We start from the raw sequence: 115,343 nt of genomic DNA on the forward strand, positions 1-115,343 counted from the left end.
CCCGGGCCACCGCGACCGGACGCCGGGACATCGAGGCCATCGCCACTGCGGCGTTGTCGATCACCCGGTTGGCGACCATCGCCGCCGCGTCGGCGTCCAGCGGAGCGCGCGCGGTGGCCACCTCGGCCAGAGCCCAGGCCAGTTGCCGTTCGCGGGGCAGCCGTTCCGCACTGGGCGATACGCGTACGACGTGCTCGATCAACGGGGACTCCTCAGGCTCGGCGGTCACCCTGTCAGGCTCACCGGCCGACAGGTCCTGCGTCGAGGCCCGGAAGATGCGTACTTTCCACCGCCGGGGCAGCAAAACTGCAACGTTTGCGAACTTTGCAAGTGTTATATTCGCAGCTCGTGGGCGCCGCGAGGAGGCGACGAGTGACGGCGGACAAGAAGCTGTACGCGCACGCCAAACTGCGCCGGCTCCGCCGCGAGCATGGCCTCACCCAGGCCGAACTCGCCCGCCGTCTGGACATCTCCACCAGCTACCTGAACCAGATCGAGAACAGCCAACGCACGCTCACCGCGCCCATCTTGTTGCGCCTGGCCAAGGTGCTCGGCGTCGATCCGGAACACTTCGCCGACACCGACGCGGAGCGACTCGGCGCCGACGTGCGCACCGCGCTGGCCGACGAGGCGAGCGGCGTGAGCGTCGACCCGGTCGAGGTCGTCGAACTCGTCCGCGACTACCCAGCCGCCGCCCGCGCCCTGGTCGCCCTGCACCAGCGCTACCAGGACGCCGCCGGACGGGTCGCCGCCCTCGCCGGACCCACCGGCAACCCGCCACTGCTCGGTGAGCCGCACGACGCCGTACGCGACTTCTTCTACGAGCACTACAACCACTTCGACCCGTTGGACACCGCCGCCGAACAGCTCGCGGGCCGGCTGCGGCTGGTACCCGGCCGGGCGACCGAGGCGCTCGGCCGATACCTGCGCGATCAACACGGGGTCGGGGTGGTCGTCACGGCTCCGACCGCCGAGTCACGCCGGTACGACCCGGACAGCCGGGTGCTCTACCTGGCCGCCAACCACGCCGACGGCCAACGCGCCTTCCAGATGGCCACCCAGCTGGCATTCCTCGAACACGGCGACCAGATCAGTGAGCTGGCGACCGGCCTCACCTCGCCGCCGGCGACCGCGCTGGCCCGCATCGGCCTCGGCAACTACTACGCGGGCGCGCTGCTGATGCCCTACACCGACTTCCACCGCCAGGCCGAACAACTGCGCTACGACGTCGACCTGCTCGCTGGCCAGTACGGCGTCAGCTTCGAAACCGTCTGCCACCGGCTCAGCACCCTGCAACGAACGACCCGCCGCGGAGTGCCGTTCGCCTTCCTGCGCGTCGACCGTGCCGGGAACATCTCGAAACGACAGTCCGCGACCGACTTCCACTTCTCCCGTTTCGGCGGCACCTGCCCACTGTGGATCATCTACGAGGCGTTCGCCGCCCCCGGACGGCTCCTCACCCAGGTCGCCGAGATGCCCGACGGCAAACGCTACTTCTGGATCGCCCGCACCGTCACCCACGGCGGACGCGGACACCACAGCCCGCGCAGCACCTTCGCCGTCGCTCTCGGCTGCGAACTTCGCCACGCCCACCGGCTCGTCTACAGCGACGGCATCGCCCTCGACGACCCCCGCACCGCCACCCCGATCGGCCTCGGCTGCCGCATCTGCGAACGCCGCGACTGCGCCCAACGCGCACGACCGCCCGCCGCCGGCGGTCTACTCACCGACGAGAACCGGCGCACCGTCATCCCCTACGCGGTGGACCGCAGATAGCATGCATCGACCGTGATGAGCAAACACTACGGCACCGGCGCAGCACCTTCTCCCAACGACTGGAGTTCAGGAGCTGCCCATCCGGGACTACGCGCCACCACACCACATGGGAACACACCGGCTACGGCTTCTACCGGCCGACGCCGACGGCACCCCTGCCCCCGGCGCACCTTCGGGACGTCGCCCTGGCCGTGTACCGACACCGGTACGGCCTGCCCGCCGAGCATCCGGTGGTACATCGCACGTTGCGTGCCGGTGGCCTGTTCGGCCCTGGCAACCCGCAGGTCTAGCGCGGCACCGCCACACGGGTAGTCGGCTTGGTAGATGCCGGCCAATTGGCGGGCTCTGACGCGATATCCTTGCCTCGCAGCCGGTCCGCTGCGGCATCCAGTCGCGGCGGCGCAAGAGGGAACCCGGTGTGAATCCGGGACTGCCCCGCAGCGGTAAGTGGGAACGACCATCGTCGAGGACACTGGACCCGATTCGGGTCTGGGAAGTGACGGTCACTAGGAAGCCCGGGATCTCCGGTCACGCCCACGAGTCCGAAGACCTGCCCGCTGTCCACATGCACGAGGCATGTGGCGAACTCGGTGACCTTCGAGGGCGGGTCGGCCATCAGCGACAGCACGTCCCCGTGCTGCGCTCGATCGCGCCCTCTCCCTGTCGAGTCTTCACGGCCGGAAGGAGACAGAGGTGCAGGCGTCATCGATTCGACAGCACCGTGTGCCGACCGGCACAGGGAGCCGCACCGCTGCTGTTCACGCTCAGAAGCAGGCCTCGCAAGGTCCGCATCCGCGCACACTGCGGAAATCGCCTCGACGTCAACCTGTGCGTCTGCCGGCCGATCACCCCTGTCCCGTACCACGAGCGGAGCATTCCATGAGCAAACCGCTGCGGCCCCAGGGCACGACCATCAACGGCGAAGACCTCGTCGTCCTACCGGTCGCCGACTACGAACGTCTCGCCACCGCGCGCCGGCAACTCGGAGCACGCGAGGCCCGGCTTCGTAGCCTGACCCACCAGGTGCGCGCCCTGACCGACCTGCTCACCGCGATCCAGCAGGTCCTCGCGGAAGGACCCACCGGTGCGGCAAGCGCTGCACGGACACCTCACCGGCGCGCAACGCGCGTTACGGTCGGCTGGACTGACCACCGGCAGCCAGATCATCGACGCAGACGAGCCGGTGCCCGCTATCGTCGACCTGCTCGCCGACGACCCGGCCGCCATCGTGGTCGTCGGCTCGCATGGCCGCACCGGGGTGGCGCGGATGCTGATCGGCAGCGTCACGATGGACCTGATCGAGCGCAGCCCCGTGCCGCTGCTGATCGCCCCGACCTCCTGACGACGGCGGCGGGGGGCGCGGATGGTAGACAGGTAGCCGTGGCACCCGGCCAGCGGATTTCTCGGGTCCGGGTCCGCGCCGGCCAGCCGCAGCAGCGTTTCCGCCGGCATGCCGGCACAAGTCCCGACGTGATCAGCGACAGGTGGCAGAGGTGCGGGTACCGACGCGTACGGCGTTGCTCGCCGTGACGGGCAACGCGGTGCTCATGGGAGCGGCGGGGGTCAGTGCCCCGCTGGGTTGGGTGCTGGTGCCCGGTGTGGCGGGAATGTCGGCCCGACCGCGGGTGGCAGTGCTCGTCTCTGGCTGGGCGGCCGTCCTGGTCGCGGTGTCCGTGATGCTTCCGATCATTCCGGGGCACCGTGGTGACGGCTTGTCGCTGACCGCGTCGGCGGTGTGCCTGTCCGCAGTTCCGCTGTTGGCGTGGGCGCGGCAGCACGCCGAGACCAGTCGGCTGGCGCAGGTGGAGGCAGCGCTGCCGGCCGTCACCACCAGCACGGTGGGACGCGCCGGCACGCGGGTGGCGATGGCCGTGTCGCGTATCCCGGGCGAGGTCGCCGCCCTGGTTCACACCGCCGATGGTGGCGCACGTGCTCTGGTCGGCATGGTGATGGGCCACGCCACCGACCCCGCCCGCTGTGCCGCCTGGGCCGAAAAGACGTTCGAGTGGGCAGCGGCGCAGCCGGACCTGACCCTGGATGATCTTCCCGCAGTGCTGGAGCCGGTGGTGCACCGTTGGGTTGGCGAGGGCTACCTGTCCGTCACCCTGATCGAGATCAGCGACCACGGCCAGGTCGACACCCTACGCTGCGGCGGTCCGGAGATCATCGCCCAGCCCGCCGTACCCGACGGTCATCCGGCTCCCGGCCCTGTGATCGCCGACGCCGGCCCAGGTGGGATCCCGCTCGGCCTAGGCGCGCAGCCGCCCAGCAGACGCCACTTGCCAGGAAACGCCCGAATTGCGATCGTCACCGCCGTATACGCCACCGCGCATTACGACGACTACCTGACCGCCGTGGAACGCGCCCTGGCCGCAGACACCGTCGAGATAGCCGCCGTAGCCCTGCTGCTCGCCGGCGACCCGTCGTCACCGGCCAGCATGGCCGGCCCTGCCCTGGTGCTCGACGCTGCAAACGGTGCTCAATGAACCACCCGGCACGATCGCCTCAGTAACCGGTCAACAGGGCTACCAGCTGCGGCGTCGCCGCTGGTGTGCTGGCCACGACCACCTCGTCCCCGCCCATACGTGCATGGCGTCGACTCTGGCCCGCGACCATTTGACCCGGCGGCGGCGAGTACGTCGCGTGTCGCGATCACGACGCTGCCGGGTGCCTTCGGCAGCAACGCGCGGACCTGCCGGGGCTCGGTCACATCGTCGAGAACCACCAACACCGGACGCTGCGCCGTGCAGGTCCGGAACAGGTTCACCTGCTCAGCAATCCCCACAGGGACATGACGACTGTCCACACCGAGGTCACGCTGACAACCGGCGACAGCCTCCGCCACTGCGGCCTCGCCACCCACCTCAGAACGCAGTGCCGTGAAGTCGACGAACAACTCATCACCCGGGAACCGGGCACCCACCCGCTCCGCGACCCGCCGAGCCAACGCCGTCTTACCCACCCCAGGAAGCCCACTGAGCAGCGAGATCCGTACCGCAGCCGCACCAGACCGCACCACAGGGCCAAGGTCTTCCAGCCGGCCCAACTCCCGAACCCGGTTGACGAAGTACCGGTCCGCCGCCAGAACCTGCCGAGGCACCCGAACGACCGCCGTCGGCACCGACGGCCCCCACCGCGGCGGGTTTCCACCCGCCTGTCGCAATTGAACCTCACGATACGCGACTTGACAGCACCTGACCGCAAGGTCATCCACCAGTCGACAACCGCCGTCCCAACACCGATGCCCCGTGAGGACCCCGAACAACGAACCACCCGAGGCGGCTTGTCAGCCCACACGACCAGTTCTGTCACCGCGCCGTCCGCCGATGCGCACTCGACTCGCTCTGCCCTACGCGACGGGTTACTGGTCGGCGAGGTCGATCAGCCGCACTAAATGCCCGGGGTCACCGCCGACCCGGGACCACACCGCCTCGGCAGGACTTCCCACTGCCGCCAACCGTCGCGGTGTCGCCACCGCCACCGCCACCGGCAACCCCGCCACCCCGGCATCAGTATGGATGGCGCGCTCGCCCGCCTCGGAGCAGACCATCACCACGGCGGTCACCGGCACCCCCTGGCGGTAACCCTCCAACGCCTCACCCGGCGACGGCCGCACAGCGTCTGTCGCCCGGGCCGGCGGGTCGGCATCGACGTGCAGCAGGAACCGCACCGCCCGATCGTTCTCGATCCACACCCCGTACGCAGCCGGTGCCACATCCGGCACACCCTGCTCCCGCAGCCACACTGCGGCCTCCAACGCCCGCCGCCACTCCGGCCAGGGCTGCCCAGCGCCACCAGCACCGGCCGTCCCACCAACCTCAACCGGTCGGCGATCGCCTCCCGACCATCAACGCTCAACTCATAGAACGCCAGATGCCGCGAGTCGTTGTCGAAGACGAACCGCCAGACCAGACCCGCCTCCACGAGCACCCCCAGATGCCGCACCGCCGCCGGACGACTGCCGAACAGCAACATCGCCACCTGCCCGGTGTGCAGAGCACCGTGCTCGGCCAACACCGCCAACACCGCCCAGTGCCGCTGGCCGAGCCCTCGCATACTTACCTGCCGGCGACCTGTCGGCGGGCGGGAGGAGAACTCGTCGGGTCCAACCTGGTACTGCCGCCCCATCCCCGGGTTACCGCCCACACCCGCGTCGTGCGGCCAACCGGTGGAGTCCCACCCTGACATGATCGCCACCGACGGACTGCGTCGCCAGTGTCAGATCAGAGACAATCCCTAAACTTGATCTTTAACCTGTGCGACAGACAGGCGGTGCGACCACGCGAACCAGCAGTCGATTGCATCGACGTGTGCAACCATGTCGCCGGTGCGACTTGGACGTCGATCACGCCGATGAGCTGCAAGAACCTCAGATCACACAGGTGCGGCTGGAGTACTAGTTGCGTACAACTACCTGCCGGTGGGCGTGGCCGGCGCCGAGCTACGACGTCACTCGCGCTACGACGCCTCCTGGCTGATCCGTTCCCACTCGCGGATGGCCGCAGGTTCCCATCTGGTGTGCTGATCGTGGAACAACCGCACGGCGCGTTCACCGATCCACGGGTCGGGCAGGAGTTCTGCCGGTAGCACCGGGTCGATCAGCGGTAGTCGGCGCCAGGCGTGCACGAGCCGGGTGAAGCGCACGATCGGGTCATCCGATGGCGGGCTGGTGAACTCGTCGATGAACTCCTGGTAGGCCCGTTCGAGCTCGTCGAGGTCCCACGATTGACGGACCAGGCTTGGTAGGTCACCGCCGCCGAGGTGCTCGGAGAGGAACAGCTGCGCCCGCTCGTACGCTCCCGCCTCGCGCAGCAGGAACTCGACCTCCTTGACCCGCCCGGTGTGGGTGCTGACCCAGGCGCCGGGTGCGGGCCGGCCGAAACCGAGCCAGCCGAGTCGGGTGTGCAGCAGGTGCCGCATCGCCCGGTCGCCCTCCGGGAGGCGGGCCAGTAGGAGCAGCCACCGGCGGTCCCAGCCGGGCTGGGCTCCGGTGAAGCCGAGGATCCGGCTGGCACCGATGTCGAGGAAGTGCTCGAAGGCGGGGCTGAGACGCCACCAGGTGTACCGGCCGTCGCGTCGCGAGATCAGCCAACCGTCGGCCGATGCGCGGACCAGGGCCTGCCGGCAGGCTGGCTCCGCGACCGCGAGGCGACCGAATGCGTCGATGAAGGCGGACGTCGGCGCGGGTCGTCGGGTCGGACGCAGGTAGTCGCCCAGCACGGTGATCAGTAGCCCGCGGACCCCGCCGGTGCCGGCGGCGTACCGGCGGGAGAGCACGAACCGTTCCCGGGACGCACTGCCGTACGGGCTCGACGCAGCACCGCCCTCGCCAGGCTCAGCCATGCTCGGATCGGGGCCCGGCCGCCGGTCCGTGCCCGAGGTCAGCTCGCATCCGGCGATTGTATTGCCGGTCTTGTCACCACCTGCCGTGCCACCTGCAGCGGCACCTGCCGTGGCACCTCATTCGACAGAACGGTTGACCGACGACACGAGTCTGTCACATCATCATATCGACAGACATCCATCCCACGATGATCATCGGGAGGACAACAGTGCATTCGCATCCCCGCAGAGCAGGGATCCGCCTGTTCGTCGCGGTCGCCATGTCCGTGGCGGTCAGCGCCGCGGTCAGCGCGGTCGTGGCGGCCCCGGCCGCCGCCGCGCCTGGCTGCCGAGTCGCCTACTCGGTCAGCTCACAATGGCCCGGCGGCTTCACCGGAAACGTCGCCATCACCAACATCGGCGACCCACTCAGCAGCTGGACGTTGACCTGGTCGTTCAGCGCCGGCCAGCAGGTGACCCTGGCCTGGAACTCCACCGTCAGCCAGAGCGGCTCACAGGTGACCGCCCGCAACGTCAGCTACAACGGCAACCTTCCCACCAACGCCAGCACGAGCCTCGGCTTCAACGGCTCTTGGAACGGCAGCAACCCGGCACCGACCAACTTCGCGCTCAACGGGACCACCTGCAACGGAACCACCCAACCGTCCCCGACCGTCAGCCCCACGGCCGGGCCGTCACCGAGCCCGAGCCTCAGCCCCACCCCCGGACCCACGACCAGCCCGACGACCGGCCCGCAACCGGCCCGCTCGATGGGCTTCATCGGCTGCTCGATGGCTGAAAACGTCGCCCAGGGCTACGTCGCCATCGGCGGCCAACGCATGTGGGGCCCCTACGGCACCGGCGGCGCGGTCGTCCAGTCCTGGACCAACACCAACTCCAGCTCCTGGCAGGCCTTCGACCGGCAGGCCGCCCAGTACGGCCGACCGACCGCAGTGTGGGTGCAGATCTGCATCTTCGCCCAAAATGGAGCGACCTACAACGAGGTGCGGCAGCTCATCGCCAACGCCCGCCAGCACGCCGCCCCTGGCGCGACCATCTACATCTCCGGCCAGCCGCTTTACGACCCCGGACAGACCTGCTTCCTCGCCGGCAACGGCGGCCCCGAGTTGACCGACAGCCTTGCCCGCCAAGCGGCCGCCGACGCGACGCAGAACGTGATCTACCCCGGGACGTTCCGCCTGCGCAGCAACGAGGTCTCGGACGGCTGCCACGCCAATACCACCGGCCAACAGTCCCTCGGCCGGCAGGCAATGGCTTACTGGGGTTAGTCGACAGTCCAGGCGACTGACCCGGCCGCGCGGGCAGCGGCAACGGCGGTGCCTCGTCACCAATCAGGCGACGAGGCACCGCTGCTTACCCACTCAGTCTACTCACAGGCCGACGGAGCACCGCTACCTCATGCCGCAGCGCGAGGACCTCGATCAGCAACGCCTTGTCGCCGCAGATCAACCACCCCAGCCCGCTGAACAGACGAACTATCCCCAGGCACAGCAACCACACAACAAATAAAGACGATCATCAAACCAAGCCGGGTCGAGGATTTGAACAGCGAAGTGGGTGAGAGCAAGGAGCTCGTGAACACGGGTCGACCAGACCGGGCAATGTTCACGTTCACCTGGGCAAACACCGCGTCCGACGGTGTTGACACCGACACCTCAAGCCATATCATAGACATGTATCTATTGATTGGGCGATTCGTTACCTCCCGCCGGGCACCCCTGCGCGTGGTCCCGGTGCCACTCGTGCCACACCACACCGGGCAGTTACCGCACCGCCCCGGCGTGGCCACCCGGCCGAGGACAGCACGCTCTGTCGATCCACCCGCATCTCCGTCAAGGAGTCAGCACATGCGCTCACATCGCTACCGGTCCCGGCTGTGGTCGGCCGTGACCGCGACGGCCGTGGTCGTCACCGGCGGGGTGGCCGTCACGGCCGCGTACGCCGCCACCGGATGCCGGGTCACCTACTCGGTCGCCTCGCAATGGACGAACGGCTTCACCGCCAACGTCGCCATCACCAACCTCGGAGACCCGGTCAGCACATGGACCCTGACCTGGACCTACGCCAACGGACAGCAGGTCACCCAGGCCTGGAACGCCACCGTGTCACAAAGCGGCGGCCAGGTCACCGCCCGCAACGCCAGCTACAACGGCACCATCGCCACCGGAGCGACCAGCTCCTTCGGCTTCAACGGATCCTGGAACGGCAGCAACACCGTGCCGACCAGCTTCGCCCTCAACGGCACCACCTGCACGGGCTCGGTCACCCCCACCAGCGCGCCCCCGTCCACCACCGCCCCGCCCACGACCACTCCACCGACGACCGCGCCGACGACCGTTCCGCCGGGTGACCCGACCTGGGGTACGGCCCTGCCGCCCGCCAGCGCACCAAAGAGCCGGGCGTACGAACTGATCGCCACCGCCAACGAGAAGGGCTATCTGCCACGATCCGGTGAATGCTCGGTCGAGATCCACGCCCGGTACTGGACGTTCGGGCCCGACGGGAAGGTCTACCCGACCTGGCATCCGACCCGGGACCCCAGCGGCTGCTACTTCGGCCACGAACACGGCGACGACCCGCGCACCTCGGACCTGTACGGCACCAACGGCTGGCCGGCCTTCGGGTACACCAGCGAGGTCATGCTGGACAGCATGCCCGACCACAGCCACCGGCACGAGGACCACGTCGGGCACAAGGTGCTCGTGGTGAACAACAGCAACGTCATCCAGGGCGACAACGGCACCAGCTTCTTCCCGCCGCAGGGGCCCACCATCGCTGTCTGTGACGTGCTGCTCAAGTTCCACCAGGGCACCCACTCGCCGGACGCGTTCACCAACAACGTGCACGAGCTGCTGCTGCACCAACGCTGCGCCGGTAGCAACAACGGACCGGTCACCGAGGCCCGGTTCAACGCGATGATCCCACTCGGCCGACCCGGCGGGTTCAGCCCCAGCGAATGCCCGGGCTTCGGCCGCCCGTTCATCAACGTCGCGCCCCCCGTGCCCGCCGACTCACCGTCGGACACCCGTTCACTGGGCAGGCTGATCGCCGAGACCAGCTGCATCCAGGCCATCCGGGAGGGCCGCACCCACAACGACCCGCTCTACCCGAACCCGGTGCCGTTCACCGTCTCCGACATGGACGACTTCTGGTTCTCCGACACCCGGGTGTCCGGCAACGGGGTCACCTTCCAGCTCGCACCGCTGTTCTACGTGGTCAACCCGTCGCGCTACTACGACCCGAGCCGGCCGAACAACATGGGCCGGATCGTCGACCTGTGCTACACCGACCTCGCCGGTGGTGACTACTGCGCCGAGGCCCACCGGGTCACCCAGCAGACCGGCCAGCAGCTCGCCTGGGACGATCCGCGCTCGCCGTTCAAGGGCACCCTGCGCGAGTTCCGACCGGGCACCTTCATGGTGAACAACACCGGCCCGGCCACGGTCTACACCGACGTGTACGGACGCAACCCGTCGAGCACGCCGTTCCCCGGCTCGATCAAGCAGTACTTCTCCGGCAACCAGGGCAGCGGCATGTACGTACGGGGTTCCATCAAGGACTACGCGGCCACTGGAGTCCACGCCCCAAACTGACCCATTCCGCCCCCAACGAAAGCAAAAGTGACAGCCGCCACATGACAGGCCCCGCAAGGTCACCAGGCACCCACCCAGGGTCAGACACGGGCCAAAAGGTCAAGGGCTTGCCCGCCATCGGGCATCCGCGGACAAGCCCTTGACCTGCTACAGCGGTTGAAGGATCTGACACGAAAATTCTCGGTGACTGGATGCGGACCTGTTCGGGTCAGCTGACTTGTGGGAGCGGGTCGAAGCGGACGGTCAGCCCGAGGCTGTTGGCCTCGCGGTTCATCCGTTTCATGGTGCGTCCGGGAGCTCGGGCTCCGCAGGTTCAGGCTCCGCGGACGAGGACGGCGCCGATCCGGTCGGTGCCGCCGGCGGGGCCGGCCGGGCGAGCGGGTCGAGCGGGTCGACGCGTACCCGTCCGGGTTGCCTGCTGGCCGCCAGCGGCGCCCTGCTGGTCGCGCTCTTCGCCATCGCGTACGCCGTGGTCGGGGGCGCCGGTCCCGACCGGACGGGTCAGCCAGCCGGCTCCGGTACGTCGGCCGTCGGCGGCGCGGGACCCAATGGGACGGGCCAGCCCACCGACGCCGCCGTGCCGGCGGGCGGCACCTGCATGGTCGTGACCGCCCGGGACGTGCAGGTGTTCACCTCAGCGATGACCGAGGAGGTGTCGACCATCTGGCGCCGCGGCACGAAGTTCTGGGCTTACCGGGACGGGAGCGTCCAGTCCCGGTACCGCACAGTACTGCGTACCCGCCGGGACGGTTGGGTGACCAGTGACAGCCGCTACATCGACCCGGCCACCGGATGCCCGTGAGCCGCGCCGGCGGCTCCCTGTGAACCCTGCGACGCTTCGTCAGGTCGCACGCAGCAGCGCTGCCAGTTCTACCTCAACCCCTGACCGTCCCTGGACCGGACGCCACGGCAGCCGCTTATCCGGCCGGCTACCGGGAAGCAGGCGCACAGCGCCGCCCGACGACGGTGCGGGCGGGAGAGCGCTGATGAACCGGATCGCCGACATCTGGGGCCCGGACGCCGCACGCGATCGACACGCCCTGGCCGGTGCGGGTGGACAGCGGTGCGGGCGAGCGCCGAACTGCTGCTGTCCCAGGCGAAGATCCGCATGTCGTTGGAGGGTGCCTCCCAAGCTTGACCTGACTCGTCGCGGTCACCGCACACCCTTAGGTGGGTGGGCAGGTGCGGCTGCGGCGTCTGAGGGCAATGGCTGCTGGGGAGGTCGAGAGAGGCGGGCGATCTCCGCTTCGAGGTCGGCTACGCGCTTCTCCAGCTGTACACGGGTCGGCCGCGGAGCGACCGCTGTGTCCGCTCCTGATCTGCCCTTCACGGGCGTCGGTGGCACCAGCCAACCTACTCGCTGGAAGGCGACGATGGGTTGCTCGTATTGGCAGATCCAGCATGTCGTCATCGGGTCCGGCTCGAGGTGACCCTGCTCGATCCGGCGGATGGCCTGCGCGTACTCGGCTACGCCGAGATGCTCTTTAATCTGCTCCATCCGAGCCTTGCGCTGCGCGACAGCGTCGGGATCGTTCGGTTCAGTCTGCCGATGGCCGTCCGCTGGCTTCCAATTCAGCGGCGTGATCTGGTGGTCGAGGTGTCCGCATTCCAGCTTCACGGCCCAGTAGCCGACCGTCTCAGGTTCGCGCCGCAGGCCCCTGTCACCTTCGAGATCCAGCGTTGACCGGGTCAGATAGTGGCTCACCGCCCGGTAGGGTGTCTCGGGGGCCCGGTGACTGGTGCAGGTGTAAGCCCCTTTACGCAGCGGGCTACCGCCCCACGACCATGTCATTTCCGTCAGTGGCCGCTCGTCGCCAAGCGTCAGGATCTCGACAATGTCGCCGCAGCCGAGCTGCATCCGCCACCGGAACATCAGCTCCGCATCCGGAACCGACGACCGTATCAACGTACGATCTTCTCTCTTCACGGCTGCCAGGGCCTCGGCGCGGCGTTCGTTGTATTCGCGTAGCACCACAGCGACGGGCCGGGCGCGGCCAGGCAGCCGCCGCTCCGACTCGTGGTGCTCGTACGTCGTGCCTTCGCGCCGCGCCTTTCGTACCCGTTCCTCCGCACTGCCCTGAAGGATCTCCGAGATTCGGCGGATCTGATCGGGGCTCATCGGAGGCGGTGGGCAGCATCGTCCGCAATGGTTGACCGCGCTACCCGCCATACTCCATCGCCCGGCGTGGCAGTAGGGGTGCCGCTGCTTGAAAGCCTGCTCCGCAGCCGTACGGGCGGCCTGCTCCTCGACGCTCAGATGCATCGTGCCCTTGCCGGTCCACGACGGCGACCCACCGAGCGAGATGAGTTCCTCGCCGCAACCGGGACACGGTTCGCCGGCCATCATCTGTTCGTGAGTCAGCCGGTCCGACTCCGTATATGTCGGCACGGACCACGCTTCGCACTGGAGATACTTCGTGACGCCGCTGGCGACCATCCGATGGAGCTCACCAAACCTGCGGCAATCCATGCAGTACGGAGTTCCGTCGTCCGCCTTGGCCGGCAACTTGCGCAATGCGGCCTTGGTAATCAACGCCCGTTCTGTCACGCAAGCGGCCTTCCGTGCGACATCGACGACTCAGGCTATTCACCTTACAGCCAAGATCGGGTGAGACACCCCGTATGGCTATCGACTTCCCACTCAATCTTGCTGGCACTCCTCGGAGTTCGCGGTCTCAGCGTGCCCATCGGCGCCGAACCGCTACCTCGGGCGGAGATCGATCATGGCCTTCCCATCTACCGCGGGTGAAATTTCCGAGCGCACCGACTCTCACTTATGGCCTGGTGTGAATGCCACGTGAACTGGTCAAACGTGCGGGAAGCGGGCTACGGATCAGAAGGTTAGGGGTTCGAGTCCCTTCGGGCGCGCGAGATCAACAGGGGTCCGAGCTGCGGGAGTGCGGTTCGGGCTCTTCTTGCTGTCCGGCCGGTGTGGACGGTGGGTGTCACGTGGGTGCCACCCCCGTCGGCGGTTTCCCCGAGCCTCTCGGCCTGTTGACCTGCGGTTTCGCCGCCGCAGCCGGGTGGTGGGTGCCGGGGCACCTGGTTTCGGCCGGCGGATGGGCCGGTTGTTCCGGGCCTTGTTCCTGATCTTCTTGCGGATGCGGCGGGCCGCGTTGAGGACGAGGTTGGCGGTGGCGTCGGCGCAGCGCCGCTGCACCTCGGGCAGGACACTGGTGTAGTCGGCGGTGACCACGACGCTGGAATGCCCGAGCAGATCCTGCAGGGTCTTCAGGTCGGCGCCGGCCGGGTGCGCCAGGGACGCCGCACCGTGGCGCAGGTCGTGCAGCCGCACCGGGGGCAGCCCGATCCGATGGACGAGTTTGCGGAACCGGGTGGTGGCGTAGTTCGGGTTGATCGGCAGCCCGTCGGGGCGGGTGAACACGTATCCGGTGTCGGTCCAGGGCGTTGTACCTGCCGAAAATGTCATCCGGGCAGTTCAGACGGCACGTTGGGACTGCCAGTTGGTCGTCGGAGTGACCAGCGTCGTAACCACGCGCGGTAACGTGGCGGGGTGGTACGGGACGAGCGGGTGGTGGGGCGGTATCCGTATCCGGGGATCACGCCGGGTGAGTTCGAGGAGTTCGTCGCCGGGGAACTGTTGGGGGCCGCAAGGTCCCAGGTTGACGGGCTAGTGGTGAGTACGCATGAGAAGGTCGCCGGGGTGGACGGGATCTACGAGTTTGACGCGACCGCGCGGTACCGGTTCGCCGGGATGGAGTTCGTGGTGGTGGTCGAGGCGAAGTTGCACCGGAACCCGATCAAGCGGGAGTTGGTGCAGGTATTGCGGCAGAAGGTGCTGAGCGTGGGTGCGCACAAGGGGGTGTTGGTGGCAACCTCGGCGTTCCAGGCGGGGGCCGTCGAGTTCGCCAGGACTCACGGGATCGCGCTCGTCACCATTGCCGAGGGGCGGTTCGTCTTCACCACTCGGGACACGGGCAAGGCCGCCCGGCCCGCGCTCGTGGCCTGCTACCACGGTGGAGTGGGCGCTCGGGGGATGGTGTTGGCCGCCGACGACGAGGACCATCCGGAGTGTGTCGCGGAGTTCCTGTTGGGGCAGCCCAGGGTCTGACTCACGCGCCGACGTGGACGTGGGACGCCCACACCAGCGGGTCATCGGGGTGGCGGTCGCGTAGGGTGCGGATAGCGGTGTGCACGGCTGTCGCGATGTCTCTGCCCGCCGCGATCGCCGGGTAGACCAGTTCCGCGAAGTCCACGGCGGGCTGGTCGCCGATCGGCCACAGGGTGCCGATCACGTGCCGGTACCCCGCCAACTGGAACGCCGATGCCAGGTGGATCACCTCGTCCGCCAGCCGCCCGCCGGGGCGGGCTGTCGAGCACGCGGACAGGAACGCCAGATCGGCGTCCAGGCGCAGGTGTGCAAGGTCCAGCGCGGTGAGTGGGTGGTTGTGGTGGTCGGCCAGCAGAAGCTGGCTCTCCGAGGGGTTGGTCAGATCGCTGTTGCCGTGGCAGGCGAAGTGCGCAATCCGCGCCTTTGGCAGGGCCGCGAGGACAGTGTCGCGGGTCGCCGCGGTCCCGCTGACCACGTCAACCGCGCCGGGCAGGTGGGTGCGCACCACCGCCGCCTCCCGCTCTGCGCCGGGCAGCGGGACGTCGTGGCCTGGCGTGCGCGGCATCGCCACGACTAGTGCGCGGTCGGCGCGTGGCCTGGCGGGGTCGGCACCACGCCTCGAGTGCACCAGCGCCCGGAGGGTCGGCGTGGTCGAGCACACCACCCGGTCCACCACTGTGAGCGACCCCGTGCCGTGGTAACCCGCTGCGTGCAGCGGCAGCAGCGAGAGCAGGCCGGACGGGCACCACCACAACCGTTCGGCGGCACCCAGGTGGTCGAGCACCGGGCCGGCTACCGCGTCCCAGATCCACTCCAGCGTGCGTATCACCCGGTCGCGCCCGGCGGCCCTGCTCCGGGCCGTCCCGGACCGGGTGTCCTCGACCGCCTGGAGAAAGCCCAGCACCTCCTCCATGACGACCCGGGGCGTGAGCGCGGGCAGCGGAACGGGCGTCACCTCGGCTGCAGCGGACAGGATCAGCGCGTACGACCCGAAGTCGGACACCACGACGACCACGGCGTGCCCCTCGGCAGGCGCGAGGTCGCACACGGTCGACGGGCGCAGAAACGTGTCGAAACCGGGCAGCGTCCGGATATTCGCGAGCAGCCGGTCGTACCGCGTGGCCAGCCCGCGCCGCGTCGCGACGTCGGTGTCGGGGTCCTCGAACACCGCGCACAGCTCGGTGAACATCGTCGCGAACGCGGGTTGGCGCTCGGCGAGCGCGGTGAGGTCCGTCCGGCTGTCCAGCGCGTGCCCGAGTAGTAGCCCGCGCCCTTGCTCGAACAGCTCAACCGCCCGCGTCGGCAACCCCGCGCGCACACAGCACGCGGCGGCGTCCGCGCCGAGCCCCGCCATACCGTCGATCAACGCCTCGCGGTCGCGCCAGGTAAGGGATCGGGACACGGTCCGCCCCACCAGGTCGACCGCCGTCCCGTACGCCTCGGCGGCCTCCGCCCACCGCCCGTCGGACGCCGCCAACCCGGCCCACTCCGCGGCCGCCGCGGCGCGGACGCGCGGTGCACCCACATCGGTCGACGCCGCCTCCCGGGCCGCCGCGAGCCCGGCCTCCAGATCCGTACCGGTCACGGCGTTGCGTCGGCGCAACACCCGGCCGAGGGAGAGCAGGTGGAGCGGCCGGTCGGAGTGGTCGACGGGGAGTTCTGCCAAGGACTTGCGGGCGCCGTCGACCGCGTCGTCGAGGGTTTCCCGTCGTCCGGTCCGGTCGTGCAGGTGCAGCAACGCCTGCGTGAGGTTCAGCAACGCGGGCGCGCGTCGCGGATCGCCGGGAGCCAGCGCCTCCACGGCAGCCCGGCACACCTCCAGCGCTTCGTCGAGATCGGCGGGGGCATCGCCGACGCTGAACCGGATTCGGAGGAACGTCCCGAGGTTCGACAGGCGCAGCGCGCGACTGGTGTGTTCCGGCGAGGTCGCCTTGACGGCCTGCCGGCCGGTGTCGATCGCCTCGTCCAGGTCGGCGCGGTCCTGCCGGCAGTCGAACCGGGTGTAGAGCGCGGACGAGAGGTTGGCCAGCGCCATCCCGCGTTCGTAACTCACGGCGGACATGGCCGACACGGACCGGCGCAGCGCGTCGATCGCCTCGTCCAGGTCGGCCTGACCGCTCGTGCGGCGGAACCGGGCCAACAGCGCGCCGCCGAGGTTGCCCAGGTAGGGGCCAAGAAACGGGGTGCCCTTGAGCGCGGCCCCAACGGCGGCCCGCCCGGCCTCGACCGCCTCGTCGACGTGCTCGATGCGGTCGGTACGCTCGAACAGCAGGCGGAGGGACATGCAGAGGTTCGACAGGTCGGTGGGCGAGGGCTCGGTGTTCGACGCCATCGCGTCGCGGGTGTACCGGATGGACTCGTCCAAGTCCTCGGGCGCGCCACCGTTCTGGTACCGCTGGGATAGGGCGCTCGCCAGCGTGGACCTGCGCCCGGCGAGTTCCGGGTCGCCGGATGGCGTCGCCTCGATCGCGGCCCGCCCCGCTGCGATGGACTCGGTCAGGTCCTCAGACCGTCCAAGATGGACGAACCGGATCCGGAGGAGGTTGCACAGGTCCTTCAGGTGCTCGGCCGGTGACTCGCCCGCGTCGAGCGCGTCCTGCCGCGCTCGCACGGCCCGGTCGAGGTCCGCCAGGTCACCGGTGCGGATGAACCGGTTCCACAGCAAGTCGGACAGTTCACCCGGATCGGACGCCGCGTCGATCCGGGCGCTCAACCCGGCCTCGTGATCGAGGAAGTTCGCCAGGGTGCGTCGCGTGGTGTCGAGGTTGGTTTTCAACGCCTCGATGTCGGGATGGTCTGGCCACTCGTCGACCGCCGCCTGGCAGGCCGCGACGGCGTTCTCCAGGTCCTGCCGACTGCCCAGCCGCTCAGCCCGGGTCAGCAGGGTGATTCCCAGGTTGGACAGGCACATCGCCTGGATCGGAGCGTCCGGCGGGGCGTCCTCGACGGCGGCCTGGCACTCCTCTACCGCCTCGTCCAGGTCGTCCTGGTCGCCGTCGCGGTCGAACTTCGTCATCAGTGCGGTACCGAGGTTCGTGCGCAGGTGCGGGAGTTCGGCGTGCCCGTCCTCGGCGTGGTCGATCGCCCGGCGGAACAGGCGGACAGCCCGGTCCAGGGCGTCCGGATCGGTGTCGGCGTCGCGGTACTGGACGCGGCCGAGCTTGCCGAGCGTAGCGGCGCTGTCCGGTGCGGCGGGCGGGTACTTGTCGAACTGCTCGGCGATCAACGTCGGGACGTGCGCCCGACCGCCCATCCGGTACAGCGGCGCGAGCAGGTCGAGCGCGACCATCATCAGCTCCGTGGCGCCCTCGGGCGTGCCACGCGCCTCGATCCTCGACAACAGCAGCAACCCGGCCGTCTGCGTGACCTCCACGTCGTCGAGCGGGTCCGGCACCGCGCACAGCAGGTCGACCAGCTCGTCGAGCGCTTCGGGGACGAGCACCTCGTCGGCATCGCGGGTACCACCGAACGCGGTCAGACGCTCGCGCAGGGCGGTGATCAGGTTTGATCGCTCGGTCGCGGAGAACCCGGACCCCATCAGACCGTCGCGGGCCGTCACGAACTCCCGCGCGAGTTCGAGCGCCACAGCGTGCGCGCCCTCACCGATGCCGCCCGCGAGTCGCACGAGTTCGGCGCGGTGTATGCCGCGCACCCTTGGCGCGGCCCAGCTCACGGTCCGCTCCAGGATCCACAGCTCCATCACGCGGTCGTCCTCGACCACCGCGGCGACCGCTTCCTCGCGGTCACCGAGGACCTGCTCGACGATGTCCGGTGTGGTCAGCGCCATCGCCCGGATCAAGGCGGTTCGGGCTTCGGCCAGCAGGGCACGCTCGCGGGTCACCTCGAACGCCCGGCGCAGCACGAACCCCAGGTGCGTCATACGCCGGGCCAGGTCGACGTCGTCCTCGGCGTCGACCCCGACCGCCTCCCGAGCAGTGTCGAGGACCTCACGCAGCACGTGCGGGTCCTTGTTATGCCCCGTCAGCTGGTGCAGCGCAACAGACAGCGAGTACAGCAGGTCGCCGCGCAATGGCTCGTCGTCGGCCAATTCGGCCAGGACCATCCGGCAGGTCGCGATCCCCTCGCGCAGGATGTCCTCGTCCCCGGTCCGGTCGGCCAGGTCCACGAGTGCGTCGGCGAGCACCGCGACCTCGCCGAGCCCGGCCTCCGTGACGGCCTCGTCCGCCATTACCTCGACGGCGTCCTGCACAAGGGAGGGGTCTTCGGTCCACCGGTAGAGCACGCGCAGGGTGTTCGCGGCGTTCATGAGCCGGGAGTCCAGGGAAGCGTGGGTGTCCGGCGTCGCGCGCAGGACCCGCGCGTGCGCGGCCAGCGACTCATCCAGCAGCGCGGCTTCCTTGGTGCGCAGGAACAGTTCCCTAAGGAAGACGGCCTGGTTGGCGACAGTCGGGAGCAGATCGGGGTCGGCTGCGATCGCGGCCCGGCCGACGTCGACCGACTCGCGCAACGCCTCGCCGTCGTTCAGGTACTCGTACCGGGCTTCCAGAGACGCGGCCAGGTTCGTCAACGCGAGCCCGCGCTCCTCGTCGTTCTCGGCGGCGTGGACGGCGGCTCGCGCGGTCGTGATCGATTCGTTGATCACCGCCTCGTCCCCGGTGCGCGTGAACTCGACCCGGAGCGTGCCGCTGAGGTTCGCGAGGCGGGTCGCCCCGCCCTCGGTAGGAGATGCCACGTCGGTGCCCGACTCTGCGAGGGTCCGCGCCACGTCGGCCGCCTCGCGCGCCGCCTCCAGGTCGCCGGTCGTGCGGGCGAGTTCGACAAGGGCCGTGTGCAGACTCCGCAGGCACCGGGCGTTCCTCGCCCGGTCGGCGACACCGACGGCCGCGCGGTAGACCCGGATGGCCGCCTCCAGCGCCTCCACATCGCCGTGCTCCTCGTACCACTCGTACAGCGCACCGCCCTGCTCGGTGTAGGCGTCCGGGTCGTCGCTGTACCCGAACACAGAGTCGTCCGACTCGGTGATCTCCGGCGTGTGGTCGAACAACTGGCGCACCTGGTCCGGCAACGAGTCGGGTGCGACCCGGTACACCTCGCCCAAGAACAGCAGGGCGTCCTGCAGGTCCTCGGTTCCCTGCCGCGCGCGGTACCGGAGCAAGTGGAGCCGCCCGATCACCGTCAGCGCGACTACGTCGACAGGCAGGTCGGGCGTCGACGCAGGTCCGGACACCCGCAGCTGGAGCAGATTCGCCTCATCCAGCGCGTCCTCGGTCAGGACTGCGGCGTAATCACCCGTCCGGCGCGCCTCGTCGAACCGCGCCAGGATCGCCTCGACCAACTGTTCCCGCACCCGGACCTCCCGTTCACCACCGCTTCCGCCGCAACTTACCTAGTATCGGCTCCCCATTGTCGGAACTCTAGATTCCTGTAGGGTGCCAAACCAGATTCCGGTTGCTGGCCTGCGAGTTTGTGGATCCGTTAAACGGCCCTGTGGTACTCGTTCAACCCCAGACGAGCAAGCGGCAGCGCACACGGGGTGTTGTGTCGATGCCAGACAATCGGCCGATCCTGGTGCGGGGGCGTGTAGTGAACGCGGCCGGCACGGCATGGATGCAGTCCTCGATGATTTCCTACTTCATCCCTGGCGCCCACATTCGGCTCAGTAGTGACCCGGGGGCAGGCTTGTTACCTGTACCGTTCGAAACTCGGCCACGGGCGCTGACGTGCGATTTTGTCGCGATGGGATCGATGAATGGCGTCATACTGCTGTCGACGACGCGCCAGTCAGCTCAGCCCAGCCATGACGCGCGAGCGTCGTTGTCAGGTGTTCGAGTACGCGGTCGGCGCAGTCGGGGCCTTCTCCATCGCCGTAGAGCCGGTGGTACGACTCGCCCCAGCGACCGTCGGTGCTGTCCCCGACTACCTCTGCAACGTGTCCCGCGGTGACGGCCGGCATGAGTAGCGCGGCCAGTTCCGGGACGTCGTGGTCGGGGCAGCCGCCCCGGTGGCACCAATTCTCGCCCGGGCAGGTGAGGTTGACGCGGTGGACCGTGTCGACGTTGTCGGTGCCGTCGGCGGACCGTGTCACGACGAGGACGTAGCTGTGCAGCGGGCTCGGCACACCGACCAGGCCCTCGTCCGGGTGCATTGCCCCGCCGTATACGAACACCACGACGCCGCTGCGCCGTTCGTCTGCCCAGCCGGCGATCGCGGCGTGTGCGAGCGCAAGAGTGGCTGCGTTGTCGCCGGGATCCCAGGTTTCCAGCGCCCAGCGAGGGCTGTGGCGCCAGTCGCCCGCAGCAGCGAGGGCATCAACGACGACCTCGTACCGTTCCGCCGAGTTGTCGATCACCGGCAGCCCACCCAGGGTCGGACTCGTGGCGAGCAGTTCGGAGGCCACGCCTCGGTCCTGCGCGGCCGACACCGGTTGAGCCGCTTCGGGCGACCACCAGCGCACGTCGTCGGGGACCAGTGACTCGTTGGCCGTCGCGTCGATCGTGATGGTTGCGGCTGGCGCGCCGTCCACGAGGCCGAGGAACGTGAATAGTGCGGACTCCCATTCGCCGATGCCGCCGGACGCCATGGCCAGTTCCGGGCGTTCCTGTCCGGCGGCGGGGAGCATGATGGTCACCGCGCCGAGCTCGGGCAGGGCGGTGATCAGCAGCGGCCGGTCCGGCTCGCGCTCGTCCTCCAGCAGGCTGACCCCTGCTGCCGTCATGGGTTGCCGTCGCGGTCGACACGCGGAATCCACGCTGGTCGCCGCTCCTGGCGCCGCCGGATTCTGCCGACCTGCGTCAGCAGCTCCTGCTTCGACGGGTGGGAACGCAGAAATCCGTCCGCTGCCGGTCGGACTAACGCCTCAAGGTCGGACTTTCGGAGTTCCGCGGGGTGTTCCGGCAGGTCGATGAACACCTCAGGAACTGCCGACTGTGCCAGCCGTGCCTGCACCGCGGCGGTGAACTTCGCACGGAAGTCGCCTCTGGTCTGCTCGAACGCCTTCCTGACCGGCTCCAAATCAACATGATCCCCGGCCACGATCTCCAGCATCGACAGCAGCTGTTCGTTCTGCATGAAGGCGTTGAACACGGTACGACGATAGAGGACCGGCACGGTCGTCAGTTGTCCCCCTAACGACGCTGCCGGACTCCGTGTGCCTACGGCCTCGCGCATCCAACGGTTCTCCCCCGCAGTTCCCAACACTCGTCATCGTGCGCGGAAACTCGGCAAGCGGAAGACGACTGCAGCCCGAGAAGCTCGGCACCGCTACGGGCGCGGCTGCGCCCTGCTGGGGCCTATCCACCGCTCTCTTCGTGTATGTGACGTCCCGCAGGACCCCGGGTCTTTGATCTCGTCAGCCGGGAGTCCTTCACGTCGCGCCGGCTGCCGTGCGGCCCGCCGGCGTCCCCAAGCCAGTTGAAGAAATATGACACAAGGTGTCAGGATTCGGGTGGAGCATAGGTTCATCCGTCGGCGCCGGTGACAGGCGCGGACCACGGCACAGACAGGAACGGAGAGACAAGGACCTCCATGCGCGAAACCCCAGAAGATCTCGAAAAGCTCCAAGCCCTCCTTGACGCCTCCCTCGCCGGCTCCACCTCCCACCTCCGCTCGATCATCAACACAGAGCGCACACTGAACGCGGAGCAACTCACCCAGGTCCTCACCGGCATGTGCACCCTCGCTCTGGCGAGCGTGACGGCGAAGGGTGAGCCGCGGATCAGCGGTGTGGACGGGCACTTCCTGCGAGGCAAGTGGTATTTCGGCACGGCGCGCGACGCCGCCAAGGCGCGCCATCTCGCGGCGCGACCCGCCGTCAGCGCGGCACATATGCGCGGTGAGGACCTCGGCGTCTTCACGCACGGCAAGGTGGAGATCCTCAACCCCCAGAACGGCGACCAGGCCACGGACTGGCCGGACGTGCTCGCGTACTTGAAGGACTTCTACGGCGACGACTCCTTCGACTGGGACAACGACGTTGTCTACTACCGGCTACATCCGCACTGGATGACCGTCTATGCGCCAGACATCGCAAAGCTCACCGTGGCCTCCCAGCCCTGACCCCAGGGCCTCGGCAAAGTCGTGGGGGTGTCCTTTTGACCGGGTTGGAGTAGACGCGCCGGTTCTGGGAGCAGCGAGACGGGCATGACCGCTTCGGAAGATGATCAAGGTTCCTACACCAGTTGATCCCACCGAAGTGAGCCATGCCCGCGTCGCCATCATCGCTGATCCGTTCCCTGTCGTCCGCACCGGCTTCCCTCGCCGGGCAGTGCCCGCCACCGGGACTGCTCCACGCGCTGGCGACACTGCCCGACCCGCGAGCACGCCGGGGTGTACGCCACCAGGTCAGCGTGGTCGTCGCCGCGGCGGTCTGCGCGGTACTGGCCGGATGCCGCTCCTACACGGCGATCGGCGAATGGGTCACCGACGTACCCGCGACCACCATCGCCGAACTGGGCATCGACGCCGGCCGCCGACCGTCGGAGGCGATGATCCGCCGACTGCTGCAGGCCCTCGACGCCGACCGCCTCACCGCGCTCACGGGCGCGTGGCTCGCCGCGAGAGGGACACCACCACGCGCGATCGCGGTCGACGGCAAGACACTGCGCGGGTCCCGCACCACCCACACGACCGCCCGGCACGTCCTCGCCGCCAGCGACCACGCCACCGGGATCGTCCTGGCCGGCACCGACGTCGACGCCACGACGAACGAGATCACCCGCTTCGCCCCACTGCTCGACCAGATCGGCGACCTCCGCGACGTCGTGATCACCGCCGATGCCCTGCACTGCCAACGTGAACACGTCACCTACCTGGCCGAACGCGGCGCGCACTGGATCCTCACCGTCAAGGGCAACCAGCCCGCCCTGCACACCCGACTCGCCGGCCTGCCGTGGAAGGCCGTTCCCGACGCGCACCGCGACACCGGCCGGGGCCACGGCCGCAGGGAGATCCGCGCACTGAAGGTCCTGACCCTCTCGACCGGCATCGACTTCCCCCACGCCGCGCAGGCCATCCAGGTCCGACGCCGCCGACACCGGCTCGACCAGCCGAAACGCTTCACCACCGAAACCGTCTACGCCATCACCGACCTCCGCGTGCACCAGGCCCGTCCCGCCGACCTGGCCACCCTCATCCGTGGGCAGCGGAGCATCGAGAACCGCGTCCACTGGGTCCGTGACGTCACCTATGACGAGGACCGGTCCCAGATCCGTACCGGCACCGGACCACAGGTGATGGCGGCCCTGCGGAACACCGCGATCGGACTCCTACGCACCGCCGGCGCCACCAACATCGCCGCCGCCAACCGCGCCAACGCACGCGACAGCACCAGAACGCTCCAGCTCATCGGCCTCACCTAACGACTTTGCCGAGGCCCTGGCCCTGACCCAGAGCACGGGCCAACCGATGCGCGTCCAAGGCCCGGTTCGAGTGCGGTTTCGGCGGTGTGGAGTTGGGTCGACCTTGCAGGTGCCGAGAGTTTCATTCACGCTGGTCAGGCAGGTCAGGGACACGGGCCGCCTCGGCGAGGCAGCAGCGGGTACGACCCCGGCGCTCGGACCATGCACCCGCCACCGGCAGCGGCGAGCGTGGTGCTCCATGGGTGCTCGAACGTCGGAAAACCAGCACGGACGCATCAGGACCCGGCCGGAGTTCGTGGCTTCCACGAGCCACCGAGCTTGTTCACACATGTCGATGACGAGGCCCCGCATGGCCGGGACCTGGGCGGACACACCAGGATCGGGCCGGACTGAGCTGGTTGCCGTCGGACCGTACGAGGGCTAGAGTCGAAGTAGGATAAACTCATCTGTCTGTTTTGGACTACGGATCAGAAGGTTAGGGGTTCGAGTCCCTTCGGGCGCGCGAGATCAACAGGGGTCTGACCTGCCGAAACGGCAGTCAGGCCCCTTGCTTATTTCGTCCCTTGTGGTCGGTTGGGTGCTCGGTGGGTGCTCGTGCGACGAGCATCCCTCACGTCCCAGCCCGGTCCGGACGCAGGTGGTCACGTCCGGCGGGTTTTGATCATGACGGGGTGGTCAACCGTCGGGGTCCGGATGCCGGGACGGCGTATCCGGGCCTCGGCGTGGGCTGGCGCTCGGCATGCGAGTCCGCCGGATAGCGGATGTCCCGGCAGCGCAGTGACGAACGCCGACGCGTCCTACTCGCCGATTAATCGACGGCCTGCGATCAACCGAGACTGTGCCAGAACCCGAACCACCTGACCGTTGACAGCCGGGCGGGGTCAAGGCTGCAAGTTAGTTCGGATCTCAGCAATCAAAGGTCGTGACCCGGACGGACGATGTTCCGGCACCCGGAGACGATCTCCATGACGACCAGCACGTACAGACGGCGTAGCCACGCAGTGTCGACGTGGATCAAGTCGGCGGCCAGCAGGCCGTGGCCTGGGTACGCAGGAACCTTCGCCAGGAGGTGTCGGTGTCGCGGGGTGCGGTGGCCGAGACGACCGTGTGCCAGGATTCGACGGATGGCGCCGAGGCCGACGCGGCGGCCGGAGTCCGAGCAGTTCGCCGTGGATTCGTGGATGAGGTCGGCGACCGGCTGCTCGTTGGCGTGGGTCGCACCGCCTTTGGCAGGGTACAGGGTGCCTGGACACCCGGTGGGCACGCGGAGGTGCCCACCGGGACCAGTTGAGTCAGTACAGGTAGGGCCAGGCGGCCGCGTCGTAACCGATTCGGTTGATGCCGAGCAGCGCCGAGCCGTTGTTGGCGTAGTAGTGGTACAAGAGGTAGTCGCCGTCGCTGTCGGCGAGGACCGCCTGGTGACCGGGGCCGTTGATGCCGCCGTGCGAGGCGAGAATCTGCGTACCACCGCCGGAGAGCATGTCCCGGCCGGCGCGGTCGACGAACGGACCCGTTGTGCTGGCCGACCGGCCGACCATGACCCGGTATGTGCTGTCGGCGCCCTGGCAGCAACGGTCGAACGAGACGTACAGGTAGTACCAGGCACCCCGCTTGACCATCACGGGTGCCTCGATGCCGGGGCCGTAGTTGGCGAGACTGTGCAGCGCCGTGCCGAGCCGCCGCCCGGTGGCCGGGTCGATCTGGATCATCTTGATGCCCGACCAGAACGAGCCGAAGCTCAACCACCACCGGCTCTGGTCGTCGACGACGAGGTTCGGATCGATCGCGTTGAAGTTGTCCGAGGTGCGCGACTCGATGACGAGGCCTTCGTTGGTCCAGCTCCCGGACGCACCGGTGGTGCTCGTCGCCAGGAAGATCGCCGATCGGTTGGAGCCGAAGGTCGACGCCGAGTAGTACAGGTGGTAACGGCCGTTGCGGTAGGACAGGTCGGGGGCCCACAGATTCCGTGCCCCGCCGGTGTACGTAGTGGTCCACGGGGCGCCGGCGGGGAAGACCGTGCCGGCGTTTCGGAAGGTGACCCGGTCGGTGGAGGTCTTCAGCGCGACGTTGTCCCCGGTGTGTGCGACGAGGTACGTGCCGTCGGGTCGTTTGACCACCGTGGGGTCGTGGACGCCGACGTCCCCGGAGACCCTGCCCGGCTGAGGATAGGCCGGCGGTGGTGTCCCGGTCGGCGGAGTTGGCACGGTGGTGCCGCCGGGTGTGGTGGGCGTCGTACCGCCCAGCCGGATCAGCTGCCACTGCTGGTTGGCGCCGTCCAGATCCGCATACCCGGCCAACCGGCCACCATCCGCCGTCGACCACTCCCACACATCAATGACCTTGCCCGACTGCCGGTTCACGAACCGCACGAAACCACCAGCCGAATCCACCAACCTGAACTGCTGCGTGGCCGACCCCCGATCAGTGCTCTGCACCAACTGGGTCCCGTCCGCCGCGCTCGGCAACTCCAGCACCTTCCCACTGTGCCGCGACCGCACCTTGTAGAACCCACCACCAGCATCCACGAACTGCCACTGCTGCACCGCAAGATCATTACGCGCCCACTGATTCACCGGCGCGTTCTCCGCCGTCGACCAGTTATAAAGATCCATCGCCTTACCACTGTTCCGGTTCACAAACACATACGACGCCGACGTGTCCACGGTCGCCGCCGACGCCACCGGCAACCCGAACACCACCCCCGTACCCGCCAGCGCCAACACCGTCGCACCCGCGACGACCCCCACCCGCACACCGCGCCACCGCGAACCCACCCGCGGCACCTGATCCAACATGGTCATCGAAACCTCCTTCATCAATCAGCGCGGCGTTACAGAAGGTGACCCTGTGATATGCAGGTGACCGAGCACCGCGCCAGGAGCGAAGCTGTGGTTTTCCGGATCACGCCTATCAAATCGACCAGAACGGATGGTCGAGGCGCGATCACAGGTGACGGTGCCGAGGGCCGGACACCGCCGTGGTCTCCGCCAGTGCCCCGGGGCCGGCGTCGCGCACCCGCGTCTCCGGCCTCGGGCGTTCCGTTCAGTAACAGATCTGGAACGTGGCGTCCGCGCGATCTGCCGCGCTCGACGAGTTGCTGAGCGGGTCGATGCGTAGAACGTAGTTGGCGTGGCGGATGTGGTAGTTGGGGAAGTTGTGCGAACGGAACGAACTCCATCCGGCATCCGCTAGTCCGTCGGTGCGATGGAAGGTGGCGTCGCCGGCGAACACGGTGGAGCCGTCGTTGGTGGCCAGCCCTAGGACATAGTTGTTGTGCCTCAGGTACTGACCGGGGTAGTTGACCGACTCGAACGACACTCCCGAGGAGTTCGCCAGGCCGGGCCGCAGGTGCCACTGGGCGTCGGCGTAGGGGTCGAACGGATACGGGTCGATCCGTACCGCGTGGTTGGCGTGCCGGATCAGGTAGTCGGGGAAGTTGTACGACTTGATCCGGTTCCAGGTGGGTGCCCCCCACCGCGACAGCAGCGCCGCCTGCTCGGCGGCGGTGATCGGCGCGATGGTGGGATGCTTGGCGTTGAGCGGCTGAGTGTAACGTTCCTTACCGAGTGGCGTCCAGCTGTTGCTGTTGATGTCGTCGCTGCGCCACACGTACAGTTCGCCGTTGTTCGGGGAGAACGAGTCACCCCAGAGAAACCATTCGTTACGGTCATTGGCTTTGACTACGATGGGTGCCTCGATCCCACCGTTGACCACACCGCTGGTGTACGTTCCTCGATCGAAGCTGCGCGGGGCGAGGCTGTTGGACCGGGCGCCGTAGAGCCGGCCGTCGGCGAAGCTCTTGTAGTACAGGTAGTTCGTGCCGTTGCCGACATGCATGGTGGCGTCGAGTACGTCGAAGCCCGGGTCGAAGTACAGCTGGTGAGCGCTCACGGTGCGGAAGTCGGTGGTGTAGTTGACGTAGAAGGCGTCGCGGTTGCCACTCCTGGCGGAGTACAGGATCCCGTACTGGCCCCGCGAGGCGTCCCAGAACGCCTCCGGTGCCCAGGTGTGGGTCGGCATCGTGTGCATCCGCACCCGCCGGTAGCCGGTGAAGCTCCGCAGGTCAGGAGAGTCCCAGATGTGGATGTACTGGTTCTGCTGGGTGAAGTCCTTGCCGTTGAGGTCGGTGGCGAGCACCACGAAAGTATTGTCCTGCTTGCGCATGATGAACGGGTCGCGCAGACCGCCCGTGCCGGCGTTGGGCCTGACGACCGGGTTGTTCTGGTTGAGCGGGGTCCAGTACAGACCGTCGGTGCTGACAGCCAGGTGCAGAGCGTAGTTGTCGGCCAGCGACGAGGGCGACTCGGTGAAGTAGCCCATGACGTAACCGCCGTAGGCTGGAGCGGCCCAGGCCGGAGCAGCGCCGCGGAATGAGATGCCGATGCCGGCCACCACCGCGGCGGACGCTCCGGTGGCCAGCAGGGTGCGTCGAGAGACCATGTAGTTACTCATTTCCGGCCCGGCGGGGCGGGCCCTGGTGCGGGGATCTGAAAGGACGTGTGGCCCGGAACCGACGGGCCGGTCATTCACCCGAGGGAGCGGTCAGGGTGACCCCGAGCCGGACAGGTGCGCCGAAGTTGGGGGTACCGTCCGCGTTCCAGGTGAACTTCTGGGCCCTGGTGGACCGGTTCATGTCGCAGCCGCCGCCGGCGGAGTCGTTGGCGTGGTAGACGATCCAGTCCTCGGTGCCGTCGGGTGACTTGAAGAACCCGTTGTGCCCCGGTGCGTAGACGCCGTTGGCGTCGTTGCGCTGGAACACCGGGTTCGGCGCCTTGGTCCAGTGCCCTGGGTTGAGTGGGTTACTGCCGGTGAAGGTGAGCAGGCCGAGCTTGTAGTCCGGTCCCCAGCAGGCACTCGCCGAGTAGACGATCATGGTGCGCCCGTTGTGGTACAGCGGCTCCGGCCCTTCATTGACCGGATGGGTCTGGCGCTCCCAGGACAGGGTCGGGGAGCTCAGTCGCACCCGCGCGCCGCTGAGTGTCCACGGATTGCTCATCGGCGTGATGAACAAGCTCTGCCCATAGCTGCCACCGGGGTTGTACGTCCCTATCAGGTAGAGCCGGTTGTTGACCGTCAGGATGCTCGCGTCGAGCTGCCAGTCGCTACCCAGGTCGGCCTTGAACGTGTAGGGACCCATCGGGTCGGTACCGACGCTCTCGAGAACATGCAGCCGTTGCGTCGGGTTGAAGTCGGCCACGTTCTGGCCTGCGGTGTAGTAGAAGTACCACCGTGGTCCGTTCGGCCCGTTGATCAGGTGGAACTCCGGTGCCCACATGTTGCAGCAGCCATTGGGACGGCCAGCCAGGTTGAAGATCACCTGTTCCGGGGCGGTTGCCAGCCCGGCGAGGGTGGTGGACCGGCGCATGGTGATCGTCGAGTTCCACGTCGTCGTCGCCAGGTAGTACACGCCGTTGTGCACCTGGAGCCATGGGTCGGGGCCGTTACGCTTGATCGGATTGGTGAACGTCCGGATGGTCCCACCCCCCAGCCGGATCAGCTGCCACTGCTGGTTGGCGCCGTCCAGATCCGCATACCCGGCCAACCGGCCACCATCCGCCGTCGACCACTCCCACACATCAATGACCTTGCCCGACTGCCGGTTCACGAACCGCACGAAACCACCAGCCGAATCCACCAACCTGAACTGCTGCGTGGCCGACCCCCGATCAGTGCTCTGCACCAACTGGGTCCCGTCCGCCGCGCTCGGCAACTCCAGCACCTTCCCACTGTGCCGCGACCGCACCTTGTAGAACCCACCACCAGCATCCACGAACTGCCACTGCTGCACCGCAAGATCATTACGCGCCCACTGATTCACCGGCGCGTTCTCCGCCGTCGACCAGTTATAAAGATCCATCGCCTTACCACTGTTCCGGTTCACAAACACATACGACGCCGACGTGTCCACGGTCGCCGCCGACGCCACCGGCAACCCGAACACCACCCCCGTACCCGCCAGCGCCAACACCGTCGCACCCGCGACGACCCCCACCCGCACACCGCGCCACCGCGAACCCACCCGCGGCACCTGATCCAACATGGTCATCGAAACCTCCTTCAATGAGTTCGACACGAACCTCGACATCGACGCATGATGCACTGCGGTCGATGCCCTTTCGAATGGAAGCCCCAGCGCCACAAGGGACTTTCTGTTCCACCGAATCGACCGTCTGCGGACCGTGCATACCTGCCTGGCGTCCGACAGGAGTATTACGCCCGCGTTACAGCGATTGTTCACGCTAACATCGAGACTTGTCAAGCATCATCGCCTGCCATTCGGGTCGATATTTCAGGTAGCGTCACTGTCCGTGAGCCCATCGAGCGTTGTCACACAGAAGGCGTCTGGCAACGGTCCGTAGAGGGCTGGCGCAATGGCGGGCGCCGTCCGGCACAAAGGGTGCCAGGCGTGCCCGCTGCCGTCGGCCCGATCACCGACGGTTGGTCTCAATTGTCGCTCGGCCCGTCCGTGGATCGGATCGGCGCGCAGCGCAGGGCCGTCCAGGACACCGGCGGCAGCACGATCCGTACACCGCCCGTGTGTGTCGAGACCTGCCGGTTACTGCGCAGCCCCACGCGGTCGGGACGTTGTGCGGTGTTGGTGGCCCGAATGTCGTCGTCGTGCAGAGTCAACGCTTCTACACTCCAGGCTCCCGCGCCGAACCGACTCAGGTCGATCGTGAGTTCCACCGGCCGGGTCTGGTCACGATTGACGACGAACACCGCCACGTCGTCCGTCGCCGCGTCGTGGGTGGCGACCGCGTCGACCACCGGAGCAGCACCGTAACGGTCCGTCTGGTACGTGGGGCCGTCCACCACGGTACGCAGAACGTCGCCGCGGGCCAGTGCGGCCGTTCGGGCGAACGGGTGGAAGATGGTCTGCCGCCAGGCCGGCCCACCGGGTTCGGTGCGGATCGGGGCGATCACGTTGACCAGCTGGGCCTGACACGCGGCGGTCACCCGGTCGCTGTGACGCAACAGGGAGATGAGCAGATTGCCGACCACCACGGCGTCGGCGACGTTGTACTCGTCCTCGATGACCCGTGGGGCGACCCGCCAGTCGTCGACCGGCGGCTGGTTCTGAAAGCGGGAGAGATACCAGACGTTCCACTCGTCGAACGACAGTTGGATCTTCTTCTTGCTGCGCAGTCGGGCACCGATGCTGTCGGCGGTGGCGACGACGCTGTCGACGAAGTGGTCCATGTCGGTGGCGCAGGCCAGGAAGGACCCGACATCACCGTCGTGTTCCTCGTAGTAGGCGTGGCAGGAGACGTAGTCCACCAGGTCATAGGTGTGTCCCAGGACGGTGGCTTCCCACGCGCCAAACGTCGGCATCGTGGAACTGGAGCTGCCGCAGACGATCAGTTCCAGGTCCGGCTCCGCCGCGCGCAGCGCCCGGGCGGTGGCGGAAGCGAGCTGCCCGTACGCATCGGCACTCTTGTGACCAAGCTGCCACGGACCGTCGAGTTCGTTGCCCAGGCACCACATCCGGATGCCGTACGGCTTCTCCGCGCCGTTGGTCCGTCGCAGGTCCGCCAGATGGGTGCCGCCGGCATGGTTGACGTACTCGTGGACGTCGAGAGCCTCCTGCACCCCCCTGGTGCCCAGATTGACCGCGTACATGATCTCGACGTCCGCCTTGTCGGCCCACCGGACGAACTCGTCGATGCCGATCTCGTTCGTCTCGATGCTGCGCCAGGCGAGGTCACGGCGGCGCGGACGCCGGTCCATCGGCCCAACCCCGTCCTCCCACCGGTACCCCGAAACGAAGTTGCCACCTGGGTAGCGGACCATCGTGACGCCGAGTTCGCGGGTCAGGGCCAGGACGTCGGTCCGAAACCCGTGCGCGTCGGCGGACGGGTGGCCTGGCTCGTAGATGCCGGTGTAGACGCACCGTCCCATGTGCTCGACGAAGGTTCCGAAGGTGCGGCGGTTGACCGGGGCCACGGTGGCGGCCGGATCCAGGGTGAGGTGAGCAACATGCATGGATGTCCTTGTCGGAACGGTGGTCGCGGCGTCACCGGCGCCCACGGTCGGCGGGTGCGTCATCTGAGGGCGCCGATGGTCAGGCCGCCGCGCCAGTAGCGCTGCAGCAGCAGGAACGCGGCGATGAGCGGAACGATCGCGACCAGCGAGCCGATGACGATGACGTTGAACAGAGCTGGTCCACCGTTGCCGATGGTCGCCGACAGGTACCAGGACCGCAGGCCGACGGTGAGCGGGTAGAGGTTCTGGTCGCTGAGCATCACCAGCGGCAGGAAGAAGTTGTTCCAGCTCGCCACCATGGTGAACAGCAGGACGGTGACCAGCGCCGGTCGCATGGCGGGCAGCGCCACGCTGCGGAACACCCGGAACTCCCCCGCGCCGTCGATGCGGGCGGCCTCGAGCATCTCGTCGGGCACCGAGTCGTGGGCGTAGACGCGCAACAGGTAGACCCCGAACGGGTTGAGCAACGACGGCAGGATCACCGCCCACATCGAGTCGACCAACCCGGCCTCGGCCATCAGCAGGTACGTGGGCAGGACCAGGGCCGTGGCCGGCACCATGATGAGGCCGAGTAGCAGCGCGAACAACGCCTTGCGGCCCGGAAAGCGCAGCTTGGCGAAGGCGTAGCCGGCCAGGGCGGCGATGGCGGTGGCCCCGACGCCGCTGGTCACTGCGTACAGCGCCGAGTTGCCCATCCACCGTAGGTAGAGTCCGTCGTCCTGGGTGAACAGCAGCCGGAGATTGTCGACCAGGTGCAGATCGGCGAACCAGAGCGGCTCAGAGCCGAACAGTCCGTCGTTGTCCTTGGTCGCCGCGACGAGCAACCACCAGAACGGCAACAGGAAGTACGCCACGAACAGCGCCATCACCAGGTGGGTGCCGACCGTACCTCGACTGATCCGCGCCACCGGCGCGGCGGCCGTCGCGGGTGGCGGGCTCATCGCAGCGAACTCCTCTTACGCGTGGCGAACAGGAAGATGTAGGAGCCGATGAAGACCACCGCGCCGAGCAGGAAGGAGATCGCCGCCGAGTAGTTGTACTGCTGGTACGAGAACGCCTGGTTGTAGGCGTAGACGTTGGGCGTGTAGCTGTTGGTGATCGCGCCGGGGTTGAGTGGCTGCAGGATGAGCGGCTCTGTGAAGAACTGGAGGGTCCCGACGATCGTGAAGACGGTGCACAGCACCAGGGCCGCGGAGATCATCGGTGTCTTGATCCGCAGCGCGATCTGCACCGCTCCCGCCCCGTCGATCCTCGCCGACTCGTAGATCTCCCGGGGCACGCCCTGGAGCGCGGCGTACAGCACGATCATGTTGTAGCCCGCCCACTGCCAGACGACGAGGTTCCCCAGGGAAGCCAGGACGGTGTCGCCCGCGAGAAAATCGACTCCGGCGAATCGAAACGGCCCGGTGTTCTGGCTGTAGAGAAACCCCCACATCAGCGTGCCGATGACCACCGGTACGGCGTACGGGACGAACGCCGCCAGCCGCAGCATCCGGGCGAAGCGTGAGCTGACGCCGTCGACCAGCAGGGCCAAGACCAGGGCGAGACCGATCATCACCGGCGTCTGCACGAGCCCGAAGACGAGCACCCGCGCGACCCCCGAGCGGAACTCCGGATCAGCGAAGGCCTGGCGGTAGTTGTCGAACGCGGCGAACACCTCGCCCTGCACCAACGTCGAACGGTACAGACTCAGCTTGAACGCGTACGCCATAGGTAGCAGCAGGAACACGACGAGCAGCGCCGCGAACGGTGCGACGAACAACCATCCAACAGCCGCCTGCCGGTCGAACCGGCGACGGGCGGCCGTCCAGCGGCGGACGCCACCGGGCGCGGTAGGCCCGGCGGCCCCCGTGGCCACCGGGTCGGTGGCTACGGAGACGGGTCGGATCTGGCTCATTGGGAGACCTGGAATCCTTGATTCGACGCGTACGTGACAAGGTTCTGTTGAACCGTGTCAAGTGCACCCGGCCAGGAGGTGCTCTCTTCCACCGCCTGTCCTACCGCAGTGGTCAACTGACTGAAGCTGTAGCTGTTGAACGGGCTCCACTGAAACTCCTCGATCCCGTTGTATGCCGGAACGAAGACCTCGTTGACCTTCTGCCCGCCGAAGAACTCGTACTCCTTGGTGAGGAAGTAGTCCCACTCCAGGATCGGTGTGGCGGTCGGGAAGAGAAACGCCTCGTCGATCCCGATCTTCCAGGCGTCCTTGTCGACTCCGAAGATCTCCATGGCGACCCGGGTGGCCTGCTCAGGGTGCTCCGTCTGGTCGGTCACGGCGAACGACGAGCCGCCCCAGTCACCCTGGGCGTCCTCGCCGGCGCTCCACTGGGGCAACGGTGCCGCACGCCACGCGCCGGACGTCGTCTTCGCCACACTCGCCAGGTAGCCGGGACCCCATCCAGCCGCCAGGTAGGTCGCGTACTTCCCGCTGCCCAATCCGTTGTAGAAGTCCGTCGTTCCGTACGCGGTGGTGTCGGCCAGGCCGGCGTCGACCATGTCTTCCCAAAACGACATGACTTTCTTCGCAGGGCGACTGTTAACGTTAACATCGATAAGGTGTGGGTCAGCCACGTCGTATCCGAACGGCCGAGCGCCGGCCTGCCACATCAGTCCGGTCATGAAACCACCGTCGTTCGCCCCGAAGTCCGTCATGTACTTGTCGGGGGCGGCAACCTTCAGCCTCTCCGCCTGCTCCCTGAATTCGGCCCAGGTCGTCGGCATGGTCAGTCCATACTGTTCGAAGATATCCTGCCGGTACAGCATCGCCATGGGCCCGGCGTCGACGGGAATCGCGTACACGGCCCCACCGTTGCTGACCTGCTTCCATGCCCAGTCGACGTAGTTGTCCTTGAGATCGTTGGCCCCGTACGCGCTCATGTCGACCAGGTGCCCGGTGAGCTGGAAGGTCGGTAGCTCCTGGAACTCGAGCATCACCACGTCGGGCGCGCCTGTGCCGGCCTTCAGCGCGGTCTGCAGTTTCGTGTACTGGTCCTGGCCGGTCCCCGCGTTCGTCCACTCGATTTTGATATCCGTGTGCGTACTGTTGAACAGGTCCACGACACCCTGGAACGCCGGATACCACGCCCACACCGTGATCGTGACCGGCCCGTCCCGTTCCTCGCCGTCATCCGAACCGCACCCCGCCAGCAACAGGGCGACGACCACCACCGTCGCGACCAAATGCCGGCGTCCTAGACTGAAACCACTGGCACTCACTGAACTCCTCCGTCGGAGATCGACTGCTTTCGCAGCCGATGCATGTGTGTGCCACCGGGCCGGTCACGGTGCTGGCACACCGCGACCGGCCCCTCAGAGCACGATGTGTCCCGGGTGGCACACGTCGCGACCCGCACCGGCAGCACATTCATCATCGTCTTTGCAGCGCTGCAAGACAGCATGCACCCGCCATCGATGGACGGCAAGGGGTAACCTGTTGGAAACCTGCGGCGGCCTTCGGGATCGAAAGGGAGGCCGACATGCGGCGGGACGTCACCCTACGTGAGGTCGCTGAACTCGCCGGCGTCTCGAGCCGGACGGTTTCCAACGTCGTCAACGGCTACGCCAACGTCACCGAGCACACTCGAGCGCGCGTGATGCAAGCCGTCGAGCAGCTCAATTACCGCCCCAACGTCCTGGCCCGCAACCTCGCCCAAGGCCGATCAGGACAGATCGCCCTCGTCGTGCCGTACCTTGACACACCGTACTTTTCGGAGCTGTTACAGGGTGTCATCCGGGCCGCCCGCGCGCAGGCATACAACGTACTCATCGATCAGACCGACGGCGACCCCGATCACGAACGGATGCTCATCGGCCACGGTCGTAGCCGGCTGCTTTTCGACGGCGTCATCCTCAGCCCGCTCGGCCTCGATCAGCAGGCTCTGGCCGACCACGATCCCAGTCTCCCACTTGTGATCCTCGGCGAACGGGTGAGTCAGGGAACGTTCGACCACGTCGGCATCGACGACGTCGAGGCGTCTCGACAGGCCACCGAACACCTGCTCGACCTCGGCCGCAGGCACCTCGCCGCGATCGGGGACCAGCCCTACCCCACAGGTGAGGCCGCGCAGTTGCGGACCCGCGGGTTTCGCCGAGCGCACGAGCGACGCGGCGTGACCGTACGCGAGGAGCTCATCATCGCGACTCCCCGGTTCAACCGGGCCGACGGCGCCGGCGCGATGCGGCACCTGCTCGACCTGCCGCAGCCGCCCGACGCCGTGTTCTGCTACAGCGATCTCGTCGCGCTGGGTGCCATGCACGTGCTCGCCACACGCGGAGTGCGGGTACCCGAGGACATCGCGGTGATCGGCTACGACGGCATTGAGGACGGCGCCTACTCGAACCCTCCGGTGAGCACGATCTCTCCCGACAAGGAGTGGATCGCGACGACCGCCGTCGAGCGGCTGCTGTTGCGGATCGCCAGCCGCACACCGCTGCCCGGCATGGAGCTGCGCGCACCACACCGGCTCGTCGTACGCGCGAGCACAGTCGGACCGGCAGGGCCATCCGGCGAGAGGCCGACCGAGACCTCTCGGTAGCCCGGTGCGGTGCCAAAACCTGCCGACGGAGCACCGCAACCTCATGCCTCAGCACGAGGACCTCGATCAGCAACGCCCTGTCACCGCGGACCAACAATCCCAGCCCGCTGAGCAGACGGATCATCCCCAGGTACAGCAACCGCACGACCATCCCGACGATCATCAACCCAAGCCAAGAACTCCCAGCTCACGGTATGTGCGACAGGTTTTGGCGCGGTACAGGCCCATCGGGCGCGGCGCTGTGGCGGGGTTGAATTCCAATGGCGTCAGCCCGTCAACCGCCTACCCTGTCATGATTCCGAGGCGAGCCGATTCGGCGATCGTCGGCGGTCGCAGTCGCGAGTTCCGCCGCGAGCCGGGCACGCAGCTCGGTCCGGCTGATCTTGCCGACACCGGTGAGCGGGAAGCCGGCGGTGTACTCGACCCGGTCAGGGATCTTGAAGTCGGCGAGCCCCCGGTCACGGAGGAAAGCCCGGAGCGCCGCGACCGGGGGCGGTGTCTGCCGTGGTACGACGATCGCGCAGGTGCGCTCGCCGAGCATGTCGTCTGGGACGGCGACCACCGCTACGTCCAGCACCGCCGGGTGGGCGAGCAGATGGTTCTCGACCTCCTCCACGGCGACCTTCTCGCCGCCCCGGTTGATCTGGTCCTTCACCCTTCCTTCGACCACCAGGTGCCCACTGGCGGTACGGCGGACCAGGTCGCCGGTACGGTAGAAGCCATCGGCGGTGAACGCGGTCGCGTTGTGCGCCGCCGCCCGGTAGTAACCCCGGATGGTGTACGGGCCCCGGGTGAGCAGCTGCCCGGTGCCGCCTGGGGGGACGTCCCGGTCGTGCTGGTCGACGACGCGGATCTCGTCGTCCGGGCTGATCGGTCTGCCCTGCGTGGTGGTCACCACCGCTGGCGGGTCGTCCAACCGGGTGTAGTTGACCAAACCCTCGGCCATGCCGAACACCTGCTGCAACAGGCAGCCGAAGGTCGGCCGCACCCGGGCGGCCACCTCGTCGCTGAGCCGCGCGCCGCCGACCTGCAGCAGCCGCAGGCTGGACAGGTCGGGCCGGCGACTGGCGGCGGCCTGCAACCACAGCTTGGCCAATGGCGGCACCAGCGCGGTGACGGTGACCTGTTCGGCGGCGATCAGGTCGAACGCGACGGCGGGAGTCGGCGCGGCGGCGAGCACGATCCGGCCGCCGGCGTGCAGTGCGCCGAGTACTCCTGGTGAGCTGAGCGAGAAGTTGTGGGCCACCGGCAGCACGCACAGGTAGACCGTCTGCTCGTCCAGTCCGCAAATCTCGGCGGAGGCCCGCACGCTGTACAGGTAGTCGTCATGGGTACGGGGGATCAGTTTCGGTAGCCCGGTGCTGCCGCCGGACAGGTTGAGGAAGGCGACCTCGCTCGCGGCCGGCCCGGCCGGCAGGCCGGTGGAGTCACCGTCGAGGGCGGCGAGATCGGTGAACTCGGCCGCGTCGCCGTGCACCAGCACGTGCCGCAGCGTGCCGCCGCTGGACGAGCGGACTTGGCGGGCCAGGTCGCGGTAGTCGAATCCGGCGTGCCGGTCGGCGACCGCGTAACCGACCGCGCCGGTCAGTTCGACCAGGTGAGTGATCTCGGCACGGCGGTGCGCGGGCAGCGCGAGCACCGGCCAGGCACCGATGCGGAACAGGGCGAACAGCAGAGCGAGGAACTCCGGCACGTTCGGCAGTTGCACCACGATCCGGTCGCCGGGCCGTACACCGAGATCGTGCAGCCCGGCGGCCAGCCGGTGCGCCCGTCGGTGCAGCTGGCGGTAGCTCCACCGCTGGCCGGCACCGACCACCGCGCACCGGTCGCCGTGCCGCGCCGCCAGCCCGGCGAGCCACTGGTCGAAGGTCTCCCCGCGCCAGTAGCCGGCCTGCCGGTACCGCTGCGCGTACCCGGCTGGCCAGGGGACGAAGTCGACGTCGGTGGCGGGCGCCGGGTCGGGGCGGCTGGTCGGCTGCGGCTGGTCAGTCATCTGTCTCTCCTGCGGGGACGCCCATAGCGGTGAGCATGGTCCGGAACTTCGCCGCCGTCTCGGCGAGCTCCGCTTCAGGCGTGGAGTCGGCCACGATGCCGGCGCCGGCGTACAGCCGCAACGACTGCCCGGTCACCTGGGCGCAGCGGATTCCGACGACCCATTCGCCGTCGCCGGCGTCGTCGACCCAGCCGACCATGCCGGCGTAAAAGTCGCGGTCGAACGGTTCGAGCCGGGCGATGGCGGTACGGGCGGCGTCGACAGGCGTGCCGCAGACCGCCGGGGTCGGATGCAACGCCGCCGCCAGTTGCAGCGCCGACACGTCGGGGTCGATGACCTGCCCGGTGACCCGGGTGGACAGGTGCCACATGCTGGCGGTCGGGACCACCGTCGGTGGTCCGGCCGGCACCCGTACCTGGTGCAGGTAGGGCCGCAGTGCCTCCACCACCGCATCCACCACGAAGGCGTGTTCCCGGCGGTCCTTGACCGACGCCCGCAGGGCGACCGCCCGTCGCCGGTCCTCCGCCGGGTCGGCGGCCCGGGGCAGTGAGCCTGCCAGCGGGTTGGCGACGACCTGCCCGTCCAGGCGGGACACCAGCAGTTCCGGGCTCGCCCCGAGCAGCGTGCGACCGCCGGGCAGATCCGCCGCGTACGTGTAGCCGTGAGGGTCCCGCCATGCCAGGGCGTGCAGCAGTGACGGCACGTCGACCGGCTGGTCCACGTCCACCTGAAGGCAGCGGGCCAGCACCACCTTGTCCAACTCGCCGGCGCGCAGCATGGTCACCGCCTGTCGCACCGCGTCCAGGTATCGCGACGCGGCCGGCGCTGGCAGCACCCGGGTCGGCCGGACGGCGCGGACGGCGGGCCGCGGCAGACCATCGGCCGGGATCGGGTCCGATCGGTGTACGGCGGCCGGCACCACCAGGCGTGCCCCGGCGAACCCGGAGAACGGCAGCGCGCCGACGGCGACCGGCTCCGCCAGGTCACCGCGTGCTCCGGCCAGCAGCTCCGCGACGTAGGCGGGCAGGTCGGCCGGTCGGTCGGGCACCAGTGCCGCCGCACCGGTGGCGAGCATCGCCTGTCGCGGCGAGGAGAAGAAGAACGACCCCGCGTCGGGACGGTAGGCACCGAGCAGGTCGACGACCGCCGGGCGTGCCGGGTCGGTCTGGATCACGGTCACCGAATCTGCTCCCCTCACATCCGCAGTGCCGCCCCGCCGTCGACGTACAGGTTCTGCAGGGTGATCTGCCGGGCTCGGGCCGAAGCGAGGAACACCACCGCCTCGGCGACGTCGTCAGGGGTGCCGATCCGGCCGAGCGGGATCCCGGTGCGGAACTGATCGGGTCGCCCGTCGACGGTCTCGCGCGGCCCTGTCCCGTCGGTCCAGAGTTGATGCAGCATTTGGGTGTCGGTCGATCCGGGCGAGATCACGTTGCAGCGGATGCCGTCGCGGGCCACTTCCAGGCCGAGGCACATGGTGTAGGCGACCGCGGCGGCCTTGCTCGCCGCGTACGCCGCCATCCCGGTACGCGGCACCCCGGCCGCGTTGGAGGCGACGGTCACCACGGCTCCGTGTCGTCGTGGCCGCATCCGGGCGACCACCGCCCGGCACATGTGGAACACGCCGGTGGCGTTGACCGCGAAGGTGTCGTGCCAGTCGCGGTCGCTGATCGCCGTGGCCGCGCCGGGGACCAGCACCCCGGCCGCGTTGACGAGGACACCGACCGGTCCCAGACCGGCCTCGATCCGCTCGATCGCGTCGTCGACCGCGTCCGGGTCGACGACGTCGACCGGGTACGGCGTCGCTCCGTACCAACCGGTCACCGCCGCCAGTCCGGAGCGGTCCCGGTCGACTGCCGCGACGGCGGCGCCCTCGGCGGTGAGGGCCCGGCCGATAGCGGCACCGATGCCACCGGCCGCACCGGTGACCACCGCCACCACGCCTGCCAGTAGCTGTCCCACGGCTCCCCTGTCAGCGATCAGGATGTCTGCGGGGCGGTTTTCGCTGGTGCGACCCCGCTCGACCGCCTTACTTTGGATAGCCTAACTATTGTCAGACATTTGAGCAACGCAAGCGTGCGCCGCGTCACCGGATCATCAGGCGCCCGCGATCCGCTGACCGAGCACCGCCGAAACCCGGTCGACCGCCGGCACCCGTACCAGATCCGGGTGGGTCGCCGGCACGTCTACCACCTCGACCCGGCCGACGTACGGTGCCCAACCCGCCGGGTCGAGCCAGGTCTCCGCGCGTGGCGCGGCCGCGCGGAACACCAGCACCTCGCCGGGAAACCACAGATCCTCCCCGGTACGGACCAGCTCCGTGCCGTGTGCCACGCAGCGGATGCTCGCCGCCAGTACCTGCGGTGCCAACGCCGCCATCGGGCTGCCCCCGGCCCGCAACACCCGCTGGACGTCGGCGTCGTCCACGACGGACTCCACCGGCACGAGGTGCTCGACCCCGGCCATCCGCAAAATGCCGCGTAGCACCTCGGTGCGCGTCGGCTGGCCGAGATGCCGCCACTGCGCGGCCGGATAGGCGTCCAGCAACGCGACCACCCCGGTCGGCTGGCCGTCGGTCGCGGCGAGGGCCGCCACCGCCTGCGCCGCCATCCCGCCGATCGACCACCCCGCCAGATGGAACCCGCCGTCACCCACCAGCGAGCGGATCGCCGCCAGGTAGCGCCGGGCCAGCGCCGACAACGTCGGCGGCAACGCGCGATCCGGCTCGGTGAAGGCGGTCGACTGGATCGCGTGCACCGCCAACGAGGGCGGCAGCCGACGCAGCAGCGGCGCGTAGCACCAGCCGAGCCCGCCCGCCGGCGGCAACAGAACCAACGGCCACCCGGAGCCGGTGCGCAGGGTCAGGATCTCGCCGAGATCCGACCGGCCGTGCTCCGCCCGGCCCCGGGTGACCAGCCGGGCGAGTTGTGCCGGTGTCGGGGACGCGAACACATCGACCAGCGACAGCCGGGCACCGACAGTGGACTCGATGCGGTCCATCAACCGCAGCGCCAGCAGCGAATTACCTCCGGCGACGAAGAAGTCCGTGTCGGCGGCCGTCGGAGCGTCGTTGCCTAGGACGTCGCCCATCACCTCGCCGATCATCTGCTGCCACAAATCGGCCGGGACGGCGCCGCCGAGCCGCGTACCGGCGCGGGGCAGGCCGCGTGCGGCCAGGCCAGCCCGGTCGACCTTTCCGCTGCCGGTCAGTGGCAGGTCGTCGACCCGCTGGTACGCCGTCGGCCGCATCGCCTCCGGTAGGCGCCGCGCCGCCGCCGCCCGCAACCGGTCCGCCGCGACGTTGCCGGTGAAGTACGCGACCAGTCGGGTATCATCGCCGGAACCGGTGACCCCGACCACGGCCACCTGACCGGCCTGCCCGACCGTGCCGAGGACCGCCTCCACCTCGCCCGGTTCCACCCGCTGGCCACGGATCTTCAGCTGGTCGTCGACCCGGCCCAGATAGCGCAGCGCCCCGTCGTCACGCCAGCTGGCCAGGTCACCGGTGCGGTACATCCGCTCGCCGGGCACGAACGGATCGGGGACGAAGCGTTCCGCTGTGAGGTCGTCGCGACCGGCGTAACCGACCGCCAGTTGAACCCCGGCCAGGTACAGCTCGCCGGTAGCACCGGGCGGCACCGGCCGGTGGTCCTGGTCGAGGACGTAGGCGCGGGTATTCCAGATCGGCCGACCGATCGGCACCGCCTCGCCGTCCTGGTCCGGATCCCACTGCCAGCAGGTCACGTCGACGGCGGCCTCGGTGGGCCCGTACAGGTTGGTGGGGGCGACACCGAGGCGGCGCGCCGCGACGGCGGCCAGGTCAGCGGTCAACGCCTCGCCGGAACAGACCAGTCGGGACAGTCGGCCCGCCTCGCCGACCGCCGCGCTCGCCGCGTCGGCGCAGAAAGCGCGCAGCATCGACGGCACGAAGTGCACCGTCGAGATCCGCTCGGTTACTATCAGTTCGGCCAGCTGACGGGGATCGCGGTGGCCGCCGGGCTCGGCCACCACCACGCACCCGCCCACCCGCAGCGGCCAGAAGAGCTCCCAAATCGACACGTCGAACGAGATCGGGGTCTTGTGCAGCACCCGCTCCCCGGTACACAGCCGGAAGTGGTCCTGCATCCAGGCCAGCCGGTTGTCGATCGCCCGGTGGGTGATCCGGACACCCTTGGGCCGTCCGGTCGAACCGGAGGTGAACAGCACGTACGCGACATCGTCGGGGCCGACGCGGTAGCGGCGGTCCACGCGCAGCCGCCGCAACTGGGCCGGTGACGCGGCGGCCGCCGCCCGGCCCACCGGTGCGTCCGGATCGAGCGAGAGCACCCGTGGCCCGGGACGCCCGGTGGCCGGTTCGCCGTCGGCCGGCTCGCCGTCGGCCAGCTCGCCGGTGGGCAGCCCCGCGCGGCTGTCGGTGAGCAGCCACCGGCCTCGCGCGTCGGCGAGCATGCCGGCGATCCGCCGGACGGGCAGCTCCGGATCGACCGGCAGGTACGTCGCACCGAGCCGCGCCAGCGCGTACAGGGCGACGAACAGCTCGACACCGCGCAGCAGACCGACACCGACGACGTCGCGCCCGGCGACCCCCAGCTGGGCGAGCGACCAGGCGAGCCGGGTGGCCCGCTCGTCGAGTTCGGCGTAGGTCAGCTCTTGGTCGGCGTACCGCAGCGCCACCGCGTCCGGGGTCCGCCGTACCTGCGCGTCGAAGGCCGCCGGCAGGGTCGTGCTGGCCCGGTCCACCACCGGGCCCTGGCAGTCGACCAGCACCCGACGCCGGTCGGCGGCGGTCAGCAGCGGCAGGTCGGCGACTTGATCCGTTCGATCGGCGTCGGCGACCGTGGCCAACCAGGCGACCATCCGCTCGGCGTGCCAGGCAACCTCGCGGTGGCGGTACAGCCGGGGATTGGCGTCGAGCTCGAAGTGGACGGGCCGGCCCTTGCCGGGAACGCCGCGCAGGCACCAGGTCATGTCGTCGACCGGGCCGGCGGTCACGTTACGCACCACACCGGTGGCACCGGCCGCGAACCGCAGACGCACGTCGAACGGCAAAATGTTGACCTGCGGGCCGAACAGCTGGCCACCCCCGGCGCGGCGGAGCCGGCGGGCGAGTTCCTCCTGTCGGGTGTACGCGTGTTCACGTACCAGCGCCGATTCGCTCCGGACCTCGGCGACCAGCTCACCGACGGTGGCCGGGCCAGGGTGCAGGGTCATCGGCACGACGTTCACGGCGGTGCAGACGGTACGGGCGGCGGCCGACACCCGCCGGCCGGCGGTCACCCGGTTCATCAGTGGTACGCCGACGCGAACCTCGTCCAGGTCGGTCATCCGGCCCAGGTAGCCGGCGAAGGCGGCGGTCACCACGTCGGTCCACGGTCCGTCGTGGCGCCGTCCGGCAACCGCGAGCGAGCGCTGGACGTCGTCGGCCAGCTCGACGGCCACCCGCAGCGCCGCCGACGCCGGGTCGGCCGAGCGTCCGGCCAGAGTGGACGTTGTGGAGTGGGACAGCCGCGGGGCCCAGAACCGCTCGTCGGCGATGGTCGCCGCGACGTCGTCGCCGCGCGCCCTGTCCTCGGCGACGACATCGGCGAGGGTCGCGGTGACCGGCACTGGAGCGAGGCCGTCCCCGGCGAGCGCGCGGTCCCAGTCGGCGACCCGGCGGGCGAACTGGGCGAACCCGAAGCCGTCCAGCAGCACGTGGTGTGCGCAGTGGTACCACAGGGCCCGGTCGGGGCCGGTCCGGAAGAGCACCGTACGGACCAGTTCACCGCCGTCGAGGTCGAGCGGGCAGGCGACATCGGCCCGGATCCGCCGGTCGGCTTCGGCCGCCGGATCCGGGTCGGCGCGCAGGTCGACCACCCGCAGCCGGGCCGGCGGCTCGGAGCACACCCGTTGCTGTGGTCCGTCTGAGCGCAGCCGCAACACCACCCGGAGCTGGTCGAAATCGAGGTACGCCCGGCGCAGCGCCTCGGCCAGCCGGGCGGGGTCGAGCGGGCCGTCGATGTGCACGGCCTCGGCGGTGGAGTACGCGGCGCTGCCGGGGTCGAGCTGGTGAGCGAAGTAGAGGCCCCGGGCCGCGGAGGTGAGCGGCAGCCAGTCGTCGTGGCCGCTGTCGCCCTCAACTACCGCCGGCACCGGAACCGCCCCGGAAGGAGTTCGCGTCGGCAGGCGAGGTAGCGTCGGCAGGCGAGGTAGCGTCGGTCACCGCCGGTGACTCGCTGATCTGGTCGCGCAGGAAGCTGACCGTTCCGTTGGCCGCGAACTCACCGAAGTCGACGTCGATCCCCCGGTCGCCGAGTGCGGTGATCAGGTACATCGCCCGGACTGAATCCAGGCCCAGTTCGAATAGATCCTGCTGCGGGTCGGCGAGCGCCCGACGGAGCCCGTCCGGTTCGGTCAGCAAAGGGTCGAGCAGTTCCGCCAGCACCGGCTTCCACTCGCCGCCCGCCGGCACCGGGTCGAGCGCGGCGCGCACGCTCGCCGTGTCGGTCACCACGGCACAGCTGTGCGCGGCGTGGGTCAACGCCGCCAGGTGTCCCTCCCGGTCGAAGGCGGCGACGCCGTCGGCCACGACGAACGGCGCGATGTCGCGGCAGAAGGCGTCGGTCGCGGTGGCGAGGACTCCGATGTGGGCGTACACGCCGGTGACGACCAGCTGGTCGCGGCCGCGCTCCCGCAGCCACTCGGCCAGCGTCGTACGGACGAAGGCGCTGTACCGGTGCTTGGTCAGCGTGGTGGCACCGGCCGGTGGGGCGAGGGGCGCGACGATGTCGATGTCCTCGGGCTCCGCCTTCGGTCCCGGCCCCCACAGGTCGGTCTGCAGCCCGCGCCGGGCCGGATCCTGGTCGCCGGGTGCGGCCGTGTAGACCACCGGGACGCCGGCCCTGCCGGCGGCGTCGAGCAACGTCGTGATCGACGTGACGACGGCGCCGAACGCCCGGCTGCCCTCGGGATAGATCCTGGTGAAATATCCCTGCATGTCGTGCACCAGCAACGCGCAGCGGTCCGGCGACAGGGTCCAGTCGGCGCGGCTGGCGGGCAGCTCGGCAAGTGTCGGCGGCTGGTAGTCGGCCAGCTTGGGCAGGCTCATGACAGTATAGTAAGGCATGCCTTAGCTTTGTCTGATGTTTCCCAGCACGGCGATCAGTCCGTCCCCCAGACCGCCCCGCCAACAGGCGACGTCGTGCCCCCCGTCGAACTCGGCGTACGTCACCGGGTAGCCGCGTCCGAGCAGCACGTCACGCAGCCGCCGGGTCGGCTCGACGAGATCCCACTCACGCGCCCCCACCTCCAGGTACCACCGCAGCGGCAGCCGCTCAATCGCCGCGTACCGCCCGGTGAGCCACTCCCGCACGTCGCCGCCGGGAAACCAGTAGGAGCCGGACTGCGACAGCACGGCCCCGAACCGGTCCGGGGCGCACAGCGCCGTGTACGCGGCGGCCAGCCCGCCCAGGCTCTGACCCGCCACCACCGTGGCCGCCGGGTCCGACGTGACCGGCCACCTGGCCGCCGCCCAGGCGAGCAGGTCGCCGGCGAGGAACCCAGCGAACGCCGGGTTGCAGGTCAAATCCCTGCTCCGAGCCGGGACAGCCGCGCAATCGACCATCAGCACCACGATCGGCGGGATCCGGCCGGCGGCGATCAAGTTGTCCACCGTCGCCCCGAGCAGACCCTGTCCGCCCCACACGTCGCCGTCGAGCAGGACGACCACCGGCAGGTCACGGTGTCCGGCTCCCGGCGGCAGATAGCTCCACACCGTACGGTCACCCACCTGGTGTCGGCCGACCCGCCCCCGGGCGACTCCCGGGCGGGCGGCGAACCATCGCTGCGGCGGCGCGCCGGCCAGGGCGACCACGGACAGCGCCGGGCCGTCGGCCCGGTGTCTCAGCGACGCCCGGTTGAGAGGGTCCGGCAGCGCCGACGACCGCAACCGTCGCCAGCGCGCCTTGTCCGCCGACTGGTCGGGATGGATGGGCACCAGTGGTGCGGGCAACGGTCCGATGCCGTAACTAGCCCGCCAGGTCGGCGGCATCCGGTAGCTCAGATGCCAGACGTCGGTGCCCGGCAACCGCCGCATCATGCTCTGGTCCAGGCTGCGGAAATCGGTCAACCGGTTCACATGCAGGATGACCGCCGCCGCGTCCGGATCCCGCCACAGGAAGGTCACGATGACGGCGTCCCCATCGGGTTCCAGCAGCGGGGTGCCACGAGCGGCCACCTCGGACCAGAAGTCGGACACCGCCCGGTTGTCGGGCAAAGCGGCGGACAGCCGGGCCAGCCGAGGGCTCCGGCAGACCGGTAGCGGATAGGGACGCGGCGTGTGTGGCGGCACACCTGTCGTCACCGGCGGCCGAAGGAGGTCCGTCAGACCCATACCTCCTCCACCGGGTTGTCGATTTCGTACGCCGGTCCCGGCTGGCCGTCGACAAGCTCACCGTCGACAAGCTCACCGTCGACAAGCTCGGCCGGCGGCGGGTACCAGCGGCGGCGGGTGACAGCGCGTAGCGTTTCGACGTATCGGGAACGGGTGTACCGGGGGCGGTACGCGGCCACCGCCTGGTGAGCGGCGTCGGCGGTTCCGCCCAGCAGGTCGACGACCGTCCAGGCCAGCGCGATCGCCGGCTGCACGTACGCCTGGATCGGGTCGACGATCCGAAACGACGCCGAGTGGTTGACCCCGGCGCAGCCGCCGTGCGTGGCGTGCAGCACCGGCAGCAGTGTGCTGAGGTCGCCGGCGTCGGTGGAGGCGGCGGAGAACTCGGTTTCCGACCAGGCGGCCGTGCCGGCCAGGCGAACCGCGTTGGCCCGGAAAATGTCGCCAAGGGCACGGTCCACCGACAGCGGGTGGTATCCCGGTGCGGTGGTGAACTCGACACCGGCCCCGACGGCGAAGGCACCGGCCCGCAGCGCGCGGTCGATCCGTCTTTGGGCGTCCATGATGGATGCTTCGGTTCGGCCTCGGATCACGACGTCGACCTCGGCCCGGTCGGCGACCACGTTGAGCGTCCCGTGGTGGGTCCGCAACACAGGATGCACCCGGACGCCGTCGGCGAACGACTCCCGCTGGGTGTCGATGGCATGCAAGGCGATCCGGGCCGCGCCCAGCGCGTCGACGCCGTCCCCGGCCGCCGTGGAAGCATGTGCCGCCCGACCCCGAAACGTCGCCCGGCGGGTGGCGAAGCCGGTGTACTGCCAGGTCATGCCAAGAGCCCTCGCCGGAACAGCCCCGTCGCGGGGCTCCCCCGTGCCCACGGCGTGCGCCATCATCGCCAGGTCCACTCCGTCGAAGCAGCCGAGCCGGATCAGTTCCTGCTTGCCGCCGGGGAACTCCACCTCCGGGGCGCCCGATCGGTCGATGTCGCTGTACTCCTCGGCCGGTACGGCGAAGAAGAGCACGTCGCCGGCGAGCTCGCCGGCGGCCCACTCGGTCAGCGCCCGGGCGACCCCGACCAAGTGCGCCACCTGGGCATGGTGGCCGCACGAGTGGGCCGCCCCGGTGACCGGGTCGGCCGCCGGATGTCCGGGCGTGGGGATCGCGTCGAGTTCGGCCAGCACGCAGACCGTCGGTCCGTGGCCGCGCCCGCGCAGCCGGGCCCGTACGCCGGTGCGGGCCAGGCCCTCCTCGACGGTGAGGCCCAGCCGACGCAGCTCACCTGCCACGACGTCGGCGGTGCGGAACTCGTGGTATGCCAACTCGGGGTGGGCGAAGATGTCCTCACCCAGGGCGGTCAGCCGCCCGGCGTCCCGGTCGATCGCCGCTGCGATCGCTGCCTTGAGCGCGTCCCGCCCGGCCTCCGCCGATGCCCCGTCGCGCTCGCCACCTGACCTCGGCCGCTGCTTCGACATACGATCCTCCGACGATCGATCGGGCCGTGCCGGATCGACCGGCGCGGCGTTGGTGGTGCTCGCGTGGGGTCGCCACCTCATCGACGGGCCAATACTCGTGCGTACAGGGCCGGTGCCGCCTTGAGTACGCCGCCGGCCACGGCCGGATGGATCCGGCCGGCCGCCAGCAGCCGGACCAGGTCGACCACCCGCGTCCGACGGCGGGCCGCCGCCACCGCCGCCCGGGTGGTGTCGTCCACGCGTCCGGCGTGTTCGGCGCGCAGCGCCATGTTCGCGAGCGGTAGGACCACGTTGGCGATCAGATAGGTCAGCTGGTCGGTGCGCCAGCGCCGGGACAGCCCTCGGCGGACGAGTTCGGCGTGCACGTCGTCGGCGACCGTGAGCAAATCGAAGGTGTGTCTGCCGAAGTGGCCGGAGACCGACGACGGATCGACCGTGTACCGGTAGAGCGGCTCGTCGACCAGCGCTACCGACGTCGCCCGCAGCAGGGTCCGCAGCGCCGGCCGGAAATCCTCGTAGCTGCGGTCGAGGTCGAACGGCGCAGCCGGCAGGATCCGGCGGCGGAACACCTTGTTGCAGGCGTACGCCTTCATCCGGTCGGCCAGCAGTAGGCGTGCGGCCTGTTCCCCGGTGACCGCCGGGCGCCGCCAGCGGGGTTCGACGACGTCGAGCTGGTTGCCGGCCGGATCCACCCGTCGGGTACGGCAGACCGCGAGATCGGCCCGGTGATCGGTGGCCGCCGCGACGAGCCGGGCCAGGAAGGTCGGATCGGCCTGGTCGTCGCTGTCGAGGAACCAGATCCACTCGCCGGTGGCCCGAGCGAGCCCGGTGTTGCGAGCGGCCCCGATCCGCCGGTTGCGGTCGTGCCGCAGCACCAGGTACGGCAGGTCGACATCGGCCAGCGTACGACGGGCGACCTCGATCGCGTCGTCGCCGCCGCAGTCGTCAACCAGGATCACCTGGCTGGGTCGCAGCGTCTGCGCGGCCACCGAGCGCAGGCAGGCCGCGATCGTACCGGCGGTGTTGTAGACCGGCAGCACCACGGAGACGCTGGTGTCCACGCCCGACGCCGCGATCACGTCCGGCCCCGCTGATCCACCGCCACCCGGGGTGCGGGCAGTTCGAACAGGCCCGGGATCCGGCGTAGTAGGCGCCAGGCGAGCCAGCACGAGGCGGCCACCCCGGCCGTGGTGACCAGGACCAGGCCGGCCTGGCCGGCCAGGGGCAGGTCAGCCAGGGGCAGATCGGCGTGGGGCGGTGGCTCGCCGCCGGACAGGTGGTCGGTCGTCGGGCCGGGGGCGGCCGACCAGGCGAGAACCGCGATGACGACCGGGTGCAGCACGTAGATCGGCAGGGTGTGCCGACCGATGATGCGAAGCGGCGCCCCGACGGGTCGGTCGACAGCGACGGCGGCGAGGCTGACCGCCAGCGGCAGGGCGACCAGCGGGAGCAGCGCGAGCAGCGCCCGGCCGCTGGGATCGGCCAGCCGTAGCAGGCCGCCGACCACCAACCACGTCACGCCGAGCAGGACGCATCGACGGATGGTGGCTCCGCGGGAAAAGGCAATCACCGCCGGTCGGAAGTGTCGACCGATCAGGAAGTACAGGTAGCAGGAGAGCATGTGATCGACCCCCCACGAGGTGATTGGGAGCAGATCGGTCGCGGCCAGCGCGGCGAGCGCGGCAGCCGCCGCGAGTTGTACCGCGACCGGGACAGCGCGAGTGAGCCGGGAAACCGTGCAGAAGACGGCGAGCGCGACGAGATACCACAACTCGCTGTCGGCGACGAGCAGGGCGTGCGCGGTGGCCCGGGCGACGGCGGCGGGTTCTCCCGTGACGACGGCGAGCAGGGTCGTCACGGCCAGCAGGATGCCGCCCCACAGGAGGTAGAGGTAGAGCAGGCTGCCGGGCCGGCGTCGCAGGAACTGCCGCCATGGCACCGCCAGCACCGACACCGCGAGCAGGCCGGACACCAGGAAGAAGGTCGGTAGGCGAACGGTGGCGAGGGCGACGTTCACCGAGCTGAGCAGCGGATGGTCGGCACCGAGCAGCCGGAGTGCTCCCTGAGTGTGCAGCTCGACGATGAGCAGGATCGCCGCGCCGCGTGCGACGTCCACCCAGTCCAGCCGATCGCCCGTCGAGGTGGCCGTCGCACGTCCCAGGGTCGACCCGCCGCCGGCCACACCGCCCACCATGCTGTCAAGCCCTCTCTGCCACCTGCCCGTCCGGCATCCGAAGGCCATCGACTCGCCCAGGACTTATTGTCAGATGATAGTTAGGTTACCCTAAACTCTTCTGAAGTCATACTCCGAACCCGCGAATGACGAGGAGCCGGCATGCGCCCCACTCTCCGGACGGACGACACCACCGCCGAGCGCCGTCCCGACACGGGGCATCCGGAACCCATACCCCTGGTCGTGCCCGGCGACTGGACATCGATCGACCAGCGCCTTCGGCACATCGCCGACACCACGCCGAACGCACTGGCCGTCGCCGCGCCCGACGGCCAGTACAGCTACGCGGAATTGTGGCGCGTCGCGCACGACAGAGCACGCGCGGTACGCGCGCACACCGCCGACCTCGCCCCGCACATCCCGTTGGCGCTCACCATCGAATCCACCGCCCGCTGCACGAGTGCCCTGCTCGCCGTGGTCCTCGCCGGGCGGGCGGTGATCCCGCTCGACCCGACCCTGCCGAGTCAGCGGGCCGAGCAGATCCTCGACATCGCCGGTGCCCGGCGCATCGACACCGACACCATCGCCGGGCTACCGGACGGACCCGGCCATCTACCGGACAGCGCTGGCGACGACGCCGCGGTCATCTTCTTCACGTCCGGCTCGACCGGCCGTCCGAAGGGCGTCGTACACAGCCACGCCACCTGGCTCAACCAGGCATACGTCGCCCGCCGCGCGCTCGACCTGATCCCGGCCGACCGCAACGCTCTGGTGATGCCGCTCAGCTACGGCGGCGGACTCGACGTACTGTTCATGTCGCTGCTCACCGGCTCCAGCGTCCACGTGTACGACCCTCGTCTGCTCGGATTGAACGGGATGTTGAGCTGGCTGCGCGACCAACAGGTCAGCACGGTGCACCTGACTCCCGCGCTGCTGCGCTCGATCCTGGACGCCCCAGGGGCCCAGGCGACGTTCACCACCGTACGGATGGTCACCTCCCTGGGCGAGGCGATCCACTCCACCATGGTGCGACGGCTACGCGCGAGACTCACGTCGACCAGCGCGTTCGTCAGCTGGTCCGGCGCCTCCGAGATCGGCATCATGGCGCACTACCGGCTGCCCGCCTCGGAGCCGGTGCCACCGGGAATCGTCCCGGTCGGAACGCCCGCCGCGAACAAGACCATCGAGGTGATCGGCGAGGACGGCCAACCGCTGCCACCCGGTGTCACTGGTGAGGTCGTCATCACCTCCCGCTACCTGTCCAGTGGCTACCTCAACGACCCGGACCAGACCGCTGCCCGGTTCCGGCGCAACGCCGACGGCACCACCACTTACCGTGGCGGCGACCTCGGCCAGTGGGACTCCGACGGCGTACTACATCTCAAGGGCCGCCTGGATAGTGCGGTGAAGATCGGCGGATACCTGGTCGAACCGGCCGATGTGGAAGCGGCACTGCTCGACTCGCCCGACATCGCCGAGGCGGTGGTCACCGTCGTACCCACCCTGGACGACACCGGAGCGACCCGGGCCGCGCTGATCGCGCACGTCGTGCCAGTCGCCGCAGACCACTCCACGACTCCGGCCTCGGTGCGCCGGACGCTGCGTGAGCGGCTGCCGTCCTGGATGGTGCCGGCCCAGATCGTGCTGCTGTCCCGACTGCCGCGCAACGAACGGAGCAAGATCGACCGGTCGGCCCTGCCAGCAATTCCCGAGCAGCGGCCGGTCCGACCACAGACCCCGACCGAGCGGTTGCTCGCCGACATCTGGTGCGCCGTGCTCGGCTTGCCCGAGGTGGCGGCGAATGCCGACTTCTGGCAGCTTGGTGCCGACTCACTCGCGGTCCAGGAGATGATCGTCGCGGTCCGCCGGGCCACCGGCACCGCCCTGCGCTCCCGTGACCTGGCGGCGACGCCCACGATCGCCGAACTCGCGACGCTGATCGACCGGCGCGAGGCCCGCCGGGACACCCTCCCGGCGACGGCGGTGACGTTGCGTACCGCAGCCGACGTGACGACCACCGGCCGCACGCGGACCACCCTCGGCCGACGACCGACGTTGTTCGGCTTCGCTGGCGGCGGTGCTCCGGCCCTGTCGCTGCTGCCCCTGGCCATGGCGCTCCGCACAGACCTGCCGATGATCGGTTTTCAGGCCAGTGGTTACGAGACCCGGGGACGATCCGATTGGCGGCTGTCATCCGTGGTCCGCCGGCACCTGAAGGTGATCCGCAGCACCGCGCCACACGGCCCGTACATCCTGATCGGTCATTCGTACGGGGGGCTACTCGCCCTTGAGACCGCTGCCCGGTTGGCCGCCACGGGCGCGCAGGTGCCGCTGGTGGTCCTACTGGACACGGTCCTGCCCGACCGGATTTCTGCGGCGGCCAGGGCCGCCGCCGGCGTCGACGGCGACGCGCCTTCCGCGCCCCCACTGTGGGACCGACTACGAATGCACACGCGGCTGGCCGGTGCGGGCCTCGTCCGCTACTCCCCCCAGGTCCGCGAGGAGGTCTTCTGGGAGCAGAGTCTGCGGCTGGTCAACCGGCACCGGCTCACCTCCTGGCCGGGCCGAACGTTGCTGTTCACCACACCGAGCAACCCGGACCGCCCGCAGTGGTGGACGACGGTGCTCACCGGCCCACACACGGTCGTACCGGTCGACGGCGGCCACTCCTCGATCCTGCGGCCACCGTTCTGCCAGCCGATCGTGGATCGACTCGACGCCGAGTTGTCGCGTTACCTCGACGGCGGTACCGCCTAGCACCATCGGCGGCGGTACCGCGCCATCCGGGTGGCAGTCAACGGTGTACAGGTCCATCAGCCGTTCGGTCGAGCAGATCGCGTAACGTTTGAGCAATGGACCAGCTTTGTGGCCGGGCGACCAGCGGGGGGCGCCGATGACCAGGGGATCGCGTTCGCAGATGGTCGCGGAGTGGATGCGCCAGCAGATCAGGGATGGAATCTGGCCACTGAACACGCGCATCCCGACAGAGACGGAGCTGGCCAATCTCCTCGGCGTCGGACGCAGCACCGTCCGGGAGGCGACCCGGTCGATCGCCGACACCGGCATGTTGGAAAGCGGTGCCGGCCGGGGAACGTTCGTCCGCGCCCGCAGCCCGGTCAACGCGGTCCTCACCGAACACCTGATCCACCAACCGATCCACACGGTACTCGGTCTTCGGCGGGCGATCGAGGTCGAGGCAGCCGGGCTGGCCGCCCGAAACCGTACCGCCGACGACATCGAGCGGCTGCGACGATCGTTGGACGCAGCCCCGCGCCATGATCCCCACCCGACTGATGGCCAGCCGGACGCCGCCGGCGCACTCGTCCTGCCGTCGCCGGGATCGTTCCACGCCGACATATTCGACGCGGCCGGCAACCCGTTGCTCGCCGAGTTCTATCAGTGCGCGATCGCGGCGCTGCGTAGCGGGGTCGGCCGGGGCGTGCTGACCCCTGGCACCGCGAGCGAACGACTGGCTGACCATCAGCGCATCCTCACCGCGATCATCGCCGGCGATGTCGAGGGAGCCCGTACGGCGGCGGCGGATCACGCCGACCGCGACTTCGTCCTCGCCGGCTCTGCCGCTGCGGACCCAGTCCCGTCGCAACCGGGAGCCGCACCGGCGCTGGCCGACGACCGTCCGGCCGACGACCGCATGCAGCCTCAGACTGGGCGACGCCGCGCGTCCCGGGCGAGCAGCCAGACCAGGTAGAGCCCACCCAGCGAGCCCGTCACCACCCCCACCGGCAACTGGACCGGCGCGAACAGCCGCTGCGCCAGCTGATCACAGACGAGGACCAGCAACGCGCCCATCATCACGGCCCCACCGATTCCCGGTCCCGCCGACCTCGTCAACCGACGGGCCAGCTGCGGCGCGGCGAGCGCAACGAAGGCGATCGGCCCGGCGACCGCGGTCGCCAGCGACACCAGAGCGACCCCGACCGCGACCGCGACCGCTCGGACCCGATGCGGCGGCACACCGAGGCCGGCGCTGACGTCGTCGCCGAGCATGAGCACCGCGAGCAGCCGGGACAACGGTGCGGCCAGCACCGCGAGCAGGCAGGCCGCGCTGCCCGCCACCGAGACCGTCGCCCACGACATGGCGTTGAGCGAGCCGGCCAGCCACTGCGCGGCGGTCTGCGCGGCGGTGAGCGACGACCGCACCAGAAGCAACGCGTTGACCGCCGACAGCACCGCCCCGATACCCACACCTACCAGGACCAACTGGTATCCGGAGACGCCGCCGCCTCGTCGGCGCGACAGCCCGTACACGACGACGGCCGTGACGAAGCCGCCGACCAGTGCCCCGATCGCGACCTGCGCGGGCGTACCCCCGATCAGGATGATGCTCACCAGCGCCCCACTCGCCGCACCGGCGGTGAATCCGATGATGTCCGGGCTGCCCAGTGGATTGCCCGACACGGACTGGAAGATCGCCCCGGAGGCGCCGAGCGAGCCGCCGACGACGACCGCCGCCAACGCCCGTGGCAGCCGCAGGTCCCGGACGAAGATCACGGCCAGCACGTCGTCCGTGGTGCCGAACAGCGCGGCCAGCGACTCACCCGGCGACGCCGGATGATCACCGAACAGCACCGCGAAGCCGGCGGCACTGACGACGCCCGCGAGCAGCACCGCCGCCACCACCGCCGGACGGCGGGCCACCAGCAGTGCGACCGGGCCGAGCCGCCAGCGCAGATGTCTGCTGTCGACGGACACCGGTCAGACCGCCTTGGACCGGGTACGTCGCACCACGGCGACGAACACCGGGCCCCCGATGATCGCCGTGACGATACCCACCTGCACCTCGGACCCGCCGGCGAGCCGGCGACCGACCACGTCGGCGAGCAGGAGCAAGGCCGGACCGTACAGCGCGGCGGCCAGATTCACCCAACGCTGGTCCTGGCCGATCAACGCGCGGGCCAGGATCGGCACGCCGAGACCGACGAACCCGACCGGCCCGACAGCCGCCGTCGCCGCCCCACACAGCAGGACCACGGCAGCCATCGTCGCGGCCACCGTCGAACGGAACCGCACGCCGAGTGCCCGACCGGTCTCCTCACCCAAGGCGAGCGCGTTGAGCGCCGGCCCGACCGCCACGGCCACGACCAGCCCCAGGACCACGAACGGCACGACGGCGGCGAGGACGTCCCACCGCCGACCTTCCAAAGAGCCCGCCGCCCAGAAGCGGAACTCGTTGAAAGCCGTCTGATCGGTCAGGATGACGGTCTGGACCAGGGAGGTGGCCGCAGCACTGACCGCGATCCCGCCGAGTGCCAACCGGGCGGGAGTCGCGGCTAGGCCCGGCGCCGATCCCAGTAGGTAGACGACGAGCGACGCGACCGCCGCGCCCGCGAAGGCGAACCACAGGTAGAACCAGATGCCGACGTAGCCGGCGAGCGCCACCGCGGCGACGACCGCGAGTCCCGCCCCGGCGCTGACACCGAGGATGCCGGGGTCCGCCAACGGGTTACGGGTCAGCGACTGCATCACCGCACCGGCAACGGCGAGCGCCATCCCGACGGTGATCGCCAGCAGGGTACGCGGAACCCGCTGCCCGCGCACGATCGTCGCCGCGAGCGATTCGTCCGGACGGACCAGGGCCTCCCACACCTGCTCCGGTGGAATCCACCGCGATCCGACGGCCAGGCTGGCGGCGATGCCCACCAGCAGCAGCACGACCGCGACCAGCAGCACGATCGCCCGGCGTAGGCCGGGACGGCGGACGGCGGACGGCCCCGACGGATCGACGCACGTCACCGGGGGCGAGGTCAAGGCACGGTCGGCTGGCGGATCGGGGGCGACCGTAGCCCGTTGGGAGGTCATCCGGAGTCGGGCCGCGATCGGCGGCGGACCAGCTGCACGACGATGCCACCGATCGCCGCCAGCGACGCGACGCCCAGGATCGCCCAGAGCAGGACGTTGCCGTCCAGGCCACCATCGGTGGCGACGCGGACCACCGCCACCCCACTCGGGGTAGCCTCGGGCTGCCCGCTGGCGGACGCCGAGACGGCGCCGGCCGCTGGGCTGTCTGTCACCGGTGGCGGGGCGGTCTCCGCCGTGCCCGCGCCGGGCGGGCTGCCACCCGCCGGTGTCCCCTCGGGATCCGGGCCGGGGGTCCCGCCCGCCGCGACGACGGTGAAGTCCGACCCGCCCCGCAGGGTGTACCCCCTGGTGCCCGCGTTGCCGTTCGCGTCGGTGAACTGCTCGGTGGCGAGATAGCGCAGCCAGTGAGCCCCGGGCGGCAGATCGGCCGGGACCGGCACGCTGCCGGACACGGTACCGTCCGCCGCGATCTGCTGGATGTGGACGACACAGGCACCGTGCACCGCGGCCTCACCGCAATAGTCCCCGTCGTCAATCTTGATGTTGACCGACTCCCCCGGCGGGAAACCGCTGACCTGGAACGAGATGGATGACCCCGGGGTGATGTCGCGGGGGGACACCGAAGACGCCGTACCCGGTGTGTCCGGCGAGGCACCGCCGGGCGGCACCGCCCCGGACGTCGTCGCGGCGGCGAGCCCGACGACCGCGCCGGCCAGGGCAGCCACCAGCCGACTGCGGGTACGGCCGGGCCCGGCTGGCCGTACCCGTGGACCGTCGCGGCCCGCAAGCCTGCCGGTCACGCCGCCGCCTCCCGGCTGATCGGACGGGGCCGACGGGTGCATGCCAGCGCGACGCTCCCGGCCAGGATGAACAAGCCACCGAGCAGACCAGCCCGATAGGCATCGATGCCGGTGGTGGGCAGTTCGTCGTCGGTGCCGCCGGATCCCGGATTCGGGCTGCCGCTCGGGGTGGGCGATCCACCAGGGGATGCGGGCGCGGTGACGGTGAACGAGTCCGTCTGGACCGCCCGGATGTTGTCGCCCGCCTTGAGCGAGCCGGTCAGCAACCGCAGCGTGTACGTGCCGGGGGTGAACTCCGGCGTCGAGTTGCTCGCGGTGGGTAGCCGGATGCCGACGTCGAAGGATCCGTCGGCACCAGCCTCGACCACCTGCCAGACCGTGAGGTTGGCGTTCGGCCCTTGACCGGTCAGGTGGCTGTATGCCCCGTCGTTGATCTTCACCGCGATGACGGAGCCGCCGTCGGTCGGATGACACCATCCGGTCCCTTGCAGCCGGAGCGTGCCACCGATCACCGCCGATCCGGCCACCTCGAAGGTCGCCGCCGCGCTTGTCGGGCATTCTGCTGGCTGAGCGAGGACACCGACGCGGGCGGCTGCGGCGGCTGCCGCGCCTGGCTCTGGGGTGGGCAACCCGTCCGGGACCGGATCGGCGGTGACAGCGGACGTCGGCAGCGGGCCGGCGGTGACGGCGGACGTCGGCAGCGGGCCGGCGGTGACAGCGGACGTCGGCAGCGGATCGGCGGTGACAGCGGACGTCGGCAGCGGGCCGGCGGTGACAGCGGACGTCGGCAGCGGGCCGGCGGTGACAGCGGACGTCGGCAGCGGCGGGATCACGGTGTCGGGCGTCGCGGACACCGTCGGCACGGCAGACCCGACAGACGTCGGCGATGGCGCGGATGGTGCCGGGCTGGTCGCGGCCGGCGTGGTGGACGCCGAAGGCACGCCAGCGGTCTCGTCCTCGGCGGCGGCCGGTAGGCCGACGACCGCCACGGCGGCCACCACGGACGTGGCGAACGCCAGCCGACCTGCGACTCGCACTCGGCGCCCTGGTGCTGAACTCTCACGATGAAATGTCATTGTCCAATCAACGCCTTTTCTACGTCGTCGACGATCCGATTCATCAACAGCGGTCCACCGGTCGACGTCCACACCGAACCGTCCACCAGCACGACCCGGTCGGCCTGGTACGCCGTGAGCTCACTGAAACCGGGCACCGCCCGGGCGTCGTCAAGGGCCTTACGGGCGGCATCGACGCCCGTCCCACCCCCGGCGTCAGGATTGCCCACCGAGGATCCGCCGAGCGTGCCGAAGAACATCCAGTCGGCGTCAATCTGCACCAGGTTCTCCAGCGAGACTGGTTCGCTGTGGCCTCGACCGGTACGGTCTTGAGCCGGTGGACGCCGCAGGCCCAGGTCGGTCAACGCGAGTCCGGCCGGCAGTTCCTTGAGGATCAACGATGCCGACGACCCCTGCCAACGCACGATCGAGTACGTCTCGTCGAGGCGTTCGCCCAGCTGCTCGTGGACTTCGGCCACCCGCGCCTCGTACGCCTCGACCACCTCGCGCCCCCGTTCCGTCAGGTTGAGTGCCTCGGCCACGTACCCGAACGTCACCCGCCAGTCCCCGCCCGCGTGCCCCGCGTACACCGTCGGCGCGATCTTGCGTAGCAGCGCGATCGCCGGCGGGTTGTTGTTGATCGAGGTTCCGTCGACCAAAATGAGGTCCGGCGCGGCGCGCCCGATGGCTTCGAAATTGGGCTGCGCGACGCTACCCAGCAGCGGAATGTCCGCCGCCTGATCAGCCAGATAGTTCGGTACGCCGGACTGACCGCGTCCGGTCGTGGTGCCGATCGGCGTCACCCCCAACGCGAGCACACCGTCCAATGTGGGTTCACTCAAGGTGACCACTCGGCGCGGTCGTTGCGGTACCTCGACCTCGGTTCCTTCGATGTCGACGACCACCCGGGTCGCCACGGACGAGGTGTCCCGGTCGCCACCGCCGTTGCCGCAGGCACCCGTCGCCGCGACGGCGAGCAGGCCGAGCGCCGCCAGCCATCGGGTGAGCGGCCGGTCATGGGCCATGACTGGTCTCCTGTCGCGGCGTGACCGGGTCGGGTTCGCTGCCTGCGCCGGTTTGGTGGGCCTGGCCCTCGGCCGGCGCACTCCCGGTCGACGGGGTCCCGGCTTCCCGCCGGCCGTCGGCACGGGCCCGGGCGAGCGCGGCCGCCATCTGGCGACGGCGCCGGCCCCGGGTCAGTACACCGGCGGTGACGGCGGCTACGAGGACGAGCGAGGTCAAGGTCCAGAACCACGGCATCGCCCAGGTGCGCTCTCGGGCCTCACCCTCGGGTAGTGCCACCGGCACCTCGTCGACGCCGACCGTGCGAGGGACGACCCGGGCGGAGGTAGTCAGCATCACCAGCGCCGGCACCTCCTCGACGGTCAGCTCGACCCGGAACGTCGCCCCCGGCAGTAGTTCAGGTACCTCGCCGACGTCGAAGGTGCGCGACCAGATACCGAATGGTGCGCGGAGCTCGACGGTGGTCGAGCCCTGAAGCCGGACGTTGCCGGTGTTGACGACGTCGTACGAGACGTGCATCGTCCCCTGGCCGTCGCTGCTCCAGCCACCGACGAAGTCGGTGTCCGGGTCACTGGGCACGAGCGCGGGTGTCAAGTCACCAGCCACGCGTAGGTGTACGCGGGCACCTACCCGGCGTTCCACGCTCAGCTCGTCGGTGCCGGTGCCACCGACCGCGGCGACGATCCCGGCCGGGTGGTCACCCGGAGTCGCGTCCGCCGGCACTCGGAGGGTGAACGGCACGGTCGTACGCTGATCGGGGGCGAGTTCGACCCTCGTCTGACCGAGTTCGATCCACGAACCCGCGTCGCGCGGTTGCTCACCGGCCGGCAGCAGGTCGAACAGTCCGGCCGAAGTGGTGATGCCGTCGCTGGCGTACAGCTGGAAGGCGACGTCGTGGTCACTGAGGTTCGTGACCGTCACGTGGTCGGTGACCGAGTCACCTGGCTGCAGTTCGTACCGGAAGGAGACCCGGTCGTCCGGACCGTCCGCGTCGGAGGGCTGGACCGCCCACGTGACGGTGCCGCTCGGCTGTGCCGCCGCCGGCGCGGCCGCGGCCATCGACAACGCTGTGGCCAGCAGTGCGGCTGCCACTGCGGGCAGAGCGCGACGGAAACGTCGCGCGCCCCGCCCGCGGTGGCAGTTGCGTGAATAGCTGGTCACGTCAGTCCGTGGGGAACAGCGAAACGGTCAGCGTGGCGCGGTAGCCGCCCGGGACGGTGCCCAACGGCAGTCCGAGTTCGAGGTCGGCACCGACCTCGGTGACCCCGACCCGGCCGGCGTCGTCGGCGGTCGCCATGGTCGCGGCCGCACCGAGACCCGGCCCGCCGTCAAGGTGACCGGCTACCGTCGGCCCGGCCACCACGCCACCGCGTGGGGTCAGCACCTGCGGCGTCCAGCCGAGATGTTCGGCACCGAACTGGCCGCTGTCGGAGGCGAACGGGCCGCTCTGCGCGGACAGCGCCCAGCCGCCGCCGGCGGCCGCCGCCGCAGACCGGGCGTCGGTGACCGTCACGGTCGGAAGATCTCCGGTGAACCGCAGCCGGCCGAGGGCTTCCTGCCGCTGCAGGGTGACTGCGGCGCCGGGATCGATGGTCAGGGTGAGCGGGCCGTTGATCTCCTCGGGCACGGTCGCGTCGATGGTGATGCCACCTTCGGAGCCGCCTGGCTCACCGGGGTCCGGGACGGAGGTCGGGGTGATTCGGATGATCGAGTCGACCGACCGGCCGCCGAAGGTCGCCCGGTCCACCACGTACGCCGATCCGTCGACGACCGTGATGTGGTTGGGGTGTACCGCGGTGTCGGTGACCGTGTGCACGACCGTGTTCGTCGCCGTGTCGATGACGCTGATCGTGTGGGCGAAGAAGTTCGCGACGTACAGCAGTCCGGTACCGGGATCGACGGCCAGGGCGAGCGCGCCGCTGCCCGTCGGGACCGAGGTGACGTGGTCGTAGCTGGTGGCGTCCAGCACGGTCACGTCCGCCGAGTCCTGGTTGGCGGCGTAGACCCGGTTGCGCTGCGGGTAGATCGCGACATCGGACGAGCGAGCGGCACCCGGCAGGTCGTAGTGCGCCACCGCGCCGCTGCCGGTGTCGATCACGGCGAGCTTCGGGGTGTCGAGCATCGAGGTGTAGATCTTGCCGCCGACCGGATCGAGGTCCAGCCCCATCGGCTGACCCTCGACGGCGATGTTCGGGCCGCGCTCGAAGGTCACCGCGTCGAAGGTGGCGACGTATTCGCCGGTGACGGCGGTGACGTAGACGGTCCCGCCGGCCTCGTCGACCTCGACCGACCGGCCGTGCTCGACGTCGTCGAACGATTGCAGGTGCTCGCCGGTCGCCTGGTCGTAGACCGCGACCCGGTTGAGTCGGGTGGAGCTCGTCCAGACGGTGTTACGGGTGTCGTCGATGTCGATGCCGAAGACGCCCTGCGCCGTGCCGCTCGGCTCGTCCCAAGGGACCCGATAGGAGGTGATGATCTCCAACGTCTCCGGATCGACCTTGTGCAACCGTGAGGTGGTCACCGGCGGCGCTCCGGCCTGAGTCACCCACAACACGTCGTTGCGGGCGGAGTAGGCAATCTGGTACTGGCCCTCGCCGAGGTCGAACCGATCCACGTCGAACTCCCACGTGCCCGGATCGCCCGGGTCACCGGGATCGCCCGGGTCACCCGGGTCACCCGGGTCACCCGGGTCACCGGGATCCCCGGGTCCGCCGTCGGCGACCACGGAGAACTCGGCTCCCAGTGAGCGGGTCTCGTCACCGACGAGCATGGCCCCGGTGAGCAGTCGGACGTTGTGACGCTCACCAACGACCCAAGAGGTGTCCGAGTTGTCCAGAGTCGGAAACTCCAACTCGATGGACCACGATCCACTCGCATCGGCTTGGACCATCGCGTAGATCGTCTTGTTGAGCTGTACGGCACCGGTCACTGGATGGACCACGTCCCGCGTCGTAGAGACGGCTCCATCGTCGAGTTTGACGGCGATGACCGAGCCGGCGGTCCCGTCCAGGGACGTCCAGCCGCTTCCGGAAATCGCGATGGACCCGCCGACCACGACCTCGTCGGGCACGGTGTAGGTGACGGTCGGGTCGGTGGGGCTGGTGTATTCGGTAGCGGCGGCGGGACCGGCGCCGGCCGTCACCGCGATCAGGCTGGCCACCAACGCGGCGGCGGCCCCTGTCGCGAGCGTGCCGCGGCGGCGCGCCCACGGCGATCTGTACGTGTTCACGGACGAGTCCTCTACTTCCTGTCGGCGTCACCACCGAGCACTGGAGGCAACTTAGGTCAGGCTAACCATTGTCTGATGATGGAGCAAGACACGCCCGTCACTCGTTCACCGGCCGCCGCGAAGCCGCTGCGACCTGGGCGGGTGGACGGGGTCACGCAGGGCGGCGCGCGGGTCAGCGGCGCGCGTAAACCGCGATCCAGTCCACGACGATCTCTGCATGATCGGGCGTTCCCGCCTTCGGACAGGCAGCGAGCCCGTACTCACGGCTACGCTCGCAGCCGCCCGATTGGGCCTGTAACGCCAGCCACATCGGCTCGTCCGGCACCCCGGCCGACTCGACACTGGCCCACACCTCGCCGTCGAGCAGATAGCGCACCTGCCCCGGCAACCATTCGACGCCGACCGTGTGCCAGGTGGTGAAGTCGACACCGCTCAGATCCCGTTGCACCTTCTGCCGTCCCGACTCGGACCGGAAATGCAGAAATGCCGACACACCCGTCCGCGAGCCGCCGAAGTCCTCGGCGAAGTCGATCTCCGGCGGCCACTGGTCGCTCTTCGGCCACAGCAGGAAGTGGTACGTGATCTCGTCGCTGGGGTCGGCCCGGAACCGCACCTCCCACCGCCCGTACATCTGACTCACCGGCCAGTTCGAGACCCCACCGGTGGTCCAGGCACCGTCGCGGCGATAGCCCTCCAGCACCAGCGTCCCGTCGCGCACGCTGACATGGTCGGGATGCCAGGTCGAATAGGGGTCCCCGCCAGGACTTCCGGAGTACGCCGTGAAATTCGCTCCCAGCTCTTGGCGTCCGAAGTCGTCGGTGAGAACCAGCTCCCAGCCGGGCAGGTCGCCCCGCGGTGGCGGCACACCCGACACGGTCGACCCGTCCCCCGCACCAGGGTCGAGCCGATCGACCACCGACCAGCCGGCGACGGTCAGTAGCGCCACGGTGGTGAGCGCCGCCGTGACCGTCGCCCCGGTACGTCGACGTCGTGGGCCTCGCCGGACACCGGCCGTCATCGGAGCGCACCGTCGTCAACCGCAGCGGTCTCCCCGGGTCCGGCCGGTGCCGGTGCCGCCGGCGCGCCCGGGGCCACGGGCGGTGAATCGGCGAGTACCGCGAACCGCACCAGCGTCAGCACCAACAGGATGGTGAACGCCAACGCCAGCAACACCGCCGTGACCGCCCGGGCCAGCCGGAGCAACGCCGCCGGCACCGCCCGCGTCGCCGCACCGGGCGCGGCCCGGTCGGCACCGACGACGACCGGATCCACCGTCGCCGTCTCCCCGAGCCACCTCTCGCGCAGTGCCGACACCAGCACGCACAGTACGACGACGACCGCGACCAGGACCGCGAACACCGGTGACGGCAGAAGCTGCTCGATCTCCTCCATCAGCCCGCGCTCCCCACCGTGGATTCCTCCGGCTCGCTGTCGGCGGCGGCGGCCTCGGCGACCCGTTCCAGCACGGTCACCTCCGCCGACCTGACCACCACCTGGTACCCGCCCGTCGAGAGCAACACGTCGATGATCTGTCCGGTCCACCCGGCGGCGAGGCCGGAGCGCAGTCGTCCCGCCGCTTCCTGCCCGCCGGTGACGTATACGAAGTCCGGACCGCTCGCGCCGTCCGGGCCGACCTGGTTCAGAAGGCAGTCACGGAGCTGGCCACGGCAGCCGGGCAGGGGCACCGGCTCGGGGTCGAGCCGGGCGAAACCGCCCAGCGGCAGTGGCCCGACCGCCTCCACCGTACCGATGCGCGCGCCGTCGGGAGCTGACGCGATCAGCGCCCGCGCCTGTGCCACCTGCTCGGCGGACACCCGCTCGAACGACACGTTCAGCCCACGGGTCAGGGTCAGCATCGCGAAGGTCACCATCAGCGTCGCCAGCACGGCACCGAACCGCAGCGCGCCCGCGACCATCGGTGCCCGGCGGTACGGCAGTGGTCGTAGAACGGCCTGCCCGACCCGGGCCAAGCCGACGGCGGCCAGCGGCGCGAGGAACGGACTGGCGTACAGGGCGCAGCGGATGATCACCTCTCCCCCGTACGACTGCACCAACAGCAGCCCTGCCGGGGTCGCGGCGAGACCGGCCGCCAGCGTGGCGATCCGGCGACGGCGGATCAGCCACCAGCCCACCACGCCGCCGAGCCCGAGCAGTCCGGTCCAGGCGATCCGGGTGAACTGCATCTGTTGATAAAGCGGGTCCCCCACGATGCGCTCACCGACCCCGCTGGACACCGTCGAGCCGAGCCGACCGAGGTCGCCGAGCAGGTCCGCCAGGTGCCCGGTCCAGAAGCCGGTGGCCCCGTACGAGAACCAACCGACGAACATCGCCGCCGCGCTCAGCCACAGGGTCCGCATCCGGGTGCCGCCGGCCAGGACGAACCACAGCAACGCGACGACCAGGGTGATCGGGGTCAGCTGATGGGTGACCACCAGCGCCGCGACGACCAGCGTGAGCGCGATCTCCAGCCAGACCATCCGGGTTCCGCTGAGCCGGTCCCCGGCTGGCCCCGGTCGGCCCGGGATCCGGTGCACCGCCCGCAGCCAGGACAGCCACCGCCGGCCGGGCAACGCCGGCACGTCGGCCGCGTCGAACGCCCACAGCAGCACCGCGAGCACTCCGGTGTAAAGGACGAACCCGGTGGCCTGGGCCGAAAAATAGTCCTGCTGGTACCAGTTGAAGGCAAGGTAGAGCACCACCCCGAGCCAGGCCAGTCGGGCACTGCCGGTCACCAGTCGCCCGATCAGCCACAGGGCCGGCAACGCCAGCACGGTGAAGGCGACCGGCGCGACCAGGGTGAACGCGCTGGCATCAGGCAGGCCGGCGACCGCGACCAGGTGCGCCGAGCCGGCGAGGAAGCCCGGCCAGCTGAACCGGGCGTCGGCACCAGTGGCCAGTTCGCCGGTACGGCTGACGAAGTCGATGAAGCCGACGTGGACCCAGACGGTGCTGTAGCCGGCCGCCCCGTCCGCGACACCGACCAACAGGTAGCCGCAGACCGCCGTGGCGACGCAGGTCACGGCGAGCAGGACATGGTCGACAACAGGTCGCAGCAACGCCCAGCCGAGTACGCCGGCGAGTACGCCGAGCGCCAACCAGTAGCTGGTCGGGGCGACCGCGATCAGCCCCAGCGCGCCGGCGTTCGCCGCGTCGAGCTGCCGGGTCGCCCACCACCACAGGATCAGTGCGACGCCGACCGCAGCGAAACCGGCCCAACGCCCAGCCTGTCCGGCGCGGCCGGCCGCCTGCTCCGGCGGGTCCGGCTCGTCGGCCACCGGGGCGGCGGCCTGGTCGGCGGGCTCGCTCCGTTGGATGGCCGCGACCGCAGCCGGGGTGGCCAGTAGTCCGATCGCGGCGATGGCCGTCACCACGGTGAACGGGTCCCACACTCCGAGCACCGCCGTCACCGCGACCGCGAGCAGGGGTGCCGAGATCGACAGGCAGATGGCGAGGACCACGGTGACCAGCCGGTGCGGCAGCCGCAGCGCGTAGCCGAGCGGCACCCCGGGCACGGTGACGAGGAAGGCAACGGTGGCGAGCAGGCGGCCAGGCACCGGCAGGTCCAGCAGGGTCACGGTCGGCACCACGACCGCGAGAACGCCGGCCACCGCGACCGCGACCAAGTCGTACGCCCGTGGGTCGGACCGTCGCGGCGCGGCCGTGGTCCGTCGGCCGTCCCCGGCCACTGTCCCGTCGACCCCGGCCACTGTCCCGTCGACCCCGGCCACTGTCCCGTCGACCCCGGGCGCCGTCCGTTGGCCGTGGCCGCTCCCCGTCACGTCGATCTCGGCGCCGGTCATCGCCGCCACCGCGCGCGGACGCGTCCCCACAGCAGCAGCCACGGACCGGCCAGGTAGCCGGCGAACTCCGCGCAGCTCAACGCCAGCGGGAAATCGGGCGATCGGCCGGCGTACTTGGGTGACTGGGGATCGACGACCACCCGCAGCGCCTTGGGCGAGGAGCGCATGATCCGCAGCGCCGCCGACCAGCCCGAGACGAGCTGCTTGAAGGCCACCGCGGTGAATCCGCTGCCGTAGCCGAACAGCTGGCGGCGCAGTGCCGGGCGGCTGTCCCGGTGGAAGTGGCGCACCAGTGCGCTCGGCACGTACAGGATGGCGTGCCCGGCGGTGAGCACGGCCCGGAACATGTCGAGGTCCTCGCCGCCGCGCGTCGGGCTGCCCGCGCCCAGAGCCGGATCGAAGCCGGCCAGTTCTCGCAGTACCTCGGCCCGGAACGCCATGTTGTTACCGGATCCGTAGTTGCCGGCCACGTACGGGAACAACGGGCCCCGGTCCCCGATCTGGGCCGCATGGGCCAGCCGTGGCGGGACGGGCCGTACCGACCACACCTTGGCCAGATAACCCTTGTCGAACGCGCCGTACTCTTCAAACAGCCGCTCCCAGCGGGTGTCCAGGCGGGCCGGGGTCACCAGACCGGTCACGCAACCAACGGCGGGGTCCACGGCGAACCCGCGGATCGCCTCGGCCAGCCAGTGCACGTCCGGCAGCGCGTCGTCGTCGGTGAAGGCCACGATGTCACCACTCGCCGCCGCGAGACCGGCGTTGCGGGCCCTGGACAGCCCACGCCGGGGCTGCGCGACGATCCGCACCCGGGGATCGTCCACATCTGCCAGGCGGTGCCGGACCCGGTCGCTGACCGGATCGTTGTCGACGACGATGAGTTCCAGGTCGCGGTACGTCTGGGCGAGGATCGCGGCGACCGCCGCCGGCAGCCGCGCCTCGGTGCCCAACGTGCACAGCACGACAGATACCAGCGGCTGGCCGCTCGCCACGGCGTGCTCATCGGAGGCCGCCGGTGCGCTGGCACGCGCCAACCGCAGCAGCTCGTCCGGGGTCGCCGCGGACGGTACCGGCACGCCCGCCCGGTCCAGATGCACCCGTAGCGCCGGCCCGAGCCCGCGCTCGACCGCGCGTTCCAGCACCGCCGGACCGTTGGCCGTGACCCGCGGCGGTAGAACGACCCGACCGACCGGAAGACCACGGAAGCGGATCAGGACGCTCGCGGCCGCCGCCGGTACGGCGAGGTCGCGCCCGGCGGTGCCAGCCAGTTCCACCTCCACCACCGCCATCGGACGGTCCTCGGGGTGCGCGGCCGTCGCGGCCCGTTTCCGGTTGGCGCGCAGGCCCACCAGGTATCCGCCGGCCGTGGCGAACAGACCGAGCACCGTCATCGTGGCGCGGGCCGGTCCGGCCAGGTCGCCCCGCACCACCGCCACGAAGTGCCGAGCCACCGCGGCCGGCAGTGTTCGCAGTGCGTAGCGCCGCTCCGCCGACAGCGACGAAGTCCGGCCGACCGCGGCCGACAGCACCGCCTTGGACCGGCCCTCGTGGTGGCATCGGGACAGGAAGTAGCCGACCGTGGCCCGGGTCGCCGGGACGCGGTGGTCCACCGTCGGCTCGTCGAACCGCACGACGGCGGCCGGGCCGTAGGCCCGGCCCACCCGGATTCCCAGCTCCGTCTCCTCGCACCCGCTGGGTACGGCGGCCACCCGGCCGAGTCGGACGGAGAAGTCCCCCACCTGGTTCAGGGCATCGCGGCGGATCGCCATGTTCGCGCCGATCGGATTGCGTACCGGGGTGCCGGCCGCGCCGATTCCCCGGTAGTCGCAGCCCACCACCCAGCCGTACTCGTCGGGGAACCAGCGGGGGGCGCGGCCGTCGGCCCAGTCGGGGCGTACCGCGCCGCCCGCCATCATCACGGTCGGGTCGGTGAAGATCCGGCGCCAGGCGGCGAGCCATCCAGGGCCTGGTACGGCGTCGTCGTCCAGGAAAATCACGACCGGTGCGGTCGTGGCCGCGATTCCGGTGTTGCGGGCTCCCGAGAGTCCCCGCTCGCCGACGTTGGCGACGACGGTCGCGGTCGGTACGGCGGAGCGCAGCAGCCGGAGCAGTTCGTCGTGGTGGTCCACGACCACCACTAGTTGATCATGATCTGGGTCCAGTTGCCGGGTGGCCGCGTCGAGGCACCGGCGAATGACGGCGAGCCGTTCCGGGGTGTGCACGCACACCACCACGGCTGCCGGTCCGGCCGCTGCCGGAACCGTCGTCGGGTGGGTCCGCCGTGGCGCTCTGTGGTCCGCCGTGCGGACTCCGGCCACGCTACTCGACATGGCTCGTCTCGTGTTCGCTCCGGGTGCCGGCCGGCTGGCGCAGCACGGTGTTGAGCCGTTCCCGTACCAGCCGGGTCGCCGTAGCCGCACCGGCCAGCCCGCCGGCCCGTGCGCCGACCGCGATCAGCGTCGGCGCGTACCGGTACGCGTAGCGCAACGCCGCCGTCGGCCCGCGTCCCGGCGGCCAGATCATGACGGCCGCGACCCGCTCCGGTATGCCGGTCACTCCGGCAGCGGCCAGGTTCTCTCGCGAGATCCGGATGGCGGCGGTCCGCTGCGCGGTCGACGCCGTCGCGCTGACCTGTTCGGCGTCGACCCGGTACCGCAGGCCGGTGAACGGCAGGTTGGCGAGGTCGCCGAGCCGGCTCAGCTCACTGAACAATTTGTAGTCCTCCGCGTACGTGTATTCGGCCTGGTACCTGGTACGGGTATCGCGTAGTACGGCGAGGCGCAGCAACGCGGAAGGATGCGCGATGCAGGTGCCGAAGAGCAGCCGGGCCCGGCACTGGGCCGGGGTCCTGGGCATCCGGACCCGGCCGGTCGCGGCCCCGAACAGCTCGTAGTCGGTGCCGCAGGCGACCACACCCGGATTCCGATCGAGGAACGCGACCTGCCGGGCGAGGCGCTCGGGGTCGGCCAGGTCGTCGGCGTCCATCCGGGCCAGCAGCTGTCCGCTCGCCGCGTCCAAGCCGGTGTTGAGCGCGGCGACGATTCCGGAACGCGACATGCGCAGCACCCGCAACCGCGGATCCGGCACCGACATCAGGATCTCGGCGGTCGGGTCGGTCGACCCGTCGTCGACCACGAGCAGTTCCAGGTCGGTGAAGGTCTGCTCCAGCACGCTGCGGATCGCCGATGCCAGGTGGGCCGCGCCGTTGTGGACCGGCATCAGCACCGTCACCCGTGGGCTTCTCATGGCTGCCCACCGACGCCCGTCGCAATGAGCGACCGGGCTTCCCGTACCAGGGGAACGGCGACCACCGCAGCCGCCGTCGCCTGCGCCGCGACCATCGCCAGTCCTACCCCGACCAGCCCGTAGGTGGGCACCAGAAGCATCGCCCCACCGATGGTGACCACCACCATGCCGGCCTGGACCGCGACCAGTAGTCGTAGCCGTCGCCGTACCTGGACGACGGCGGCGTACGCCGCCGTCACCACGGCAACGAGCGTCTCCCCGGCGAGCAGGAGCACCAGCGGGGTCGCGGCCGCCAGGTAGTCGCCGCCGACCAGCCACAGCAGGATCGGACCGCCCACGGCCAGCCCGGCAGCGCACATCCCGGCGACCGCCGCCATCAGCCGGATCATCCGCCGGGTGAGGGCCGCCTGGGGGGCACCCGGCGCGGACGCGTCCACCACGTACGAGGCGATCACGTTGGCCCGCAGCATCCCGGCCGCCGTGCCGAGCGCGGCGGCCAGGTTGTAGTAGGCCGAGGACTCCGGCCCCAACTGGGACAGCACGACCAGCGGCAGGCACAGCGGCGTGAGGGTGACCACGAGCGACATGGCAAACGACGCGCCCTGGAAGGCCCAGATCTGGCGGGCCGGTGGCAAGGTCGGGGCGACGTCGTCACTGGCGCTGAGCCCGTGGCGGAACAGCCAGCCGGCGATCACGACGGTGACGCAGCAGGCGAGCAGCAGCCAGGTCCCGGTCATCGCGAGATCCGATGCCGCGTACGCCAGCAGCGGCAACGGAAGTATCTTGAGCAGCGACAGGGAGACGTTCTTCAGGGCTACCACGCGGACCCGGCGCAGACCGGTCAGGATCGGGTCGAGCAGGGCGTAGCCGGCCAGCACCACCACCAGCGCCGGGAATAGCAGGCGTTCCGTCATGTGCTGGAACAACTCGTCGCGGCCGACTCCGAAGAAGACAAACCCGACACCGAGGATCGCCGCGACGACGCCGGCCAGCAGTAGTCCGCCGATGACGAGCCGGCGGGTCCGGTCTCCGGCGACCGGGAGGAACCGCTGGTAGCTCCCGCCCAGGGACAGGCATGCCAGTGAGCTGAGCATGGTCGCGGTGGAGATCGTCGCCGACGCCCGTCCGACCTCGGCGGTCGGATAGAGCCGGCCTGCCACCACCCAGTACGCCACGCCGAGCACGCCGGTGACGATCGACGAGGTCATCAGCGTGACGGCTCGCGACTCCATACTCGACCGCCGCAGCCGCGCCAGCGGTGCCGTGGTCGGCGCGACCGTCAGCGTGGCGCTGTCGACGGGCCGGTCCGTCAACACAGTCAGCCCGTCACGTCGGACAGCTCGTTGTCGGCGCGGACCCCGCCGGCCGGCCGGGGTACGACCGGGGACCACATGACGGCCCGGTGGTACGAGGAGATCGCCGCCTGGGTTCGGCGCCCGCGCCATTCGGTGAAGATGGTGCGTAGTACGCGTACCCCGTCGCGGAAGGCGTGCAGGTTGCTCACTCCGTGGACCCGGTTCTCCTCGAAGCTCGGCACCTCCCGTACGGTCAACCCGGCCGCCGCGACCCGGCAGTTGATGACCGTCTCGATCTCGAATCCGTCACCCCAGCAGGCGGTCGGCCCGGCCGGCAGCCGCGACGGCAGCCTCATCATCGGCAGTACGTCGACCCAGAACGCGTTGTAGCCGTAACACAGGTCGGTGAACCTGACGCGGAACAGTAGGTTGGTCAGCAAGGTCAGGACGCCGTTTCCCGCGCCGCGGAGCCGGGTGAGGTCGGCACTGCCGCCGCCGGCACAGGTCCGGCTGCCCTTGGCGAAGTCCGCCCCGGAGGCGAGCGCGTCGACGAATCGCGGGATCTCGGCGGCGTTCGCGCTGCCGTCCGCGTCGAACATGACGATCACGTCGCCGGTCGCCTCCGCGAATCCGCAGACGAGCGCGTTGCCCTTGCCCTGCCGGGTCTGACTGACCAGGCGTGCCGACGGCAGCAGTCGCCGGACCGTTTCGACCGTGTCGTCAACGGAGTTGCCGTCGACGACGATCACCTCGTGGACCGGGGGCAACGTCGGTAGTACGCGTTCCAGGTTGCGCGCTTCGTTCAACGCGGGGATGACGATCGTGACTCGCGGTCGGGTGGAACGGGGGTGGCGGGAGCTCACGACATGCTCCGTTCGTTTCCTGACCCACACAGCGGGCCAAACGTCAGACAAAGGCAAGGCTTACCTTAATACCATCCGGGAGCAGGCAATAGCCCGATACTCCGGTTATCCAGGTCACGTGACCGGTCCCGGACCAGCCCCGCTGCCTGCCTGATGTTCGAGACAGGCAGGCACACCCGGACGTCAGCGTTCGACGCAAAATTCCTCGATGGGCAGACCCACGTGCCGGGACGCCGAGGGCAGGTACCCGAGCAGACGGTCCCCGGCACGCAACTCGGTCACGTTGTGCACCGCCCCGCCGGGCCCCAGCAGCCGGACGTGCCAGTCGTCCTGCGTCACCACATTCACCGTGTCGCCGTCGGGCGTGACCGCCGTGATGGACAGCAACGGCCGCCGCTCGATCTTGACCCGGCCGATCCGTACCTCCCGCGCCTGACCGTCCGACCGGACAGCCAGGATCGGACCACCCGCCACCAGCTCCGACACGTACTTCGTGCGGTTCCCGGGCGTCAGAACGTACGAGTGCACCGCGCCGGCGTTCCAGCGGAACGGCCGGGTCGGCATGTAGGGCAACGGATGCGTCTCCGAGCAGGACAGGAAGAACCCAGTCGCGAACGAGCCGATCAGGCAGCCCTCGTCGGTCTCCAGCAGCGAACACGTGTCGATGCAGGCGCGGTCGCCCAGGCCGATGTGCTCGATCCGGTCGACGACGAGGGTGACCAGGTCCACCGCCGGAACGGACGGCGTCACGACCTGTTGCACCTTCGCGACATCGTCGACGCCACGCGGGCGCAACAGCAATCCGTCGGAGCCGTGTTCCAGCACCAGCCGGACCACCTCCGCGTCGCTGATGTCGTCCACCGTGGTGACGATGCGTCCGGCCGACTGCCCGGCCGCGGCGATCACGATCTCCAGCGGGATCTTCGTCGGATCGGTGAAGGTCAACACGGTCCACGGCACCCGCCCGGCGAGTTCGCAGGCGCGGGTGAGGCTCGGTGCGTCGGAAACCACGACGTGCACGCCGTCGCCGTCCACCCCGGCCGGTCCGGGCTCGGCGAGTTCCCGTACCACGAGGTCGACCGCGTCGACGGGTGCCTCCGGCGCGGCCTCGTTCGTGACGAGTATCCGCCGCACCGTCGGCGGCAGACCAGCGAGTTGCCCGACCGAGTCGGAGACGATGCCGTCGACCCGCTGGTGGATCGCGGCGTCGACGACCGCGTCGACGATGTCGGCCGGCACCGTACGCAGATCGATCCAGGCGAAGTGCCGACCGCCCCGGTTGCCGACCGCATCGGCAGCCGGGGCCGCGACGACCAGGTCAGTGACGATCGTGGTATCCATCTTGGGAGAACTCCTCGTTGTCTCGAAATCAGGCGGGCTGGCCCAGCAGACTGGCCGCAGGCAGGATCACGCCAGCGCGTCCTGACTGACACCGGCCGCGACCGCCGCCACCGCCGACGTGACCGCCATCGGATCGTGGGCGTCGAAGATGCAGCGGCCGAAGCTCAGCCCGGCCGCGCCGGCGCCGAGGATGTCGCGCGCCAGTTCGACGGTCCGCTCCAGACCGCCGAGCGGATCCCCGCCCGCGACGTACACCGGCAGCGGCGACATCTCGACGACCTCGCGCATCGCCGCCCGACTGCCCGGGTATGGCAGCTTGACCACATCGGCACCGAGGTCGGCGGCGATGCAGGCGAGGTGGGCCAGCGTCCGTGGCTGGGAGGCGGTGGCGGCGAGGCTTTCGCCCCGGGCGTACATCATCGCCATCAACGGCATGCCGAGCCGGTCACACTCGCCGGCCACCAGGCCCAGATCGCGGAGTTGGGCGGGCTCAGTGGCCGATCCGACGTTGACGTGCACGCTGACCCCGTCAGCACCCCAGCGGGCCGCTTCCTCGACCGAGCCGACGAGAACCTTCGAGTTCGGGTCGGCGTAGTGCATCGTCCCGGCGGACAGGTGTACGACGAGGCCTGCTCCGACGAACGCCCCTGGCTCGATCGACCTGATCCGCCCCTTGTGGACAATGATGGCGTCGGCGCCGGCCACGATCAGGTCCTGCACCAAGCCCGCGTACGGCCGCCCGCCGGCGATCGACCCGGTGGTCAACGAATGGTCCAGCGGCACGAACAGATGCCGCCCCTTGTGCCGCGCGGTCAGCCTCGCCAGACGTAGTGCTTTGCCGTAAGGCCGCAGGAGGACGGCTCCACCAGAAGCGGTCACAACGTCTCCTCGAAAGCTCCGAACCTATTGTCAGATGTTGGTTAGGGCAGGCTAACCTACTCGGGTGGCGTTTCATAGTCTGACTTTGCGCAACGATGTGGACACGGTCCACCCACTGGCGACCGCCCAACGCGATGAGTACCTCGCCCGGCTCGGCATGACCATCGACGACGTACGGCCGCTGGACGAGGAGTCGCTACGCCGGCTCGTCGCCGGGCACCTGGCCGCCGTGCCGTTCGACAACAGTCGAATCCACCGCGGCGAGGTCGCGTCGGTCGATCCCGCCCGGATGTACGACGCGCTGATCACCCGCGCCGGAGGCGGCATCTGTTACGAACTCAACGGCTGCTTCGCGGCGCTGCTGGCCAGTCTCGGGGTCCGCACCTGGCTGGTCGCCGGGACGACCGTACCGCCACCCGGGTCGAAAAGCCTGCCGTTCGGGCACGCGGCCTGCGTCGCCATCGTCGACGCGACGCCGTGGATCGCCGATGTCGGGTTCGGCGGCGAGGGCCTGGTCGTGCCCCTACCGGAGGGCCCGACCCGGCTGGCCACCGCCAGCGGCGCCGCCTACGACGTCGATCCCCGCCCGCGCGCGTTGTCCGAGTTCGAAGCAATGGCGTGGTGGCACAGCACCAACCCGGAATCCCGACTCGTCTCGGCGCTTGTCGTGTCGAAGACCGTGGGCACGACGGTGACGACCCTTTCCGGCCGAGGCCGGCCGGTGGCGTTCAGCCTGCACACCACCGGCGGGCCCCGCACCCCGCTGTCGCCGGCGGAGGCCGCGCGGGTTGCCTTCGACGTCTTCCGACTACCGGAACCACTGCCCGGCGAACTCATCCGCTATGCACCGCTCGACGACGATCCGATCCGGCCGCAGGCAACGCGATGAAGAGCATCGACACGCAGGTCGCCGTGATCGGCGCCGGACCCGCCGGTCTGGCCCTCGCCCGGATGCTGGCGGTACAGGGCATCGAGTCGGTCGTCTTGGAGCGGCAGAGCCGGCACCAGCTGTGCACCGCGCAGCGCGCCGGGATCGTGGAACAGCCGACCCGTGACACCATGCGCGAGCTCGGCGTCGACGCCCGGATGAGCCGGGAAGGCCACGAGCATGCCGGATTCCACCTGCGCCATCGACGCCGTACTCACCACTTCGACTTCCGGTCCTTCGGTGGCGGTGCCGCCATGCTCTACCCGCAGCACCACCTCGTCACCGATCTCGTCGACGCCGCTGATGAGGCGGGACAGCCGATTCTGTTCGACACCGCCGCGGTGGCGATCGACGGACACGACATGCCGCTGACCAAAGGAACCAGCAGCCGGGCGGCAACCGTCCAGGCCATCGGCCCCGCCGGGCCGGTGCGGATCCGGGCGGCCACCATCGCCGCCTGCGACGGCTTCCACGGCATCGGCCGTGCCCACGCCCTCGCCGTGAATGCCGCCGTACGAACCCACTCCCGTAGCTATCCGTTTGGTTGGCTCGGCGTCCTCGCCCGCACCGCGCCGGATCCGACCGAGGGCGTGTACTGCGTGAGCAGTCGGGGGATGAGCCTGCACAGTTCGAGAGGTGCCCAGCTGACCCGGCAGTATCTGCAGGTGCCCGCTGGCACGGCGCTGCGGGACTGGCCCGACGAGCGCATCTGGGCCGAGCTACGGCGGCGCAGCGCCAGCGACGATCATCCGCCGCTGGCGACCGGCGAAATCATCGACCGGACACTGATCGCCGTACGCAGTCTGGTGACCGAGCCCATGCAGGTGGGCAGGCTTTTCCTTGTCGGAGACGCGGCCCACATCATGCCTCCGACCGGCGCCAAAGGGCTCAACCTCGCCGTGTCGGATGCCACTGTGCTCTCCTACGCGCTCGGAGCGTTCTTCGCCGGGGCCGGCTCCGGTGAACTGGACGGCTACAGCGACCGGGCGCTGCGCCGGGTGTGGCAGGCCCAGATGTTCTCGACCGCCATGACCGACCTGCTGCACACCCGCGACGACGATCCGCACGCCTGGCGGATCCGATGTGCGCAGCTGGACGAGCTAGTAACGAACCCTGATGCGCGGCGCGCCCTTGGACGCCTGTACGTCGGCACTCCCTTCCCCACGCCGTGGCGATGGCAGGGAAATGCCTAGTCGTTGGGAAGGTCACGACCACCTGTCTGCTTGTTAGGTTAGGCTTCCCTAACTCAATCACGAGATGGGGGACCGATGTCTTCTGGTAAGTTCTCCGGTCCGGTGTGGTCACTCTTCCGGGCCGTGGTCGGATTCCTCTTCGCCTGTCATGGCGCGGCCACCGTGCTCGGCCTCTTCGGCGGGCACCGGGGCAGCGGCGAGGCCGTCGCGCTCGGCAGCTGGCCCAACTGGTGGGCTGGACTCATTCAGTTGGTCTGCGGCGTGCTGGTCCTGCTCGGACTGGCCACCCGCCCAGCCGCGATCCTGTGCTCCGGATCGATGGCGTACGCGTACTTCATCGCTCACCAACCGAACAATTTGCTGCCCATCAACAATGGCGGCGTGTCCGCAGCCCTTTACGCCTGGACCTTCCTGGCCATAGCCGCCCTCGGAGCCGGCCCGTGGTCGATCGACGCACGGCTGGGCCTGCGCCGGACCGCCGCAGCTGCGGCGGGGCCCGCGCAGGCCCAATGACCACACGTCTTGTCCAGCTGGAGGCGAGCCCGGCTCGGTGTCACAGTGTTCGGCGGGTGGAAGCCTCACCGGTCAGTGCCGCAGGGTCGGAGACAGTGTGAAACGTGCGACTGAAGAAGACGAGCGGCGGGTGGTCCCGTAGACAGTCAGCCGACAGGACATCCGCGACGATGATCGTGTGGTCGCCGGCCGGGTGCTCGGCCACACGCTGGCATTCGAGCTGCGCGAGGACGCCGGAGAGCACCGGAACGCCCGTACCGGAAGGCCGCCATGACAGGCCCGCCAAGCGGTCGGGGCCGGGCGCGGCGAGCACTCTGCCGACGTCTTCCTGGTCAGCTGCGAGGATGCCGATCCCGAATCGGGCCGTCCGGCGGATGTCCGGCCACGTCGTGGACCGCTCCCCCACGCAGAACCCGACCAGCGCCGGCCGCAGCGAGACGGAGAAGAACGAGCCGACCAGCAGCGCGCGTGGACCCCGGTCGGTGGCCGCGGTGACCCCGACCACGCCGGTCGGATAGGCGCGCATCAACTCGCGGAACCGGCCCGCCGACACCGTGGATCCCGACCGTTCAGCCATCGCCGTGCCGGGCGCAGTCGGTGCAGACTCCGAACAGCTCGAGCATGTAATTGACGTCGGTGAATCCGTGTTCGTCGGCGACCTGACCGATCCACTCCTGGGTGGGGGGTCCGGCCACCTCGACGGTACGGGCGCACAGCCGGCAGACCAGGTGATGGTGCTCGGTCTGGCTACACCGGCGGTACAGCTGTTCTCCGCCAGCGCCGTGCATCACGTCCACCTGGCCGGCGTTCGCGAACACCTGCAGGGTCCGGTAGACGGTCGTCAGGCCGACGGTCGAACCCTGTGCGCGCAGCTCGGCGTAGAGCTGCTGGGCGCTGCGGAACTCGGCGGTCGCGTCGAGCAGTTTGAGGATCTCGTTGCGCTGGCGGGTGGATCGGCCGGCCTCCGCAGGCGGCTGCTTCATGCCGCCACCCCCTTGTCCATAACGATTCCCATTATCATAATGGCAGTGAGGAGGGTGAGTGTCGATGTGGGGGCCGGTCACCCGTGCCACCGGTGACCGACCCCCACATCGCCCGGCTCTCGCGATCAGTCGCCGCCGTCCGGTCGCCGCCCTTCGACCCTCGCCGGTGCCCGCCCGGCGGAGCTGTCACGCCTATCTCGACCGGCGGGAACCGTCGCCAACGCCACCGCGGCTCCGACGGCCGCCGCCCCGGCGGCCGCCCAGGCGACCGTGGTCAGGCCATCGACGAACGCGAACCGAGCCAACGTCTCCACCTCGGGCGGCAGGTCGGTGAACCGGCCGGCAGCCGTCAGATCCCGTACCTCCGAGGCCGTCGGCCCCGCCACCCCCGCCGCCCGTACCGCCTCGTCGGACAGCCCGGCGCCGACCCGACCGGCGAGCACCGCACCGAAGACGGCGGCGCCGACCGCCGTGCCGAGTGGGAAGAACGCGTTCGCCGTACCGCTGGCCATCCCGGCCTGCTGCGGCGGCACCACCGACACCGAGATGCCCATCAGCGGCGCGAACAGCAGTCCCATGCCGGCACCGATCAGCACCAGACCCGGCAACGCGACCAGCCAGGTCGAGTCGGCACCGACCCGGGCGACGAGCAGGTAGCCCACGCAGATGCCGACGAAACCGGTGACGACGACCGCGCGGGTGCCGTACCGGTGCTGCAGCCGCGCCACCACGAGGCTGCCGGCCACGATCGCCGCCGACAACGCGGACAGTTGCAGCCCGGCCTGCAGTGGCGAGTAACCGAGCATGCCCTGCAACCACAGCACCAGGTACGGCATCGTGCCGAACCCGACCGCACGGGTCAGGAAGCTCAGCACGCTCACCCCGGTGAAGGCCCTGATCCGGAACAGCGGCAGCTGCAGCATCGGATCATCGACCCGCCGCTCGACCACGACGAACAGGACCAGGGTGAGCACCGTGACACCGGCGGCGACCAGCGTGACCGGTCGTGTCCAGCCCTCGTCGGCCCCGGAGATGACGGCGAGGTTGACCGCGCCGAGCAGCAGCACCCCGATGACGGCCCCGGCGAGATCGAGCCGACGGCCCGGCTGCCGGCCGGAAGCCGGCAGCCAGCGCAGCGCGCCGAACAGCACGAACGCGCCGGGCAGCAGGTTCACCAGGAAAATGGACCGCCAGCCGAGACTCGACACCAACACGCCGCCCACCAGTGGCGCGATCGCCGCGGAAACGGCGGCGGTCGCGCTGAACACTCCCATCGCGGCGTTACGCCGGTCCCCCGGATAGGCGGCCGCCAGCAACGGCAAAGCGGGAGCGAAGATGAGCGCACCGCCGATGCCCTGCACCGCCCGGCCGGCGATCAACACCCCCGGGTCCGGGGCGACACCGCACAGCAGCGAACCGACGGTGAACAGCACCACCCCGGTGACGAAGATCCGCCGCCGGCCGAGCCGGTCCGACACCGACCCGCCGACGAGCAGCAACGCGGCGAACAGCAACGGGTACGCGTTGACCGTCCACTGCAGTTGCGGCAGGGTGGCGGACAGATCGGCGGCGATCGCCGCGAGCGCCACGTTGACGATGGTGATGTCCATCGTGGTGATGGCGGCCGCGACGCTGACGGTGACCAGGGTACGGCGAGCGGCCGCATCCGACTCATGCCGTGGCAAGGACGACCACCTCCGGGGCTCCGGCGCCGGTGACGGCGGCGGCGGGCCGGCTGACCAATCCGGACTCCCGGGCGAGCTGGTCGCCGTCGAGGGTGTGCCAGTCGTAGCTGTCGCTCACCTCACGCACCAACCGTCCGGCGCGGTACACCCGCCAGGTGGTGGTGAACCGCATCAGGTCGCCGCCGGCCGGACTACCGGCGACCCACCATTCGTAGTCGTGCCGGCCGATCGAGTCACGGATCGACAGCGCTGGCGGGATCTCGCGGGGCCGCCGTACTCCCATCAGTTCGACCACCACCACACCGCCGGGGGCGAGTCGGCTCCGCAGCCGCCGCCACAGCCGTACCCGGGCGGGTTCGTCGAGGTGGCCGGCGACGCCGAACACCACGGCGGCGCAGATGGTCGCCGGCAGCGGCAGGTCCGGTGCCGCGGCGTCGACCACGGTGACCCGTTCGCGAAGGGTGTCGTCGGCCGCGACCCGGCTGGTCAGTACCGCCCGCATCGCGGTGGACGGCTCGATCGCCGTGATCCGCGCACTCGGCAGGGCCGTGGCGATGATCTCGGTGACCCGGCCGGTGCCGGCACCGATCTCGACGACCGGGCCGGCTGTCGGGTCGACACCGGCGAGTGCGGCGGCCAACGCCGGTCCGCTGCTGGCCGCCTGCCGGGCGGCGACCATCTCGTAGAACTCGGCCACCGGGGAGTAATAGTCACGCACCGGATCTCCTCCGATCGGACGGTTGGGCGTGAACGGTCGAAACAGGCGTACCGGTCACGGCATGCTGGGCCAGGCAGCAGGAGTACGGGTCAGCACCGGATCGAGCTTGCCGAGGATGGCGGAGACGACGGCGCGTCGCTGCGGCACCAGATAGAAGTGGTCACCGGGGAACGTGCGCACGTCGAGCCGGCCACGGGTCAGCCGACCCCAGCCGGCCGCCTGCCGGTCGTCGAGCTCCGGGTCGTCCTCGCCTCGTAGCACCATGATCGGGCAGTCCAGCGGCACCGCCGGTGCCGGCCGGTACGTCTCGATGAGCCGGTAGTCGTTGCGGACGTAGTCCAGCACCGCCCGGCGCAGCTCCGGATCAGCCAGCACCTCGTCGTCGGTGCCGCCGAGCCGGTTCAGTTCCGCGCAGAGACCGTCGTCGTCGCGGCGGTGCACCTCGCCACCGACCACGTCGCCCGGCGCGGGGCGGCCGGAGACGAACAGCCACTGTGGCTGGCCGACGCCGAGGCCACGTAGCCGCTGGACCGTCTCGTAGGCCACCGCCGTACCCATGCTGTGACCGAAGACCAGGTAGGGCCGGTCAGCGAGGCGCGCCACGGCGTCGGCGACCGGCGCGGTCAGCGCGCTCATGTCGTCGACGAGCGGATCGGCGAACCGGTCCTCCCGTCCCGGGTACTGCACGCAGACCAGCTCGACCGATGGTGGCAACAGCGCGTCCCAGGCACGAAAGCTACCGGCACCGCCGCCCGCGTGCGCGAAACAGACCAGCCGTACGGCGGCCGCCGGACGCCGCTGGTAGCAGCGCAGCCACGGGCCGAGTGTCGCGGTGTTCACCAGGTCACCTGCATCGCCTCGATGCCGAACGTCGCCGCGTCGTTCTTGTACTCGAGATCGTCGAACGCACCGGCCAGCCGCAGATCCGGGATCCGCCGGATCAGGGTGCCGATCGCGATCTCCAACTCCAGCCGGGCCAGGTTCTGGCCGATGCACTGGTGCACCCCGTAGCCGAAGGCGACGTGGTGCCGGTTGACCCGGTCGAGGTCCAGCCGCTGCGGGTCCGGGAACACCTCCGGGTCGTGGTCGGCGGCGGCGAGCAGGGCGATGATGCCGTCGCCTTCCCGGATCCGCGTTCCGTCGAGGTCGATGTCGGCGGCGGCGACGCGCAGCGGGATCGAATCGGCCACGGACAGGATGCGCAGCAGTTCCTCGACGGCCGCCGGCATCAGCTCGGGCTCGGCGCGGAGCCGGGCCAACTTCTCCGGGTGGCGCAGCAACAGCAGTGTGCCGAGCGCGATCATGCTGGTGGTGGTCTCCCGGCCGGCGACAATGGTGATGCCGATCGCGGAGAGCAGTTCGTGCCGGGTGACCACGCCGGCCCGCAGGTGGTTGACGACCAGCTTGGACAGCAGGTCGTCGCCGGGTGCCTGTTCCCGGGCGGTGATCAGCCCGTCCAGCATCCGGAACAGGCTGGCGAGGGCGGCACCGACCTCCTCGGCGCTGCTGGTGCGTCCACCGGAGATGCGGGTGACGTCGCGGAAGAACTCGATGTCGTCGGTGGGCGCGCCGAACAGGCCCAGAACGGTCGTCGTGGAGACCGCGTTGGCGAACGCGGTGACGAGATCCACCGGCGGACCACTGTCCAGCATGGCGTCGATGAGGTCGTCGACGGTGCGCTGGATCGCCGGCCGCATGTCCCGGATCCGCTTGACGGTGAACTCGGCTTGGAGCATGCGCCGGAAGCGGGTGTGTTCCGGCGGGTCGGTGCGGATGAACGGCCGCGACTTGGCACCGGCCTCCTGCTCGCCGATTCCCATCGCCGGGAAGTTCGGATGCCGGATGTCGGCGCTGACCCGGGGATCGGCCAGCAGCGCCCGGACGTCGGCGTAGCGGGTGACGATCCAGGGCTGTTTGCCGGTGGGCAGCGTCACCCGTGACACGGGTTCGGCGGCGCGTAGTTCGGCGTAGCGCTCCGGTGGGGCGAAGGGGCACTCCCTCGGCACCGGGAACGCCGGCGGCGTCTGCGTTCCGGGCGTCTGCGTTCCGGTGGGAAGTGTCTCGGTCATCGGGGCGTTCCTTCCTGGTCGGTCGTGGTCCGGGGCGTCGGCACGAGTACGCCGATCGGCGGCCCACCGGTGCCGGCCTGCGCAATGTCGTGCAGCGGCATTCCGGACTCGGCGGCGATGCCGGCAAGAGTGAGGGTGTACCAGTGGTAGTGGTCGGCGACCTCGCGTACCGGCGTACCGTCCTCGGCCGACACCCGCCACGTCGTGTGCAACCGCATCCGGTCCGGGCCGTCGGGTTCACCGGAGAACCACCATTCGTAGCGCTGCCCGCCGACGTCGACGCGGGACAGCCGGGTGGGGTCGAGTACGAGCGGCCGGTCGATGGCCATCAGTTCGACGACGATCCGGCCGCCGGGGGTCAACCGTTCGGCGAGGCGCCGCCAGAGGCGTACCCGGTCGGGCTGGTCGAGATGCCCGGCCACCCCGCAGACGACGGCGCCGCTGATGGTGTCGGGCAGGTCGATGTCCGGGGCGGGTTCGGCGCAGACGGTGACCCGGCGACGCAGGTCGGGGTCCCGGTAGATCCGGCTGGTCAGCACGGCGCGCATGCCGATGGCCGGTTCGTGGGCGACGATCTCCAGGTCCGGAAAGGCCCGGGCGAGGGCGACGGTGACCAGGCCGGTCCCGGCACCGATCTCGACGACCGGGCCGGCGGCGGCGTCGATGCCGGTCAGCGCCGCGACGACGGCGGGAGCGCTGCCGGTCGCGACGTGCGCGGCGGCGGCGAGATCGAAGAACTCGGCGGTCGGCGAGTACGGCTCGACCGCGTCGACGACCACGTCGATCCCGGCGGCCCCGACGCCATCGCCACCGTCGGTGGGCTCGGCGAGCTTCCCGGTGGGCTCCGCGATCCCGTTGGTGGACTCCGCGATCCCGTTGGTGGGCTCCGCGATCCCGTTGGTGGGCTCGACGAGATCGGCGAGGGTGACGCGCGACGGTGACGCCGGTCGTACCACGTCCGGCGGGCCGAGCCGGGCCGCCAGTTGCGACCAGATCCGGCAGGCGGTGATGTCGTACTGGGCCGCCCGCAGCGGATCGCCATTACGACGCACGGCGTCCGCGAATCCCCGTAGCGCGCGCCGTACCGCCTGCGGCCAGAGCCGGTCGAAGATGTCACGCTGGGTGCCGGCGGCGGTGCCCGGCAGCGGCACGCTGCCCGGCTGGTCGAGCTGCCCGCCGGTGAAGACCAGCCGACCGTCGGCGTCCCGGTCGGCGTGCAGCGTCGGTGTCCACAGCACCGGTCCGTGGGTGTCGGCCAGGGTCAGCGCACCGGCCCGCGTGCCGAGGATGATCCGGTGCCAGAACAGGGCGTGGTTGTCCCGGTCGGCCGGGTCGAGCTCGTGGTGCACCCGCAAGGTCAGCGGCACACCGCCGACCTCACCGGTGACCGACCGCAAAGGTCCACTGGCGACCGCCTCGTCCACGCGCCAGGGACGCAGGCCGCCGAGTGCGGCACCCAGCACGTCCACGAACGGATGCAGTACGTGCACCGGGCTCGCGGCGTCGACGAACACCAGCTTCTCGCGGGCGCGGAGCCGGGCCGCGGCCGCGAGGAACCGACGGACCGGTTCGACGTGCCGGTAGTGGGCGTTGACCCGGTACTGCACGCCATGGCGGCGCGCGATCCGCAGGCAGTCGACGAGTTCGTCGTGGTGCACCGGGTGCTCCTGCAGCACGTGCACGCCCCGGGCCAGCAACGCCCGGGCGAGGTCGGTGCCCGCTCCGCCGGAGATGGTGGAGCCGACCACGACGCAGGCGATGTCGACCTTGTCGGCGTCTACCGTGTCCAGGCTGTCGTGGTGGGGCACCCCGTACTCGTCGGCCAGTGCCCGGGACGCGGTCCCGCCCCGGCTGAGCACACCGGCGAGAACCAGGTCGGGTGCGAGGTCGGCGACCGCGCGCAGGTAGAACCGGCCGAAGTTGGTGCCGCAGACCAGCACCCGCAGCGGCGTGCTCACAGCGTGCCCTCCTCGGTGTCGTCGGCGGTGTCGCCGTCGACCAGCCGCACCGCGAGCGACTCCCCCGACGCGCGCAACGCGGTGACCGTGGCCGCCGGATCCAGCACGTCGGCGGCGAAGTGCACCCCGGGTGCGACGTCGCCGCCGAACACCGCCACGGCGGCCAACGCACCGACCAGCCCGGTGAGGCGGTAACTGCTGTCGACCCGCAGCACCGCGGTCCGTTCGACGGGGACGCCGCCGCGCGTACCACCCATCGTGAAGACCATCTGGTAGTAAGGGCTGCGACCGGCGAGGTCCAGATCGGCGGCGCGGATCATCCGCCGGCCGAGCGCCGCCTCGTCGGCCCCGACGCTGGCGGCGGCCGGCAGGGCGGCCAGCAACGTCCGCACCTGCGGTCCCGGGTAGACGTTGAGCCAGTCGACGTCGCGCAGCCGCAGCGTACGGGCCAGTCGACGGGTCTCGGCGCTGAGGAACGGTTGCACCGCGACGGACCCGGCGAACTGCGGCACGGTCGCGTCCTCGGCCGGACGCAGCGCCCGGGACCGTACCGCCCCGCCCCGCCAGGCGGCGTTGGCCTCGCCGTACGCCGCTCCGGCCGCGCCACCGGAGCGCAGCGACAGCATCATGTCGACGGCGACCACCGGGGAGCAGTGCTCGACGCCACCCACCCAGGCGGTCAGCGTGTGAACGTCATCGAACTCGGTGGCGGCGAGCCAGCGCGGCAGCAGGCTGGACAGGCCGGGCAGGGTGCCTGCGGACAGCACCACCGTACGGCCGCTGTCGGGGACACCGGCACCGGTCAGTGCCTCGTGGACCGGGTCGTCACCGGCCACGTCGACACAGTGCGCGCCGGCGGCCAGCGCCGCCGCCGCGACCGTCTCCTTCAGCTCGTACGTCGGCCCGGCACAGTTGACCACCAGCGAGGTGCCGGCGCAGAAACCGGCCAGGGCGGCCGGATCCCGCACGTCGACCTGGACCGTCTCGACGGCGGCGCCGGGCAGACCGGCGGCGACGCGCCGCAGTGGATCGCCGCTGCGGGCGCCGAGGCGCAGCGGCCCGACGCCGAGGCGGTGCAGGTGCGCGACGGCACCCTGACCGACCGAACCGGAGGCGCCGAGTACGCCGATCATCGGGTCACCGCCCCGTCGGTGATCTCGCTGAGCAGTTTGACGACGCCCGGGGCGTGCGCCACGTCGATGCAGCTGAAGTGGTCGCCGGGTACGTCGACGATGCGCAGGTCGCCCAGGCACAGCTCGGCCCAGTGCTGGGTGACCGCGTCCCGGCTGCCCGGGAACGGATAGGCACCGCTGTGCCGCAGGAAGGTGATGTCGCCGGCGTACGGCTCCGGTTCGTAGCGGGTGATGGCGAACACGCTCTGCCGGAAGGTGCGGAACAGCCGCATCATGTGGTCCGGCTCGTACATGCCGGCCGAGGCGGGAACCGCCTCGCACATCCGGGCGACCCGCTGCTCGCGGGGCAGGGCGGCGAGCGCCCGGAAGGCGGCGGCGACGTCGGCGTGCTCGCCGGTCAGTTCGACGAAGCCGCCGTCACGCAGCACACCGGGGCTGCCGGCCAGGACCGCGTCGGCGGCGCGGGCCACCGCGAGTTCGTCGGCGGGGAACCCGATGTCGGCCGGCGCGATACCCATCATCACCGCGAACGAGTACTCCGACAGCAGTTCGTCGTCGAGCCGGAACCGGGGGCTGTGGCTGCTGATCGCGGTCAGGGTCGCGACGTTGGCTCCGTTCTCGCTGAGGCCCCGGGCGATCTCGGTGGCGATCAGCCCACCGAGGCAGTAGCCGACGACGTGCAACTCGCGGGCGCCGAGTTCACCGATCGCGGTCGCGTAGTCGGCGGCGATCCGGTCGATCAGGCCGGCCGGGTCGGCGTCCAGGTAGGTCGGCAGGTGCGGCACCTCGATACCGACGACCGAGCTGGTGCCGGCGGAGCGGCGGCGGATCTCGGTGATGATCGCCCGGTACGGCATGATCGTGCCGGTGCCGGCGTGCACCAGTACGGTGAGCGGATCGGTGCCGGAGCCGTGCAGCCGGACCACCGGTGAGGTGCGGACCGGACCGTCGCCCGGTGCCGACGTCTGCGGTGTGGTGACCGTACGCAGGTAGGCCGCGAGTGCGGCGACGGTCGGTTGGCGCAGCATGTGCCGCAGCACCACCTCCCACTCGAGGGCGACGACGTCGGGGACGCGTTCCCGCAGCAGGCCGACGAGGCGGGCGACGAGCAGCGAGTCGCCGCCGAGGGCGAAGAAGTCGTCGTGGCGGCCGACGTACTCGCGGTCGAGCAGTTCCGCCCAGATGGCGGCGAGCTGGCGTTCCAGCGCGTCCACCGGATCGGCGGCCACCGCCGCGGTCTGCTGGCCCTGGTCGGTGCCGGGCAGCCAGGTCCGCAGCCGGTTGCGGTCGACCTTTCCGTTGCTGGTACGCGGCAGCACGTCGACCAGCTGCCACACTGTCGGCACCATGTAGTCGGGCAGCCGGGCGCTGGTGTGCCGGACAAGGTCGGCGGTGGTCACCGGCGTACGGTCGGTCTTGACCCGGGCCAGGAACAGCTGCTGGCCGGTGGGGTGCAGCGGCTCGCCGGCCGCCGGCAATTGGGTGACGAGCTCGGCTCCGGCCGTGCCGAGCAGCTCGCGCCACTGTGGCTCGGTGAGGAAGGACTGACCGGCGGCGGCGCGCACGTCGGTGAACGGGCCGGCGGTGGCCTCCAGGAACTCCATGGACACCAGCAGCGCCGGGTCGTCGTCGCGGGTCTGTTCCATGATCACCAGCCAGCCGCCGGGGGCGAGCAGGCCGGAGAGCCGCTCGACGGCGGCGGCCGCGTCCGGTGCGGTGTGCAGGTGGTTCGCGGCGACGACCACGTCGACGCTGTTCGGGGTCAGCCCTTGGGAGCGGGGGTCGTCGCGCAGGTCGAAGCGGGCGTAGCGGATCCACGGGTGGTGGGCGAACTGGTCCCGGGCTTCGTTGAGGAAGAACGTCGACGGGTCGGTGAACAGGTAGTCGGGGCGGTACTCGGCCAGGACGGGAGCGAGCAGACTGGTGGTGCCGGCGACACCGCCGCCGACCTCCAGCACCCGCAGCGCTCCGTCGCCGTCGTGCCGCTCGGCGATGTGCCGCAGCGCCGCGACGACCGCCTGGTGCAGGTGGGCGACGGCGAGGTTGTCGCGGTAGGCGGCGGCCATCGCGTCGGCGCGGGCACCGGGGAACAGCAACGCGCGGATGTCGGTGCTGCCGGCGATCAGCGCCGGCAGGTGGTCGGTGCAGGTGCGGACCGCGTCGATCAGGTCGGTGCTGTAGTCGAGCCGACGATCGGCCTCGGCGAGTCGCCGCCAAGCGCCGTCGAGGTCGTCGGGCGCCGGTACGGCGAGATCGCCGTACCGGGCGGCATCGGTGACGCGGAGCCGCTCGGCGCGGGTCAACGCGGCGAGCCACCGGCGCACGATCGGTGCGGTCACCGTGGTGGCGTGCAACGCCTGGCAGATCTCGTCGGCGCTGTGCCAGGTGTCACCGATGGCGACGTCGGCACCGGCGAGGGTGGCGGCCATCGCCGTCAGCGCGACGTCGGCCAACGCGGCCTGGAAGTCGGCGAGGGCCTGCGGATCGACCCCGGTCTGCGCGGCCCGCGACGCCGCCGCGGCGGCGGCACCAGCCCCGGCGGCGGTGCCGGTGGCAGGGGTGCCGGTGGCGGGGGTGCCGGTGGCGGCGTCGGGCGTGGTGAGGGCGGGTTCGACGAACGCGGCGAGCCGCTTGCCGCCGGGGTGGGCGGCGTCGACCAGCACGGCGGCACCGGCGACACCCGGGTGGGCTTGCACAGCGGTCTCGACCTCGGCGAGCTCGATCCGGTAGCCCCGGATCTTGACCTGGTCGTCCTCCCGGCCGAGGAACTCGATGGTCCCGTCGGGCCAGTAGCGGCCCAGGTCGCCGGTGCGGTAGAGCCGTTCACCGGTCCTCGGATGCCGCAGGAACCGTTCGGCGGTGCGCTGCGGGTCGTGGTAGTAGCCCAAGGCCACGCCGGCACCGCCGATGTAGAGCTCGCCGGCGATCCAGTCGGGACGATCCCGCAACCGGGCGTCGAGCACGTGGAACGTCTGGTTGGTCAGCGGCACCCCGTACGGGATGCTGGGCCGGTCGTGGTCGACGACGTCGATGGGATGCCAGATCGACCAGATCGCACCCTCGGTGGCGCCGCCGAGGCTGACCACCCGCAGCTGCGGCAGCAACTCCCGGACCGCGTCCGGCAGGCCGACCGGGATCCAGTCGCCGGAGAGCATGGCCAGCCGCAGCGCCGCCGGCCGCAGGTCCGGCACCGCTCGCAGGTAGTCGTGCAGCATCTGCAACTGGCCGGGTACCGAGTTCCAGATCGTGACGGCGTGGCGGTCGGCGAGGTCTGCCCAGTGTGACGGGTCGCCACGACGGTCCGCTCCGGGCAGCACCAACCGGCCGCCGACGGCGAGCGGGCCGAAGACGTCGTAGACCGACAGGTCGAAGCCGAGACTGGCCAGGCCGAGTACGGAGTCGTCCGGACCGACGGCGAACCTGCGGTTGATGTCGTCGATCGTGTTGCGCGCCGACCGGTGGCTGATCATGACGCCCTTGGGTGTTCCGGTGGACCCGGAGGTGTAGATGACGTACGCCAGGTCGTCGGGTCCGGGACGGGCGAGGGCCGGGGGCCGGTCTCCGGCTGTCGGTTCGGTCTGCGCCGACGGCCCGCCGCGGGCCACCGTGTCGACGGCCACCGCGTCGACGGCCACCGCGTCGGCGGCCACCGCGTCGGCGGCCACCGCGTCGGCGGCCACCGCGTCGGCGGCCATGGTGTCCACCGCGACGGCGGTCACCGTCTCGGGCAGGGCCGCAGCGTCGATCAGCCAGGACTGGGTCAGTACGGTACGCACCTGCGCGTCGGTGAGGATGGCATTGCGCCGGGCGGCCGGTTGGGTGACGTCGACCGGCAGGTACGCCCCGCCGGCGAGCAGGGTGCCGAGGACCCCGACGATCTGCTCCCAGCCCTTGTCCATCAGCACCGCGACCGGTTCGGTGGGACGCAGCCCGGCGACGGCGAGCAGATCGGCGACGGCGGTCGCGCGGTCGAGCAGGTCGCGGTAGGTCAGCTCGTGTCCGTCGGCGACGACCGCCACCCGGTCGGGGGTGCGGTGTGCCTGGGCGACGACGTCGTCGTGCAGCAGGCCGTCGGGGAGCGGGCCGTCGGTGGCGTTGACCTGCCGGCGGCGCTCGCGCTGCGCGGCGGGCAGCGCGACCGGGGACGGATCCCGCCACGGGTCGTCATCGGCGGCGAGGCGCTCGACGAGATCGGCCCACGCCCCGAAGGCGTCGTCGGCCAGGTCGGCCGGCAGTACGTTGTCGCGCACGTCCCAGGACAGAGCCAGTCCGTCGCCGCGCGGCATGACCTGGCAGTCGATCCAGACCTGCGGGGTCTGGCTGATCGCGTAGCCGACCTGGCCCTGGGCCGGCGACGGCGCGGGTGTGTCGAGGGTGCTGGTGAACACGACAGGGAGCAGCTGCCGGGTGCCGGTGCGTCGGCTCAGTTCGGCGAGGACCTCGCTGCCGGTGAACAGGCCGTGCGACAGGTCCTCCAGGAGTTGGCCGGCGACCGCCGTGGCGCGCTCAGCGAACGGAAGTGGCGCGGTGAGGTCGACGGCGAGTGGTTCGACGACGGTGAAGTCGCCGACCAACGACTCGACGGCGGGATGCAGCGGCAGTCGCTGGAAGGTCGGGATGTTGAGCGTGAACCTCGGGTTGCGACTCCACCTGCCGATGACCTCGGCGTAGGCGGTGAGCAGCACGGTCGAGACGCTCACCTGGTGGCGGGCCGCGCGCTCACGCAGTGCGGTCCACGCCGCGCCCCGCAGCTGGTGTTCCCGCCGACGGAACCGGACCGGCCCGGTGCCGCTGGCGTCGCCGGCGGGTAGTTCGGGGGCTCCGGGCAGGTCGTCAAGGCGGCGCAGCCAGTATTCCCGGTCGCGGCGGTACGCCGGGGTGTCGGTGATCCGACGGCGGCCGATCAGATAGTCACGGTAGGTGACGTCGATGGGGTCGAGAGTGGCCTGCGGGTCGGTGTAGAGCTGGTCGAACTCGGTGACGAGTCGCTGCACGCTGGCGTAGTCCACGATGAGCAGGTCGAGGGAGAGGTGCAGGACCGCCCGGTCGTCGGTGCGGGTCACGTGCAGGGCGAACAGCGGCCAGCGGTCGGTCGGGGCGACCCGGTGCGACAGCCTGTCGCGCAGCTGCCGCAGGTGGTCGTCGATCTCGGTTGCCGGGTGTCCACGCAGGTCGGTGACGCCGATCGGACAGGCCGGTGGCTGGGCGAGGACGACCTGGTAACCGTCGCTGTGCACCACGGCGCGCAGCATGTCGTGCCGGGCGACGAGCCGGTCCCAGGTGTGCTGCACCCGGTGCGGGTCCAGGTCGGGGTAGTCGTACTCGACGTAGGCGTGGCAGGCGACGCCGCCGTACTCGTAGTGGGTGCCCCGGCCGACCAGGTAGGCGGCCTGCAGATCGGACAGCGGGAAGGGTTCGTGTCGGCCGGCCGGGTCGGCGGTGACCCGGGCGGGTGCGGTCTGCCGCAGGTGTGCGCGGATGGCCTCGCGGTGCCGGCGTACGGCGGCCCGCCGCTCCTCGGTGAAGGCGCCCTTGCGCGCGCGGAACCGTAGCTCGTCGCCTTCGAGCCACAGGGTCACGCCGTCGGCGTCCAGCTCGGTGATCAGTTCGTCGACATCCATCGGGCTCCGCCTCGTTGTCACAGTCTGTTCGGGTCACTCCACCCAGCGACTTGTTGAAAATGACATTCAACTGCGATAGACGTATCTAAGCACAGTCTTGATCGACGAACCAGAAGGGACCCGGCATGAACCCCGACCGCGAGGACAGACCCGTAGGTCCCGGCATGACCGTCGACCCGGGCTGGGTGGCTTGGCCGGAGTCCGACGCACGGCGGTACCGGGCCGCCGGCTTCTGGACCGGTGAGACCTTCGGCGACCTGCTCCGGCGCTGGGCACAACAGCACGGTGGACGGACCGCCCTGGTCGACGGGACTCGACGATGGACGTACCGGCAGCTGGACGAGGCGGCGGACCGGATCAGCGCCGGGCTGCACCGGATCGGGCTGCGCCGTGGCGACCGGGTCGTCCTGCAGCTGCCGAACCGGGCCGAGTTCGTCGAGATCTGGTTCGGTCTGCAGCGGCTCGGCGCGGTCCCCGTACACGCCATGCCCGGACACCGTCGCGCGGAGATCGCCCACCTGGCGGCGCTGTCGGGCGCGGCCGGCTACGTCGTCGCAGACCGGCACGCCCGGTTCGACTACCGCACCCTGGCCGCCGAGGTGTACGCCGAACGCCGCACCGCCGACGAGCCGTTGCGCCACGTCGTGGTGCTCGGCGACCCGGCGGAGTCCGGCTTCACCAGCTACGCCGACCTGCTCGACGGCCCGGCCGAGCAGACCGCGACCGCCGACGACCCTCGGCCGACCGCCGACGGCCCTGCGCCGACCGCCGCCGACCTGGCGCTGCTGCTGCTCTCCGGCGGCACCACCGGGCTGCCCAAACTCATCCCCCGCAGCCACGACGACTACGCCTACAACGCCCGCAACGGCGCCGAGATCTGCCGGCTCGGACCGGACGACGTCTACCTGGCCGTGCTGCCGATCGGCTTCAACTTCACCTTCGCCTGCCCCGGCGTGCTGGGCACCCTGATGGCCGGCGGCACCGTCGTCGTCGCCCCCAACCCGAGCCCGGCCACCGCCTTCCGACTGATCGAACAGGAACGGGTCACCTGCACCGCGCTCAACCCACCGCTGGTGCCGTACTGGTTCGCCGAGTACGCCGACAGCCGACCCGACCTGTCCAGCCTGCGGTTCGTACAGGTCGGCAGCGCCCGGCTGGCCGACGAGCTGGCGCGACGGTTCACCCCCACCCTCGGGGTGCCGCTGCAGCAGGTGTACGGCATGGCCGAAGGCCTGATCAACTACACCCGACTCGACGACCCCGACGACCTGGTCTGCACCACGCAGGGCCGCCCCGGCTCCCCCGCCGACGAGATCCGCGTGGTCGACCCCGCCGACGGGCGACCGGTACCGGCCGGCGAGCCCGGTGAGCTGCACACCCGTGGGCCGTACACGCTGCGCGGCTACTACCGCGCCGACGCCACGGCAGCCGCCTCCTTCACACCAGACGGCTTCTACCGCACCGGTGACCTGGTCCGGGAATTCCCGACCGGGCACCTCACCGTGGTTGGCCGGGTCAAGGACCAAATCAACCGGGGCGGCGAGAAGATCGCCGCGACCGAAGTGGAGGGTCATCTGCTCGCCCACCCGGCCGTCCGGCAGGCCGCGCTCGTCGGCGTACCGGACGAGCAGTGGGGTGAGGCACCGGCGGCCGTCCTGGTCTGCGCCGGGCCGCCGCCGACGGCCGCCGAGGTGGTGGCGTTCCTGCGCGGACGCGGGCTGGCCGCGTACAAGCTGCCGGACCGCGTCGAGTACGTCGACGCGATGCCACTGACCGCCGTCGGCAAGATCGACAAGAAGGTGCTCGCGCGGCGCCTGGCGGCGACCACGGTCACCACCGGTCCGGATGCATGAACGCCACCGGCACCTGCGGCGGCGTCCCGCGGACCAGATCGGCCACCACCTCACCGACACCGGTGGCGTGTTTGAACCCGTGCCCGCTGTCGCCCCCGGCGACGATCAGCCGGGTGTCGCCGCCCGGGCTGCCGAGCACGAACTGCCGGTCCGGAGTCATCGGATACATGCAGACCGCGGCACGCGACGGCACCGGATCCAGACCGGGCAGCGCGACGTCGAGCCGGCGCACCAGCGGCGCCCAGTCGTCGGCGGCGACGCGGCGGTCGTCGCCGTCCGGACGCATCTCGCGCAGTAGCCCGCCGTGGTCCTCCAAGCCGAGTTTCAGCTCGCCGCCGGAGTGCGCCCCGTGCCCCCACACGCAGGTGCCGTCATCCAGTTCGCGGATGAACACCGGCACGTCGGCCAGCCCGTACCGGTCGACGTCGGCCAGGGTGGCCGGCCGGAACCAGGTGATCGGCACCCGCAACACCCGCAGTGGGATCCCGGGCAGCAGGGTCGGCAGCCACGCCCCGGCGGCGACCACGACCTGCCGGGACCGGACGGCACCGCCGGCGGTGTGCACCAGCACACCGCCGGCGACCAGCTCGATCCGGGTCACCCGGAGGTTGGTCAGCACCCGCGCGCCCCGCCCGACCGCGACCCGGACCGCCGCCCGGACCGCCGCCTCCGCGGCGATCAGCCCGGCGGCCGGCTCCCACACCGCCGCGTGGTGGTCGCCGATCCCGGCGTGCCGGGGCAGTCGCTCACGCAGCTCAGCGGCGTTCCAGACCTCGACATCGAGTTCGTGGCGCCGGGCGGCGGCGATGGTGCCGGCGACCACCTGCCCGGTACGGGGCCCGATCAGCGCGCCGCCGGTCGGCTCGAACAGGGCCTCCCCGGCCGCCGACGCCAGCTCCTGCCAGAGCTGGCCGGACCGGCGGGCCAGGGGCACCAGGTCCGGGTGTTCCAGGCAGGCGGTACGGAACATCCTGGTCCCGCCGTGCGACGAACCGAAGCCGTGGCCCGGGGTGAACTGGTCGACGCCGATCGCGTCAACGCCGGTCGCAGCCAGTCGCCACAGCGCGGCGGCGCCGAACACCCCGAGCCCGACGACGACGACCTCAGCGTCCGGCGAGCGCACGGCTGGCCTCGCCGGAACCGTCCGGGGCCGGTTCGGCGCGGGAACCGTCCAGCGCCACCTGTTCGGCGCGGGAACCGTCCGGCGCCACCTGTTCGGTGTCGGCGAAGTGCGGCGCCACCTGTTCGGCGAACAACCGCAGCGCCCGCTGCGCGTCCGCCTTCGCGGTCGCTCCCGGGTTGACCTGCAGACACACGGTCACGTCGGTGCCGAACCATTCGGCGATCGTGGCCAGCTGGTCGCGCACCTGGGCGGGGGTGCCGGCGAGGACCTTGTTGTCGGCGTACGAACGGTCGAAGTCGTACTGCCGCACCTTGTCGATGAGCTGCTCGTACCCGGGATAGTCGGCGCTGCGCACCGTCGACCAGGAGGCGATCGCGGTGGTCATCTTGTCGATGTAGTTGAGCTCGAAGCGGCGGGCGGCGGCCAGCGCGGCAGCGCCGTCCTCCGCGAGGTAGCAGGTGTACTTGACCTGCACCCGTCCCGGGCCGGGGTGGCCGGCGGTGGCCCGCGCCTGGCGGTAGGCGGCGAGCATCTCCTGCAAACCGCCAAGGCTGGTCACCGTCGGTACGACCTGCAGGTGGTATCCGGCGCGGCCGGCCTCGGCGCAGGACGCGGGACTGGTGGTGGAGGCCACGAAGATCGGCGGGTGCGGCCGCTGGTACGGCCGGGGCAGCATCGTCACCGGGCCGAAGGTGACCCAGTCACCGGACCAGGACACGTCGGTTTCCGTCCACAGTCGGCGGCAAATCTCGATCCCTTCGGCGAACCGGGCGCGGCTGGCGCTCATCGGCACCTCGAAGGCGGCGAACTCCTCCGGCAGGAACGCCCGGCCGAAGCCGACATCGAGCCGACCGTGGGACAGGTTGTCCAGCATGGCCAGTTTGCCGGCGAGCTTGATCGGATGGGTGAAGGCGGGCACCACGGCACCGGTGGTCACCCTGATCCGCCGGGTCCGGGCGGCGACCGCCGCCAGGAACGTCACCGGGTCCGGGCTGTAGCCGCCGTAGGCGGAGAAGTAGTGCTCCACCACCTGGACGTGCTCGTACCCGAGTTCGTCGGCGAGTTCCGCCAGCGCCAGGCTCTCGTCGTACCAGTCGACCGCGCTTTTCTCATCCGGCGACAGGACCGGGAAAAAACCCACACCGAATTGCATATGTGCCCTCCGTGGCGAATAGCCGGTAGCGCGTACAAGTGAAGGCCATCAGCACATCGGATGTCAACAAGGAGGGGCAGAAAGAGTTTTCCTGATCACACCTTGGAGCATTTAGCGGAGCAACCGTTGATGCTCTTTCAAGCCTGCCCATAAGCGAATTCACCAAGCTATCAACACTTTTGCACATCCGACTCGACATGCTATTTTCCGGTCCAACCATCGCCATCGCAGGAGCTGCGGAACCAATGGACGATCAGGATTACCAGGTTGCCTTTCCGGCGCGCGGCAGCGTGCTCGACGCCGCAGAACTCGCCGCACTCACCGAACTGGTCGACTCAGGACATACACTGTCGGCCGGCAGCCGCCGGACGGCTTTCGAACGACGGTTCGCCGAGTACGTCGGTACCCGGCACGCGTTGTCGGTGACCAGCGGAACCGTGGCGCTCGAGCTGGCGATCCACCTCGCCGACCTCCGCCCGGGAGACGAGGTGGTCACCACACCACAGACTTTCTCCGCGACGATCCACCCACTGCTGGCACACGATGTGCGAGTGCGTTTCTGTGACGTCGACCCGGTGTCGCTCAACATCGATCCGACGGCGGTGGAGGCGGCGGTGAACGGCCGCACCGCCGCAGTGATCCTGGTCCACTACGGCGGGTATCCGGCCGACATGGGCCGCATCGTCGCCGCCGCCCGTCGGCACGGCGCCGTGGTCATCGAGGACTGCGCCCACGCACTCGGCGCGACCTGGCACGGACGGCGCCCCGGCGCGTTGGGTGACATCGGATGCTTCAGCTTCCACAACTCCAAGAACATCACCACCCTGGGTGAGGGTGGAATGCTCACCTTCGACCGCGACGATTGGGTCGAGCGAATCGATCGAATCCGGTCGAACCAGCCCGATGTCGAACTCGGTCCGACCCGCTTTCCGGAGCCGCCGCCCACTCCCCTGCTGCCGTGGATGCGGTTCTCCGAGGAGGTCTACGGGCGCGACTACGCCCGCGTCAGGAGACCCGGTACGAACGCCACCATGTCCGAAGCCGCCGCTGCCGTGGGCATCGTCCAACTCGACCGCATGGCGCGCCTCACCGCCCGCCGCCGGCACATCGCCGAGCGACTCGACGAGTGCATCGGCCGCTACCCGCAGGTCCGTCTGCACCGCCCGCCGCCGGGGCTCGGTCACGCGTACCACCTGTACACCTTCTTCGTGGAGGCCGGCCGGGCGACGCGTGAACACCTGGTCCGCGAGCTGGACCGCCACGGGGTGGAGGTCCAGCTGCGCTACTTCCCACTTCATCTGACCCCCGAGTGGCGGGCCCGTGGCCACCGTCGGGGTGAATGTCCGGTCGCCGAGCGGCTCTGGTTCGACGAGCAGATCAACCTGCCGTGCCATCCGGGAATCACCGACAGGCAGCTCGACTACCTGGTCGAGGCGGTCACCGCGGCCCTCGACACGACGCTGTCGCCCGCCGGAGCGCCGCCCACGGCCATTTCCGTACCGCTGCCCGACCACACCGTGACGTCGGCCTGAATCCGGTCACCCCGCCACCGAAACGGAGATCTCATGCCCTTCATCGACGTCCGCATCTTCGAGGAACGGCTCACCCCGGCCGTGCAGGAGGCGCTCGTCACCCGGTTGTCCGACGCCGTCGGCGAGGTGCTCGGCGAGGACGCGCGGGCGCAGACCTGGGTGGTCCTGACAGCCGCGCCGGCTGACCGCTGGGGCATCGGCGGCGTACCGGCCAAGCCGCCGGCGGCGGCGACGACGTCAGCAGCGCCGGCGGCGGCGACGACGTCAGCAGCGTCGGCGGCGGCAACGTCGGCGGCAACGTCGGCAGGCCAGGACAACGGCCGGCAGCCGACGGACAGCGAAGGCCAGGCGCGATGACCATCTCGTCCCGATACGCCGCCGACCAGGCCGCCCCCGACCAGACAGTCACCGACGGAAGCGCCGCTGGTGCGGGCGTGCCGCCACCGTCGCCGGCCACCGATCCGGTACGCGCGGCGGTCGCCTCGGCCCTCAACGTGGAGTACGCCGAACTGACCCCCGAGGCTGACCTGTTCGCGCTCGGGCTGGACTCGCTCACCCTGATCCGGCTGGTCTCCGGGTGGCGCCGGGCCGGACACCTGGTCACCTTCGAGCAACTGGCCGAGGCACCGACGCTGGCCGACTGGGCGGCCGCGCTGGCCGCCACCCCGACCGGCAGCCGCACCGGTGCCCCGGCCGGCAGTTCCGCAGAGGACACCGACAGCGGCGACGCCGCCCAGCACACCGTCGGCGGCGACGCCGAGCCGGGCACGACACCGACCGACGACGCCACCGGCCCGGTCGACCCGGCGGCACCCTTCGAACTGGCGACCATGCAGTACGCGTACTGGATCGGCCGGCAGGACAACCAGCCGTACGGCGGCGTCGCCGCTCACTTCTACGTGGAGTTCGACGGCCACGGCGTCGACCCGCAGGCCCTGGACCGGGCACTGGCCGCGCTGTCGGCCCGGCATGGCATGCTGCGGGCCCGATTCGACGACACCGGGCGGCAGCGGATCGCCGCCCGGGGTGGACTGGCGTTGACCGTGCACGACCTGCGGACGCAGGCACCGCAGGAGGTGGAGCGGCGGTTGGCCGGACTACGGCAGCGGTACACCCACCAGCGGATGGACGTCGAACACGGCGAGGTCCTCGCCGTCGCGGTGAGTCTGCTGCCCGACGGTGCCACCCGGCTGCACGTCGACCTCGACATGCTGGTCGCGGACGCGTTGAGCATGCGGATCCTGCTGGACGACCTGCGCCGCCTTTATGAACGGCCGGACGAGCCACTGCCGCCGGTCACCTCGGGTTTTCCCCAGTACCTGGCCGCGCACCGGCGGGCGGCGGCGACCGACCGGGACCGGGCCCGCGCCTGGTGGCGCGACCGCCTCAGCGACCTACCCGGCGGCCCGCAGCTCCCACTGCGTCCGGACGCCGGTAGGCCGGGTGCCGCCGCACGCAGCGAACGGCTGCACCACTGGCTCGACCCGCGACGCAAACAGGCGCTGCTGGAGCGGGCGGCCCGACATCAGGTGACGCCGGCGGCCGCGCTGGCGACCGCCTTCGCCGAGGTGCTCGGGGCGTTCAGCGACGACCGCCGGTTCCTGCTCAACCTTCCGCTGTTCGCCCGGGAGCCGTTGGTGTCCGACGTGAACCGGCTGGTCGGTGACTTTTCCAGCTCGGTGCTGCTCGGCGTGGACACCGGCGGGGTGCTGCCGTTCACCGATCGGGCCCGCCGGGTGCAGTCGGACCTGCACGCCGCCGTCGACCATGGTGCGTACGCCGGGGTGGAGGTGCTGCGTGACCTGTCCCGTCAAGCGGGGCAGCCGGTGCTTGCCCCGGTCGTCTACACCAGCGCGCTGGGCCTCGGCGAGATCTACGACACGGCGTTGCAGGACACCTTCGGTACGCCCTCGTGGATCATTTCGCAGGGCCCGCAGGTGTGGCTCGACGCCCAGGTCACCGAGCTCGACGGCGGGCTGCTGCTGAACTGGGACGTCCGGCTCGACGTCCTGGCCGACGGGGTCGCGACGGCGGCCTTCACCGCGTACCGGGAGTTGGTGGAGGCGCTGGTCGGCACCGACGACGCCTGGCGGCGTCCGGTGGGATCGGTGCTGCCGGCCGGGCAGGCGGCGGTCCGGGCGAAGGTCAACGCCACAGCGGTCGACCGGCCGGCGCGCTGCCTGCACGACGGCTTCCTGCGGCAGGTCGCGGACCGGCCGCACCAGCCCGCCGTCATCGACGGTGACCGTACAGTCAGCTACGCCGAGTTGGCCGACGCCGCAGCGCGGGTACACACGCTGCTGGCCGCGCACGGGGTGGGTCCCGGCGACCCGGTCGGCGTCACCCTGCCCAAGGGGACCGATCAGATCGTGGCGGTGCTCGGTGTGCTCGCCGCCGGGGGCTGTTACGTGCCGGTCGGCATCGACCAGCCGGCACACCGTCGGGCCCGGGTGCACACCCTCGGCGGGGTACGGGTGGTGCTCACCGACCCGGACCACCGCGAGCGGGTGTCGGCCGCCGGGGCCCGACCGGTGCTGGTCGGCGACGCGGCGACGCTGGCACCGTCTACGCCAGCGCCGGTCGACCCGCAGGCGCTCGGGTACGTGCTGTTCACCTCCGGTTCCACAGGGGATCCGAAGGGGGTGGAGATGACCCACGCGGCGGCGGTGAACACCATCGACGCGCTGAACGCCCGGCTGGACCTCGGCCCCGACGACCGGGTGCTCACCCTGTCGGGGCTGGAGTTCGACCTGTCGGTGTACGACGTCTTCGGCCTGCTCACCGCTGGCGGCGCGCTGGTGGTCGTCGGTGAGGACCAGCGACGCGACGCGGCAAACTGGTGGCGACTGGTGACCCGGCACCGGGTCTCCGTGTGGAACACCGTACCGGCGCTGCTCGACATGCTGCTGGTGGCCGCGACCGACCGGACCGCGACGCCCGACGCCACGACGCCCGAGGCCACGACGCCCCACGCCGCGACGGAGCACCAGCCGACGACGGAGGACCCGCCGACGACGGCGCTGCGGGCCGTCCTGCTCGGTGGCGACGTGATCGGCCCGGACCTGCCGGGCCGGCTGCGGGCCGTCGCCCCGGCCTGCCGGTTCCTCGCTCTCGGCGGCATGACGGAGGCGGCGATCCATTCCACCGTGTACGAGGTACCGCCCGCCGGCCCGCAGGAGACGTCGATGCCCTGGGGGGTGCCGCTGGACAACGTGGTCTGCCGGGTGGCCGACGCCGACGACCGGGACCGGCCCGACTGGGTGACCGGTGAGTTGTGGGTCGGCGGCGCCAGCCTTGCCCGTGGCTACCGGGGCGACCCGCAGCGCACCGCCGACAAGTTCGTCACGTACGCCGGGCGGCGCTGGTATCGCAGCGGCGACCTGGCCCGCTACCGGCCGGACGGCACCCTGGAGTTCCTCGGCCGGGCCGACCACCAGGTCAAGATCCGGGGACACCGGATCGAACTCGGCGAGGTCGAGGCGGCGCTCGTCGCCCACCCGGCGATCGAGCAGGCGGTCGCCGTGGTGACCGGCGAGGGTCCGGCCCGCCGGCTGGCCGCAGCCGTCACGATGTCGTCCACCGGCGCCGACGCCGACGCCGACGCGAGCCCACCGGACGATCTGGACGGTTGGCTCGCCGACCGGCTGCCGGAGCACATGCGGTGTGACACCGTCACGGTGTGGCCGCGACTGCCGTTGACCGGCAACGGCAAAGTGGACCGGTCCGCCGTACGGGCGGCGTTGACCGCCGACGCCGAGCTGCGACGCGGCGGTGAGCGGCCGGCGCAGCCACCGCAGGGCGCGCTGGAGACGCTGGTCGCCGAGGTCTGGTCCGAACTGCTCGGCGTGGCCGGGGTGAGCCGAGACGACTCGTTCTTCGCGCTCGGTGGCGACTCGCTGCTCGCCACCGGCCTGCTGGTCCGGCTGCGCGGCAGCGGCGTGCGGGGGGCCCGGCTGGCCGCCCTGTTCGCCAGCCCCCGGCTGGCGGACTTCGCCGCCGGTCTGACACTGGACGACGCCGCGCCCCGGCCCGGTACGCCGGCCGCCGACCCGGGCCAGGTCGCCGAACCGGTGGTGGTCGCCGACCTGGCGCACCGGCACGAACCGTTTCCGCCGACGGACGTGCAGCGCGCCTACTTCGTGGGCCGGGATCCCCGGCTGCCGCTCGGTGGCGTCGGCACCTGGCAGTACATCGAGTTCGACGGGGTCGACGTCGACCTCGACCGGCTGCGACACGCCTGGCAACGGCTGGTCGACCGGCACGAGATGCTGCGGGCCGTGTTCGACGCCGACGGCAACCAGCGAATCCTGCCCGAGGTGCCGCCGGTCCGGATTGACCTGGTCGACGTGGGCGACGCGGTCGACCTGATCGACCTGATCGACGTGGTCGACCCGGTCGACGCGGTCGACGCGGTCGACGCGGTCGACGCGGTCGACGCCGATACGGCCACGGCGCTGGAGCAGCTCCGGACGAGCCGGTCGCACCTGCTGACCGACCTGACCCGCTGGCCGCTGTTCGACGTGGCGGCGGTGCGCTATCGCGAGGCCGGACAGGTCCGTACCAGGGTCGCGGTCGGACTCGACTACATCGTCTTCGACGCCCTGTCGATCATGACCCTCTACACCGAGCTCGACCTGCTCTATCGGCAGCCGAACGCCGACCTGCCGCCGATCGAGGTGTCGTTCCGCGACTACCTGCTGCAGGTTCGCCCGGATCCCGAGGTCGTCGAGCAGGATCAGCGGTACTGGACGCGACGCCTCGCCGGCCTTCCGCCCGCGCCGCAGTTGCCGACCACCCGCCACCCGGCCGAGGTGACCCGACCCCGGTTCACCCGCCGGCAGCACCACCTGGCGCCGCAGGCGTGGGCGGCGATCCGGGGCCGGGCCCGCCGGCACGGGCTCACCCCGTCGACGGTGCTGCTCGCCGCGTACGCCGAGGTGCTCGGTGCCTGGAGCGGCCGGCGTGACCTGACGGTCACCCTGACGTTGTTCAACCGGCGCGACGCGCATCCGCACGTCTATCGGGTACTCGGCGACTTCACCACCTTGTCGCTGGCCGACTACCGGCCGACCGTCGGCGGCACCTTCCTGGCCGACGCCACCGCGCTGCACCGGCGGATGGGCGAAGACCTGGACCACCGCGAGGTCAGCCCGTCCTGGCTGCTGCGGGAACTGGCCCGGGTCACCGGCAGCATGGAGGCGATGCCGGTCGTGTTCACCAGCGCGATCGGCGTCGGCGACGGCGTGTCCATGGACCGCTCGGAGCCGTTCCCGCAACCGGTCTGGGGCATCTCCCAGTCACCCCAGGTGTGTCTGGACAACCAGGTGCTGGAGTCGCACGACGGGTTGCTGGTGACCTGGGACAGCGTCGACGAGCTGTTCCTGCCCGGCGTACTGGACGCGATGTTCGAGGCCTACCTGGGCCTGCTCGACCATCTCGCTGGTGCCGACTGGGACACGCCGGTGCCGGCGTTGCTGCCGGCCGGGCAGCGGACGGTCCGGGAACGGATCAACGCCACCGACGCGCCGATCCCCCGGCAGACGCTGCACGGCCGTGCCTTCGCCGCCGCCCGCCACGCGCCGGAGCACCCGGCGCTCATCTGGCACGACAGCGGCGGCGGTCCGGCCACGATGACCTACGCCGAGCTGGCCGAGCGGGCGCTGCGGATCGCGGGCGCGCTGGTCACCGCCGGGGTACGCCGTGGCGATCCGGTGGCGATCACCCTGCCGAAAGGCCCGGACCAGGTGGTGGCGGCCCTCGGCGTCCTGGCCGCCGGCGCGGCGTACGTTCCGGTCGGGGTGGAGCAGCCCGCGCTGCGCCGCGAGCGGATCTACCGGGACGCGGGCGTCACGGCGGTGATCGCCGCCGACGACGCGGACACCGGCCCGGCTCCGGCGCTGTCGGTGGCGGCCGCGCTTGCGGCGACGCCGCTGGCCGAGCCGGTCCCGGTCGACCCCGACGATCCGGCGTACGTCATCTTCACCTCCGGTTCCACCGGCACCCCGAAGGGCGTCGAGGTCAGCCACGACGCGGCCGCGAACACCTGCACCGACATCAACACCAGGTTCGACGTCGGGCCGGACGACCGGGTGCTCGCCCTGTCCGCGCTCGACTTCGATCTGTCGGTGTACGACATCTTCGGCGTCCTCGGTGCCGGCGGCACGCTGGTGCTGCCGGCCGAGGACGAGCGACGCGACGCCCCCCGCTGGCTCGCGCTGGTCGCCGCGCACGGCGTGACGCTGTGGAACACCGTACCGACGTTGTTGGACATGCTGCTGGTGGCGGCCGAACCCGGCGGGATACCGGCGAGCCTGCGGCTGGCGCTGGTGTCCGGCGACTGGGTGGGCCTGGACCTGCCCGGCCGGCTGGCCGCCGCGACCGCCGGACGCGCCGACGGGGCGTGCCGGCTCGTCGCGCTCGGCGGCGCCACGGAGGCGTCGATCTGGTCCAACGCGTTCGAGGTGGCCGAGGTGCCCGACCACTGGCGGTCGGTGCCGTACGGGTTCCCGCTGGCCAACCAGGCGTACCGGGTGGTCGACGACGCCGGGCGGGACCGGCCGGACTGGGTGGCCGGCGAGCTGTGGATCGGCGGCCGTGGGGTGGCCCGTGGCTACCGGGGTGACCCCGCGCGGACCGGGGAGAAGTTCGTCACCGGCCGGTCGGGCCGCTGGTACCGCACCGGTGACCTGGGCCGCTACTGGCCGGACGGCACCCTGGAGTTCCTGGGTCGGGTCGACCACCAGGTGAAGGTCGGCGGCCACCGGTTGGAGCTCGGCGAGATCGAGGCCGCCATGGAGGCGCACCCGGGCACCGGCCGGGCCGTCGTGGTGGTCACCGGCGGGCGTGCCGCCCGTCGGCTGCACGGGTTCGTCGAAGCCGGCGGCGGATCGTCGGACGTGCCGGCCGCGCTGCGCCGGTTCCTCGGCGAGCGGCTACCCGGGTACGCGGTCCCGGCCCGGATCACCGTCGTCGACGCGTTGCCACTGACCAGCAACGGCAAGGTGGACCGGTCCGCGCTCAGTGAGCTGGCGGCGGCGACCGAGGACGATCCCCGGGCACGACCACCGTCCGGCGACATCGAGACGGCGGTCGCGCAGCTCTGGCAGGAGCTGCTGGGTGTGCCGGTGGCCGACCGGGAGGCGAACTTCTTCACCCTGGGTGGGGACAGTGTCAGCGCGCTGCGGATGCTCACGTCGATCCGTCAGCGGTACGGGGTCGACGTACCGGTCCGACGGTTCCTGGCGGCGGCGACGGTGGCCGAAGTGGCCGCGGCCGTCGCGGCGGAAACCCCGGACGCTAATGAAAACGAGTACGATTTCGGACTACTATGACCGACACTGACAGACCCCGACCGCTGGCCACGGTTCTCGGCCCGGTCCGTGCCCCGCTGGCCCTCGCGATGGTCCTGCAGGCGCTGGCCAGCACCGCCGGCGTCGGCGTGCTCATCGCGATGGTGCGGGTCGGCGACCGGTTGCTGGACCCCGCCGCGCCCGGCACGGTGTGGCCGGTGGCCCTGTCCGGCGCGGGCGCGGCGGTGGCCGCCGTACTGCTCGCCACGGCCGCCACCGTCGTCACCCACCTCGCCGACAGCCGGCTGCAGTTGCGGCTGCGGCGTGCGTTGGCCGACCGGCTCAGCCGGATGCCGCTGACCTGGTTCACCCAGCAGGGCTCCGGCCGGGTGAAGAAGGTCGTACACGACGACGTGCAGACCATGCACTACCTGGTGGCGCACACCGTGCTCGACGTGACCGCCGTGGTCGTGACACCACTGGTCGCGGTGGCCTACCTGGCCAGCGTCGCCTGGTGGCTCGCCCTGATCAGCCTGCTGCCGCTGGCCGCCGGGCTCGGACTGTTCCGCCGGGCGATGGCCGGAGCGGGACCGAAGATGGCGGCGTACGGTCAGGCGGCCCGGGAGATCAACAGCGCGGCGGTGGAGTTCGTCGACGGCATCGCCGTGCTGAAGACCTTCGGCCAGACCGGCGTCGCGCACCGACGGTTCCGGCAGGCCGCCGAGGCGTTCAGCGACTTCTTCGCCCGCTGGGCCGCCGGCACCACCGGGATCACCACCGCCTCACAGCTGGTGGTCACCGCACCGGTCGTCCTGCTGATCGTGCTCGGCGTCGGCGTGCCCGCCGCCGTCGCCGGACAGCTCGCACCGTCGGCGCTGGTGGCGTTCGTGCTGCTGGCACCGGCGGTGGCCGCGCCGGCCGCCGGCATCGGCGGCCGGGTCCAGGCCCTACGGACCGGCCTCGGCGCGGCGGCCGAGGTCGCCGCCCTCATCCATCATCCGGACGATCAGGTCGGCGGCGGTACGGGCCACCCGGACGGGACCTCGGTCCGATTGACCGGGGTCAGCTTCTCCTACGACGGCACCCGCCAGGTGCTCGACAGCGTCGATCTGGAACTCGCCCCGGGCACCGTCACCGCACTGGTCGGGCCCTCCGGGGCCGGCAAGTCGACGGTGGCCCGGCTGATCGCCGGCTTTCACCCGCCCACCGCCGGCCAGGTCAGTGTCGGCGGGATCGCCGTCGAGGAACTGGACCCGGCGGTGCTGCACCGCACCATCGGGTTCGTCCTGCAGGACGTCATCCTGCTGCGGGCCAGCGTCGCGGAGAACATCGCGCTGGCCCGCCCGGACGCCGGCCACGACGAGATCGAAGCCGCCGCGCGGGCCGCGTACATCCACGACCGGATCGTCGCCGAGCCGGCCGGCTACGACGCCGTCGTCGGCGTCGACGTCTCCTTCTCCGGCGGTGAGGCGCAGCGGATCTCCATCGCCCGGGCGCTGCTCGCCGACCCGCCGGTACTGGTGCTCGACGAGGCCACCGCCTACGCCGACCCGCACGCCGAGTCCGCGATCCAGCGGGCGTTGTCCGCCCTGGCCGCCGGCCGCACCCTGCTGGTCATCGCGCACCGGCTGGCCAGCATCCGCGCCGCCGACCAGATCGTCGTCCTCGACCAGGGACGGATCGTCGAACAGGGCACCCATCCCGAACTGCTCACCCGTGACGGCCGGTACGCCCGGATGTGGCAGGCCCAGGAATCCCACCGGCCGACACCGGCCAGTCTCGCCCAGGAGTCGGCATGATCCGCGCCCTGTCCGCCGCCCTCGGCCCCGCCCAGGCCGGACCGCTGCGGCGGTTGCTCGTCCTGCTGGTCGCGGCGGCCACCGCCCAGGGCGTCGCGTACGCCCTGCTGGTGCCGCTGGTCCGAGGCGTGCTGGGCGAGCGGCCAGCGGCGGCGCTGCCCTGGCTGGCGGCCTTCGGCGTCGCGGTCGCCTGCTACGCCGCGCTGACCTGGTCCGGGCAGTACCTCGGCTTCGCCACCGGACAGTCGGTGGCCCGGGTGCTGCACCAGCGGCTCGGCGAGAAAATCGCCCAACTGCCACTGGGCTGGTTCAGCCCGGCCCGCACCGGCGAGGTCAGTCGGCTGGCGAGCCAGAGCGTACTGCAGCTGATGAACATGCCCGCGCATCTGATGCGGCCGATCGTCACCGCCGCGGTGACACCGCTGGTGGTGGTGCTGGCGCTGCTGGTCGTCGAGCCGCGGCTCGGGATCGCCGTCGCCGTGGCCGCCCCCCTGCTGCTGCTCATCCTGCGCTGGAGCAACCGGGCGGTGGCCCGTGCCGACGCCGACCGGCACCGGGTGATGGACGACGCGGCGGCCCGGATCGTCGAGTTCGCTCAGGCGCAGCCGCTGCTGCGGGCGTACGGACGGACCGCCCGCGAGCACCGACTGCTCGACGACGCCCTGCTGGCGCAGAGCCGCGCGGACCACGCTCTGCTGGGCCGTGCCGTCGTCGGGCTGGTCTCCTTCGGGTTCGCCGTCCGGGTCCTGCTCGGCACCGTACTGCTGCTCGGGGTTCACCTGGCGATCGGCGGCGCGCTCGACGCGGCGACGCTGGTCGCCGTACTGGTGTTGACGGTCCGCTTCACCGAGCCGCTGGCCACGGCCGCCGAACTCGGCGCGTCGCTGCGGATGGCGTCGGGGCACCTCGCCGGGGTGAACGGGGTGCTGCGGGCCGCGACGCTGCCCGAGCCGCGCCAGCCCCGGCGACCGGACGGTGGCGAGGTCGTCTTCGACGACGTGCGGTTCGGCTACGACGGGCGCCCAGTGCTGCGCGGGGTCAGCTTCACGTTGCCGCAGCGGAGCTTGACCGCGCTGGTCGGGCCGTCCGGCGCCGGCAAGACGACGGTGGCCCGGCTGCTGGCCCGGTTCTGGGACGCCGACGCCGGGGCGGTACGCGTCGGCGGAGTCGACGTACGAGACATCACCCCGGCGGACCTGGCGACGCGAGTGTCGTTCATCTTCCAGGACGTGTACCTGTTCGACGGCACCCTCGCCGACAACGTCCGGCTCGGCCGGCCGGACGCCGACGACGACGAGGTACGCGAGGCCATCGACCGGGCCGGTCTCACCGACGTCGTCGCCGACCTGCCGGCTGGGTGGGACACCCCGGTCGGCGAGGGTGGTACGGCGTTGTCCGGTGGGCAGCGCCAGCGGGTGTCGATCGCCCGGGCCCTGCTCAAGAACGCGCCGATCGTCGTGCTCGACGAGGCGACCGCCTCCCTGGACGCCGAAGCCGACGCGGCGGTGCAGACCGCGGTGGCCGCGCTGGCCCGCCGGGCGACCCTGCTGGTCATCGCCCACCGGCTGCAGACCGTGCAGGCCGCCGACCAGATCCTGGTGCTGTCCGACGGACGGATCAGCGACCGGGGCACCCACGACGAACTTGTCGACCGGGACGGCCTGTACGCCTCGTTCTGGCGGGAACGGGTCGAGTCCCAGGGATGGCGCCTCGTCGACCGATAGGTCGGCCGGTCGGCCGGTCGGCCGGTCGGCCGGGTGCGCCACCGGCAGCGCGACAACCAACAGCTCGACAACCGACAGGCAACCGGCGGCCACCACGGGGGTGGCCGCCGGTTTCAGTGGTCGTCCCAGTGTTCCTCGTGCCGGGCGTGCCGGTGCCCGTCGTGCACGTAGTCCACGTGTCCGTCGTGCGGCACCGCCACGTGCCCGCATCCTTCGCGATGCTCGTGGTCGTGCCGGTCGTGGACCTGGTGGGCGGCCGGCTCGCATTCGTCGAAGTGGCCCTGGTGCTCACGGTGCAGGTGCCCGTCGTGGACGTAGTCGACATGTTCCTGGTGCGGAACGGCGACATGCCCACAGTCCGACCCATGCCGGTGCTGGTGCGCCTCGTGTTGCCGATGCAGCTGTTCTGTTGTCACTACCCCTCCTCCAACGCGATCCGGTACGCCAGGGAACGGTAGTGAAGACGGCCGTGGTTTCTCCGGGATTCGGCGACAACCGGTCCGATCGGCCACCACCGGCGCGGTCACTCGGCCGACAGGTCCTACCAGGACGCCTTGCGGATCCCGGGCAGTTCACCGCGGAGCGCCATCTCGCGGAAACGCACCCGCGACAGGCCGAACCGGCGCAGCACGCCACGGGGCCGACCGTCGATCGCGTCGCGGCTCCGGCGCCGGACCCGGCTGGAGTCGCGGGGCAGGGCGGCGAGTTCGCGAACCGCCTCGGCCCGCTGGTCGGGCTCCGTGTCGGGCGCCGAGATCAGCTTCTTGAGGGCGGCCCGCTGGTCGGCGTGGCGGGCGACCAGGATCGCCCGGCGATTCTCCCGCTCGACCAGGCTGCGGCGGGCCATCAGCGCTCCTCTCGGAACTCGACGTGCCGGCGGATGATGGGGTCGTACTTGCGCAGCACCAGCCGGTCGGGATCGTTGCGGCGGTTCTTGCGGGTGACGTAGGTGTAGCCGGTGCCGGCGGTGCTGCGCAGCTTGATCACGGGCCGGATCTCTGTGCTACGGGCCATCAGATCTTCACCCCCCGGGCGCGCATCCGGGCGACGACGGCCTCGATGCCGTCGCGGTCGATGATCCGCAGACCGGTGGTGCTCACGTTGAGGCGGATGGATCGCCCGTCGGCGAGCCGGAACCGGCGGCGCTGAATGTTGGGGTTCCACCGGCGGCGGGTGCGGCGGTGGGAGTGGGACACCGCGTTGCCGAAGCTGGGCCTGGCACCGGTGACATCACAGATGTTCGACATGACCACCACTTTACAACGACAATCATTTCCAACAAGATGGCGGGGTGAGTACCAACCCCACCGCCACCGCTTCCGCACCGGACCTCGACCAGCGTCCCGCCGTCACCGTCCTCACCAGCTTCTCCGCAGCGGCCGCCGCCGCCGTCGCGCGGCAGTTGCTGAACGCCGACGAACGGCTGCTCGTCGTCAGCCACGACATCAGCGCGATCCGCTCCGGGCGGGTGCGCCGCACCGTACGCGGTGCCGACGGGCTGATCGAGGACACCGCCGTGGAACTCGTACACGGCTGTGTGTCGTGCACGCTGCGCGAGGACGTCCTGCCGACCCTGGCCCGCCTGGCCGGCCAGCATCCGGCACTCGGGATCGTGCTGGTGCTGCCCACCGTGGTGGAGCCCGAGGCGGTCGCGGCCGCGTGCGCGCACTGCCTGGTCGACGGAGCGCCGGTGACCGACGTGGTGCGGTTCGACTCGTACGTCACCGTGGTCGACGCCGACTCCCTGCTCGACGATCTGGCCAGCACCGACGACCTGCGCGACCGGCGGTTGCACGCCGCCGCCGACGACCACCGGGCCGTCGCCGAGGTGGTGGTCCGCCAGATCGAGTACGCCGACACGGTGGTGTTGTGGGGACACTCCGACGAGCCCTTCGAACGGGCGCGGCTGTCCGCTCTGCTGCACCGGCTCGCGCCGTGGGCCCGGCACCTGAAGATCAGCACGAAGAACGACCCGGGACAGCACGACACCAGACAGCACGGCGATTCGGCGACCGCGTTGCTGCGCACCGGCCGCCACGACCCGGACGCGCCGGGCCTGCTCGGTCGCGCCCTGGAAGGCTTCCCGATCGCCGTCCACGCTCCGGACAGCGACTGCGGCGTGGTGTCGGTGCTGTTCGAGACCCGCCGCCCGTTCCACCCCCAACGGCTGTACGACGCGTTGGAGGACCTCACCGAGGACCTGCTCCGGGGGCGGGGGCAGTTGTGGATCGCCAGCCAGCCCGACGCGGTGGTGGGGTTCGAGTTCGCCGGCGGCGGCGTCTCGATGGGCAGCCTCGGCTACTGGCTGGCGGCGCTGCCGGTGGACCGGTGGGGCGAGGCCAGCGACTACCGTCGCATCGCCGCAGACCTGAACTGGGATCCCTACTACGGTGACCGCCGTACGGCGCTGGCATTCGTCGGCCTGCGAGTCGACGCGACGGCGCTCACCGACCTGTTGACCGCGTGTCTGCTCACCGACGACGAGATCGCCCACGGATTCGACGGCTGGCGGGACCTGCCGGACCCGTTCGCCGGCTGCTTCCCGCTCGACGACGACACCGCACCGGCGCACTCCGCGACGGCCGAACCGGCGTGAATCCCACTCCAGCCGACTCCCCCTCGTCACCGGCCGCCCGCCGCGTCGAGCAGGGCCCGGGTGACCTCGTGTCGCGGTGAGCCGAGCACCGCCGGGGTCGGGCCGGACTCCACCACGGCGCCGGCGTCGAGCACCACGACATCGTCGGTCCACCCGGCCACCGCGGCCAGGTCGTGGGTGATCAGCACCACCGCGAGCCCGAGATCACGACGCAACTCGGCGAGCAGCGCCAGCACCGTACCGGCCGTCGCGACGTCGAGCGCGGACGTCACCTCGTCACAGATCAACACCCGGGGCCGGCAGGCCAGCGCCCGTGCGAGGTTGACCCGCTGACGCTCCCCACCCGACAGTGCACCCGGTCGTCGATGGGCCGCGCCGGCCGGCAGATGCACCCGGTCCAGCAGCTCGGCCGCCGCCGCCCGGGCCGCGTGCGGGTCGAGGCCCCGCAACTGCCGCAGCGGACGCAGCAGGGCGTGGCCGACGGTTTCCCGGGGGTTCAGTGCGCCCGCGCTGTCCTGGGCCACCAGCTGCAGGTCGCGGCGTTGGGCAGGACCGCGTCGCCGGGTGGTCGGCGGCAGCAGCACACCGTCGAGCCGGACGGCACCGTCGTAGGGGTGCAACCCGACCAGGCATCGCGCGAGCGTCGACTTGCCGGCACCCGAGGGTCCGACGACGGCGAGGCAACCCCCACCCGCGACGTCGAGATCCACCTGGGCGAGCGCCGTACGCCGGCCGTGCCGGGTGCCCAACCCCCGTACCGCGAGCACCGGGTCGGCCGGCCCAGTCGCGCGGCCGGACCCGGTCGGCGCGGGCGCGGCGAGCACCCGGTCGGGCAGTCCGGTGACCGCCGGGCGACCGGCGTCCAGGACGATCACCTCGTCGCTGACCGCCCGCACCAGGTCCGGGTCGTGGCTGATCAGCAAAGTGGCGCGGTGCCCGGTCAACGAGCTGATCAGGTCCCGTACGCCACGGGCCAGGACCGGGTCGAGGCCGGCGGTCGGCTCGTCGAGGACGAGCAGGTCCGGGTCGGCCGCCAGAGCGATGGCGAACGCGACACGCTGCGCCTGACCGCCCGAGATCTGATGCGGGTACCGGCGCAGGAACTCCCGGTCGGCGGGCAGCCGTACGGTCGCCAGCAAGTCGGCCACGGTCGTGCCGCCCCGGACCCCGTCGCGCCGTGCGGCACCCGCGACGGCCTCGCCGAGCTGGCTGACGAGCCGTCGGGACGGGTTCAACGTGGCGGCGGCGTCCTGCGGCAGGTAGGCGACGTGGCGATGGCGTACCGCCGCCGCACCGGCCGAGGTGAACGGATCGCAGCGGGCGACCCGGACGGTACCGGCCCGCAGCGCCAGTCCGGGCCGGACGTGTCCCAGCAGTGTCAATGCCGTCGTACTCTTGCCCGATCCGGACCGCCCCATCATTGCCACCACCTGACCGGCCGCGATCCGTAGCCGTACACCGTCTACTGTGGGCGGCCCACCGTCGACCGGGCCGACGACGAGGCCGTCGATCTCCGCGAGCCGGCGATCGCCGCTCACCGGTCGGCCCACCGGGCGGCGAGGTCGTCGGCGAGCAGGTTCACCGACACGGTGAAAAGCACCAGCAGCAGCGCCGGCAGCAGCACCGGCCAGATCGTCAGGCCGATCCCGGACGCGTTCTCACTGACCATCCGGCCCCAGTTCGGGGTGGGCGGACCCGCGCCGAGACCCAGAAAACCGGCGGTGGCGGTCAGATGCACGGCGGCCGAGAACCGGATGCCGGCCTCGGCAAGCATGGTGCCGGCGATGTTCGGCACGAGATCGTGCCGGATGATCCGCCACCGGCTGTCCCCCCGTGCCCGCGCGGTGTCGACGAACCCGCGCACCGCGACCTGCCGGGTCGCCGCGCGCACGACCCGTACCGAGAACGGCAGGCTGACCAGGGCCACCCCGACGAGCACCGCGCTGTCGCTGCCCGGAAAGCCCGCCGCCAGGACCAGCAGCACCAGCAGGCCGGGCACGACCGCGACGACGTCCACCACCCGGACGACCAGTTCACCGATCCGTCGGTCGATCAGTCCGGCGAACACGCCGAGCAGCGCCCCGCACAGGCTGGCGAGGGCGGTCGCGCCGACGGCGAGAAGCACCACGGCGCGGCCGCCGTGCAGCAGCCGGCTCAGGACGTCGCGACCGACCGCGTCGGTGCCGGCCGGATGTGCGCCGCTCGGGGCGTCGAAAGGCAGTCCCACCGGAGCCGTCGGCGACCCGGTGGCCAACAGCGGGCCGGCCAACGCGACCAGCACCACGCCGGCGGCGGTGGCCCCGGCGAGCAGCAGGGTCACCCGAGAGTGGGCCACCCGCCCGACCGCCATCGCCGGCACGACACCGCTCATGACCGCCCCCGTACCGCCGGAGTCAGCGCGAGCTGGGCGAGGTCGCCGATCAGCAGCAGGGCCAGCGCGGTGGCGCAGGTCGCCAGGGCGAGCCCCTGCACCATCGGCACATCCCGGTTGGCCACCGCTTGCTGGAGTTCGTAGCCGATCCCGGGATAGTTGAACAGGGTCTCGACGACCACCGCGCCACCGATCAGACCGGCGAACATGACCGCGGTCACCTGCACGGCGGGCGCCACCGCGTTCGGCAGCACGTGTCGCACGGCGAGCCGCAGCCCGGTCACCCCCCGCAGCCGGGCCGCTTCGACGTACGGCGCGGCCGCGATCTCCGCGACCGAGGCCCGCAGCAGTCGGGCGGCGGCCGCCAGGGCCGCGACCGACAGCGCGGCGACCGGCAGCACCAGGATCCCGGGCTGGTCCCAGGGCCGGCCGCCGAGCGGCACCAACGACACCTCGGGCAGCAGACCGAGGCCGGCGGCGAAGACCGCCACCAGCAGCGCCGCGACGAGGAACTCGGGGACACCGACCGCGACCAGGGTCGCGGTGCTGACCAGCCGGTCCGTCCGTCGGCCGGCCCGCATGCCCGCGACCAGGCCGATCGCGACGGCCAGCGGGACCGCCAGCGCCATCGCCAGAGTGGTCAGCAACAGGCTGTTCGGCAGCCGGTCCACCAGCACCTCGGTCACCTCGCGGCGGCCGACGTACCCGGTGCCCAGGTCGCCGCGCAGCGCGGCAGCCGCCCAGTCGGCGTACCGGCGTACCGGATGCGCGTCGAGGCCGAGTTCCCGGCGGAGTTGTTCCCGCTCGGACACGGTGGCGTCGGCACCGGCGACGACACTGACCGCGTCGCCCGGCAGTACCTCGGTCACGGTGAAGATCAACACCGACAGTACGGCGAGGACCAGCACCGCGGCGGCGGTACGCCGGGCGACGAGCGCGGCGACCCGGAGCAGATTCACGCCAGGTATGCCTGCTCGAAGCTGCTGAACGGTTCGTCCCGCACGCCGTACACGGCGGTGGTGTGACCGTTGATCGACGGCGCGAAGACCGGGATGACCTGGTTGCCTTCCTCCCAGATCAGCCGCTGGGCCTGCACCGCCGCCTCCCGACGCTGGTCGGGGTCGACGGCCCCCCGGGCCTGGCTGACGAGCTCGTCGATGTCCGGACGGTCGAAGCCGAAGGTGGCCGGCGAGCCGGCCGTGCGGGTCGCGGCGTAGCTGGACAGCGGCGGCACCGGCGGGGTGTAGCTGGCGGCGAACGGCAGCTGGACGTAGGCCGCGAAGTCGGAGAACAGCTGCCCGGTGGGCCGCTGGTCGAGGGTGGCGTCGATGCCGACCGCCTTGAGATTCTCGACGACGACCGTCGCGGTCTCGGCCATGCCCGCCACCTCCGGCGCGGTGGTGACCGCGACCGCGATGGTGCCAGCACCGGCCTCGGCGAGCAGTGTCCTGGCCCGGTCCGGGTCGTACGGCCGCTGTTCGATCTCGTCGGCGTAGTCGCCGAACCCGAGGGACGGCAGGTCGTTGCCGACGAAGGCCCGGCCGAAGAAGACGTTGCGGACGATGGCCTCGCGGTCGATCGCGTACTTGACCGCCTGCCGGACCCGCACGTCGGCGAACGGTGCGAACGCCAGGTTGAGCCCGAAGGACAGCGACGTGGCGTACGGCAGGTCGGACACGGCCACCGCGAACCGTTCGTCTCCCTCCACGGTGCGGGCGGCCACCGGCCCGATGTCGCTGACGAAGTCGACCTGGCCGCCGGTGAGGGCGTTGACCCGGGCGGTCGCGTCCGGGATGGTCCGCAGCTCGAGCCCGTCCAGGTACGGCCCGCCGCCGAGGGCCAGTCCGTAGTAGGCGTCGTGTCGGGTGAAGGCGGCGCCCTGACCGGGTTCGAACTCGGTCAGGGTGAACGGTCCGCAGGTGGGCATGTCCGGGGTGAACTCGGTGGTGCCGTCCTTGAAGACCAGGGTGCTCTGGCAGAGCACGAGCCGGCCGTCGGCGATCGGACGCAGCGTCGGCAGGACGAGGGTCAGGTCGTCGTCGACCCGCGCGGCGGCCAGATCGAAGTTCTGCGACGGCGGCTTGAGGAACGGCAGCGATCCGAGGGTGACCGGGGCGTTGAGCGAGTAGAGCACGTCGCGGGCGGTCAGGGTGGAGCCGTCGGTGAAGGTGACACCGGGCCGGACCTTAACGGTGTACGTACCCAGATCGTCGCTGACGTCGATGCGCTCCAGGACGCCGTACCGGACGCCGTGCTCGGCGGTAGGGTCGAGCACGCCGAGCGCGCCGTGCATGCAGCGTGCCCGGACGTAGTCCAGACCTGTCGGTCCGAAGAGGTAGTTGAGCGTTTCTGCCGCGCCGCCGCCGACGAAAGCGGCCCGCAGGGTCCCGCCGGATGTGGGCGCGGGGGTGCCGGGCCCCGATCCGGAGGGGGCGGGGTCATCGTTCGAACAGGCCGCGAGGATGGGCGCGCTGGCGACAGCGGCCAAGGACATCGCGCCGGCCCGCAGCAGCGTGCGCCGGTCGAAAGTGTGCGCCAAGGGAGGCTCCTCGGTGTGGAGTCGAGCACAGTGTGCGAGGAAGATCCCCCGCAACCGCCAGCATCACCGAGATGAAAACCATTGTCAACTAATCGCCTTCGGTCGACCACCGCAACGCACCCGACGGACAGAGCGCGACCACCTCACGAAGCTCGTCGTCACTGGACCGGTCAACCTCACCACCCCGCCACACCACGACCCCGGTCTGCGAATCCTGATCGAACAGTCCCGGTGCGAGCCGGGCGCAGTGACCCGCCCCGACACACCGTTGCGCGTCCACGAGAAGGTCCTTCACGCCCGCATCACCCCTCCACCATCTACGTTCTCCTGGCCGCCCCGCCCCCACCCGGAGCCCACGCACGACTCACGTGCCGTCTTGAGCGAGACGGCCGCGCCGCAGACCGGGTTCGGCGGCGAGACCGAGGACGCGCTGTCGAAAATGGTTCTCATGTTAGCAACGCCTGACCGACGCGACCACCGGCAGCGCGAACCTCACTTCGCCAACTCCCGGACTCCGCCGGGCGACGAACGGCGCGAGTCACGCCAACCAGGCCGGCGGCAAGACCGACCGGGAGACGGCAGCC

The 115,343-nt window shown here is 70.7% G+C and carries 82 protein-coding genes and 1 riboswitch (1 of these 83 only partly in view); of the genes, 22 read left to right on the forward strand and 60 right to left on the reverse strand.

Going from position 1 to position 115,343, the window contains the following annotated elements:
• Nucleotides 1–229: the start of an MmgE/PrpD family protein gene (locus O7632_RS00265; protein WP_278110343.1), read on the reverse strand. The gene continues 1,331 nt to the left of window position 1, outside the view; only the first 229 of its 1,560 coding nucleotides appear in the window; it begins with the start codon at nt 227–229; its stop codon lies off the left edge, out of view.
• A gap of 143 nt (nt 230–372) precedes the next feature.
• Between O7632_RS00265 and O7632_RS00270 the strand changes: the two genes are divergently transcribed.
• The 3 genes from O7632_RS00270 (at nt 373) to O7632_RS00280 (ending at nt 4,262) form a co-directional block, all read left to right on the forward strand.
• Nucleotides 373–1,776: a short-chain fatty acyl-CoA regulator family protein gene (locus O7632_RS00270; protein ID WP_278110345.1), complete on the forward strand. Its 1,404-nt coding sequence runs from the start codon at nt 373–375 to the stop codon at nt 1,774–1,776.
• A 354-nt stretch (nt 1,777–2,130) separates the two neighbouring features.
• A riboswitch (cobalamin riboswitch) is annotated at nt 2,131–2,349 on the forward strand.
• Nucleotides 2,350–2,860: 511 nt separating this feature from the next.
• Nucleotides 2,861–3,118: a universal stress protein gene (locus O7632_RS00275; RefSeq protein WP_278110346.1), complete on the forward strand. Its 258-nt coding sequence runs from the start codon at nt 2,861–2,863 to the stop codon at nt 3,116–3,118.
• A 151-nt stretch (nt 3,119–3,269) separates the two neighbouring features.
• Nucleotides 3,270–4,262: a hypothetical protein gene (locus tag O7632_RS00280; protein ID WP_278110348.1), complete on the forward strand. Its 993-nt coding sequence runs from the start codon at nt 3,270–3,272 to the stop codon at nt 4,260–4,262.
• Nucleotides 4,263–5,137: 875 nt separating this feature from the next.
• Here the strand turns inward: O7632_RS00280 and O7632_RS00285 are convergent.
• The gene (locus O7632_RS00285; RefSeq protein WP_278110349.1) at nt 5,138–5,533 is read right to left on the reverse strand and encodes a hypothetical protein; all 396 of its coding nucleotides are present in this window, start codon (nt 5,531–5,533) and stop codon (nt 5,138–5,140) included.
• 701 nt (nt 5,534–6,234) lie between these two features.
• The gene (locus O7632_RS00290) at nt 6,235–7,119 is read right to left on the reverse strand and encodes a PaaX family transcriptional regulator C-terminal domain-containing protein (protein WP_278110352.1); all 885 of its coding nucleotides are present in this window, start codon (nt 7,117–7,119) and stop codon (nt 6,235–6,237) included.
• A gap of 209 nt (nt 7,120–7,328) precedes the next feature.
• Here O7632_RS00290 and O7632_RS32165 point away from each other — a divergent pair, with 209 nt between their 5' ends.
• From O7632_RS32165 to O7632_RS00305, 3 genes are all read left to right on the forward strand, one after another.
• Nucleotides 7,329–8,387 (forward strand): cellulose-binding domain-containing protein, encoded by a 1,059-nt coding sequence (locus O7632_RS32165; RefSeq protein ID WP_347403548.1) that lies wholly within the window; start codon nt 7,329–7,331, stop codon nt 8,385–8,387.
• Nucleotides 8,388–8,966: 579 nt separating this feature from the next.
• Nucleotides 8,967–10,712 (forward strand): cellulose binding domain-containing protein, encoded by a 1,746-nt coding sequence (locus O7632_RS00300; protein ID WP_278110354.1) that lies wholly within the window; start codon nt 8,967–8,969, stop codon nt 10,710–10,712.
• A gap of 217 nt (nt 10,713–10,929) precedes the next feature.
• Nucleotides 10,930–11,514: a hypothetical protein gene (locus tag O7632_RS00305; RefSeq protein WP_278110355.1), complete on the forward strand. Its 585-nt coding sequence runs from the start codon at nt 10,930–10,932 to the stop codon at nt 11,512–11,514.
• A 351-nt stretch (nt 11,515–11,865) separates the two neighbouring features.
• On the opposite strand, the gene O7632_RS00310 is transcribed toward O7632_RS00305, so the two are convergent.
• The gene (locus O7632_RS00310) at nt 11,866–13,260 is read right to left on the reverse strand and encodes a hypothetical protein (protein ID WP_278110357.1); all 1,395 of its coding nucleotides are present in this window, start codon (nt 13,258–13,260) and stop codon (nt 11,866–11,868) included.
• Nucleotides 13,261–13,545: 285 nt separating this feature from the next.
• Nucleotides 13,546–14,142: a tyrosine-type recombinase/integrase gene (locus tag O7632_RS00315; RefSeq protein WP_278110359.1), complete on the reverse strand. Its 597-nt coding sequence runs from the start codon at nt 14,140–14,142 to the stop codon at nt 13,546–13,548.
• Between the two features lie 84 nt (nt 14,143–14,226).
• On the opposite strand from O7632_RS00315, the gene O7632_RS00320 reads away from it, so the two are divergent.
• Nucleotides 14,227–14,784 carry a restriction endonuclease gene (locus O7632_RS00320; protein WP_278110360.1) on the forward strand — a complete coding sequence of 186 codons (558 nt, stop codon included), beginning with the start codon at nt 14,227–14,229 and terminating at the stop codon, nt 14,782–14,784.
• Nucleotide 14,785: 1 nt separating this feature from the next.
• On the opposite strand, the gene O7632_RS00325 is transcribed toward O7632_RS00320, so the two are convergent.
• From O7632_RS00325 to O7632_RS00335, 3 genes are all read right to left on the reverse strand, one after another.
• On the reverse strand, nt 14,786–20,092 hold the full coding sequence (locus O7632_RS00325) for a CHAT domain-containing protein (protein ID WP_278110362.1): 5,307 nt from the start codon (nt 20,090–20,092) through the stop codon (nt 14,786–14,788).
• Nucleotides 20,093–20,500: 408 nt separating this feature from the next.
• The gene (locus O7632_RS00330; protein ID WP_278110363.1) at nt 20,501–21,460 is read right to left on the reverse strand and encodes a hypothetical protein; all 960 of its coding nucleotides are present in this window, start codon (nt 21,458–21,460) and stop codon (nt 20,501–20,503) included.
• Entirely contained in the window at nt 21,457–21,828 is a 372-nt protein-coding gene (locus tag O7632_RS00335; protein ID WP_278110365.1) for a hypothetical protein, read from the reverse strand. The genes O7632_RS00330 and O7632_RS00335 overlap by 4 nt, the downstream gene beginning before the upstream one ends.
• A gap of 441 nt (nt 21,829–22,269) precedes the next feature.
• Here O7632_RS00335 and O7632_RS00340 point away from each other — a divergent pair, with 441 nt between their 5' ends.
• Entirely contained in the window at nt 22,270–22,800 is a 531-nt protein-coding gene (locus O7632_RS00340; protein ID WP_278110366.1) for a pyridoxamine 5'-phosphate oxidase family protein, read from the forward strand.
• Nucleotides 22,801–22,943: 143 nt separating this feature from the next.
• Nucleotides 22,944–24,101 (forward strand): ISAs1 family transposase, encoded by a 1,158-nt coding sequence (locus O7632_RS00345; RefSeq protein ID WP_278110368.1) that lies wholly within the window; start codon nt 22,944–22,946, stop codon nt 24,099–24,101.
• Nucleotides 24,102–25,393: 1,292 nt separating this feature from the next.
• Here O7632_RS00345 and O7632_RS00350 read toward each other — a convergent pair.
• From O7632_RS00350 to O7632_RS00380, 7 genes are all read right to left on the reverse strand, one after another.
• A complete protein-coding gene (locus O7632_RS00350; RefSeq protein ID WP_278110370.1) occupies nt 25,394–26,902 on the reverse strand; it encodes a family 43 glycosylhydrolase in 1,509 nt (502 codons plus the stop codon).
• 241 nt (nt 26,903–27,143) lie between these two features.
• A complete protein-coding gene (locus O7632_RS00355) occupies nt 27,144–28,541 on the reverse strand; it encodes a glycoside hydrolase family 43 protein (RefSeq protein ID WP_278110372.1) in 1,398 nt (465 codons plus the stop codon).
• Between the two features lie 82 nt (nt 28,542–28,623).
• A complete protein-coding gene (locus tag O7632_RS00360; RefSeq protein WP_278119743.1) occupies nt 28,624–30,141 on the reverse strand; it encodes a family 43 glycosylhydrolase in 1,518 nt (505 codons plus the stop codon).
• A 404-nt stretch (nt 30,142–30,545) separates the two neighbouring features.
• Entirely contained in the window at nt 30,546–32,084 is a 1,539-nt protein-coding gene (locus O7632_RS00365; protein WP_278110374.1) for an alpha-N-arabinofuranosidase, read from the reverse strand.
• 59 nt (nt 32,085–32,143) lie between these two features.
• A complete protein-coding gene (locus O7632_RS00370) occupies nt 32,144–33,025 on the reverse strand; it encodes a carbohydrate ABC transporter permease (protein WP_278110375.1) in 882 nt (293 codons plus the stop codon).
• On the reverse strand, nt 33,022–33,981 hold the full coding sequence (locus O7632_RS00375) for a sugar ABC transporter permease (protein WP_278110377.1): 960 nt from the start codon (nt 33,979–33,981) through the stop codon (nt 33,022–33,024). The genes O7632_RS00370 and O7632_RS00375 overlap by 4 nt, the downstream gene beginning before the upstream one ends.
• A complete protein-coding gene (locus O7632_RS00380; RefSeq protein WP_278110379.1) occupies nt 33,978–35,300 on the reverse strand; it encodes an extracellular solute-binding protein in 1,323 nt (440 codons plus the stop codon). The genes O7632_RS00375 and O7632_RS00380 overlap by 4 nt, the downstream gene beginning before the upstream one ends.
• Before the next feature lie 260 nt (nt 35,301–35,560).
• Here O7632_RS00380 and O7632_RS00385 point away from each other — a divergent pair, with 260 nt between their 5' ends.
• Nucleotides 35,561–36,619: a LacI family DNA-binding transcriptional regulator gene (locus tag O7632_RS00385; protein ID WP_278110381.1), complete on the forward strand. Its 1,059-nt coding sequence runs from the start codon at nt 35,561–35,563 to the stop codon at nt 36,617–36,619.
• Nucleotides 36,620–36,893: 274 nt separating this feature from the next.
• Here O7632_RS00385 and O7632_RS00390 read toward each other — a convergent pair whose 3' ends face one another.
• The 9 genes from O7632_RS00390 to O7632_RS00430 form a co-directional block, all read right to left on the reverse strand.
• Nucleotides 36,894–38,612, reverse strand: coding sequence for a (2,3-dihydroxybenzoyl)adenylate synthase (locus tag O7632_RS00390; protein WP_278110383.1), 1,719 nt, complete (start codon nt 38,610–38,612; stop codon nt 36,894–36,896).
• Complete coding sequence (locus O7632_RS00395; protein ID WP_278110385.1) at nt 38,605–39,792, reverse strand: isochorismate synthase; 1,188 nt, start codon at nt 39,790–39,792, stop codon at nt 38,605–38,607. Before O7632_RS00395 ends, O7632_RS00390 begins: the two co-directional genes overlap by 8 nt.
• Nucleotides 39,793–39,806: 14 nt before the next feature.
• Complete coding sequence (locus O7632_RS00400) at nt 39,807–40,574, reverse strand: 2,3-dihydro-2,3-dihydroxybenzoate dehydrogenase (protein WP_278110387.1); 768 nt, start codon at nt 40,572–40,574, stop codon at nt 39,807–39,809.
• A gap of 135 nt (nt 40,575–40,709) precedes the next feature.
• The gene (locus O7632_RS00405; RefSeq protein WP_278110388.1) at nt 40,710–44,744 is read right to left on the reverse strand and encodes an amino acid adenylation domain-containing protein; all 4,035 of its coding nucleotides are present in this window, start codon (nt 44,742–44,744) and stop codon (nt 40,710–40,712) included.
• The gene (locus O7632_RS00410; protein ID WP_278110389.1) at nt 44,728–45,699 is read right to left on the reverse strand and encodes an isochorismatase family protein; all 972 of its coding nucleotides are present in this window, start codon (nt 45,697–45,699) and stop codon (nt 44,728–44,730) included. Before O7632_RS00410 ends, O7632_RS00405 begins: the two co-directional genes overlap by 17 nt.
• A gap of 21 nt (nt 45,700–45,720) precedes the next feature.
• Nucleotides 45,721–46,983, reverse strand: coding sequence for an enterochelin esterase (gene fes, locus O7632_RS00415; RefSeq protein ID WP_278110391.1), 1,263 nt, complete (start codon nt 46,981–46,983; stop codon nt 45,721–45,723).
• Nucleotides 46,974–48,455: an amidohydrolase gene (locus O7632_RS00420; protein WP_278110393.1), complete on the reverse strand. Its 1,482-nt coding sequence runs from the start codon at nt 48,453–48,455 to the stop codon at nt 46,974–46,976. The genes fes and O7632_RS00420 overlap by 10 nt, the downstream gene beginning before the upstream one ends.
• A gap of 77 nt (nt 48,456–48,532) precedes the next feature.
• Nucleotides 48,533–49,534, reverse strand: coding sequence for a glycosyltransferase family 2 protein (locus O7632_RS00425; RefSeq protein ID WP_278110394.1), 1,002 nt, complete (start codon nt 49,532–49,534; stop codon nt 48,533–48,535).
• Nucleotides 49,531–50,571 carry an acyltransferase family protein gene (locus tag O7632_RS00430; RefSeq protein ID WP_278110395.1) on the reverse strand — a complete coding sequence of 347 codons (1,041 nt, stop codon included), beginning with the start codon at nt 50,569–50,571 and terminating at the stop codon, nt 49,531–49,533. The genes O7632_RS00425 and O7632_RS00430 overlap by 4 nt, the downstream gene beginning before the upstream one ends.
• Before the next feature lie 219 nt (nt 50,572–50,790).
• Here O7632_RS00430 and O7632_RS00435 point away from each other — a divergent pair, with 219 nt between their 5' ends.
• Both O7632_RS00435 and O7632_RS00440 read left to right on the forward strand, forming a co-directional pair.
• Nucleotides 50,791–53,385 (forward strand): alpha/beta fold hydrolase, encoded by a 2,595-nt coding sequence (locus O7632_RS00435; RefSeq protein ID WP_278110397.1) that lies wholly within the window; start codon nt 50,791–50,793, stop codon nt 53,383–53,385.
• Nucleotides 53,386–53,521: 136 nt separating this feature from the next.
• Nucleotides 53,522–54,337, forward strand: a complete 816-nt coding sequence (locus O7632_RS00440; RefSeq protein WP_278110398.1) for an FCD domain-containing protein — start codon at nt 53,522–53,524, stop codon at nt 54,335–54,337.
• Here the strand turns inward: O7632_RS00440 and O7632_RS00445 are convergent.
• From O7632_RS00445 to O7632_RS00520, 16 genes are all read right to left on the reverse strand, one after another.
• A complete protein-coding gene (locus tag O7632_RS00445; RefSeq protein WP_278110400.1) occupies nt 54,289–55,341 on the reverse strand; it encodes an iron chelate uptake ABC transporter family permease subunit in 1,053 nt (350 codons plus the stop codon). The two genes, O7632_RS00440 and O7632_RS00445, sit on opposite strands and share 49 nt — an antisense overlap.
• 3 nt (nt 55,342–55,344) lie before the next feature.
• The gene (locus tag O7632_RS00450) at nt 55,345–56,382 is read right to left on the reverse strand and encodes an iron ABC transporter permease (protein ID WP_278110401.1); all 1,038 of its coding nucleotides are present in this window, start codon (nt 56,380–56,382) and stop codon (nt 55,345–55,347) included.
• Between the two features lie 62 nt (nt 56,383–56,444).
• Nucleotides 56,445–57,248 carry a hypothetical protein gene (locus tag O7632_RS00455; protein ID WP_278110403.1) on the reverse strand — a complete coding sequence of 268 codons (804 nt, stop codon included), beginning with the start codon at nt 57,246–57,248 and terminating at the stop codon, nt 56,445–56,447.
• Nucleotides 57,245–58,285, reverse strand: coding sequence for a hypothetical protein (locus O7632_RS00460; RefSeq protein ID WP_278110405.1), 1,041 nt, complete (start codon nt 58,283–58,285; stop codon nt 57,245–57,247). Before O7632_RS00460 ends, O7632_RS00455 begins: the two co-directional genes overlap by 4 nt.
• A 35-nt stretch (nt 58,286–58,320) precedes the next feature.
• Nucleotides 58,321–59,328, reverse strand: coding sequence for an iron-siderophore ABC transporter substrate-binding protein (locus O7632_RS00465; RefSeq protein WP_278110407.1), 1,008 nt, complete (start codon nt 59,326–59,328; stop codon nt 58,321–58,323).
• The gene (locus O7632_RS00470; RefSeq protein WP_278110409.1) at nt 59,318–60,418 is read right to left on the reverse strand and encodes a DUF916 domain-containing protein; all 1,101 of its coding nucleotides are present in this window, start codon (nt 60,416–60,418) and stop codon (nt 59,318–59,320) included. Before O7632_RS00470 ends, O7632_RS00465 begins: the two co-directional genes overlap by 11 nt.
• A gap of 70 nt (nt 60,419–60,488) precedes the next feature.
• Nucleotides 60,489–62,555, reverse strand: coding sequence for a YncE family protein (locus O7632_RS00475; protein WP_278110411.1), 2,067 nt, complete (start codon nt 62,553–62,555; stop codon nt 60,489–60,491).
• 172 nt (nt 62,556–62,727) lie between these two features.
• Nucleotides 62,728–63,573 (reverse strand): glycoside hydrolase family 16 protein, encoded by an 846-nt coding sequence (locus O7632_RS00480; RefSeq protein WP_278110413.1) that lies wholly within the window; start codon nt 63,571–63,573, stop codon nt 62,728–62,730.
• The gene (locus O7632_RS00485; protein WP_278110415.1) at nt 63,570–63,947 is read right to left on the reverse strand and encodes a hypothetical protein; all 378 of its coding nucleotides are present in this window, start codon (nt 63,945–63,947) and stop codon (nt 63,570–63,572) included. Before O7632_RS00485 ends, O7632_RS00480 begins: the two co-directional genes overlap by 4 nt.
• Nucleotides 63,947–66,355, reverse strand: a complete 2,409-nt coding sequence (locus O7632_RS00490; RefSeq protein ID WP_278110417.1) for a hypothetical protein — start codon at nt 66,353–66,355, stop codon at nt 63,947–63,949. Before O7632_RS00490 ends, O7632_RS00485 begins: the two co-directional genes overlap by 1 nt.
• Complete coding sequence (locus O7632_RS00495; protein ID WP_278110418.1) at nt 66,352–68,685, reverse strand: glycosyltransferase; 2,334 nt, start codon at nt 68,683–68,685, stop codon at nt 66,352–66,354. The genes O7632_RS00490 and O7632_RS00495 overlap by 4 nt, the downstream gene beginning before the upstream one ends.
• Nucleotides 68,675–69,601, reverse strand: coding sequence for a glycosyltransferase family A protein (locus tag O7632_RS00500; protein ID WP_278110420.1), 927 nt, complete (start codon nt 69,599–69,601; stop codon nt 68,675–68,677). The genes O7632_RS00495 and O7632_RS00500 overlap by 11 nt, the downstream gene beginning before the upstream one ends.
• Nucleotides 69,598–70,914 carry an oligosaccharide flippase family protein gene (locus O7632_RS00505; protein WP_278110422.1) on the reverse strand — a complete coding sequence of 439 codons (1,317 nt, stop codon included), beginning with the start codon at nt 70,912–70,914 and terminating at the stop codon, nt 69,598–69,600. Before O7632_RS00505 ends, O7632_RS00500 begins: the two co-directional genes overlap by 4 nt.
• A 5-nt stretch (nt 70,915–70,919) precedes the next feature.
• Nucleotides 70,920–71,759: a glycosyltransferase family 2 protein gene (locus O7632_RS00510; protein ID WP_278110424.1), complete on the reverse strand. Its 840-nt coding sequence runs from the start codon at nt 71,757–71,759 to the stop codon at nt 70,920–70,922.
• Between the two features lie 183 nt (nt 71,760–71,942).
• The gene (locus O7632_RS00515) at nt 71,943–73,100 is read right to left on the reverse strand and encodes a 3-dehydroquinate synthase II family protein (protein ID WP_278110426.1); all 1,158 of its coding nucleotides are present in this window, start codon (nt 73,098–73,100) and stop codon (nt 71,943–71,945) included.
• Nucleotides 73,101–73,166: 66 nt separating this feature from the next.
• Nucleotides 73,167–73,979 carry a 2-amino-3,7-dideoxy-D-threo-hept-6-ulosonate synthase gene (locus tag O7632_RS00520; protein ID WP_278110428.1) on the reverse strand — a complete coding sequence of 271 codons (813 nt, stop codon included), beginning with the start codon at nt 73,977–73,979 and terminating at the stop codon, nt 73,167–73,169.
• Nucleotides 73,980–74,064: 85 nt separating this feature from the next.
• On the opposite strand from O7632_RS00520, the gene O7632_RS00525 reads away from it, so the two are divergent.
• The 3 genes from O7632_RS00525 to O7632_RS00535 all read left to right on the forward strand — a co-directional run bounded on the left by O7632_RS00525 (nt 74,065) and on the right by O7632_RS00535 (nt 76,613).
• A complete protein-coding gene (locus O7632_RS00525; RefSeq protein WP_278110430.1) occupies nt 74,065–74,868 on the forward strand; it encodes an arylamine N-acetyltransferase in 804 nt (267 codons plus the stop codon).
• Nucleotides 74,865–76,100, forward strand: a complete 1,236-nt coding sequence (locus O7632_RS00530) for a 4-hydroxybenzoate 3-monooxygenase (RefSeq protein ID WP_278110431.1) — start codon at nt 74,865–74,867, stop codon at nt 76,098–76,100. Before O7632_RS00525 ends, O7632_RS00530 begins: the two co-directional genes overlap by 4 nt.
• A 75-nt stretch (nt 76,101–76,175) precedes the next feature.
• Nucleotides 76,176–76,613: a DoxX family protein gene (locus tag O7632_RS00535; protein ID WP_278110433.1), complete on the forward strand. Its 438-nt coding sequence runs from the start codon at nt 76,176–76,178 to the stop codon at nt 76,611–76,613.
• A 40-nt stretch (nt 76,614–76,653) separates the two neighbouring features.
• Here the strand turns inward: O7632_RS00535 and O7632_RS00540 are convergent, their stop codons facing one another.
• The 9 genes from O7632_RS00540 to O7632_RS00580 form a co-directional block, all read right to left on the reverse strand.
• Complete coding sequence (locus tag O7632_RS00540) at nt 76,654–77,190, reverse strand: flavin reductase family protein (protein ID WP_278110435.1); 537 nt, start codon at nt 77,188–77,190, stop codon at nt 76,654–76,656.
• A complete protein-coding gene (locus tag O7632_RS00545) occupies nt 77,183–77,596 on the reverse strand; it encodes a transcriptional repressor (protein WP_278110436.1) in 414 nt (137 codons plus the stop codon). The genes O7632_RS00540 and O7632_RS00545 overlap by 8 nt, the downstream gene beginning before the upstream one ends.
• A gap of 125 nt (nt 77,597–77,721) precedes the next feature.
• The gene (locus tag O7632_RS00550; protein ID WP_278110438.1) at nt 77,722–79,281 is read right to left on the reverse strand and encodes an MFS transporter; all 1,560 of its coding nucleotides are present in this window, start codon (nt 79,279–79,281) and stop codon (nt 77,722–77,724) included.
• Nucleotides 79,268–79,999: a class I SAM-dependent methyltransferase gene (locus O7632_RS00555; protein WP_278110439.1), complete on the reverse strand. Its 732-nt coding sequence runs from the start codon at nt 79,997–79,999 to the stop codon at nt 79,268–79,270. The genes O7632_RS00550 and O7632_RS00555 overlap by 14 nt, the downstream gene beginning before the upstream one ends.
• Nucleotides 80,000–80,053: 54 nt before the next feature.
• Entirely contained in the window at nt 80,054–80,839 is a 786-nt protein-coding gene (locus O7632_RS00560) for an alpha/beta fold hydrolase (protein ID WP_278110440.1), read from the reverse strand.
• Nucleotides 80,836–82,068 carry a cytochrome P450 gene (locus tag O7632_RS00565; RefSeq protein ID WP_278110442.1) on the reverse strand — a complete coding sequence of 411 codons (1,233 nt, stop codon included), beginning with the start codon at nt 82,066–82,068 and terminating at the stop codon, nt 80,836–80,838. The genes O7632_RS00560 and O7632_RS00565 overlap by 4 nt, the downstream gene beginning before the upstream one ends.
• Nucleotides 82,065–84,026, reverse strand: coding sequence for a Gfo/Idh/MocA family oxidoreductase (locus O7632_RS00570; RefSeq protein ID WP_278110444.1), 1,962 nt, complete (start codon nt 84,024–84,026; stop codon nt 82,065–82,067). Before O7632_RS00570 ends, O7632_RS00565 begins: the two co-directional genes overlap by 4 nt.
• Complete coding sequence (locus O7632_RS00575; RefSeq protein ID WP_278110446.1) at nt 84,023–85,159, reverse strand: saccharopine dehydrogenase NADP-binding domain-containing protein; 1,137 nt, start codon at nt 85,157–85,159, stop codon at nt 84,023–84,025. The genes O7632_RS00570 and O7632_RS00575 overlap by 4 nt, the downstream gene beginning before the upstream one ends.
• On the reverse strand, nt 85,156–90,780 hold the full coding sequence (locus O7632_RS00580; protein WP_278110448.1) for a non-ribosomal peptide synthetase: 5,625 nt from the start codon (nt 90,778–90,780) through the stop codon (nt 85,156–85,158). The genes O7632_RS00575 and O7632_RS00580 overlap by 4 nt, the downstream gene beginning before the upstream one ends.
• A gap of 164 nt (nt 90,781–90,944) precedes the next feature.
• On the opposite strand from O7632_RS00580, the gene O7632_RS00585 reads away from it, so the two are divergent.
• Nucleotides 90,945–92,633 (forward strand): AMP-binding protein, encoded by a 1,689-nt coding sequence (locus O7632_RS00585; protein ID WP_278110449.1) that lies wholly within the window; start codon nt 90,945–90,947, stop codon nt 92,631–92,633.
• Here the strand turns inward: O7632_RS00585 and solA are convergent.
• The gene (solA, locus tag O7632_RS00590; RefSeq protein ID WP_278110451.1) at nt 92,611–93,756 is read right to left on the reverse strand and encodes an N-methyl-L-tryptophan oxidase; all 1,146 of its coding nucleotides are present in this window, start codon (nt 93,754–93,756) and stop codon (nt 92,611–92,613) included. The two genes, O7632_RS00585 and solA, sit on opposite strands and share 23 nt — an antisense overlap.
• The gene (locus O7632_RS00595) at nt 93,737–94,897 is read right to left on the reverse strand and encodes an LLM class flavin-dependent oxidoreductase (protein ID WP_278110453.1); all 1,161 of its coding nucleotides are present in this window, start codon (nt 94,895–94,897) and stop codon (nt 93,737–93,739) included. The genes solA and O7632_RS00595 overlap by 20 nt, the downstream gene beginning before the upstream one ends.
• Before the next feature lie 191 nt (nt 94,898–95,088).
• Between O7632_RS00595 and O7632_RS00600 the strand changes: the two genes are divergently transcribed.
• Genes O7632_RS00600 through O7632_RS00620 form a run of 5 tightly spaced genes read left to right on the forward strand, consistent with a single transcriptional unit; the run spans nt 95,089 to nt 107,253 of the window.
• Complete coding sequence (locus O7632_RS00600; RefSeq protein WP_278110454.1) at nt 95,089–96,441, forward strand: DegT/DnrJ/EryC1/StrS family aminotransferase; 1,353 nt, start codon at nt 95,089–95,091, stop codon at nt 96,439–96,441.
• Nucleotides 96,442–96,474: 33 nt separating this feature from the next.
• Nucleotides 96,475–96,798 carry a tautomerase family protein gene (locus tag O7632_RS00605; RefSeq protein WP_278110456.1) on the forward strand — a complete coding sequence of 108 codons (324 nt, stop codon included), beginning with the start codon at nt 96,475–96,477 and terminating at the stop codon, nt 96,796–96,798.
• A complete protein-coding gene (locus tag O7632_RS00610; protein ID WP_278110458.1) occupies nt 96,795–103,772 on the forward strand; it encodes a non-ribosomal peptide synthetase in 6,978 nt (2,325 codons plus the stop codon). Before O7632_RS00605 ends, O7632_RS00610 begins: the two co-directional genes overlap by 4 nt.
• The gene (locus O7632_RS00615) at nt 103,769–105,529 is read left to right on the forward strand and encodes an ABC transporter ATP-binding protein (protein ID WP_278110460.1); all 1,761 of its coding nucleotides are present in this window, start codon (nt 103,769–103,771) and stop codon (nt 105,527–105,529) included. The genes O7632_RS00610 and O7632_RS00615 overlap by 4 nt, the downstream gene beginning before the upstream one ends.
• Complete coding sequence (locus O7632_RS00620; RefSeq protein WP_278110461.1) at nt 105,526–107,253, forward strand: ABC transporter ATP-binding protein; 1,728 nt, start codon at nt 105,526–105,528, stop codon at nt 107,251–107,253. Before O7632_RS00615 ends, O7632_RS00620 begins: the two co-directional genes overlap by 4 nt.
• A gap of 113 nt (nt 107,254–107,366) precedes the next feature.
• Here the strand turns inward: O7632_RS00620 and O7632_RS00625 are convergent, their stop codons facing one another.
• The 4 genes from O7632_RS00625 to rpmB all read right to left on the reverse strand — a co-directional run bounded on the left by O7632_RS00625 (nt 107,367) and on the right by rpmB (nt 108,500).
• Nucleotides 107,367–107,669 carry a hypothetical protein gene (locus tag O7632_RS00625; protein WP_278110462.1) on the reverse strand — a complete coding sequence of 101 codons (303 nt, stop codon included), beginning with the start codon at nt 107,667–107,669 and terminating at the stop codon, nt 107,367–107,369.
• A 125-nt stretch (nt 107,670–107,794) separates the two neighbouring features.
• Nucleotides 107,795–108,100 carry a 30S ribosomal protein S14 gene (rpsN, locus tag O7632_RS00630; protein WP_278110464.1) on the reverse strand — a complete coding sequence of 102 codons (306 nt, stop codon included), beginning with the start codon at nt 108,098–108,100 and terminating at the stop codon, nt 107,795–107,797.
• Entirely contained in the window at nt 108,100–108,267 is a 168-nt protein-coding gene (rpmG, locus tag O7632_RS00635; RefSeq protein WP_278110465.1) for a 50S ribosomal protein L33, read from the reverse strand. The genes rpsN and rpmG overlap by 1 nt, the downstream gene beginning before the upstream one ends.
• Nucleotides 108,267–108,500 carry a 50S ribosomal protein L28 gene (gene rpmB, locus O7632_RS00640; RefSeq protein ID WP_278110467.1) on the reverse strand — a complete coding sequence of 78 codons (234 nt, stop codon included), beginning with the start codon at nt 108,498–108,500 and terminating at the stop codon, nt 108,267–108,269. The genes rpmG and rpmB overlap by 1 nt, the downstream gene beginning before the upstream one ends.
• A 44-nt stretch (nt 108,501–108,544) precedes the next feature.
• Here rpmB and O7632_RS00645 point away from each other — a divergent pair, with 44 nt between their 5' ends.
• Nucleotides 108,545–109,849, forward strand: coding sequence for a GTP-binding protein (locus O7632_RS00645; protein WP_278110469.1), 1,305 nt, complete (start codon nt 108,545–108,547; stop codon nt 109,847–109,849).
• A 26-nt stretch (nt 109,850–109,875) separates the two neighbouring features.
• Here O7632_RS00645 and O7632_RS00650 read toward each other — a convergent pair whose 3' ends face one another.
• The 5 genes from O7632_RS00650 to O7632_RS00670 form a co-directional block, all read right to left on the reverse strand.
• Nucleotides 109,876–111,387: an ATP-binding cassette domain-containing protein gene (locus O7632_RS00650; protein ID WP_278110471.1), complete on the reverse strand. Its 1,512-nt coding sequence runs from the start codon at nt 111,385–111,387 to the stop codon at nt 109,876–109,878.
• Nucleotides 111,384–112,220 (reverse strand): ABC transporter permease, encoded by an 837-nt coding sequence (locus tag O7632_RS00655; protein WP_278110472.1) that lies wholly within the window; start codon nt 112,218–112,220, stop codon nt 111,384–111,386. Before O7632_RS00655 ends, O7632_RS00650 begins: the two co-directional genes overlap by 4 nt.
• A complete protein-coding gene (locus O7632_RS00660) occupies nt 112,217–113,179 on the reverse strand; it encodes an ABC transporter permease (protein ID WP_278110474.1) in 963 nt (320 codons plus the stop codon). Before O7632_RS00660 ends, O7632_RS00655 begins: the two co-directional genes overlap by 4 nt.
• Nucleotides 113,176–114,759, reverse strand: coding sequence for an ABC transporter substrate-binding protein (locus O7632_RS00665; protein ID WP_278110477.1), 1,584 nt, complete (start codon nt 114,757–114,759; stop codon nt 113,176–113,178). Before O7632_RS00665 ends, O7632_RS00660 begins: the two co-directional genes overlap by 4 nt.
• A gap of 88 nt (nt 114,760–114,847) precedes the next feature.
• Nucleotides 114,848–115,054, reverse strand: coding sequence for a ferredoxin (locus tag O7632_RS00670; protein WP_278110479.1), 207 nt, complete (start codon nt 115,052–115,054; stop codon nt 114,848–114,850).
• Nucleotides 115,055–115,343: the final 289 nt, after the last annotated feature.

Origin of the sequence: Solwaraspora sp. WMMD406 (genome assembly GCF_029626025.1) — a bacterium.
In the GTDB taxonomy this organism is placed as follows: Bacteria; Actinomycetota; Actinomycetes; order Mycobacteriales; family Micromonosporaceae; genus Micromonospora_E.

Coding starts and splice junctions, on each gene's coding strand:
- rpmB (WP_278110467.1), bottom strand. CDS start 108,500: ATGTCGAACATCTGTGATGTCACCGGTGCCAGGCCCAGCTTCGGCAAC.
- O7632_RS00515 (WP_278110426.1), bottom strand. CDS start 73,100: ATGGATACCACGATCGTCACTGACCTGGTCGTCGCGGCCCCGGCTGCC.
- O7632_RS00290 (WP_278110352.1), bottom strand. CDS start 7,119: ATGGCTGAGCCTGGCGAGGGCGGTGCTGCGTCGAGCCCGTACGGCAGT.
- O7632_RS00485 (WP_278110415.1), bottom strand. CDS start 63,947: ATGGAGGAGATCGAGCAGCTTCTGCCGTCACCGGTGTTCGCGGTCCTG.
- O7632_RS00620 (WP_278110461.1), top strand. CDS start 105,526: ATGATCCGCGCCCTGTCCGCCGCCCTCGGCCCCGCCCAGGCCGGACCG.
- O7632_RS00340 (WP_278110366.1), top strand. CDS start 22,270: ATGCGCGAAACCCCAGAAGATCTCGAAAAGCTCCAAGCCCTCCTTGAC.
- O7632_RS00615 (WP_278110460.1), top strand. CDS start 103,769: ATGACCGACACTGACAGACCCCGACCGCTGGCCACGGTTCTCGGCCCG.
- O7632_RS00330 (WP_278110363.1), bottom strand. CDS start 21,460: ATGACGGCAGCAGGGGTCAGCCTGCTGGAGGACGAGCGCGAGCCGGAC.
- O7632_RS00655 (WP_278110472.1), bottom strand. CDS start 112,220: ATGAGCGGTGTCGTGCCGGCGATGGCGGTCGGGCGGGTGGCCCACTCT.
- O7632_RS00585 (WP_278110449.1), top strand. CDS start 90,945: ATGACCGTCGACCCGGGCTGGGTGGCTTGGCCGGAGTCCGACGCACGG.
- O7632_RS00345 (WP_278110368.1), top strand. CDS start 22,944: ATGCCCGCGTCGCCATCATCGCTGATCCGTTCCCTGTCGTCCGCACCG.
- O7632_RS00435 (WP_278110397.1), top strand. CDS start 50,791: ATGCGCCCCACTCTCCGGACGGACGACACCACCGCCGAGCGCCGTCCC.
- O7632_RS00315 (WP_278110359.1), bottom strand. CDS start 14,142: ATGACATTTTCGGCAGGTACAACGCCCTGGACCGACACCGGATACGTG.
- O7632_RS00300 (WP_278110354.1), top strand. CDS start 8,967: ATGCGCTCACATCGCTACCGGTCCCGGCTGTGGTCGGCCGTGACCGCG.
- O7632_RS00500 (WP_278110420.1), bottom strand. CDS start 69,601: ATGAGAAGCCCACGGGTGACGGTGCTGATGCCGGTCCACAACGGCGCG.
- O7632_RS00565 (WP_278110442.1), bottom strand. CDS start 82,068: ATGACCGAGACACTTCCCACCGGAACGCAGACGCCCGGAACGCAGACG.
- O7632_RS00350 (WP_278110370.1), bottom strand. CDS start 26,902: ATGACCATGTTGGATCAGGTGCCGCGGGTGGGTTCGCGGTGGCGCGGT.
- rpsN (WP_278110464.1), bottom strand. CDS start 108,100: ATGGCCCGCCGCAGCCTGGTCGAGCGGGAGAATCGCCGGGCGATCCTG.
- O7632_RS00410 (WP_278110389.1), bottom strand. CDS start 45,699: ATGAGCCTGCCCAAGCTGGCCGACTACCAGCCGCCGACACTTGCCGAG.
- O7632_RS00535 (WP_278110433.1), top strand. CDS start 76,176: ATGTCTTCTGGTAAGTTCTCCGGTCCGGTGTGGTCACTCTTCCGGGCC.
- O7632_RS00610 (WP_278110458.1), top strand. CDS start 96,795: ATGACCATCTCGTCCCGATACGCCGCCGACCAGGCCGCCCCCGACCAG.
- O7632_RS00605 (WP_278110456.1), top strand. CDS start 96,475: ATGCCCTTCATCGACGTCCGCATCTTCGAGGAACGGCTCACCCCGGCC.
- O7632_RS00370 (WP_278110375.1), bottom strand. CDS start 33,025: ATGAGCCCGCCACCCGCGACGGCCGCCGCGCCGGTGGCGCGGATCAGT.
- O7632_RS00575 (WP_278110446.1), bottom strand. CDS start 85,159: ATGATCGGCGTACTCGGCGCCTCCGGTTCGGTCGGTCAGGGTGCCGTC.
- O7632_RS00440 (WP_278110398.1), top strand. CDS start 53,522: ATGACCAGGGGATCGCGTTCGCAGATGGTCGCGGAGTGGATGCGCCAG.
- O7632_RS00360 (WP_278119743.1), bottom strand. CDS start 30,141: ATGTTGGATCAGGTGCCGCGGGTGGGTTCGCGGTGGCGCGGTGTGCGG.
- O7632_RS00545 (WP_278110436.1), bottom strand. CDS start 77,596: ATGAAGCAGCCGCCTGCGGAGGCCGGCCGATCCACCCGCCAGCGCAAC.
- O7632_RS00540 (WP_278110435.1), bottom strand. CDS start 77,190: ATGGCTGAACGGTCGGGATCCACGGTGTCGGCGGGCCGGTTCCGCGAG.
- O7632_RS00375 (WP_278110377.1), bottom strand. CDS start 33,981: ATGAGCCAGATCCGACCCGTCTCCGTAGCCACCGACCCGGTGGCCACG.
- rpmG (WP_278110465.1), bottom strand. CDS start 108,267: ATGGCCCGTAGCACAGAGATCCGGCCCGTGATCAAGCTGCGCAGCACC.
- O7632_RS00355 (WP_278110372.1), bottom strand. CDS start 28,541: ATGGTCTCTCGACGCACCCTGCTGGCCACCGGAGCGTCCGCCGCGGTG.
- O7632_RS00580 (WP_278110448.1), bottom strand. CDS start 90,780: ATGGATGTCGACGAACTGATCACCGAGCTGGACGCCGACGGCGTGACC.
- O7632_RS00390 (WP_278110383.1), bottom strand. CDS start 38,612: ATGACTGACCAGCCGCAGCCGACCAGCCGCCCCGACCCGGCGCCCGCC.
- O7632_RS00495 (WP_278110418.1), bottom strand. CDS start 68,685: ATGTCGAGTAGCGTGGCCGGAGTCCGCACGGCGGACCACAGAGCGCCA.
- fes (WP_278110391.1), bottom strand. CDS start 46,983: ATGGGTCTGACGGACCTCCTTCGGCCGCCGGTGACGACAGGTGTGCCG.
- O7632_RS00385 (WP_278110381.1), top strand. CDS start 35,561: ATGCGGCGGGACGTCACCCTACGTGAGGTCGCTGAACTCGCCGGCGTC.
- O7632_RS00465 (WP_278110407.1), bottom strand. CDS start 59,328: ATGGCCCATGACCGGCCGCTCACCCGATGGCTGGCGGCGCTCGGCCTG.
- O7632_RS00480 (WP_278110413.1), bottom strand. CDS start 63,573: ATGACGGCCGGTGTCCGGCGAGGCCCACGACGTCGACGTACCGGGGCG.
- O7632_RS00420 (WP_278110393.1), bottom strand. CDS start 48,455: ATGTCGAAGCAGCGGCCGAGGTCAGGTGGCGAGCGCGACGGGGCATCG.
- O7632_RS00365 (WP_278110374.1), bottom strand. CDS start 32,084: ATGCATGTTGCTCACCTCACCCTGGATCCGGCCGCCACCGTGGCCCCG.
- O7632_RS00530 (WP_278110431.1), top strand. CDS start 74,865: ATGAAGAGCATCGACACGCAGGTCGCCGTGATCGGCGCCGGACCCGCC.
- O7632_RS00490 (WP_278110417.1), bottom strand. CDS start 66,355: ATGACCGGCGCCGAGATCGACGTGACGGGGAGCGGCCACGGCCAACGG.